This window comes from Streptomyces sp. NPDC001843, assembly GCF_042891955.1.
GTDB lineage: Bacteria > Actinomycetota > Actinomycetes > Streptomycetales > Streptomycetaceae > Streptomyces.
Map to the genome: position 1 here is coordinate 1 of NZ_JBIATQ010000024.1, position 88,762 is coordinate 88,762.

An 88,762-nucleotide genomic window follows, 5' to 3' on the forward strand; every position below is an offset into this window, starting at 1 on the left:
AGCCGGTGGCCGTTCGCCTATGCGGGGACCATCCCGATGCCGGAGCAAACCCCCGGATCAGGGCGAACCCGTACACCACTTCCCTGGACGCAACCCGATGAAGATCTTGTCGCCTCGTGTCCTGCGGGCTCTTGAACGGTTCAACGCCGCTTATCCCTGGGATCACAACGCCCACTACCATCGCTGGATCCTGCGGCAGTTGCCGAGGCGCTTCGACCGCGCCCTGGACGTCGGTTCCGGCAGCGGTGATCTTGCAAGGCTCTTGGCCGGACGAGCCGATGTTGTGCAGGCCGTCGATTCCGATCCGGTGATCACAGCCCAGGCCCAGAAGCTGACTCCTTCCGGGCTCCCCGTCACCTTCACCGTCGCGGACGCAATAGCCGAGCTTCCTGCCGGCCCTTACGACGTCATCACGTGCGTCGCCACGATCCACCACCTGCCGTTCACCCAGGCACTCACCCGCTTCCGCCGTCATCTGGCTCCGGGAGGAACCTTGGTGATCGTCGGCCTGTCTCGTGCCCAGACCCCTGTGGACCACCTGCTCGGTGCCATCGCCATTGCGGCCAACGCTGCCATGGGCTGGCTGAAGAACAAGGGGCGCCCCTCGCAGCGACCCGTCTCCATGACGGCCCCTACTCGCTCAGCGGACATGACCTTTGACGACATCGTCCGTGAAGCCAGAGACGCCCTTCCCGGTGCACGGCTGCGGCGGCGGTTGTTCTGGCGCTATACGCTTGTATGGAATCAGCCCTGAGTGGCCCGTGGCTTCCTCGACCAAGTGTCGGTACGAAAGCTCTTGCGGGTCAGACGCCGGGTCATCATGGTGATGAGTGCCCAGTTCAGGTGTGCTTCGGAGTGCTGGGGCAGGCGTTCGTAGTCGCGTGCGTTGCGGCGAGCGTTCATGCACCAGCCGATCGTGCGCTCGACTTTCCAACGGCGGGGCAGGACGACGAAGCCCTTGACCCCTTTGGGCCGGGAGACGATGCGCAGGGCGCAGTCGCCGGGCTGCGGACTCCTCAACGTCGCCGAACTCGGCGTCAACCTCGCCCCTCTGTCCGCCCACAAACTCCATGGCCCCAAGGGCATCGGCGCCCTCTACATCTGCGGCGGCACCCGCATCACCGCCCAGCAGACCGGCGGCGGACAAGAACGCGGCCTGCGGGCCGACACCCCAACGTCCCCGCCATCGTCGGTTTCGGCGCCTCCGCCCACCTCATCACCACCGACGTCGTCCCGCCCCCGACCCGCATCCGAGCCCTGCACGACCGGCTCCAGACCCACCTCCTAGCCGCGATCCCCGGCGCCACCGTCAACGGTCACCCGCACCGGCGACTGCCCGGGAACCTCAGCCTCGCCCTCCCCGACATCGAGGCCACAGACCTCCTCGACCGCATCCCACCGCTACCGGCACCCGCTGGCAACTGTCGAGCCGCACGACGCGCTGGTGGTGGGCTACGGGACGCCACCGGACAGCGCATGGGCGGGCACCCTGGACGCGCTGTGCGCGGCACTGCCGCGCGGGCGACGTCCAGGAGCCGGTACGCCTGCGCGTGGCTGATGCCGAACTCCGCGTCGCAGTATGCTTCGACGAGGTAAAGCCCATGGGGAGGAGGAGCCAACCGCCTGCCCGACGTGTCGCCTCGCAGGCCCTTGTAATGTGGTGTTGTCCAGGGCGGCTCGGCATCCATGGAGCGGATCATTACTACCGACAACGCCTCGCAATCCCAGCCCGAGACCGCGACGCGTGCTGTTGGCAAGCGCACACCGGCTCTGACCGCTCTGCTGACGGCGGCCGTTCTCACCTATGCCTTGGATCTCGGCAGCAAGCTTATGGCTGTCTCGCGGTTGGAAGGCCAGGAGCCCGTGGCCATAGCGGGCCACGTACTTACGCTGCAAGTGTTCCGTAACTCGGGTGCGGCTTTCAGCAGCGGCCAGGCCTTCACTGCTGTGTTCACGGCGATTGCGATCGCGGTTGTCGTGGCCATCACGCGTGCCGCGCGTAGGCTTCAGAGCCTTCCCTGGGCTGTCGCCCTGGGCCTGCTGCTTGGGGGCGCGCTCGGCAATCTGACTGACCGGATCTTCCGGGCGCCTGCGGTTTTTCGCGGGCACGTCGTCGACTTCATCTCCGTCGAGCACTTCGCGGTGTTCAACCTCGCCGATTCAGCCATTGTCTGCGGCGGTGCCCTGATGGTTCTCATGTCGATCCGGGGCACTTCCCTGGACGGCTCAGTCCCCCAAGATCGGCAGGGCCGGAGCATTCTCTCCCCGCGTTGAGATGCCCGGAACCGGAGACTTCGACCGCCGCGCCGCGCAGGGCTCGGTATCGCCTGCGTCTGCACGTGTCGGCGTACTCGAGAATGTGGCCCTGGCAAGATTTCCGTGAAGTAGGGGTGTGCGACCGTGCGCCGGTTACACTCCGTCACGGGTAGCGGCACTGTCAGCGAGTGTGACGACCTCGTACGGATCATGTCTCCGCACCTCGATGCGGTGCGGGTGGAACGAGTGTGGGTGGCGGGCGGCGTGGTCCGCATCGAGGCCTGCACTCGCGAGTTGACGGTGGCGTGTCCGGACTGCGGTCGCGGTTCTGCGCGGGTGCACAGTCGCTATGGCCGGACGCTGGCAGATGTTGCTGTCGGGGGGCGCCCGGTGCTGATAGGGCTGTCGGTACGGCGGTTGTTCTGCGACAGTCCGTGCTGCGGCCGGCGGACGTTCGCCGAGCAGGTCGAGGGACTGACTGCGCGCTACCAGCGCCGCAGCCCCTTGCTGCAGCACCTGGTGGAGATGGCCGGGGTGCTCCTCGCTGGCCAGGGCGGCGCCCGGCTGCTGCAGATCCTGAACGTGCCGCTGTCGCGGACCAGCGTGCTGTTCCACTTGATGCGCTTGCCACTTCCGTCACCAGCGACCCCGCGGGTGCTGGGTGTGGACGACTTCGCACTGTATGCGGACGAGTACGGAACCCTGCTGGTGGATGCCGACACCCGGCTGCCGATCGAACTGTGGGCCGGTCGCGACGCCGAGCAACTGGCCGCCTGGCTGCGGACGCACCCCGGTGTTGAGGTGGTCTGCCGGGACGGCTCACTGGTCTACCGCCAAGGCATCACCGACGGCGCCCCGGACGCAGTGCAGGTCAGCGACCGCTTTCACCTGTGGCAGGGGTTGTCGAAGCGGGCCGGTGAAATCGCCGCTGCCCACCGCGGGTGCCTATTCGCCGCAGTACCCCAGCCCGCACCGGCACCGCCACCCGCGACCCCAGTGGGACCGTCCGACCAGGCCGACACCCCAGCCCGCCGCCACGCGAAGCGGCTGTTCGAGGCGGTGCACGCGCTGACCGACACCGGTCTCTCGCTCAGCGCCACAGCCCGCGAGTTGGGCCTGAACCGGCGCACCGTGGGCAAGTACGCCCGAGCCGCCACCTGGCAGGAATGCATACGGCGCACCCCGCCCCGCCGGCCTACCAGCCTCGATCCATACCTGGACTACCTGCGGCAACGCTGGGAGGAAGGCGAGCACACCGCGACGGTGCTGCACCAGGAGATCGTCGCCAAGGGTTATCGCGGTCATTATCAGCGGGTCAAGATGGCCATAGCGCCGTTGTGCCGCGGCCTGCCGATCAACACTCCCCGCGAACGGCCGCCGTCGCCTCGCCAAGTCGCCCGGTGGATCACCACCGCGCCATCCCGCCGCAGCCTGCACGCAGCCGACGCACTCCAGAGGTTGTTCGAGCATTGCCCTGAACTTGACCACACTCACGATCTGGTGCGTCAGTTCGCCGCCATGCTCGACGCCCGCGACGCCGCCCCGCTGCCAGCCTGGCTCCAGCAACTTACAATCACTCGCCTCCCGGCCCTGGCCAGCCTGGCCAACGCCATCCGCGAGGACCAGCCCGCAGTCGTCCAGGGCATCACCACCCCATTCAACTCCGGCGTCAACGAAGGCCGCATCACCGACCTGAAACTCCAGAAGCGAATCATGGCCGGACGCGCCGGAGTCCCGCTGCTACGCCAGCGCGTCATTCTCATGGCCCTGCTCCGACGCCGCTACCCGTGACGGAGTATCACCGGCGCACGGTCGCCCACTCGCGCTTCACGGAAATCTTGGCCGGGCCACGTTCGCTTGTACGCCGACAACTGCGGCAACAGGGCCTCCTGGTACTCGGCTGGGATCGCACCCCCGAACTACCAAGAGGCCCTGCTGCCATGCGTCGGCCCTCACGCGATCACCCGATCAGGAACCCTGTTCGACCAGGCCAGCACCGTGATCGATAAGCGGATGACGTCTGAGGGAACCGCGGGGCAGACGGGGAGGGCGCATCCCGAGGCTGGGAGCGGCCCGGAGGGGAAGACGCCGCATTGACCGCCAGGGCCTCATCCGAGCCCCGACGGCGCCACAGGACAGCTACAGGCCCAGCCTGTGGCGCGCCTCCGGGCCTGTGCTGCCGCTGGCCTTCACCCGCATCAGTCACCTGACCGGTCGCGGCGCGGCGGCCGCCGCAACCGCCGGTGCGCTAGCGAGCACGACACGTAAAAGCTGGCGGCCGCGGTCACGAACTCCAGGAGTGTCGTGACCTGTGGAAGCGCCATCCAGATTGACTCTGGCCCAGCAGTGATCGTCGTGAACGACATCGCGAACTCCTTCGCTCAGGGAACCGATGCCTTTACGGTGAGTGCCGGAGCAGTCACTTTCGACTAACGTGGAAATATGGACGTTGGACACTCGACGACGTCTCTCAATCGCGCGACCGCCTCCGGGGGGAAGACGGATGCTCGACGACCTGAAGCGGCTGCACGCTCTGGTCGGGTCCCCATCGCTGGAGACCCTCGCCCGGCACGCTCGGGCCGAAGGATCAGCGACGTCGAGGTCCACTTTCGGCAACCTGCTGAACGGCAGATCCACACGCCTTGAAGCGGTGGAGGCGTTCGTCCGGGCCTGTGCCCGTCATGCCCGCACCCGCCGCCCTTCCATCACCCTCGACCCTGCGGATGTCCACCTTGACACCTGGCGCGACCGCTACGCCGACAGCCACCGCTCCGGGGGCAAACACCGTGCCTCGGCCGCACCGCGCCGGACCGGCGCACCGCACCAGCCGCAGCCGTGGCCACACCAGGTGGGAGTGCTGCCTTTGCTGGCCGACTGCCGCCAGGAGCGCCCCGCCGACCACGACCTCGACGCGTTCATGGCTACTGGCAGCGGCACCGCCGTGGTGTGGCAGGTGTTGTCGGGGATGGGTGGCGTCGGCAAGACGCAACTCGCCGCAGCCCTCGCTCACCGCACGTGGCGGGCGAGGCAAGTCGACCTGCTGATGTGGGTGACCGCTGCGTCCCGCGACGCCGTCGTCATCGCCTACGCGCAGGCCGCTGCCGACATCACTGGACTGCAGGACGACGACCCTGAGCAGGGCGCAGCGCGCTTCCTGGCCTGGCTGTCCGAACCGCATCGCCGACGGTGGCTTATCGTGCTGGACGACCTGCAGAACCCTGCGGACCTCAACGGGCTCTGGCCGCCCACTGTTCCCTCCGGCCGGGCGGTCGTCACCACCCGCCGCCGTGATGCTGCCTTGTCGAGTGGGCGGTACCTCGTGGAGGTCGGCCTATTCACGCCCGGGCAGTCAGCGGCCTACCTGAGCGCCCGGCTGAGCGGCGACGGGGATCTGCTCACCGATGGAGACCGGCTCGCCGAGGATCTCGGACACCTGCCGCTGGCATTGGCCCAGGCAGGTGCCTACATCCTCGATCGGGGCTTGTCCTGCGCCGAGTACCGGCGCCGCCTGAACGACGCCCGCAGGCGCCTGGCGGACCTCACCCCCGAGCCCGAAGCTCTGCCAGATGAGCACCGAGCAACCGTCGCGGCCACGTGGTCGCTGTCCATCGACCACGCCGACACCTTGACCCCGCGAGGGTTGGGCCGCCCCGTCCTGGAACTGGCAGCACTGCTCGACCCCAACGCGATCCCTGCGGAGCTACTTACCACGAGCGTTGTCACCGATTACCTCCGCGGCCGCCGCAATTCCCAGGAGTCCGTCGAAGCCGACGATGTGCGCGACGTCCTGCACAGCCTGCACCGTCTCAGCCTGCTCACACTCAATCCGGTCGACCCGATCATCCGGGTGCACGCCCTGATCCAGCGTGCGGTCCGTGATTCTACGCACCCGGAACACGCCAACGCGCTGGCGGAGACCGTGGCTGACGCTCTAGTGTCAATCTGGCCGGAGATCGAGTGCGACCCTTCCCGCGGGCAGGTGCTGCGGGCCAATACAGCGGCCCTGCGCGCCGCTGCAGGCTCGGCCCTGTGGAACACCAAAACAGGTGCCCACCGCGTCCTGTTCACCGCTGGCAACAGTCTGGGCGAGTCTGGGCTGGTCGCGGCGGCCGCCGCCTACTACCGCGACCTGGGCTCCACGGCAGAGCAGTTGCTCGGCGCCGAGCACCCCCACACCCTCGCCGTCCGCGCCGGCCACGCACGCTGGCGAGGCGAGGCCGGGGACGCCTCCGGCGCTTTCGCCGCCACCGAAGCCCTGCTGGCGGACCGGCTGCGAGTGCTGGGGTCCGATCACCTCGACACCCTCACCACCCGGCACAACTTGGCCTACTGGCAGGGTGAGTCCGGTGATCCCGCCGGGGCGGCGACCGCGTTCGACGCCCTGCTGTCCGACATGGTGCGGCTGCTAGGCCCCGATCACCCCGACACGCTCACCACCCGCAACGATTTGGCCTGGTGGCGGGGAAAGGCCGGTGACCCGGCTGGAGCGGCTGCGGCGCTGCGAGCGTTGCTCGGTGACCGGCAGCGGGTACTGGGGCCCGACCACCCGCACTCGATGATCACCAGGAACGACCTGGCCTGGTGGCAAGGGCTCGCCGGTGACCCTAGCGGCGCCGTCCACGCGTTCAGGACCCTCCTCCCCGACCTCGTGCGGGTGCTGGGCCCCGACCACCCACGCACCCTGACCACCCGGAACAACCTCGCCTGGTGGCAGGGCGCGGCCGGGGACCCCACCCGTGCACTAGCCGCCCTGCGGGAGGTCTACGCGGACCGCCTTCTAGTGCTCGGCCCCGACCATCCCCACACAATGATCACCCGAGGCAGCCTCGCCTACTGGAAAGCGATGGCAGGTGACCCTGACGGTGCGGTCACGGAGTTCGAGGCACTCCTGACCGACCGGCTGCGGGTGCTCGGCCCCGACCACCCGCACACCCGCGCCAACCGCCATCAGATCGCCTATTGGAGCGACTACCCGGGCGACCAGACCACAGCCGGGACCCTGCTGGCCGACATGGTGCAGGTGCTCGGCCCGGACCATCCCGACACGCTCACCGTGTGGAGCCACGACTCCACGAAGGCTTCGCGCCCTTGAGCCGGTTCTAGCAGGCGAAGTCGTCCACTCCCAAGACCCTGGGGGCGTGCAGAGGTGGCAGCGGGATCTGCTGTTCGCGTCATCCTCATGGCCCTGCTCCGACGCCGCTACCCGTGACGGAGTATCACCGGCGCACGGTCGCACACTCGCGCCTCACGGAAATCTTGCCAGGGCCGAGAATGTGCTCAGTGAAGTACGGACGAACGTGCTCAGGGAGATGACGGGCTGTTCGCTCGGCTCGAGTGGAGTCGTGGCACGATGACCTTGTGGAGAGCCCTGGTCTTTCAGCGCGTCGTCGCATGCTGATCGAGGCGGTCGTCGTGGTCGCGGCGCCTGCTTCGGATCAGGTGGCTTGGTTGGACGAATACGACGTACCGCCGGACGAGATCGCCTTGGGCTTTGATGATGCCTTCCGCCTCGCTGGGCGACTGGTCGATGAGGGCCAGCTCAGTCGTGAGGTGTTGCCCTCGCTGCAGATGATCGATGAAGTCTTCAGCGAGATGTCCCAGGTCACCGACGTGGATAGGTGGACAATGAAGGCCTTGGCCACGGACGCCGGGTGGGGACGCGCCCGGCAGCTGGCGCGAGAAGTCCTCACCGCGGAAGGCGAAGAGATGTCTCCCCTGCCAGGCATCCGCATCGTTCGATGAGTCCCCAGCCCGGCCCGCGGTCTAGGCTGCGGTCTCGCGTTCGATGGCGGCGAGCCGGTTCTTGAGTCTGTAGCTGGGGCCGTTGATGGAGACGACGTCGCAGTGGTGCAGGAGCCGGTCAAGGATGGCCGTGGCGAGGACTTCGTCACCGAACACCTGCCCCCATTCGCTGAAGGTCTTGTTCGAGGTCAGGATGATCGAGCCCTTCTCGTAGCGCTTGGAGATGACCTGGAATACCAGGTTGGCCTCAGCGCGTTCGAGGGGCTGGTAGCCGACTTCGTCGACGACGAGAACGCCGGAGCGGAGGTAGGTGCGGAGCTTGCTGTTGAGTCGGCCGGCCGCCTCGGCGACCTTGAGCTGGCGGACCATGTCGTCGAGGGTCGTGAAATAGACGGTCGGCCACTCGTTCAACAGGCCCCGGATCTGCGGCTCGAAGGCGTCCGCTACCCGTCCGCGCGGGGCCCGTTCGTACTTCGGCGGCCGGTCCGAGTTCAACGCGGCCCGCACCGTGTGCCGGGCCACCCCCAGCCGCCGTTAGATCTCCTTGATGGGCACGCCCTCTGCTCGATGCAGCCGACGTATCTCCGCCCAGTCCTCCACCTTCAGCACCCTCTTGTATGGAGCAGCCTCCGTGACACCGAGTGCGGCCACCTGCCCCGTTGCAGGTGGCCGACTCGATGGGGTGGCCACGGCTTCAGGATCGAACTGCCGCAGTCAGCTCCGGGAAGGTGACGCCGGTCAGCTCTTCGGAGGCGGTCCACAGACGGCGGGCGGTGGCCGGGTCGCTGGCCGCTGCCGAACGGCCAGCCAGGGAAGGGGCGCCGCGCATCTCGAACATGCCGTCGGGGCCGACGTAACTCGCGCCGGGAAGGTCCTGGACGGCGGCGTAGAGGGTCGGGAGTGCGCCGGCCTCGCCGTCCTGGGCGATCAGCCTGTTGACGAGACGGTAGAAGAGGGTTCGCAGGAGGCTGGCGTCGTGGCTCTGGAGGTTGGTGGCGGCCAAGCCGGGGTGCGCGGCGAGGGCGCGGACGGGCGAGCCAGCGGCGCTGAGTCGTCGCTGGAGTTCCAGGGTGAAGAGCAGGTTGGCGAGCTTGGACTGGCTGTAGGCGGTCAGCGGGTTGTACTCGCCGGTCAGGTAGAGGTTGTCGAAGTGGATGCGGGGACTGCCCGGGGCTTTGTGCGCCCCCGATGACAGGGACACCACGCGGTCGGTGATGTGCGGCAGCAGCAGGTTGGTCAGGGCGAAGTGGCCCAGGTGGTTGGTGCCGAACTGGGTCTCGAAGCCGTCCTTGGTGCGGCCCTCGGGGACGTTCATGACGCCGGCGTTGTTGATGAGCAGGTCCAGGTCACCGTGCCAGTCGGCGGCGAACTCGCGCACGGAGGCAAGGTCGGCCAGGTCGAGCCGGCGGACCTCCACGCTACCGTTCACCGTCGCGGCCGCGGCTTCACCGCGCTCGGTGTCCCGTACGGCGAGGACGACGTGGGCGCCCGCGGCGGCCAGGGCCGTGGCGGTGGCGAGTCCGAGGCCGCTATTGGCGCCGGTCACGACGGCGGTGCGGCCACTCTGGTCGGGGATGTCGGTGGTGTTCCAGGGCTGGGTGTGCGTGTTCTTTGCCATGCTCCCAATGTATGCACCGATCACAATGTAGGCAACATTAACAATGTGTGCGTCGCCTACACCCGGCTAGGCTGAGGGCATGACGAACCGCCCCTACCACCACGGAGACCTCCCCGCCGCGCTGCTCGCGCGAGCCGAGAAGACACTGCGCGAGAGGGGGGCGTCCGCGCTGTCCCTGCGCGAACTAGCCCGCGAGATCGGGGTGAGCCCCGCCGCGCCGAGTCGCCACTTCAAGTCCAAGCAGGCACTGCTGGACCCCCTGGCGCTGACCGGATTCGAGCGGCTCGCCGAGGCCATCGCAGCCTCGCAGGAAGGCGCTGGTGAGGCGTTCGCCGACCGGCTGGATGCCGCAGCCCGCGCCTATGTGGGCTTCGCCGTGGCCAACGCCGCACTGCTCGACCTGATGTTCTCGGTCAAGCACAGTCCGCAGGCGTCGGAGGCACTCGGGGCGACCGCCCCCCGGTGGTCCGATCAACTCCTGGAGCTGATCGGCGACGGGCAGCGCCGGGGCGAAGTGCGCGAGGGGCCACTCGAACGGATTGCCTTGCCGATCGTCGCGGCGCTGCACGGCTACGCCGGCCTGACGGTAAGCGGCGTGCTACCGCCGGAGGCGGCTGAGCACGGCTTGGACGACATGATCGCGGTCATCCTGCGCGGCAGCGCGCCGCAGTAGGGCCGCGCAGGATGACCAGAAGGGTCAACATTCAAGAACCTTGGGTTCTAACGCTTGTCGCAACATTCCTTGATCATTGTGGAGTGTTGATGGCGAGGCGGGGACGCAAGCGCAGGCTGGAGGTCGAGGCTGAGTACTGGCGGCTTCTGGCGGCCGGAGTGGGCAGCGTCGAGGCGTGCAGACAACTCGGTATCGGGCGTAAGACGGGCTACCGGTGGCGAGCGGAGAACGGCGGCCTGAGACCGGACTATCTCCCGGAGTCCTCCCGGTCGGGCCGGTATCTGTCGCTGTTGGAACGCCGCAGGATCGCCGCAATGCGTGAACGCGGCCTGACGATCCGAGAGATAGCCGGCCAGCTCGGACGGGCGCCATCGACGGTCAGCCGGGAGCTGCGGCGCAACAGCCGCCCGCACGACTACGGCCGATACGACGCCGACCTGGCTCACCACCGTTGCCGTGAGCGAGCCGGACGCCCCAGACGCGCCAAGCTGGCCACGGATCCTGAGCTGAAGGCTGAGGTGCAGTCCAAGCTGGACCTGGAGTGGAGCCCGGAGCAGATCGCTGCCCACCTGCGGACCCGCTGGCCCGACCGGCCGGAGCGGCACCTTTGCCACGAGACCATCTACCGAGCCCTCTACCAGGGCGCGAGAGGCGGCCTGAACAGGACTCTGACGCGGAAGCTCCGCACCGGCCGGCCGCTGAGGAAGAAGCGGCGCCGCCCCGACCAGCGCATGCCGAGATTCGTCGCGCCTGCCGTCCTCATCGACCACAGGCCACCGGTCATCGAGCTGCGCGAGCGTCTCGGCGACTGGGAAGGCGACCTCGTCGTGGGCGTCCGTAGCCAGTCCGCCGTCGCGACCCTCGTCGACCGACGCACCCGTTATCTCCGGCTGGTCCCGCTGCCCGAGGGACACTCGGCCAGCCAGCTACGCGATGCCCTGATCGCCGTTCTCGGCCAGCTGCCGGAGCACGCCCGACGGAGTCTCACCTGGGACCAGGGCTCCGAGATGGCGCGCCATTACGAACTCGCGCCCTATTTCGCCGACGGCATCTTCTTCGCACGCCCGGGCAGCCCGTGGCAGCGTGGCACGAACGAGAACACCAACGGCCTTCTCCGCCAGTACCTGCCCAAGCGCACGAACCTGTCTCTCTACACCGTGGACGATCTCCGCAGCATCGAGCACCGGCTCAACAATCGACCCCGCAAAACCTTGAGTTGGCAGACCCCTGCCCAGGCATTCGCTGCCGCTCTGGCACCATGAGCCTGCAACGTTGCGACGATCATGCGAATTCACCCCTCGCTCACTTCGAGAAGCGCAAGCTCTCTCTGGGAACCTGCGCTCGGGCCTTCGGAACAGCATGCATCCACCAGCACGCTTGCGTCCGGTGTTCGCTCCTCCGGCCCGAGCCGTCCCAGCGGGACCGCCTGATCGAGATCCGCTACAACCTGCTCCATCGGATCGCCGAAGCTCAGCGTGAAGGCTGGCTCGGAGAGGTCGAAGGCTTGGAGATCAGCCTGGCCGGCGTCGAGGAGAAGCTGACCCAGCTTGATACCGCACGCAAGCCCTCGGTGATCCACCTGGGCCTGCCCACCTTCGGCCAGGTCGCCGGACGGTCCACCTCCCTGTGATCGTCCCTCTTGGAGGCAGGGAACCCTGGCCGAGACCCGGCAAGGGTGTTCGCCCTCGTCGGGTCTCGGCGCGCCGTCACGAGTCCTGACCTCTCAGCCTACCCAGCGACAGTGCCGGAGTCCGGCGGAAGCTCGAGATCCGTCGTCTCGCGCGACACGGTCGGGATGCTGCCCGGTGCCCAGCCGAGAACTTCCTCGAAACGGCGGGCCGCGAAGGGAACGGGAGGGCGTCCGCGATCACTCTCGTGGAGCCTGATGGTCGCCTGGCTCAACTGGGTGCGACGCGCAAGCTCCCTCACGGAGATGCCCTCGGCTTCCCGCAACTCGATGAGAGCTTTCGCCAGCCGCTCGGTTTCTTCGCTCATGCCCAAAGCGTTCCGCATCACGAACACTCGGTCAGTATCCTGGCCTGATCCGCACCTAGCTTGTGCTTCCCGCCGCTCCACCAGCAGCCGAAGGCCCTATCGGTCGCAGGCTTACATGCCGCGCTCTCAGAAGCTGGCAGAAGGACTGATCTGTCGCGATCCAACTGCAATGATCCAGATCACACCGGTAGTTCAGAGAAGGCCCGGTCTGCGCGAGCTGCAACACCGACGAGGGCAAGGGCGTGACCTTCTCCGTCGGAAGGGGAGCGTCCAGCACCTGATGGAGTGCAGGGGCTGCCGGGAGGCACGCACCCTGCCGCGCCGCTTCCACCTCGACGTCGTTCTCAATCACTTCGTCAGACGGCACCACCACGACCGTCCTGACGGCCTCCGACGGTCTTGCCTCCCCACAGCCACCGCGGTGCGCGGCAACCGCCTGTACATCACCAACGCCAGCCTCAACGAACACCACGACGCCAAGCTGCAAAGCGGTGTCATCAGCCCGGGAGCGCCGAGCGGGCCGCGCGCGTGAGCCGGTCGGCACAGCACAAAAGCCCCGCCCGTAACCCCGCCAACGCACCGGCAGGAGCCACAATGACCGCATACCCCGACCAAAGCACCCGCGACGAGGTCGTCGCGGCCTTCCGCGCGCAGCTCCAAGCGATGGTCGACGGCAACACCGACGCCCTGGAGGCCCTGCTCGCCTCTGGCTACCACCTCACCCACATCACCGGGTACGAACAGCCAAAGGCCGAGTGGCTGGCACAAATGCGAGCCGGGCAGTTCGCCTACCACCGGGTCGAGGAGGTGGACATGACCGTCGAGGTCGCCGGTCGCCGACTCCATGCCTTGGCGGTCGGCAGCCGGTCAGCAGGTCGAGATGGTCTGCTTGCCGACCACCTCCGTAGGCGCATGAGTTCGGAGCGTATTTCTACTCCAGCAGCTTTTTCCTGGCAGTGTGGACGATCGCGTTATTCCCCAGGGGGAAGTTCACGTAATTCCCCAGGTCCTGGCTTGAGAGGGCTAGGTTGCGCCGGGCAGCCCCAGGGCAACCAGGAGGGCTGAGGAGAGCTCTTCCGCGAACAGGGCCGACCCGGTGAGCGTCTGCCGGATGGCTTCCTCGTCGGGTGTCAGTCCGGCAGCTGCCGACCAGGCGAGTGCGCCGGCCAGGGCAGGTTCGATGGGGAAGTGCTCCAGAGGTATCTCGTAGCTTTTCGCCATCTCGCGGTTGAGCAGGCCCTCCCAGCTGTTGCCGCCCGGCGTGAGGGCCTCGATGAAACCCACGTCGCTGTCGAGGAAGGACACCATCACGGCCGGAGCCCCCGTTCGCTGGACGAGGTTCGCCAGGCTGCGCCGTCCGGCGTCGGCGAAGTCCGTGACCTGCCAGCCCTCCGCCAACGCCTTCGTGTCGTCGATGCCCGTGAACCCGGCTGCCCGCATGAGCTGGTGCAGTTCCCCCGCGGACATAGACCGGGTCGTCAATGTTCCGCCTGAATCTCCCATGGCCCGCAAAGTAGCGGATGCCTCTGACAAGCCAACCCGTGCCGCTGAGACGTCGGCATGGGAAGCCGGAACGGCGGACTCTAGTGCGCCTTGTCGGCCGTGTTCCTGGGCCGCTTGTTCGGGCGGTAGCTGGGCCCGTTCATGATCACCTGGTGGCTGGTATTGATGAGCCGGTCCAGGAGGGACTCGGCGACGACGGGGTTGGGAAAGAGGGGATACCAGTCGCTGGGCGCCCTGTTGCTGGTGATGATCAGCGAGCGTCCCTGCCGCTCGGAGACGAGTTCGTAGAGGTCGTCGGCCTGTGCCGCGGACAGCTGTCTCATGGCGAAGTCGTCGAGGATGAGAACGTCGGCGGACGAGTTCGCGGATCCGTTTCTCCCAGGTGCGGTCCGCGTGGCCGCCGGCGAGGTCGGCGAGGATGCGGCTGGTTTTGGCGAAGCGGACGTGGGCGCCCTGGCGGACGGCGAGGTGGCCGAGGGCCTGGGCGATGTGGGTCTTGCCGACGCCGACGGGGCCGAAGAGGATGACCGACTCGCCGACACGGCGTTGAGCCTGACGTGGGTTCGCTCGCTACGGCTGGGGCTGTTCACGAGTCGGTCTGAGCTGGGTGAATCGCCAGCTCTGAAGATCACTTCCCGTTCGATTGAAGATCGTTTCTCAGTGGTGTGACACCTCCGCTCCGTATTGCGTTGGAGTTCGTGCACGTGAGCACGGCAGAGTGGCGTGGTGAGCGAACTGTGGGCACGCACCCTGACCTGGGCAGAAGTCGATCCGTTGCGACATTCGTTCGAGCTGGACGAGGATGCGGCGGAGGCATTGGCCGGTCTTGTCGCACCCTTGCTGCCCAGCCCTGAGGCCGTCGAAGAGCACCGGTGGCGCTCGCTGGACCCCGTCACCGAGTTCCTGGTGAACCGGTACGGCCGGTGGGCCTGCGGTTGGAACTGGTCGGTGGGTGAGGGCGACACCGACGGCGGGGTCGTCGACGTGTGGTGCTGCGCCCGCCACTCCGTGACGACGGCGGACACGACCGCCCCGATGGCCGTCGCGGCCCTGCTCGAGTGGCGTAATTGGATCGAGGATTTGGCGGAGCGCTTCTCCGCCTTGGCGCCGCCATCGCACTCAGCGGTGCCCCTGTCCTCTGTGGATCCCTGGCATTGGGAGCGCGCGTGCACGCGGCTGGTGACCGTGGTGGCCGACAAGACGCGGGCCGAGAGCGGCTGGTACGGGCACTGCAAGCAGGTCCTCGGATGGTTCCTCGCCTACAACGGCATCGACGAGGAAGAAGCCCGGGAGATCGTGGAAAGCGCAGTCGGCGGCCGATTCGGCAGCTGGATCGCACCGGACGTCGTAGTGGTCGACACGGTGAGTTCGCGGTTCGCCCGGACCGTGGACGGAAACCGATGACGTCCGGCCCCGGCCACCATGGGGACGCGCTCGCCGACTGGCTGCGCATTCGCACACAGATCTCTTGGCCGTGCTGGAGCGGCGCTCGCCCGGGCGTGGGGACACCGGCATACGACGGCTTCCGGGACTTCTTCACAACCACACGCGGCAGCCGCGACGCCGAAGGGACCAAGCAGATCCTGACCGCCCTCGACCTGGCCCTCGCCGACGCGGCACAGGGCAGACGGCTGAGCTTCGACCTCCTGGAGAACTGGCAACGGACAGTCCTGTACCAACCTTCCGCCCCTTTCCGCACAGAGCCGGCCTTCGCGAAGGGCGGGCGGGAACGCTACGGCCTGCCACCCAGCACTCCGGCGTTGTTCGAGAGCTGTTTGTCCGAGAGCACTCAACCGGACCTGCCCCTCCCCTCACGTGCCGCCCGGACCTACCTCGACGTCCTGTTCTTCCATCCGTTCGAAGACGGCAACGCCCGCGCGGCCATGCTGGCACTGGCCTTCGTCCTTGCCCGCGAAGGCGCCCCACTCGACCAGGTACACCCACTGCAAGTCACCCGCTGGGCCGACGACGCCGACGGCGCGGCCGATCTTGCCGTGCTGCTCGGGATCCTGGTCACCGCGGCGGAGCGCCGCCTGTCCAACGGAAGGCAGTCATGACCAAAAGAGACGTCATTCTCAACGAACTCGCCCAGGGACTGCGCTCGATGTCACAGGGCATCGAATGGTTCGACGGTCTCAGCCCGGAGGAGCAGTCCGAGACGTTGCTGTTCCTCCGCCATCACTGCGTCCAAGCTCGCGCCGCCATCGAGGATGGACCGGAGAGCATCCGCCGTGCCGGACTGCGCCTGACGCATACACCCGCGGTGCTGATCACACGCGGCCGGATCGACCAGCAGCTGGGAAAGATCGCCAGCCTTTCCCCTCTCGACGAGCGCCGCAAGGCGTTCCGGCTGCTGATCGCGGTGCTCGCGATCGCCGATGCACGGCGGCGCGAGCGTTACTGCTCCGACGGATGCGGTCACTGGTGGCACAGGCTGTGCGCCGTGAATCCCACCTGACTGATCAGAGCGGGCGGACCTCACGAGGCGATGGGGTCATTCTTCTTCTCCGGGTGTGCCGACACGCCGAAGAGCTCCATCAGCCGGACAGGGTCGGCGCTGTGGCGTGCCTCGTCGACGATTCGGTCCACGCGTAGGCGGCCCGCGGGCAGGCCGACTCGCTGGAAGAGCAACTGCACCACGCCGGCGCTGATGGGCGGGCCGGAGTCGTCGGCGGCGGTGTTGCGGGTGACGAAGAGGTGGGGTTTGGAGCTGTCGGGCCAGCGCCGGTGGCGCTGGAGTTCCCACGCTGTGGCCAGACACAAGGTGAAGGCGTCGAGGTAGATGACGTGGTCCATGCGTCCCGGCCGACGCAGGCGCAGCTGGCCCTTGCTGCGGTCGAGGTCGGTTCGCCGGAGGTGGGCGAGCTGTCCGGGGAGGAGGGCGTAGATGGCGACGAGGGCGACCATGAGGCGGTCGCGGGGGACGTCGAGGCGGTCGAGAAGGCCGGCGATGCGGTCGGAGGGCAGAGCGGTCGGCACGATTCGGCTGCTGGTTAGCGAGATACTGCGGTCCGGATCGTGCCGGTAGGCGTAGGGGTAGATCTTGTTCTTGTCGAAGGGCAGCATCGTGGTGGCCCGGTGGCCGTCTTCGACGATCACGGTGGGGACCAGGACGTCCGGCAGGCCCTTGACCCAAGCTCGGTGCTTCGCCGACACCCACTCGTCGGTCGTCGCCTTCGTGCCGTCCAGCAGCTCGGCCTGCCCGGAGACGAGATTGGCCACCGGGCCGCGCCCCGGGCACGTCGCGCACACCGTGTTCCACTCCGGGCTGCTGCTGGTACGCGGCCAGGTGGAGGCCCGAGGCCCGCGCCGCACCGTCGAGATGGCCTGGGACCTGGACGAGGTGGCCGCCACCCGCCGCGACCACGGCCCCCAGGCCGCCCTCGACCTCCTCGGCCGCACCAGCCCGGCCCGCACCCCGGCCCAGACGGCCACCCCGCAGCGCACGCTCGCCGACGGCACCGCCGGAGCCCGCCTGCACCCATACGCCGACCTGCTGCCGACCGGCACCCGCTCGGCGGACCTGCGTCGGCTCGGGCACCGGAGTCAGGGAAGCGCCGGGTGATCACCGTGGGCCGTCACATCCTCCACCTGCGCTTCGACCTCCCGGCCGAACCGGACGCCGAACTCCCCGAACGGCTGCGCCGCCTGCTCGAAGGCATCACGCCCCGCGTGCAGATGATCGAGCCGGACATGGCCGTCCTCGACCTCACCGGTGCGCTCCCGTACTGGAAACTTCTCTAGGGGTCGGAGAGTGGTGCGACGTGCTGAGGACGCGAACATGCAGCTCAACAGCTCTGCCGGAAGGTTAGTTGGCGCCACAGGTGTTGCACCATCACCTGGGTGGGTGACAGGCGGGCCCGGGTGTACGTCAGTTGCTGTCCGTGAGGATCGTGAAGACCCGGTTGAGGCCGACGAGGACTGCGCAAGCGGGTGGCGACACCGCTCACCTGCCCTGCATGTCCCGTTCAGGTTGCGTCGAGGAATGGGCTGCGTGGTGGTGGTCATGCCCGGACCGGCTTCGTGAGGCGCGGGTCGAGGCCATACTGCTCGTGGGCCCCGAGGTTCTCGCGCAGGGTGGGGCCTTCGTAATCGTCGTGGAACAGGCCGCGTTCCTGCAGGATTGGGACGACCCGGTCGACGAAGGCGTCAAAGCCGTCGTGGTAGCTGTCGACGGCGATCGAGAAGCCGTCGCAGGCCCCTGCCTCGAACCACTGCTGCATGTGGTCGGCCACGTCGGCGGCGGTGCCGGCCACGACCGGGTGGTAGTCAATGACGCCGTGGGCGAGCACGTCACGCAGCGTCCAGCCTTCCCGGGCCACTTCGAGGGCGCGGGCGGAGCGCGGGTCGTGCGGGCTGGGCATGGCGTCGGCGAGCTGGTCCGCGGTCAGCGGCTCGTCGAGCCGGGCAGGGCCGAGCGGGAGGCCGATCATGGCGCCGAGGTAGCGGACGCGTTGGTGCAGGTCGACGACCTCGTCCAGGAAGCGGCGCCGCTGAAGCGCGGCCTGGCGGGAGGGGGCGATGGTCGGCATGAAGCCGGCGAGCATCTTCACCTCGTCCGGGTCGCGTCCTGCGCGCGTGGCGGCGTCCCGCAGGGCCTGGCGCTGGGCCCGGGCGTCCTCGATGGTGTACGGGTTGGCGTAGACGCCGCTGGCGTAACGGCCCGCCAGTTCCAGGCCGTAACTGCCGCCGCCCGCCTGGAAGATGACCGGCTGGCCCTGCTCGGACGGGGGGATGGGCAGCGGGCCGCGGGAGGCGGCGTGCTTGCCCTGCAGGTTGACCGGCTGGATCTTGTCCATGTCGGCGAACCGCTTGCCGTCGACGTCGAGCAGCCAGGCGTCCTTCTCCCAGCTGCCCCACAGCCCCTGCACGATCTGGATGACCTCGTGGGCACGCTCGTACTTCTCCGCGCGCGGCGGGATCGTCGCGCCGAAGTTCGCCGCGGCGGCGGGGTCGGAGGTGGTCACCGCGTTCCAGCCGGCCCGGCCGTGGCTGATCACGTCCAGGGCCTTGAACTGGCGGGCCAGATTGTAGGGCTCGGTGAACGTGGTGGAGGCGGTGGTGACCAGGCCGATCCGCTCGGTCTCGCGCGCGAGGACGGTCAGGATCAGCAGCGGGTCGATCATGTGGTGCGGGGCATGGTGGTCGAGGTCGACGTCCAGGACCGGGGTGTCCGCGATGAACAGCAGCTGGATCTTGCCGCGCTCGGCGGCCTGCGCGTAACGCACGAACTGGTCCATGTCGGTGTAGCTGTTCAGGTTGGCACCCGGCAGCCGCCAGGCCCCGGGTGCGGCCCCGTATCCACCGCTGAACTGCATGCCCAGGATCATCTGTCGGCTTGTCATGGTTACTCCTCGGGCGAGGCGATGAGAAACGGAGAATGTCTCCGACGCGGGCGCCGGGCCCCGGCCCGGCGCCGGATGGTTCCGGCGGGCGGAGGAACTACTGCCTGCCGAGGACTCCCGGGGTGTCATGCAGGACCACGCTCCGCTGCAGCGGAACCCGCTCTGTGCGATGCGTGTTCACCGGTGCCGTCGGGTCAGCAATGCCGAAGGAGATGCCGAACAGCAGCTTGAGCTCCGCCGGGACGCTCAGGAACTCGCGGACGGTGTCGGCGTAGACGCCGAGTACGGTCTGCGGGATGCCGGCCAGCCCCCGGGCCGCCAGCGAGAGCAGGAAGTTCTGCGCGTACATGCCGATGTCGCCGGCCGTCCGTACCCCGTCGCCGAGCGCCGGCATGAACAGGAACGCGGCATGGGGAGCCCCGTAGAAATCCAGGTTCTCGCGGACCGCCGCCCTTCTGCCGTCCCGGTCCGAGCGCTCGACGCCCCGGGCCCGGTAGACACTCGCGCCCAGGGCCTGCGAGCGCTGGAGGTAGAGGCCGTCGCCGTAGCCGTCGGTGAAATCCGGGGAGGTCCGCCCGTCCTCCTCGGCCCGGAGCAGCTCTTTGGCCAGGGCGTCTCGCGCCGCGCCCGAGACGACGTGCACCGTCCACGGCTGGGTGTTGCTGTTCGAGGGGGCGGTCTGTGCGTCTTCCAGCACACCGCGGATGTCCGCAGGGGACAGGGCGGTGGGCAGGAACCGCCGGGGGGAGCGGCGGGAGCGTGCGATGTCGGTGAAGGGTGATGCGGTGCCGCGCAAGGCGGTTCCTCTCCGGGGCGCGCAGTCATCTGCCATGTTGCGCTGCGCGGAGGCCGCCGCGGCTGCGGACGCACCCTGCGGGTGCCGGCAGGCTTGCGGCTGCTCGCAGGCAGCGGCGTGCCGAAGCTGCAGTCCGCAGCGCGGGGGACTGTGCGCTCTTCGTGTTCGGTCTTCGTTCGTGGAGTGCCGGCGCTGTCCGTTGCCTGCACGAGTGCCGCGTCGGGTGCCTCAGCGGTGGGCGGCGCGGTTCATCTCGACGACGTCGTCGACGGTGGGATTGGCACCGAGGGCGGCGATGCGTTCCGGGAGGCTGTCGCGGATGGCTGCGTCCTTGGCGCGGTCGGCCGCGGCCAGGGCCGCCGGCAGCTCGTCGAGGGTCAACTCGGTGCAGTAGGCGGGGCTGTTCGGCTGCTGGCGCCAGGAGTCGGCCAGCGTACCGGCGTCGTAGGGGTCGAAGCCGGTGTCGTCCACCAGGCTCATGGCCACCTTCCGCGCCTCTTCGGAGTCACCGGCGACGGGGATGGCGAGGCGGCCGGGCGTTCCGGCCGGGACGCCCTTGGTCCGCTGGGTTTCGGCCAGCGCGGCGTTCCACGCCTTGACCACGGGGCGGCCGAGCAGCTCGGCGGTGTAGACGCTCTCGACCTGGCCGTTGTCCACCGCCTCGATCGGCTCGCTGAGCATGCCGGGGTAGTAGTTCGAGGTGTCGATGACGACCGTCTCGTCGGGCACCGACGCGAACAGGTCCGCCAGCCGGCCCGCCACCCCGAACGGGATCGACAGGACGATGACATCCCTGCCCTGGACGGCGTCGGCGAGGTCCGCCGCGCGGGCCCCGGACTCCAGTACCTCCGCCCGGACGGCTTCGGCGCCGCGGGCGTCGGCCACCTGGACGTCGTGACCGGCCGCGCTGAGCTTGGCAGCGAGGTTCCCACCGATGGCGCCGGCGCCTATGACAGTAATTTTCATGATTTGTTCCTTAGGAGGTTGTGCCGCCCCTGGGGGCAGCGCGATGTGATGGTGGGGTGGTGGTGCCGCCTGGCGTTGCGGGGCGGAGCGGGCGCCCGGCGATTTACGCCTGGGTGTCCTGCTGGCGGTAGCCGCTCGCGATGAGCGTGCGGAGCCGGTCGAGTGACTCCTCCTCGGTGCCGGTGCCCTTGATCCAGGCAACGGAACAGGCCGCGAGAAACAGGTCGTGCCCCCGCACCGACGCGCGCACGCGCCCCGCGACCTGCGCGGCTCGCACGTATTGATCGGTGGCGGAGATGAGGATGTCGCAGGGAATCGTGAGCGGGTTGTCCGGCTCCTGTGCCCGGGCCGCGGCCATGAGCGGGTCCGGCAGCCCGCTGAAGGCGCTGAAGTACTCCTCCATCGCCCGCAGCCACTGCTCCAGCGCCTCGGCGGGGTCGCCGAGTTGCTCGATGTCCGCCTGGCGGGCCACGAGTTCCTCGGAGCGGGTCTGCAGCACGGCCGCCAGCAGCGCCTCCCGGGTCGGGAAGTGCCGGTACAGGGTGGCGGGTCCGACGCCCGCCTCCTTGGCCACCGCCTCGAGGGAGGTGCCGACCCCGTGCTGCAGGAAGTGACGCTGCGCGGTCTCCAGGAGGGCCGCGCGGTTGCGCTGGACGTCCGCGCGGGGCTTGCGTCCGCGCTGTTCGCCGGCGCTCATGCGCCCTCCTGTCTGCCGTGATCCTGCGGCCGCATCAAAACGGATGCTGCCTCCGTACTCGGTCGAGAGTAAAACGGAGGCAGCGTCCGGTCAAATCCGCGGCCTGAGCGCGGAGCCCGGACAACGCCGGGGGCCGACATATTTGGCCGTAGAGCGCGGGGCGAAAGCCGTACGGGCTGCACCATTCCAGGGTGCCCTTGTCCGCCCCCCAGCCGCGCCGAGCCCGGCCCGGTCCCCGGTCCAGGACGTCAGGGGGTGAGCTGCTGGTGTCCGATGACGGAGAGCAGTTCGAGTTTGCTGTGGCTCTCCGTGCCGGGGCGGGTGGTCAGCACCACCAGGGTCTGGGCGCGGTTCTCGGTGTACAGGAGCTGGGCGTCGACGTCGATGCGGCCGAGTTCGGGATGGAGAAGGGTGTTGCAGTCGCCGTAGCGGGCGACTTCCTGAAGTTCCCACATGCGGACGAACTCGGGGCTGTGTTCCTGGAGTTCGGCGAGGATCCGGGCGGCTCGGGGGGTGTCGCTGCCGGCGGTCAGTGCGGCCCGCAGGCGTGCTGCCTGGGCGCGGCCGTGGCTTTCGTGGGTCTCCTCGGGATACACCAGTCGCTCGGCGGGGTCCATGAACCAGCGGTAGTAGCCGCTACTGGCCAGACCGGTGTGGCGGGTCTGGTCGCCGAGCAGCGCGATGGCCAAGGGGTTCATCGCAAGAGTGTCGGACAGGTCGGTCGTTACCAGGGCCGGGGAGTCGTCCAGGCGGTCCAGGACCCGCATCAGGGTCGGGCTGACATGCTCGGAGCGGTGAAAGCGGGCCGGAGCGTTGTGGCCGATGAGCGCGAAGAGATGGTCGCATTCGTCCAGCGTCAGCCGCAATGCCCGGGCGAGAGCCGCGGTGATCTGCACGGAGGGCTGCGGAGCACGCTGCTGTTCCAGCCGGGCGTAGTAGTCGGTGGACATGCCGGCGAGCTGCGCGACCTCCTCACGTCGCAGCCCCTGCGTACGCCTGCGCGGCCCCTCGACCAGCCCGACATCGCGGGGCCGCAGCGCCTCACGCCGGTGGCGCAGGAATTCCGCCAGTTCCTTCTTGTCCATGCCGTCCATCCTGGCCGTATCCCGCCTGGCTATCCAGAGACCGCCGATCCATGGCTGAGCCACTCCTCTCCCACCCGCGCGAAGCCGCTCGTACGGCCGACGCCGAGGGCGCTCGCAGCGAGACGACCCGATGATCACCTGACCTGCGTGACCCGCTGGGAAATTCACCGATGGTCGGCGGTACGCCGCAGGTCGTCGGCATGGAAGGCGGCCTGCGGCGACGGTCTCCGTCGAGGACGCCTGACGCTGGTCGGGCCCCGGGCCCCCTGCCTCGTCGCCCGGCCCGGCCGACACGACGGGGTTCGCCGTGTCAGCCGGGCGCTCGCGTGCCCCTCGGCGCTCAGGACGGATCCCGTCGCCTCCGGTGCGACGACCGGGGCGAAGCCGAAGGCGCTTCCTTACCGTTCCGCGTCTTCGGTGAGGGCCTCCCCGAGGCGGGTCCTGCTCGCGTTCGTCCATGAGGTGGCCCAACAGGACCCGTCCGCGTGCTGTTGTTCCGCGTCTGCCACAGGTCGGTCAGCTGCCGCTGATCATGGTGAGGACGTCGTTGTAGGAGCCGTTGGCCTGCGCATCGCGGAGGAACCTGGCGCGCTCGCCGGCCAGTTCCTTCGCGTCGGGCTTTTCGCGCAGCAGGTCGAGGGTCTCGGTGAGGAAGTCGTCCAGCGGCATGGATTGTTCGTTGTCCTCCTGACCCATCAGGGTCGTGCGCACAGCCGGCGGGATGACCTCGATCACCTGGACGCCGGCGTCGGCACCGGCGAGCTGGATGCGGAGACTCTCGGAGAAGGAGTGCAGCGCGGCCTTGGTCGCGCTGTAGGTCGGGGTGAACGGGAGCGGTACGAACGCCAGCGCGGAGGTGACGTTCACGACGACCGCGTTGGCCTTGCCCACCAGGAGGGGCAGGAAGGCGTATGTCATCCGGATCGTGCCGAGCAGATTGGTCGCGATCTGATCCTCGGCGGCCTGGAGTCCGGCCGGGTCGAGGACGCTCTCCAGCAGCTGAATGCCGGCGTTGTTGACGAGGACGTTCAGCCCCGGGTGGCTCGCCGCCACGGTCTCACGGGCCCGGGCGATCGAGTCGGGGTCCGCGACATCGAGGACGAGGGCGTCGATGCCGGGGTGCTCGGCCGTGATCTCGTCGAGGAGTTCCTTGCGCCGGCCGGCGACGATCACCTTGTTGCCTGCCTCGTGCAGACGCAGGGCCAGACCGAGGCCGATGCCCGAGGTTCCGCCGGTGATCAGGATCGTGTTGCCGGTCATCTTCATGGGGGTCTTGCTCCTTCGGTACGGCGGGCCGGTGAGCGCCCGCAGCCTCGACCGTAGGAGCGGCCGCGCAGCGGCGGGAGAGGACGGTTCATCCATGGATCGGCGGTCTCTGCCTCGTGAAGCGCACGCCGGCCGTCGGGCTGGGGCCTGCAGAAGCTGGACGGCGGCTACGGTCCCGGCCGAGGCGTCGTCCATGCCGTCGACTGCGAGGAGGCACCCGCCGGGGCGCCGCTGCCGACCCTGGACCAGACGCTGGACGCCGCGAAGCATCCCGGTACCCGGCTGTGCTCCCTGTTGCAGCCCATGCTCGACGTCCCGTACGAGCTGGTTGAGCACGTCTCGTGGCTCATCCACGCCCGATCGCGCGTTACTACAGCGCCTGCGCCACCGTCCGCACCCCTTACTACGGCCACCGTGAACTTCCGGAGCACTACCAGCAGTACAACCGCGACCACGCCCGTCTCCGCGCTCCAGGCGAACACGCCTTCGCCCGCCCCAAGTCCTGGCGACTCGACGGTGGCCGGCTGGGGAGGATCGTCGGTCCATGGATATGTGATCCTCTCCCGCCCTCGCCGATACACCCCCATAGTCGAGACTGCCGGGCGCGCCCGGCCCCTGCGGCGAAGGAGAGTATCGCCGAGGTCAACGGCGCCTACGACCAGGTGCTGGCCCTGCTGAGCGGCGCCAAGGCCTGATCCAGCAACGCACAAAATGGAGAGCCGAACGTGAAACCCACGAATGAAGACACCGTCGAAATCAGCAGGGTCGTGGCGCTGTGGGCGCACATCATGGACGACCACGAACTGGACCGTCTCGGCGAATGCCTCACCGAAGACGCGGTGTGGGACGGCAGCGTCTTCGGCGGTGACCCGGTCGTCGGGCTGGACGCGATCGCGGCCTTCATGAACGCCCCCGGACACGCGAAGGCCCACCACACGACGAACATCGTCGTGTCGGAAGGCCCGGGCGACGAGGTGCGGGCCCGATCCAAAGGACTGAGCCTGCTGGAGGGCGGCGATGTCGCCAGCGTCGTATACGCCGACGACCTGCGACGCACCGATGACGGCTGGCGCATTTCCCGGCGGGCCATCCATCTCACCTGGCCACGTCGCTTCTAGGGGTGCTTGCAAAAGCCGGGTGCTTGCGGGCGAGTGTCATGCAATGGGCGAGTTGCAGTAAGGCATCGTGCATGTCCTCGCGTGCTCCCACCGGATCCACAGGCGGCGAGGGCCAGGGAGCCAGGCGTTGGCGGACTCGGCGTCCCAGCGGACCTTGCCCGGACCCGAGCCGTGCGGCCGGCTCCGTCGAGCGATCTCCGGTGTGATGCCACGCTCGCGCAGTCGGCGGCGATAGAGGTCGTAGTCCTGGCCGCGGTCGGCATACAGCATCCTGGGTTTGCGCCGGGGGCGGCCCCGCTTGCCCGCACCGGCCCAAGGCTGTCGATCAGCGTCAGAAGCCCGGTGACATCGTGGCGGTGACCGCCGGTCAGAGACACCCGCAGCGGAGTGCCGCGGGCATCGGTCAGCACGTGATGCTTCGAACCCGGCCGCCCGCGGTCAACCGGGCTCGGACCGACTTTCGGGCTGCTTCGTCCCCGCTTGGCCTGCACATGAGAGGCGTCGACGGTGGCGCGGGAGAAGTCGAGACGGTCCGCCGCCCGCAACCCGTCCAGCAGCACCCGCTGGAGCTCCTCCCACACCCCTGCCTCCTGCCACTCGGCCAGCCGCCGCCAGCAGGCAGGACCCGAACCGAACCCCAACTCCTGGGGCAGGAACTCTCACTGGACACCTGTGTACAGGACGAACAACACACCCTGGAGCGTCCTGCGGTCATCGCTCCGCTTACACCCCCGGTATCGGAACCGCCGCTCATGCTTCGGCAACAGCGGCTCGATCACCACCCACAACCCGTCACTGACCTCCCACGGCTTCCGCCGCGCCATGGTCACACCCCACAGAAAACACGGGATTACGTACATCGCCGCCGTAGCACAACACGATCTTTCTGCACGGACCCCTAAAAAAGGACGTAACACCGCCATGAACGCTTTCACCACCGCCGTAGCCGTCGGGTCGGAGGAGCCGCTCAGCCCCGGCTACGACGCGGCGACCAAGGACGACGCCGAGTTCAACAAGTACTTCCGGCACGGCTTCATCACCATCGACGACGTGCAGATGCACTACGTCATCGGCGGCGACGGCCCGCAGGTCATGGTGCTGCTGCACGGCTGGCCGCAGAGCTGGTACGAGTACCGCCCGATCATGCCCTCACTGCTGCCCGGCCGCACCGTCATCGCCATCGACCTGCCGGGCATGGGCGACTCGACCGGAAACCCGCCCTCCATGACCAAGACGGTCCTGGCCACGTACGTCCACAAGCTGCTCAACCACCTGGGCCACCACGAGAACTTACAGGTCGTCGGCCACGACTTCGGCCTCAACGTCGCCTACCCACTGGCCGCCCAGCACCGCGACCAGGTGGCGGGCCTGTTCCTCATGGACGGCGGCCTCGTCGGCAAGAACCTGAGGTTCGCCACCCTCGCATCGGTATCTTGGCACTTCTCCTTCTTCTTGCAGAATCCGCTCGCCGAGGAACTGGTAACCGGCCGGGTCGAAACCTTCCTCACCCACTTCTTCCAGAGTGTGAAGACCGCCGGCGAGAACGTCTCCGACGACGAACTCGCCGAGTTCGTCCGGGTGTTCTCCCGCCCCCAGGTCCTGCACGCCGGCTTCGAGCTCTACCGGACCCTGACCCAGGACGAGGCCGACAACACCACACTCCAGGACACCCCGCTGACCATCCCGGTCCACATGATCACCCAGGCCGCCCTCGCCGACGTGTTCCTGCCGCCCATCCATGACGCCGCCCCCCACGCCACCTCCGCCGTCGTCCCCGGCGCCGGACACTTCCTCGCCCACGAAGCACCCGACCGCGTCCTGGCCGAGATCAACGCCTTCTACCCCACCTCCACCCCCTGACCAAAAAGCACCACACGACCACATGACGTCCAAACCATCCGATGCCAGAACTCGCGCGGTCCCTGAACGGCGACCTCGAGCGCCGGCACACCGAGGCCAACATAAATGGCGCCTGACGACGTCTCAGCCAGATCACACCTGCCGGCATCCGCGGACGAGTGGATCCGCACCCCGGTCGGGGAACACGTCGAGGTGCAGTCCGCGAGCGGTGGGACGGGCGTGGCGACCGCGCTCGTCGGCGGCGCACCGATCCTGCCGGTCCGACCCGGCGAGCTGTCCGGTCCGTCCCTGGGAGTCACGCTGGAGGCGTGGGGTCCGGCGGGCGGGCCGGTCCGTGGGCAGACCGCCGAGCTGGTGATCAGCCGACCGATGCCGTCCATGCCGCTGCACTTCTGGAACGACGCAGGTGGCAGCCGTCACAACGACTCCTACTTCCCCGCCTGCCCGGGACTGCGGCGGCACTACGACCGGGTCACCATGACCCAGCGCGGCACGGTGATCGTGAACAGCCGTCCGGACTCCACCCTGAACCGCCCGGGGGTTCGGATCGGATGAGGAGCGCGGGAGGGCGGCGGTGTCGCCAGCGTCGTCCACGCCGACGACCTGCGACGCACCGATGCCGGCTTCCAGTGAGGTGTCTGTTGCCTGGCGTCACCACCTGTGGCAGTTGACTGGCTTTCAGGAGAGCAGAAGGCCGGTACGCGCGGTTCGCCGACGAGCCCTCCATTCAGGAGCCGGAGGGGTTCTCCGGCTGGACGTGGTGGCCTTGGAACAGACCCGGGCCAAGCGCCGGTCTCACAACCGGCTGGGCCGCGGTGCAGTGGGGCACTGTACGGATGCCGGCACCTTCTTGTCGGCGCCGGCCGACGTGCCGCCGGGGGTGGCGGGGTTCGTCGCGGAGCAGTTGGAGACAGGGGCGAGACACGAGGGCCTCTCACGGGTCACCGCGTCGGCCCCCGTACCTCCTCACATGGAAATTGCGCGGTTCAGGCGGACAAGGTATTCCGCGTCCGGTTGCACGCCGGCCCCGAAGCGTTCCCGGATCACGGCGAGCCCGAGGTCACGCCGCTTCGGTGATCGCGCCGCGTCGGCCGTCGCCAGTGCGTCCGGCAGCTCTTGACGGGTGAGATCCGTGCAGTAGGCGGGTGTGCCGGGTTGCTGCCGCCACGATTCCGCGAGCGGCCCCGCATCAAAGGCGTCGAACCCGGTGTCCTCCACGAGTGCCATGGCCAGGTCACGCTCGCGCGGACTGTCGGCCGCGACGGGGAGCGAGATGCGGTCCGCACTTCCCACCGGCTTGTTCCTGTGCGCGAACGACTCGGCTCCGATCGAGTTCCACGCCTTGACGATGGGCCGGCCCAGCAGCTTTGCAACCCACACGCTCTCGGCCTGGCCGGCCTCGATCGCCGCGATTCCGTTGTCCCGATGCGGGAAGTAGTTCGACGTGTCGATGACCACCGTGTCAGCCGGAACCTTGGCGATCAGTGGTGCGACCTGCGAAATGCGGGCGAAGGGAATCGAGAGGACCACGGCGTCGACGTCCGCTACAGCTTCCGCCGCTGTCACCGCTCGTCCGCCCGAGGCCAGTACGTCCGCCTCGATCGTCTCCGGGCCGCGCGAATTGGCCGCCTTCACCTCGTGCCCGGCCGCGCTCAACCGCCTGGTCAACGTCTTGCCGATGTTCCCGGTGCCGAGAATGCCGATCTTCATGGTGAAACTCCTTGTCCGGAACGGAACCCCGGTTTCGGTGACCGGGGTTCCCGGGCTTGGTCCCTGCGGCGCGACCGGGGCTGCGGCCGATCGCGGACGCGGTGGTGTCAGTGGGTGATGGCGACCTTGCCGAAGTGAGCGCCGCTCTTCGTGCTCGTCGTGTGTGTTCGTGGTGTGCCGGCATTGCCGCCCTCGTGCCGTCGCGTCCGCGAGAGTCGCGTCGGGCGACTCAGCGGTGGGCGGCGCGGTTCATCTCGACGACGTCATCGACGGTGGGGTTGGCCGGGAGGGCGGCGAAGCGTTCCGGGAGGCTGTCGCGGATGGCCGCGCCCTTGCCGCGGTCGGCCGCGGGAAGCTCGTCGAGGGGCAGTTCGGTGCAGTAGGCGGGGCTGTTCGGCTGCTGGCGCCAGGAGTCGGCCAGCATACCGGCGTCGTAGCCGGTGTCGTCCACGAGCCGCATGGCCACACGCCGCGCCCCTCAAAGTCGCCGGTGACGGAGCTGGCGAGGCTGCCGGGCGTCCCGGCCGGAACGCCCCGGATGCGCTCAGGAGGGCAGCGCGGTTGCGCTGGACGACCGCGCGGGGCTTACGTCCCCGCTGTTCACCGGCGCTCATGCACCCTCCTGCCTGCCGTGATCCTGCGGCCGCATCAAAACGGATGCCGCCTCCGCCTATCTGCGAGAGTAAAACGGAGGCTGCATCCGGTCAAACCGGCGGCCCGACCACGGAGTCCGGACAGCCCAGGGGCCCACCTGTCTCGCCGCAGCGCGCAGGACAAGAGCCGTGCGGAAGTGGGTGCGCGGGGTGCCGCGCCGCCGGACCCGACGACTTCCGGCGTCCTGGACCGTGACCCGCATGCATCACCAGCGCCCCTGGCCGGATTCGGCACACAGGTCTCCAGCTTGTTCGGCCCCTCCCGCGCCGAGCCCGGCCCGGTCCCCCCAGTCCAGGACGTCAGGGGGTGAGCTGCTGGTGCCCGATGACGGAGAGCAGTTCAAGCTTGCTGTGGCTCTCCGTGCCGGGGCGAGTGGTCAACACCACCAGGGTCTGGGCGCGGTTCTCGGTGAACAGGAGCTGGGCGTCGACATCGATGCGGCCGAGTTCGGGATGGAGGAGGGTCTTGCAGTCGTCGTAGCTCTGTGCGACTTCCTGCAGTTCCCACATGCGGACGAACTCGGGGCTGTGTTCTTGGAGTTCGGCGAGGATCCGGGCGGCTCGGGGGGTGTCGCTGCCTGCTGTCAGCGCGGCCCGCAGGCGCGCCGCATGGGCGCGGCCGTGGTGTTCGTGGACCTCCTCGGGATACACCAGACGTTCGGCCGGGTCCATGAACCAGCGGTAGTAGCCGCTACTGGCCAGACCGGTGTGGCGGGTCTGGTCGCCGAGCAGCGCGATGGCCAACGGGTTCATCGCGAGGGTGTCGAGCAGGTCGGTCTGCACCAGGGCCGGGGAGTCGTCCAGGCGGTCCAGGACCCGCAGCAGGGTCGGGCTGACATGCTCGGAGCGGTGAAAGCGGGCCGGTGCGTTGTGGCCGATGAGCGCGAAGAGATGGTCGCGTTCGTCCAGGGTCAGCCGTAGTGCCCGGGCGAGAGCCGTGGTGATCTGGACGGAGGGCTGCGGGGCGCGCTGCTGTTCCAGCCGGGCGTAGTAGTCGGTGGACATGCCGACGAGCTGGGCGACCTCCTCACGTCGCAGCCCCTGCGTACGCCTGCGCGGACCCTCGACCAGCCCGACATCGCGGGGCCGCAGCGCCTCACGCCGGTGGCGCAGGAATTCCGCCAGTTCCTTCTTGTCCATGCCACCCATCCTCGCCCCATCCCGCCCGGCTATCCAGAGACCGCCGATCCATGGCTAAGCCACTCCTCTCCCAGCCGCGCGAAGCCGCTCACACGGCCGACACCGAGGGCGCTCGCAGCGAGACGACCCGATGATCACCTGCCCCTGCCTGATCCGCTGGGAGATTCACCATCCGTCGGCGGTACGCCGCAGGCCGTCGGTCTGGAAGACGGCCCGCCGCGATGGTCCCCCGTCGAGGACACCCAACGCTTTGACCGGCCCCGGGCCTCGTCGCCCGGCCCGGCCGATGGGACGAGGTTCGTCGCGTGACGGCTCTCGCGTGCTGTTGTTTCCCGTCGGAAACAACAGGTCGGTCAACTGCCGGCGATCATGGCGAGGACGTCGTCGTAGGAGCCGGTGGCCACTGCGTCGCGGATGAACCTGGCACGCTCGACGACAATCTCCTTCGCGTCGGGCTTCTCGCGCAGCAGGTCGAGGGCTTCGGTGAGGAAGTCGTCCAGCGGCATGGCGTGTTCGCTGTCCTGCTGGCCGAACAGGTTGGTTTGCACGCCCGGCGGGACCATCTCGATCACCTGGACACCGGTGTCAGCGCCGGCGAGCTGGATGCGCAGGCACTCGGAGAAGGAGTGCAGCGCGGCCTTGGTCGCACTGTAGGTCGGGGTGCTCTGATAGGGGACGAACGCCAGCGCTGAGGTGACGTTCATGACGACCGCGTCGTCCTTGCCCACCAGCAGCGGCAGGAAGGCGTACGTCATCCGGATCGTGCCGAGCAGATTGGTCGCGATGTGATCTTCGGAGACCTGGAGTCCGGCCGGGTCGAGGAGGTTCTCCCGCTGCATGATGCCGGCGTTGTTGACGAGGACGTTCAGCCCGGGGTGGCTCGCCGCCACGGTCTCACGGGCCCGGGCGATCGAGTCGGGGTCCGCGACATCGAGAACGAGGGCGTCGATGCCGGGGTGCTCGGCCGTGATCTCGTCGAGGAGTTCCTTGCGCCGGCCGGCGACGATCACCTTGTTGCCTGCCTCGTGCAGACGCAGGGCCAGACCGAGGCCGATGCCCGAGGTTCCGCCGGTGATCAGGATCGTGTTGCCGGTCATCTTCATGGGGGACTTGCTCCTTCGGTACGGCGGGCCGGTGGGCGCCCGCAGCCTCGACCGTAGGAGCGCCCGCGCAGCGGCGGGAGAGGACGGCTTATCCATGGACCGGCGCTCCCTGGCTGAGCCGCAGACGACGCTCCGGCCCGGTCAGCGCCTCCAGAGCGGGCGTAGCGAGCCACCGGTAGGAGAACCCGGGGGCCAGGATCACAACCTGTTGGAAGACGGTGAGCCAGGTGGCGTTCGCAGCGATGAACTCCCCCATCCCCGCGGTGAGATGGAGGCGCACGTTGTCCCAGACGAGCACGATGAGCCCGCCGAGCTGGATGCGGGCCCGCACGACCAGGTCGCGCAGGTCTCGCCAGCCGAAACCCTTCGGCTGGCCCAGGCGGCACCGGTACTCGCGTACCGCGTAGAACATCCGCGAGCGGCGGCCCGGCTGGTAGCAGACCATCCCTGCCATCGACACCCGGCCCGATCCTCGCCCGCGTACCCGCACCACGGCGTGCAGCCCCTGCGGCCCCAGGTCCTGGAGCGCGGCGGCGTCAGCGACTGCCCGGCCTCGTCCTGGAAGACGATCCAGGCACCGAGAGCCGCCGCGGTGCTTTTACCCGCAGCCAGACGTCCTTCTTCCACAACTCGACCGCCGCGTCGTCGCGTTCGATGGCCCGGCGGGCGGGCTGCTGCCACGATCAGCCGTGCCGTCTCAGGAGCCGCCACGTGCCTTGGAGCGTGTACGAGACGTGGAGGATAAGACCGATGAGCGTCTTCACCCGGGCCAGTGTCCACCGCTGATCTGCCCAGCCGTGTGCCAACGGCCCACGCTGCAACTCGCTTTCAAGCCGGGACAATTGAGCATTGCTGAGCTGGGGTCGTCCGGGTGATCCCACGGAGGCGGCACCGGCCGCACCGTGTTCGCGCCAGGGCCGGCGCCACCGCTCCACGGACCGCTCACTCACTCGCAGCGCGGCGGCGACCTCCCGGTTCTTCTCCCCGCGCTCGAAGCGGTCCACGGCCTGCAGTCGGACCCGCTCCCGCGCTGCCCTCCCAGCGTCGGTCAGCTCGCCGCCCTGCGCACATCTCACAAGCCCACAGCTACCTGACCATCGCAGAGGCGTCAGGAGAACGCCCCGACATCACCCGATCAAGTTCAGCAGGTTCTCTCCGGAGTCCTTGAGAGTGTGAGAGAGCGCGAACGATCAGGCTCCTGACAAGCCAAGGAGCGCGTCGGCGTTGCCATGGGCGATCCGCGCCCGATCGGCGGGAGAAACCGGCAAGTTGTTGAGGAACGCCGTGGCCTCGTCATTGGGGCTGTACGGATAATCGACCGAGAAGAGGATGCGATCCGCGCCGAAAGCGGTCAGGGCGGCGAGGAACGCGGATTGGTCGAAGAAGCCACTGGTCGTGATCCACACCTGATCCAAGATGGTCTGCGATACGTCTCGCTGCAGCCCGATTTCCTTTCCCGGTCCGAACATCGCATCGACGCGCTGAAGCATCATCGGCAGCAGCTCGCCCATGTGGCCGATGATCAGCTTCAGATCCGGATTTCGGTCGAGTGCGCCCGACACGGCCAGGCGCAGAATGTGAAGTCCTGTCTCCGCATGCCAGCCGAAACCGGCATTGGACAAGATGAACGCGGTAAAGTCCGGCAGCCCCTGGAAGTAGATGTCGCGCACCGCACGTGGCGCGGGTCCGGGATGGATATAGAGGGGGGCGCCGATGGCCTCGGCACGCGACAGGATCGGAGCGAAGCGCGGGTCGTCGAGGAACAGTCCGTCGGTGGTCCCGTTGATCGAGGCGCCGCGGAAGCCCAATCGGGTCACGCACCGTTCCAGTTCGTCCGCGGCCGCCTCGGGATCCTTCATGGGGAGGTGCGCGAACGCCGCGAACCGATCCGGTTGCCGTTCGACGGCCTGGGCCAGTCGGTCGTTATAGTCGCGCGCAAGGCTCACACCCTCCTCACCGGCCAGCATCTCGGCGCCCGGGCCCACGGCCGACAAAACCTGCATGGTGATTCCGGCTTCGTCCATCGAGGCGATGCGTTCCTGCTCTGTATCGTCCAGGGCCCGGTCGAGCGCACTCGCCGGCTCGTCTGCATCAGAGGGCGCCCATCCGGCCGGCACCCATCCGGATGCAGCAACGTCCGCGGCGGAAATCCTTTGCGCCAGATCAGTGAAAAGGACATGTTCCTCTAGAGCAACGATGCGCATGATCTTGTTCTCCGTCCAATTGGAAGGTGAGTGCGACACAAGGGGGCGGCGCTCGGCGGTCAGCGGCTCGGCTCGTAGGTGAGTTGCTTGACATGCCGCAGGGTCAGGGCGGTTTCCACGGCCTGCACTCCGTCGAGGCCGCCGATCTTCTTGCTGAGGTATGTGTAGAGCTCGCCGGTGCTCGAGGTGGCGACGGTCGCGAGGAGGTTGGCCTGGCCGGTGGTGGCGCCGGCGAAGCGGACCTCGTGGTGTTCGGCCAGTTTCCGTCCGGCGGTGTCGAGTGCGGAGGGGGCGACGGTGAGCCAGAGCATCGCGCTGATGCCGTGTCCGAGGGACTCGCGGTCATGCTGCACCTTGAAGTAGAGGATGCCCGTGGAGCGCAGACGCTCCAGGCGCCGCTTGACAGCGAACTCCGACTGGCCGGTGCTGGTCTGCAATTCACTGAAGGTCGCCCGGCCGTCGCGCCGCAGCACGGCGAGCAGCGCCTCGTCCTCTCCGTCGAGAGCGATGCGGGCGGCTACCGGCTCGCTGTACGGGAGACGCAGTGCCGCCTCCTGGTCGGGTTCGAGCGCTTGAGTCTTGTCGAGCCAGCCGAGCGGGCCGCCGTAGAAGGTGTGCAGCAGGCAGTGGGCGCTGACCGAAATGACCTGAGGCGTGCGTTGCAGGCGGTCGAAGAGCAGTTCGTCGCGGTCCTGTCGGCTGCGGGCTCCCATGGCGCACAGCACTTCGGTGCCGCCGGAGATGAGATCGACGTGTGAGGTGTCGGGACGCCGGGCCAGCGCGGTGGCGAGTTGTTCGGCCACGTCGGGAGTGCAGCGCAGCCGGACGATCCAGCTCTGGCGGCCCAACAGGCTCTCGTCGGTCATGCCGACGATCCTGAGTCCGGCGGTGGTGCGCAGTTTGCGGAAGCGGCGGGCGACGGTCTGGTCGGACACTCCGAGGATTTCGGCGATGCGGCTGAACGGCGCCCGCCCGTCCACCTGGAGCGCGTGCAGCAGCTTCAGATCGAGCGCGTCGGGTGAAGGGGACTGCATCGATGGCTCCTGCTTCGGCCGGGTGAAGTTCACGTCGTGTCGTACGACAGCGCTGTGTGGCCCGGGACGGGAAGGGTCCGATCCCGGGCCACTGAACGGCGCCGCGCCCGTCCCCACGGTCGGCGCCGGTACCGGCGCGGTGACTGTCCGCTCCTGAGCCGTGCCGGTACGTCTGGTGTCATCTCGGTGCGGGTCCGGGGCTCACGAGGGGCGGCTGCCTGCGCCAGGCACCGTCTGAGTGCCGGCGGTAGGCAGGTCGGGTGTGCGAGGCCCTTGTACGGAGGCAGCCGGGTCTGTTGCCGGTAGGACCGACTGCTGCTGTGGCCGGCGCAGCAGGAAGAAGCCCACCACGGCCGCCAGCAGGGTCAGGACGGCCGCGACGACCAGGCAGAGCTGAAGACCGTCGATGAACGCCTGCGACACGGCGCCGAGGACACGCGGGGTGTCCGCGCCCAGGCGAAGCCTGCCGACCGAACGCAGTCCGCCGGCGTCCGCTGCCTCGGTGACGCGCCGGATCGTCGCTCCGCCCAGCCCCGCGTCGGTGAGATGTCCGGGCAGAGCGTCCACAGCACGAGAGGACAGCAGCGCGCCCAGGACGGCGGGGCCCAGGGCGCCGCCGAGTTGACGGAAGGCGTTGTTGGCGGCAGCGGCCATACCGGCCTGGTGGAATGGCACCGAACTGACGGCGGTGGCGGTCATCGGGGTCAGGACGAACGACACGCCCAGGCCGAGCAGGGCCATCCGCCAGGCCAGTGAACCGAACGAGGTGTTGGCGTCGATCGTGGTCAGCGACAGCAGCGCGACCGCCACGACCAGCAGGCCGCCGGGAATCAGCACCCGCGGAGAGACCCGGTGCACCAGGCGTCCCATGGGGACACCGAGGACCAGCGGCACCATGCACACCATCAGCAGCCGCCAGGCCGATTCGAGGGTGCTGAGCTGCTGGACCATGCCGAAGTAGAGGCTGAGGGCGAAGAAGAACCCGATGAGCCCGAGGAAGCTGATCATGGCGATCAGTGAGGTGGCGGTGAAGGAGGGGCTGCGGAACAGTGTCAGGTCCAGCATCGGGCTGGAGCTGCGCCGCTCCACCCGTATGAAAGCGACCGATGCGCCAACGGCGGTGGACAGGGCAAGCATCACCTTGGTGGCGGTGAAGGAGTCGGCGCCGCCCTCGATGATCCCGTAGACCAGAGCGGTGATGGCCAGCGCGGCGGTGATCTGGCCGGGCCAGTCCAGTCGGCGCGTGCCCGGGGCACGGGAGTCGGTGAGCAGCTTCGTCGAGACGACCAGCGCGAGCAGCGAGGCGGGGACGGGCAGCAGGTAGAGCCAGCGCCACGCGAAGTGCTCGAGGATCACGCCCGCGATGACGGGGCCGAGTGCGAGGGCGGCCACCAGGGAGGTCGCCCACACGCCGATAAAGTTCCCGCGCTCTCGCGGATCGGGAACGGCGTGGCTGATCAGGGCCAGAGTCGAGGGCAGCAACGCGGCCGCGCCCAGACCGGCGAAGGCCTGTCCGGCCCAGACGACCTCGATCGACTGGGCGCACAGTGCGACCAGGGCACCCAGACCGCTGAAGGCCAGGCCCGCCTGGAAGACCTTCTTACGGCCGTGCACGTCACCGAAGACGCCCGCGGTGAGGATGAGCGCGGCCATGGGCAGTACGAACGCGACGCTCACCCAGGACAGCTGCGAGGTCGACGTGTCCAGCGCCCGCTGAATGGCGGGCAGGCTCGCCGAGACGGTGGTCACCGGCAGATAGGCGACGAACACGCCGACGCAGGCCATGACGAGTGTGGGCACCCGCCGCTCCTGCGGCGGGTTCGCCGTGGTCGTGACGTTCACGAAAGACTCTCTCCCTCAGGTGCCAGGCGCTGTGGTCGGCTGGCTTCCGCCGCAACGTTCCGGCTTGCCGGGGAGCCGAGGCCAGCCACGAGCGCCGGATCCCGGAAATCCGACATCGGGGCCTTCGGTCCGGAGGAAGTCCGACCCGGCAGAGAACAACGGCCGGCAGCTGTCGGCGCGCCCGAAGATCTGGCAGAGCCGCGGATACAGCCGTTCCGGCCGCCCAGTGATGCGGGCCCGGGGACGGCGCAGGCGCCGCCCTCGGCGAGGGCGAAGGTCGTCATGATCAGTCCTTGTGTGGGAGGGGCCGTCCCGGAGGGCGTGCCAGGTCACGGCGTCACCAGCCGGTTGAGGGCACGATGTTCGTCGACTGCCTGGGGACCCGGCCGGTGTATCGGGCCCGTGCCCAGGGTCAGGGACAGGCCCGTGCCCTGGTTGGCATGGGCGATGATCTCCGCGGTGATGGAGACCGCCGTCTCCTCAGGCGTGCGTGCACCGACGTCGAGACCGATCGGGGAACGCAGCCGAGCCAATCGGTCCTGCGCGACGCCCGCCTCGCGCAGGAGACGCAGGCGTTCGTCGTGCGTCCGGCGGGATCCCATCGCGCCCACGTAACCGACGGGCAGATTGAGTGCCAACTGCAGCAGGGGGATGTCGAACCTGGCGTCGTGGGTGAGGACGCAGACGGCGGTACGGGCGTCGACCTCGGTGCGTTCCAGATAGCGGTGCGGCCAGTCGACCACGACCTCGTCCGCGTGCGGGAAGCGGGCCGCGGTGGCGAAGACGGGGCGGGCGTCGCACACGGTGACCCGGTAGCCGAGGAAGCGGCCGGCCTGGCTGAGCGCGGTGGCGAAGTCGACCGCGCCGAAGATCAGCATGCGGGGGCGGGTCGCGGCCACATGGACGAGGACGGACAGCCGGTCGGGGCAGGTGTCCGCGTCCCCGCCGAACGAGACGGCCGCGGTGCGTCCCGCCCGCAGCTGGGCTGTGGCCCGGTCCGCCACCGCCTGGCCTGTCGGCCCTGCGGCCAGCGTCGCGTCGGCGGTCCAGCTGTCGCCGAGAACGCTCAGGGTGGCGCCGATGAGTCCGTCGGGGCCGTCGACGACCTGTGCCACGGCGGCGGGTCGGTCCCCGGCAACCTCGGCGAGGGCCGCGCCGAGATGCGGCCGGGTCGCAGGGTCGATGCGCTGGACGAGAACGTCGAGTTCGCCGCCGCAGGTCAGGCCGACGGCGAAGGCGTCGTCGTCGGAGTAGCCGAACCACGCGCGCTGTGGGGCGCCCCGGTCCTGTAGCACCTGTCGGCACAGTTCGTAGACGGCGCCTTCGACACAGCCGCCGGAGATGCTTCCGACGGCGTTGCCGTCCTCGTCCACCGCGACCGACGTACCGACGGGCAGGGGCGCGCTGCCGGTGACGTCGACGACTGTGGCCAGGGCGAAGGGGCGTGCCTCGCGGCACCAGCGGTGCAGTGTGTCCGCGATGTTCAGCATGAGTCCTTCTCCGTGGTTTGCCGTCGGGGCGTGGGGCGGGTCGCCGCCGCGCCGTCGGGGAGTGCATACGCGGCGGCGACCCTGGTGGGTCCGGCAGCCGGGCGGGAGACCGGTTACCGGACAGGCCGGTGGCATCGAAGACCGCGTTGGCGAACGGGGCCTGCGCCGTGCAGAACGACACCCGGGCAAGCCCCGGATGTGCATTTCCGGGGAGGCTGAATTTCCAGTGATCCCGTGGGTGGTGCGATGTCGGTCGCACCACCCGAGCACTCCTGCCCGGAGTGATCCTGACGGGTTGACGGCCTACATCACGTGCTCGATCCGGATGGGCAGCCGGTTCTGGCGCTGTCCGGTGGCGTGGAAGACCGCATTCGCGACAGCGGCTGCCGCGCCGATCATCGTGACCTCTCCGAGGCCCTTCACACCGACGTCGTTGAGGAGCAGATCGGGCTCGTCGATGAAGTCGAAGTCGATCTCCTGTATGTCGGCGTTGACCACGAAGGGATACTCCTCCAGCGTGGTGTTGAGGAATCCGCCGAAGCGCGGGTCGACCTCGCTCGACTCCCGGAGCGCCTGGCTGATGCCCCAGGTCACGCCCCCGCGGACCTGACTGGCCGCGGTGACCGGGCTGGCGACCCGGCCGCAGTCGACCACACAGAGCGCCCTGGGCACACTGATGCGCCGTGTCGTGGCCTCGATGCGGACCTCGACGAAGTGAGCGACCCAGCTGAAGGCCGTGAACTCCGGGAAGACCGGACCCGCGGCGGAGAACAGGCCGGCCCGCGAACGGTCCAGCATCTCGGGGGGCTGGCCCGGTCCCACGGAGGTCACCTCCACCTCCGTCGCCCCGCCTCCGGTGGCCCGGACCGCGTCTGCCACATCCACGGTCCCGGTGTCGCCCGCGCCGAGCTGCTTGCGCAGCTCGCGCAGTGCCTTGTGCACCGCGGGCAACGCCGTCGCGGTGCCCCACGCACCGGCGGTGAGATGCTGCGGCGCGATGCGCGTGTCACCCACCTGCACGACGACTTCCCGCACGGGCACACCGAGGTCTTCCGCGACCAGGAGAGCGATGGCCGAGCGGATGCCCTGCCCCATCTCGTGACCGTCGACGCCGACGGTCACCCGGCCGTCGGCCGCCGCGGACATACGGGCCACGGCCGGAGCGACCAGGACCGGGTGGGCGCCGACAGCGACGCCCAGGCCCACGAACGATCCGTCAGCGGCACGCATCGACCCCGGACGCGGATCGCGTTTGTCCCATCCGAACCGCTCCGCACCCCGTGTCAGACACCGCGCCAGGTGGCGGGAGGAGAAAGGCAGCCCGGTGACCGGGTCCGTGGCGGTGTCGTTGGCCAACCGCAGCTCGACGGGATCCCGGCCGGTGGCGTAGGCCAGTGCGTCGATGGCCGACTCGAACGCGAAGCTGGCCGGGCCCTCCATCGGAGCCCTCATGAATCCCGGCGTCTGGACATCGGTTTGGACCAGGCGCTGACGTCCCCCGAAGTTGGGTACGGCGTACAGCCTCGACGTCATCTCCGTGAACATGGCGGGATACAGGTCGTGACGGGACGTCTGGTGCTCAGCGTCGTGGAGGGCGGCCAGGAGCCGTCCCGACGGGTCGGCGCCGAGCCGGATGCGATGGCGGCTGACCGGCCGGAAGCTGCCGGCGTGGAACGTCTGCGGGCGCGGAACGACCAGCTTGACCGGACGCATCAGCCGGCGTGCGGCGAGCGCCAGTGGCCCGATGTGCGGTTGCAGTGCGTTGCGGGATCCGAAGCCGCCTCCGGTGTAGGGCGAGATCACTTCGACATCCGCCGGATCGAGGTTCAGCTGCGTGGCGACTCCGTGGCGCAGTGCGCCGGCGTTCTGGGTGCCCTCGTGCACCACGAGCCTGTCGCCCCGCCATTCCACGACCGAGCTGATCAGTTCCATCGGGACCTGGTGCTGCGCCGGGTGCAGGTAGGTCTCGTCGATCTGCACGGGGCTCGCCGCGTACGCGCCCTCGGCGTCGCCCACCTTGATGTCGGGAAACCAGGGCAGGGCTTCTTCCTGGACGACGGAGGTGGCGCCTTCGTCGTCGAGTCCGACGGCGAACCGCTCGGTCTCGTAGCGTGCCCGGACGAGTTCCGCCGCCTCGGTGGCGGCGACCAGGGTGTCGGCGACGACCAACGCGATCGGCTGTCCCCGGTAGGCGACGACATCGCTGAGCAGCGGCTGCAGGCTCTGGAAGGAGAAGCCTCCACCCATCAGGAACCCGGGACCGCGCAGTTCGTCCTCGGTGAACCGGGTCAGGACCAGACGGACTCCGGGGACCGCCTCGGCCGCGGCGGTGTCGATGGCCACGGTGCGGCCCTTGCCGATCGTGGCCACGGCGAACATGGCATACGCCAGGTCGTCCGGGACGCGGTCGGCGCCGTAGCGTGCGCTGCCGGTGACCTTTTCGTGGGCATCGACGCGGCGCAGGTCTGGGGGCTTCATCGGGCGGCTCTCTTCCCGGCGGTGAGCAGTGCGTCAGTAAGGGTGCGGATGCCCAGCTCCACGCGGAACGCGCCGGTGCGAGGAGGGCGGGCCCCGGCGAAGGCGACTTCCCCCGCGCGGCGGGCGGTTTCCCTGGTGAGTCGCTCGCCGATCAGTGAGCGTTCCGCTGTCGTCGCCCGCCAGGGGCGCGTGGCGACCCCTCCCAAACCGATCCGGCAGTCCGTGACCATTCCCTGGGCGTCCAGCGTCACGGCGGTGGCGGCCGAGGTGAGAGCGAAGGCGTAGGACTCCCGGTCACGGATCTTGTGGTAGGTGGAGCCGCGACCGGCGGGTGTCGCGGGAACGCGGATCCGCAGAATCAACTCATCGGGAGCCAGGGTGTGTTCGAGCAGGGCGTTGTTTCCCGGTTCGACGTGCAGCTCGCCGAGCGGCAGCGTCCGCTCGCCGCCTGGGCCGACCACGTCGAGTACGGCGTCGAACGCGATCAGGGCTACGGCCCAGTCGCCCGGGTAGGTGGCGATGCAGGTGTCACTGGTGCCCAGCAGCGCGTGGGTACGGTCGAGTCCCTCGAGAGCCGCACAGCCGCTGCCGGGATTCCTCTTGTTGCAGGGGAACTCCGCCCCGCCGCGGAAGTAGCCGCATCGCGTGCGTTGCAGCAGGTTCCCGCCCACCGTCGCCATGTTGCGCAGTTGCTGGGACGCCGCCCGCCACAAGGATTCCGACAGCGCCGGATAGTCACGGCGTACGACCGGATGGTCGGCGACCTCGGCCATTCTCGCTCCCGCACCGAACGACAGTTCGCCGTCACTGGTGCTGATCTCGGTCAGCTCGGCGAGACGGTGAATGTCGATGACGGCCGGCGGCGCCTCGATGCCGAGCTTCATCAGGTCGTACAGGGTCGTGCCACCGGCCAGGATCCTGGTACCCGGCTCGGCGGCGGCCAGGGCATCGACGGCCCCGGCGACGCTGTCGGGTACCACATAGGCGAAGGAGCGCACCGTCTACACCTCGCTCTGCGCGGCCTGGTCGGCCACCTGGCGGATGGCGGCGGTGATGCCGACATACGCGCCGCACCGGCACAGGTTGCCGCTCATGTACTCACGGATGGCGCCGTCGGTCTCGGCGTGGCCTTCGGCCAGGCAGGCCAGGCCGGACATCACCTGCCCAGGTGTGCAGTAGCCGCACTGCAGGGCGTCGCAGTCGACGAAAGCCTGCTGCAACGGGTGCAGCGTGCCGTCGGGAGCCGCGACCCCCTCGATGGTCGTCACGTCCTGTCCTGCGACCTGGACCGCCGGAGTCAGACAGGACACGACGCGACGGCCGTCGATGTGCACCGTGCAGGCACCGCACTGCCCCTGATCGCACCCCTTCTTGGTCCCGGTCAGCACGAGACGCTCCCGCAGCACGTCCAGCAGAGACTCACGAGGATCCAGAGCGAGGCACACCTCCTCGCCGTTGACGGTGAAGGCCGTCTCCACCAGGCCGGTCGGCGGCCTCGTGGTCGTCGATGTCTTCTCCATAGGGGGCTCGCTCCTTCGTTGCGGCGGGCGGGTGAGCGCCTGCGGCCTCGACCGTAGAAGCGCCCGCGCAGGAGCGGGAGAGGAAGGTTTATCCATGGATCGGCGGTCTCTGCCTGATGGAGAGGTCCCTGAACGGTCCAGCCACCCCAGCCCAAGCCCCTCGGACGACACGCACAGGCGCACATCCGCCAGGCCGTTTCCCGGTCGGTCGTCGGTACGTCGCGTGGTCTGATCGAGTGATCGCGGAGGGTTTCGCACCACGTCTGACCAGCGGGCGCCTACGGGGGATGTGCGGGCTCGCGACAATCGTCGAAGGCGGAAGATCCGACCGCCCCGCACTCCGGACGAAACCCCCAGAGCGGGTCTACCTGACCTGCACCTTCAGGCCACCAAAGGACGGCCGCCAACGGCCCCTCGGCGGCAGGTGCGTTCGGCGGCGGAAGGTCGGACTGAAACCAGGCGGCCCGCGGGGTGCGTGCCGAAGGAACGCCGACGCGGGGCGTCCGCGCCCGACTCGGCGGCGGTGACGTCGGCGAGCGCGACGGCGCGCTCCCCGGCCGGGTCCGGGCCGCGCGGTACGTCACGCCCTGCGCGTGGCTGTCCGTGTCACGCCTTCGGCGGCACCACCAAGGACAGTTGATACGCGTGGGAATGCCCGGCGTCCCCGCAGGCCCAGCGGTCGATGCGGCTCGTTGACGATCACATGGTCCCACCGCCCATGTACACCCTCATGTGGTGAAAGCCGGACCGTCCGACAATGACAGCGCACGTCGTCTGGATAGGGGGTGGTGCCTGCGGAGACGATCCGAGAGGTGCGCCCCTTCCCTGGGGCTTACCTGGGCGTCGACACCTGGTCCTTGGACGAGCGCGCAGTTGTGGAAAGGGGCTCGGATGCGCCCTGCCCCGAGCTGAGCCCGTCCAGCAGGAGATCGCCGAGCTCGGAGAAGGCGTCGCCGGCGGTCAGGCCGGTCCTCTCCAGGAGGACCCCCGACTGGACCGCGTCGATGGTGACCGCTACGACGTGGGCGGCGAAGTGGCCGTTGAGGGCGCGGAAGACGCCGGTCTGCACGCCCTCTTCGATCAGTTCGTGGACCCGGTGCGCCGCGGCGGCGGAGTTCTTGCGGTAGATCTGCGCCGTCGGCTCGTAGCCGACCATGTCGTCGTAGAAGGCGTGGGAGTGCCGGCGCATGGCTGTGCCGACGCCGGTGAGGTAGACGCGGATGCGCTGCCGGGGGTCGGGCTCGGCCTGGACAGCCTGTTCGATCTCGGCGGTCGCCTCCCGGAAGAAGGCGCGGGTGACCGCCAGTACCAGCTGTTCCTTCGTGGAGGCGAGGCTGTACAGCGTCGCCTTGGAGCACTCGAGCCGTTGGGCGAGCTCGTCCATGGTCACCGCGGTGAAGCCTTCGGCCAGGATGATCGCCTCGGCCTGGAGCAGCAGTTCGTCCCGCCGGCGTGTGTCGACGACGCGCCTGCGCGCTGTTCGGCGTGGGCGTCGGTCACGCGAGTCAGTTTGGGCCGTCACCGCGGCAGTCTCCCATGAGGATCTTCGCCTGAAGCGGCGAGTGGTCGTCCGGGCCGGAAGCCGACCCCTTGCAAATGGGTACCAGCGTACCTCCTAACGTACCCACGGGGAATGTTCGCGTGAGCGACTCGTCGTCAGGCACCGACTTGCAGCAGTGTGCGGCCGAGGCCCCTTCGCTGGTCCAGGTGCTTCAGCGCAGCCGCCGCCTGTTCCAGGGGAAAGACGGACGAGAGGGGCGGGTCCAGCCGACCGGACTTCAGCAAGGGCCGGAGTTCGCGCCAACAGGCACGGGCGGCCTCCGGATCCTGTCGCCAGTACTCGTCCATCCCCACTCCGAGCACAGAGGTGTTGGTCAGCAGCAGACGATTCACTTTGACCGTGGGGATGCCCCGGCCCGCGAATCCCAGGACGAGGAGGCGCCCCCCGCCGTGCCGCAGCGCGCGAAGCGAGTCCGGGAAGCGATCCCCACCGACCGGGTCGACCACGAGGTCGACGCCCTGGCCGTCGGTGAGGGCTCTGACTGCGTCGAGGAATCCGCCGACACGTATGACCTCATGTGCTCCTACGGACCTGGCCAGTTCGGCCTTCTCCTCAGTGGATACGACCGCGATGACGCGCGCGCCGTGTGCTGCGGCCAGTTGGCAGGCCGCGCTCCCCACTCCGCCCGCGGCTCCGTGGACGAGGACGACCTCGCCGGGGCGGAGAGCACCCCGGTGGACGAGCGCGAAATGCGCGGTCAGGTAGTTCAGGGGCAGGGCCGCTCCACGGCGGGTGTCGACGTTGTCCGGGAGAGGAAAGACCATCGTTGCGTCGACAGCGACGGTCTGGGCGAAGCCACCGGTGACCGGCAGGGCTGCCACGCGGTCACCGGCGCGGAATCCGGCGCCGTCCGTGCGGACCGTTCCGGACACCTCCCAGCCGAGGACGAACGGCAGTTCGGGACGTGTCTGGTACTCCCCGCGAGTCTGCAGGATGTCCGGGAAGACCACACCCGCCCATTCGACGTCGATGAGAACCTGGCCCTCTCGGGTCTCCGGCTCCGGAAGCTCTTGTACGACCAGGGCATCAGGACCCTCGAATGCGGTGACGAGTACTCCCTGCATCAGTACCTCCCGGTCCCAAGGACCGTTTCGTGACCACTGTGTGTTTGCACATCTGCGAACCGGGTCGGCTGTGTGACCGTCCTCGACGACTCCCTCTCACGGGTCACTCGTTCGCGGGGCTCGCGGTTACCGGATGGAGGATCCGATGGAGATGCCGCCGTCGACGTCGAGGACGATGCCGGTGATGTAGCCGGCGGCTTCGCTGGCGAGGAAGGCCGCGGCTTCGGCGATGTCCTCGGGCCTGCCGGTGTGGCGCATCGGGACCTTGTTGGTGAGTTTGTCGCGTGCGGGGCCGTTCATGGAGGCGAGCATCGGAGTCTCGATGAGGCCGGGGGCGATGGCGTTGGCGGTGATGCCGTGGCGGGCGCCTTCGAGTGCGAGGGTGCGGGTCATGCCGACGATGCCGGCCTTGGCGGCTACGTAGTTGGTCTGGCCGAAGTTTCCGCGCCATGACATGGACGAGAAGCTGATGATGCGTCCGTAGCCCTGGCGTTTCATGGGGCCGAACGCGGCGCGGGCGCAGTGGAAGCCGCCGGTGAGGCTGACGTCGATGACCGCGTGCCAGTCGTCGTCGGTGATGTCCTCGACGCGGTTGTCGCGGATGATGCCGGCGTTGTTGACGAGCACGTCGAGGCGGCCGAGATCGGCGGTGATGCCGGTGATCCAGGCATTGACCTGGGCCGAGTCGGTCACGTCCATCACGTCGGTGCGGAGTTTCGGGTCGTGGGTGTCGGCGATGGTCCCGGCGGCATCGGTGAGGGCTTGTTCGTTGACGTCGGCCAGCGCGACGGTGGCGCCCTCCGCTGCGAACCGGGTCGCCATGGCGAGGCCGAGACCTTGTGCGGCCCCGGTGATGGCGACGACCCGTCCGTGGTAGCGGTTCACTTGTTGTCTGCTTTCGTGGTCCGGAGAGCGAGGAAGGCGCGCAGGGCGTCGGCCACCGAGCTCGCCGTCCAGTTGTCGGCGAAGGTGGCCAGTTCCTCGCGCAGAGCCTGCTCGGGGGTGATGCCGTCGATGCGGTGCAGGAGTGTCTTGAGGCGTTGCTGGGCGGGGCTGTGGCGGTCGGCCAACTGGTGGCAGACGCGGGTGGCTGTGTCGTCGAGGTCGGCCTCGGGCACGATCGCGTGGATCCAGCCGGTGTGCGCGAACTCGGTGGCGGGCAGTAGTTCGCCGGTGAGCAGGAGCCAGCGCGACAGGCCCCGTCCGACCGCGCCGGGAAGCCGGACGCTGGACCCGCCGGCCGGTACCAACCGCCGCTGTAGGTGGCCGTCGCCGATGAGGGTGGTGTCGGCGGCGACGACGACATCGCAGGCCAGCGCGAGTTCGAGGCCCCCGGCGACGGCGTGACCGTGCAGGACGGCGACCCAGGGTTTCGGGCTGGCCGCGATGCGGCTGAAGCAGGCGGATACGTCGGCCAGGAAGCCGACCGGGTTGTCGCCGCGGTCGTGCAGCTGGAGGAACTGGTGGAAGTCCCCGCCGGCGCAGAAGCTCGGCCCGTTGCCCGCCACGGCGATCACTGCTGTGGCGGGGTCGGCCTCGGCGCTGGTGATCTCCTTGCCCAGGGCCTCGATGAGTGCGGCGTCGAGGGCGTTGCGCCGCTCGGGGCGGTTGAGCAGCAGCCATCGGACGGGACCGCGTTGTTCGACGAGGAGAGGTTCGGTGTCGGTCACTGTGGCTCTCGGCTTGAAAGTTCCGTGCGGCGACGGCTGCGCAGCAGGTAGCGCTGGGTCTTCCCGCTGGGTGTCTTGGGCAGGGCGTCGATGAAGTGGATCGTGCGCGGGTACGCGTGGGCGGCGTAGCGGGTCTTGACCAGCAGCTGGAGTTCGGTGGCCAGTTCCGGCGAGGCGACGTGGCCACCGCGGAGGACGACGTACGCCTCGATGACCTCGCCGCGAACCTCGTCGGGGGCGCCGATCACGCTGCACTCGGCCACTGCGGGGTGCTGGGCCAGGACGCTCTCGATCTCGAACGGCCCGATCCGGTAGCCCGCCATGATGATGACGTCGTCGTCGCGGGAGGAGAAGAAGAAGTCCCCGTCGTCGTCGACCCGGCCGGCGTCGCCCGTGAGGTACCACCGGCCGTCGGCGGTGAACTTGGCGCCAGCCTGACCCGGGATCTGGTAGTCACGGAAGGTCATCAGCGGGCTTTCGGTGACGTCGATCGCGACCCTGCCGAGCACGCCCGGTCCGGCAGGCTCGTCCTTCTCGTCGGCCAGGACGGTCAGGCTCCAGCCGGGCAATGGTCGGCCCATCGATCCGGCCTTGAGGGGGCGGGCGAGTGCGGGGTGGTGGTGGTTGGCCAGGGGCATGCCGACCTCGGTCTGGCCGAAGTGATCGTGCACGGCCAGGCCGAGCGCGGCGTCGGCCCACTCGTTGACCTCGGGAGTCAAGGGCTCCCCCGCGCTGGACGCCCGTTCCAGGCGCAGGCCCTGGGGCACCGGTGCCGACGAGGAGCGCAGGCCCCGGTACACGGTCGGAGCGGCGGCGAAGTCGGTGACCTGGTGGTCGAGGAGGGTGCGCCAGGTCGTCTCCGGGGAGAATCCGCCGGACAGCAGCAGGCTGGGGATGCCGGCGGCCATCGGAGCGACGATGGCCGCGTACAGGCCGTAGGCCCAGCCGGGGTCGGCGGCACACCAGTAGCTGCCCTCCTGGGTGACACCGAGGCCGTACTCCAGGTAAACCTGCCATCCGGCGATGTAGGAGACGGGATGGATGACCCCCTTGGGCTTGCCGGTGGTGCCGGAGGTGAACATGTGCACCAGCGGGCCGTCCCCACTGGTGATGACGGCGGGCACCGGCTCCGGTGACGCGGCCGCGACGAGATCGGCCAGCAAGGCGTCACCGCGGGAGGTGTCGGATCCGGTGACGACGACGCGGCGCTGGGAGTCGTCCGGCATGTCGGGGCCCGGATCGAGCTTGTGGCGTTGGTCCGGGTCGACGACTACGACGTGCGCACCGGAGCCTTCCAGGCGCAGGGCGATGGCCTGGGGTGCGAAGGCGGTGAACAGCGGGACGTAGACCGCGCCGAGCCGCCAGATCGCGAGGATGACGGTGACCAGGTCGGTGCTCTTGCCCATCAGGGTCGCCACCCGGTCGCCCGGACCGACGCCGAGCTCCTGCAGCGCCCGCGCACAGCGGTGCGAGTCCGCGGCGAGCTCGCCGAAGGTCAGGGCGGAAGCCTTCCCGGCGCTGTCGACCACGGTGAACGCCGTGCGGTCGGCGGGGTGCCGGTCGCACAGCAGTCGGGCAACATTCAGGGACGGAGCCGTGAAGGTCGCGGTCAGTTCGGAGACCCGGTCGGTGGCGCTCATGACCGGTCCTTGCGGTCGATGATCGGCAGGACCAGACGGCTGGGGTGGTTCGACCCGTGATGGATGCGGTTGACCGCGGGAATCATCTGCTCCACGCTCTCCCGGGCGATGACGCCGCCGGTGTTGGTGTTGCGGTCGTAGCGGGGGAAGTTGCTGCTGGAGACGTCCACGCGGATGCGGTGACCGGGAAGGAACACGTTCGAGGTGGCTGTCATGTCGATGGTGATCTCGTAGACCGTGCCGGGCTCCATCAGCTCTTCCGTGGCGAGGCCGCCCCGGTAGCGGGTGCGCAGGATCCCGTCGCACAGGTTGATCGCCTTGCCGTCGGGGAAGACGTCGACGAGCTTGGCGGTGAAGTCGGTGTCCACCGCCGAGGAGGAGACGAACAGTGTCAGGCTGACCGGACCGGTGACCTCGACAGGCTCTTCGAGCACGGGGGTGGCGAAACACAGCACGTCGTCGCGGCCGGTGACGGTCCGCTGGTCGACCGGGCCGCAGAATCCAGGTGTCACCGGCATGGACGCCCCGCCGACCGAGGGAACCGGACGGCGCGGGTCGTAGAGGTAGGTGTCGTGCTCGACGCCGGCCGGTGGCTCGGTGGTCAACGCGCCGTCACCGTCAGCAGTGTTGGCACGACCGCCGCTGGTGAGGTGGTAGTCGGTCCACAGCGTGTCGGGCAACGGCCACTCCTGCTCGTCGCGCCACTGGTCAATACCCATCACGAAGATCTTCACCGGTGCCACGTCGCCCAGAGCGGTGGTGTCGCCGCGCAGCCAGCGGTCGAAGAACTTCACATGCAGGCCGGTCAAACCCAGCATCTGGGCACTGGCCAGCGGGCCGAACGAGCGGTCGGGATAGACGCCGGTCGTGGCCATGTGATCCCACGGACCGATGATCAGCCGTTGCCCCTCGCGCGCCTGCGCAGTGCCCGTCTGTCGGCGGGCGGTGGTGTAGGTGCGGATGGTCTGCCCGATGTAGAGGTCGTACCAGCCGCCGATGTTGAGCGCCGGAACGGTGACGTTCTTGAGCTCGGGCGTCAGCTCCATGGCGTCCCAGTACGCGTCGTGGGAGGGGTGGGCCATCCAGTCGTCCCACCACTTCCCGTACGCCGCCAGGACCGGAACCTCCGCCGTCGGCAGCACCTCGTTGAGGGACTCGGCGGACAGCAGCGCCTGGCCGAGCTGCTGCACCTGGTCCACGGAGCCCTCACCGGCCGCCAAAGACCGCTGCGCATCGGCCGCGTACATCATGGCGTTCCACAGCGTGACCAGACTCAGTGAGAGCGCACCGCCCGCGCCATACCAGGGCGACTCGTAGTTGTCGATCGAGGTGAAGGCCGGTGCGATCGCCTTGAGCGCAGGAGCGCCGGTCACGGCGGTCTCCCACTGCACCATCCCGAGGTAGGACGGCCCGTACATGCCCACCGTGCCGTCCGACCATGGCTGTTCCGCGATCCAGGCGACGGTGTCCTCGCCGTCGGCCCGATCGGCCATATGCGGAACGAACTCGCCTTCCGAGCGGTGGGTGCCCCGGCAGTCCTGCACCACCACCGCGTAACCGGCCTCCACCAGAGTCAGGAGGTCGGGGATGGCTGACTGGCCGAAGCCCATCACGTCCTTGCCGTACGGCAGGCGCACGAGCAGCGTCGGGGCCGCCCCTTCGGCCGGATGCCACACGTTGGCGGCGAGGGCTACGCCATCACGCATCGGGACCTGGACGTCTATGTCGTATATGTGCTGCATCGGTGCTCCTCATTGAGCTGACGGCGTCGCCCCCGGATGCGGGTACGTTAAGAGGTACGTTCGTACCCTGTCAATTACCGGATGGAAGGTAGACCGCACGTGATTCACTCGCGCGGAACCCGGTGAGGACCCCAAGGTCCGCGAGGGTGTATCGATGCGTGGCGCCTTGCGCGAGTTCCTCGACGCCGCCGCGGTCGAGGGGCGGCTTCCGAACGGGTACAGGCGAGGTGGCAGACGGCAGAAGCCGGGGCCCGGAGACGACGTCCCAGGTGGCCGTCCGGACGATGAGTACCGGGCCCGGGCATGTCGTCGAGAATCTCAGGGAAGGACCGTTCGGAAGGTCGGTCGGCTGACGACGGCGAGGGCGGTGACTGAACCGCCCAGGGGCTCCAGAGTGGCTGTCAGCTGAAGGACCGCATTTCCTGCCGCGGGGCTTCGAGGCGGATGGTCATCGAGTGGGCGACGCCGGGCGTGCTCACTGGAAGGGTCCTCATCCGTCCTGGTGTGCGGCGGCCTGGAGGGTGCCGCCGGTGGGTGACGTGTACGGGGTCGAGGGATGACCGCACTCGACGGGCACGGCTACTTGCCCGCGCTGACCTTGGCGGTGTCCAACTCGTCCTGCGGCGGCGTGGTGGTGCGGGCGTGCAGGACCCTGCGGGCCTGTTCGGTGTCGAAGTCGTTCTCCCACTTGCCGATCACGATGGCGGCGACGGCGTTGCCGAGAACATTGATGAACACGCGGCCCTCGTTGAGGATGCGGTCGATGCCCACGATCAGGGAGAGGGCGGCGAGCGGGATGTGGCCGACCGCGGTGACGGTGCTCGCGAGAACGATGAACGCGCCGCCCGCGATCCCGGCGGTGCCCTTGCTGGTGAGCATCATGACGCCGACCATGATCAGCTGCTGCTGCCAGGACAGGTCGATGCCCATGGCCTGGGCCAGGAAGAGGGAGGCCATCGTGAGGTAGACCGCGGAGCCGTCCAGGTTGAAGGAGAACCCGGAGGGGATGACGATGCCGACCACGGGCCGGCCGATGCCGAGGATCTCCAGTTTGCGTACCAGCTGGGGCAGGACGGCCTCGCTGGAGCAGGTGCTGAGGGCGACAAGCAGTTCGGCCTTGAGGAAGCGGATGAGGCCGAACAGGCTCAGGCGGCAGGCCCGCATGATGGCGCCGAGGACGACCAGGACGTAGACGATGCAGGTCGCGGTGAACAGGATGATGAGGTAGCCGAGCTGTTTGAGGCTCTCGGCGCCGTAGGTGGCGACCACGGTGGCCAGGGCGCCGAAGGTGCCCAGGGGCGCGAGCCGCGCTCAGATACCTGCGCATGCTTGCGGACACCCCGGCGCTGCACGCCCGGCACGTCGAGAAGCAGCTCGCGTGGCGGGACCTGCTCGGCCAGGAGATCGCGCGGCGCATGGGAACCGACCCCGACTGGCCCAGTGACCCCCGCCCGCCCGCGCTGGCCGCAGCCGCCCTCGCTTGCCTCGACGCGGCCTCCAGCGCCTGGGTCGCCGGCGACGGTGCCGTTCCGTTGTCCGCGATGCTCGACCGCGCGATGGATACGACGCGCAGCGAGGCGCATGAGATCAGAGATCATCTCGGCTGATGGACGGATTCGTCTGCGCGGCAGGGTCCCTCGCCGTATCGGCGCGTTTGGACATGAGCTGGCCACGGACGCCCCTGTAGCAGGCCATCGCACCGGGAACATCTGCAGCGATGTGGCTTCACCGGTCGGCTTCATCGGTGTCTTCGACGACGAAACCATGAACCCGATCGGCCTCGGTGCCTTCATAAGCGCCGCGCCCCCCAATGTGCCGACGGTCAGCCGTAGTGGAGTACGAGTTACTCGGATGGCGAGCCAACGACTTACGCCTTCTCGACGGCCGTGAGTGCCGCCAGCACTTCCTGCGGCGGCGAGGGTGCCGGCTCCATGCCTGTCACCCCCTGCTGTGTCACCTGCTGCTGCAGAGGAACGTCCGCCAGTGCGGTCTGCAGAGTCTCTGGGCTCCAGCGCTGCTTGGCGTTGTTGAAGTGACGGCCGACAGTCCAGCCGTCGTAGATCGTCAGGTCGTCCCCGATGATGCCGAAGACCCGGCCGGTGAAGCGGCACAGCGGCGAGGCGAGATAGGCGACGATGGCCGCCACGTTTTCCGGGGCCATGCGGTCAAAGCCGTCTTCGACGGATTTCATGAGTTCGGGGGCCACGGTCTCGCTGATGCGGGAGCGGGCGGCGGGGGCCACGGCGTTGACGCGGACGCCGAGTTCGGCGAGTTCCATCGCGCAGCTGATGGTCAGAGCGGCAACGCCTGCCTTGGCGGCGGCATACATGGGGTTGCCGGGCCATGGAACGAGCCCGACGCCGGACGACGTGTTGACGATGCTGCGTCCCGGCTGCGGCCCCTCCTTGCGCCAGTGGGCGGCTGCCCAATGGCAGAGGGCAGCGGTGCCGGTGAGGTTGACCGCGACGGTTCGCTCCCAGTCGCGGCGGGAGATCGTGTCGATGGTTCCGAAACGCGATATGCCGGCGTTGTTGACGATGATGTCGACTCGCCCGAACGCCTCCAACGCCGTGTGCACCAGGGTGCCGGCGTCGTCCCAGTCGGAGATGTCGGTGGTGTCAGCCACAGCGTGGCCACCAGCGGCGACAATCTCGTTCACGACGTCCTGGGCCGGTCCGCTGTCCGAGTCGCCGTCGCCGCTGAACTGCGCACCGAGATCGTTGACGACCACGGCCGCGCCTTCGTCGGCCAGTGCCAGAGCGTGTGCTCTGCCTATGCCTCGACCGCCGCCCGTGACGATCGCGACTTTGTCCTTCAGGATTGCCATGTTCCTCTTCCTTTTCGTCATCGCCCGTCAGGGGCGTCGCTTGGCTTGCGCGACCACGCTCAGCAGTCCGCCCGCCAGGGCGAGGTTCTTGAGGAAGTCGCCTTGCTGGTGGGTGCGTTGGGGGCCTTCGGGCTGCGTCCAGAAGGGGAAGGCGGCGAGTGTCGTGGGCACCAGTGAGCCGGCGAGTGCTGCCGCGCTTGCCGCGGGAGCGAGGCCGGTGCCGAGTCCGATTCCCGCCGTCACGTGGACTGCCGCGTTGATGCGGACCAGTTGCTCGTCGGAGAAGTGGTCCAGAACGGGCACGGCACGGCGGCACCGTTTCAGGAACGTCTGCGCGCCCTGGGCCGGACCTTCCGGGTGCTGCCACACGTGGCGTCCGCCTGAGACGAAGACCGCGGCGAGGGCGATGCGGGATACGACGCGGCCGATGTCGTGTGAGCGGTGGACGAGGTCAGGCATTCCAGGGATCCGATCGAAGGTGACGGTCAAAGAAGCGCTCGACGAGCGCGGGAGTCAGGACCGCGGTGCGTTCCACACCCGGTGCGCGCGAGGTGAGGAGGGTGGCCGCTTTGGGGCCGAGTTCCCAGTCGCCGAAGTTGAAGAAGCCGTGGTTCTCGCCGTGCACGAGCAGCAGGTGCGCCTCGGTACCCGCGGCCAGCAGGGCGTCGTAGAGACGTCGGCTCTGCCCCGGACCGATGAGCACGTCCGCGTCTCCGTGCAGCAGGAGTACGGGCGGGACTGCGGCGTGGACCTGTTGCGTCGGGCTGGCGTGGGCGGCGGCCTCGGTGCGCTCGGCGGGCGGGCCGCCCAGGAGGCCCCAGCTCGGGTCGGTGGCGTCCACTGCCAGGACCCCGCCGGGAAGGGCGTCGTCGTTGAGGCAGGGGAGGTCTGTGGGCGGGTAGCCGGCCACCACGGCCCGTATGCCGGGCAGTTGGTGGGTACCCTCGGCACTGGCGGCGAAGGCTGTCGAGAGCGCCAGGTGTGCGCCGGCGGAGCTTCCCCACAGTCCGATCGCCCCGGCGTCCAGACGGTACTCGTCCGCCAGTGAGCGCACCCTTCGCAGCGCGGCGAGGACGTCGTGCAGTTGGGCGGGCCAGGGTGAGAGCTCGGAGGAGCGGTACTCGATGTCCGCCATGGCGTATCCGCGTTCGGCGAACAGCCGGGTCAGCCGGGGGCCCATTCCTCGTCGTTGGTTCCGCCAGCCGCCTCCGGGCAGCCAGACGACGACCGGCGCGGGTGCGGCTGCCGGTTCCGGTAGATACAGGTCCAGGTGCAGCACGGCGCTTGGCCCCGCCGAGTCGTACGCGATGTCCCGCACCACGCGGACCGCAGGAGGATCAATCCGCTCGGCGGGTGGCGGCGTGCTGCTCAGCCCCTCCATGTAGCGGTGCATGACGGACCTGTTGTTCGCGACCACCTTCGCGAGCTCGTCCGGGTCCATCGCCTCCGGCGCGGTGGGCCCAGTCACTGCTCACCACGTCCTTGGCGCACGGCGACGAGGGCGAGGCGACGGCGGTTGTGGCTGCGTTGCTCCTCGAGCCGTCGGCGGTAGTCCGGGGAGAGCCGCTCGGGTGTCCAGTCGGCGCTCTCGTCGAGGGACACGTCGACCGCCGACACGCCGGGCAGGGCGCCGAGCCGGATGCGGACCTCCTGGGCGAAGGAGCCGATCAGCACGCAGGTCGGCTCGGTCACGCCGACCGTGGCCGCCACCCGCACCCCGCCGGCTCCGTCGTCGTCCACCTGGATGCCGCTGATGAGGCCCATGTCGACCAGTCCGGCCGGTGCGCCCGCGTTGGCACTGCACGGGTCGATGATCTCGTTGAGGACAGATCGGACCTCGTTCTCGGTGATGCTCATCAGTGGCCTGCCACTGCGTGCTCGGCGGGTGGGGCGATCCGGCCGCCCCAGGGCGTGGCGAGCTTGTCGGTGTCGAACTCGTCGCCGGCGATGCGGTCGCGCAGTTCCTTCTCGTCGATGCCGTGGAGGCGCAGGAAGTTCTTCCCGAGGATCTTGGCCTTGATCTCCTTGGTCAGTTCCGGAACGTCGCGTTCCTCGACGAGGTCGCGGGGCATCTCCATGTCCCAGAACGTCTCGATCAAGGGGCGGGGGTGGGCGGCGTCGCAGCCGGTCGCCCAGATGATGCGGTCTGCGGCGCCGACTTCGAGGAAGGCTCCGATGGCTTCGAGGAAACGACGTCGCGCGACCGGCGCGAGATGCGTGGTGCCCTCCAGGTTGACGACGATGTTGGGGATCGCCCACAGCTGCATGGCGGTCTCCTCCACGAAGGCGTAGCCGCCGTGGACGATCTCGAAGGTGAGATCGGGGAAGGCGAGAGCCGCTCCTTCGACGTCGGCCACGCCGAGTGCGGAGGCGGGCCCGGGGCCCACGGGCAGGGCCTTGTGGATCGCGACGACGGAGATTCCCAGCTGGCGGGCGCGCTCGAACACCGGGAAGGAGACCTCGGGGTCGCGCATGTCCAGGCCCAGTGTCCGGCCCTCGACGACGTCGTACGGATACAGCTTCAGGGCATCGACCTTGTGGACCTCGACGAGTTCGTCCACGCGGTCCACGGCGCCGGGACGCAGGGGTGACACGGCCCCGTAGAGGTACACCCGGTTGGGCCACATCTCGCGCATCTCCAGTCCGACCGCGAGGTCCGAACCGCCGTCGTGGAACTGGCCGTAGATCGGCGTCTCGTGGTAGACGATGATGTCCGACTGGCTCTCGGCCAGGATGGACCGGCCGATGACCTCGGCGCCCGCGCCGTTCATGTAGATGTCACGGTCGAGGCTGTAGGCGGGGCCGCCCACGCGTTTGTGGGTGGCGTACAGGTGCTCGCCGATAAGCGGGCCGACGACGGGGTCCACGAAGTTGTCGGGCCGGAAGTTGTACTGGTGGGCCACGCCCTCGACGACGAGGTAGTCCTCGATCACTCTGCTCTCCTTCGAGTTTCGTGCGGGCTGCTCAGGCGAGCAGGTCCTTGATGCTGGCCAGTGCCGCGGCGGCGATCCTCTCGTCGGTCTCGCCGTCGGCTCCGCCGACGGCCACCCCGCCGATGACCTCGCCGTCGTCGACGGTGATCGGCAGGCCGCCGGGGGCCGGCAGGAGGAGAGGGTCGACCTGCTGGGGACTGGCGGCGGCCATCGCCGGGCTCGCGGCGAACTGGGCGAACCGGGAGGTCGGCATGCCGGTCACGGCGGCGGTGTAGGCCTTGCGTCGTGCGGTCTCGATGCCCATGGGGCCGACACCGTCGTCGCTGAGCAGCACCTTGACGATGCCGCCGCGGCTGGCCACAGCCACGCTGATGCGCACGCCCTCCGCCCGGGCCGCCTCCAACGCGGCCTGCGCCGCACCGTGCGCGATGGCGTAGGTCAGGGGTTCCCTCATGCTGGTGCCTCCTTGCAGGCGGGAAAGTTCGGTGGGCGGCCTCGGTGGGCGCGCGTGGCGTCGGGACGTGACGGAGGGAGTGTGGAGCGCCCTCGTCCGCGCAGGCGCGCTCGAGGGCGCTCGCGGAACGGAGACGGCTCGGAAGGCCGCTCGGGCCTCGGGCAGAAACACAACGTAACAAGGGGTGGGACTGATGAACAGATCTCGGATAGTTTTTCATCCAACCTGTTCACGAGCATTGACAACTTTTCATCCAGGGTCGTACAACGGCAAAAGGCCCCACCACGGAGGCCGCCATTCCGTGGCTCCCGCTGACCTCATCGGTCGGCTTCCGGACAGTGCCCGGGCCCCGGTCCCGGCAGACATCGAGACGCCGCTTTCCCCCCACCGGACGAACACCGCCGAGCCCGCACCCAGAGCCGGTTTCGGAGCTTCCCCGCTGCCCGCACCTTCGAGGAGATGGTCGACGATGACCGACACCGCCACCGACACGGGAACCGGCTACGGGCGCCCGCGCCCCACCCATGACGCACGTCTCACCGAGGTCGGCCCCGGCACGCCGATGGGCGAAGCGCTGCGCCGCTACTGGCACCCCATCGCCGGCTCGGCCGCCCTGACCAGTGACGTCCCGCACCGCACCCGGATCCTGGGCGAGGACCTGATCGTCTTCCGCGACGGCCAGGGCCGCCCCGGCGTCGTCTTCGAACGCTGCGCGCACCGCGGCAGCAGCCTGTTCTACGGGCGGATCGAGCAGGACGGCATCCGCTGCTGCTACCACGGCTGGAAGTTCGACGTGCAGGGCCACTGCCTGGAACAGGCCTGCGAGGCCGGCGGCGGACGGCGCCGCGACGTCGCGCGCCAGCCGTGGTACCCCGTCGAGGAACGGTACGGCCTGGTCTTCGTCTACATGGGCCCGCCCGAGCGCAAGCCCGAACTCCCCCGCTACGACTGCCTGGAAGACCTCGGGGAGGGGGAGAGCTATCTCGCCACCCTGCCGGTCCCGGGCGCCGAAGTCACCGGCGGGCAGCAGGACTTCAACTGGCTTCAAGCCTACGAGAACGCCGTCGACCCGGTGCACGCCGCCTGGCTGCACTCCGCGCACAGCGGCTTCCAGTTCGAGGGAGTGGGGACCACCGGCTTTCCCGAGAACTACTTCGACCACCGGACGATCGCGGACCGCGTCACCTATCACCGCACCGACTACGGAGTGAAGTACATCCAGACCTACCAAGACTCCACGGACGGCGGGGAGCCGGCTCAGCTGGACTGGGCGGTCGAGGTCCAGCTGCCCAACATCATCGCCCTGCCGGACTTCGTCAACACCGTTGCCGATACCCGGCACGACATGCTGATCTGGGTCGTCCCGGTCGACGACACCCACTACCGGTCGTTCCTCTCCGCCCGCACCGCCGACCCCGGCCGCATCATGCGCGTCGTCCAGGGCATCAAGCAGAACGGCAAGTTCCTGTGGGAGCTCAGCCCCGAGGAGAGCCAGCGTTTCCCCGGTGACTTCGAGGCCCAGCGGTCGCAGGGAGACATCACCCAGCACTCGGAGGAGACCCTGGCCCCCTCCGACCGCGGTGTGGTGATGCTCCGCCGGATGCTGCGCACCATGATCGACGACGTGGAAGCCGGCCGGGACCCCCTGGGCGTGCACACGGCCGACGGACAGATACGGCGCGTGGAGTCGGGCATTTCCACCCGTGTGGACGCCGAGGCCGCCCCGGCGGGAGCGTGACAGCACTGTGAGCCCCACCTGGACCGAGGCGGTCGTCGTCGCCCGGCACGACCCCACCCCGAGAATCGCCGTCTTCGAACTGGCCCGCACCGACGGGGCCGAGCTCTGGGACTACGAACCCGGCGCCCACATCGACGTACAGGCCGGTGGGACGGGTCTGATCCGTCAGTACTCGCTGTGCGGCCCACCCGGCACGCGCAAGCAGTACCGCCTGGCCGTGCTCAACGAGCGGGCCTCGCGCGGCGGTTCACGGGCGATGCACGCCCTCGCCGAGGGCGACACGGTGCTCATCTCCGCGCCGCGCAACCGCTTCTCCCTGACCCCGGCCCGCCGGCACGTCCTGCTGGCCGGGGGCATCGGCATCACCCCGCTGCTGGCGATGGCCCTGGCCCTGGACGCCGACGGCGGCGACTACCACCTGCACTACTGTGCGCGCAGCCGCACCGAAGCCGCCTTCGTCACCGAACTGGAGAACAATCCCCGGGTCAGCTTCCACTTCGACGACGGGCCAGCCGACCAGCACCTGGACCTGGCGCGCGACGCGGGTCCACCCGATCCCGACACCGCGCTCTACGCGTGCGGGCCGGCTGGGTTCATGGACCACGTGCTCGGCCGGGCGGCGCACCTGGGATGGCCGCCGTCCGCCCTGCACATGGAACGCTTCGCGGCAGCGGCAGCGGTCGCCGGCCCGGACACCGGCACACCGGGCTCCGGGGCCTTCACCGTGCGCCTGGCCTCGACAGGAGCCGAGTACACGATCGCCGGGGAAGAGACCATCCTCGACGTGCTGCTGGCGAACGGCGTCGACGCCCCCTACTCCTGCCGGCAGGGCATCTGCGGGGAGTGCGTGGTGCGCGTGCTCGCCGGTGAGCCCGACCACCAGGACGACGTCCTGACCGAAGCCGAGCGCGCCGACGGCATGTTCACCCTGTGCTCCTCACGCTCGCACTCACCGATTCTGGAGGTGGACCTATGACCGTCACTTCGTCACCGCAGGCCAACACGTCCGACGTGGCACCGTCCTCCGTCGAGGCGGCGGAGGAAGCCTGGCTCGCCGCGCTGACAGCGCCGGACGCCGAAGAGCGATTCCGATCGCTGATGTTGCCCGAGTGCCTGGTGGTGCACGGCCCCGTCGGCCACCTGGACGACCTGGAAGCGTTTCTCCGCAACGCCTCGGGTATGTCGCGCGCCCAACGCATCGACGTCCACGACGTCATCACCAGGCAGTTCGACGACACGGCGATCGTGTCCTGTCTCCAGGAGATGCGCGTCGCCTACCTGCCCGACCGGACTCCCTTCGTCATCCAGGCCGCCGTGACCCGGGTCTGGCTGCGGAGGGGAGAGGGCTGGCGGCTCGCCCACATGCAGATGGCCCGCCGCTTCCCGCCCAGCTGAGCCCTCAGTCCCCGGGATCCGTCGTCGCCGGCGGCTCGGCCAGCGCCGCGAAGATCCGCGCGATTTGGTCGGCGTAGTCATCGGCGAACTCCCGTGACGCGGGGTCCCGCTGAGTCATTTCCCGGGCGATCCAGAACAGCGACCGCGGAGCGATCGTCGCGGCGAAGAACGCCAGGGCCACCATGCCCGCGTCGAGATCACCCCGGATCTCCCCGCGTGCCTGGCGGCGCCGCAACTCCTCGACACTCTTGAGCAGTTCGGCAGCCCGCTCGTCCTCTCCGGGCGGGCTGCTGCCGGGTCTCTCCCGGACCAGCATCTGCGACCAGGAAGGGTCTTCCCACGCCTGGCGGACGTACCGCCGCATGCGCTCGGCCACGGGAACGTCCTCGTCCAGGTCCGGCAGAGACGTGTCCATCCACTGCTCGGTGATGGCCTCGTACAGGCCCTGTTTGCCACCGAAGTAGTAGGTGATCAGATGGTGGCTCACACCGGCCGCAGCAGCGATGCGCCGCACCCGCGCGTCCTCGAAGCCGTGCGCGCCGAACTCCTCGGCCGCCGCCTCCAGAATGGCCCGTCGCGTGCCCACCGGGTCACGTCGGCGACCGGGCTCACTCGGATGCCGACGTCGCTGTGTGCGACCGCGCCGCTGCGCCGGCCCGCCGGCGGGCTTCTCCTCGTCTGCCACAGAGCCGACCCTAACCCACCGTGTTGATCACTGGTGAAACTTCCTCTCGGCCGGGCCGGAGGCCCCTGCCTCGGCCCATCGGCCTGTCCGTGGTGGCGACCCGCAGGGCAGGCCACCGGTGCGCCGACGGCGCGGGAGCGGCAACGGCCCAGACGTGGCGATGCCGTCACAGCCCGTGGCCGTCAGCGGAGATGCAGCGCAGTGGATGCGCGGCAGAGGCGAGCCCACTGCGCGCCCTCTCCGACCGGCCGGGCCAGCGCCCGCTCGTTGACAGGCGGGCTCCGGTGGGTGCCTCAGGACCGCCGGAAGCCTCTACCAGTATCAATGTCAGTGGTGGCAGGCAGGATGACGGGCATGACCACACCAGTTGCGCAGATCGCGGATGCCGCTGCCTACGCGCAGGCGGTCGAGACCGTGGTGAAGGCCGCGGCCGCCTACTACGCGGACGGCACGTCCCCGCTGGACGATGACAGCTACGACCGGCTGGTGCGGGGCATCGCCGCGTGGGAGGCCGATCATCGTGATCAGGTGCGGCCCGACTCGCCGACCGGGAAGGTCGCCGGCGGTGCCGTGGAAGGCGACGTGCCGCACACCGTGCCCATGCTGAGCCTGGACAACGTGTTCTCGCCCGAGCAGTTCACGGCCTGGACCACCTCGCTGGCGCGCCGGATCGGACACGAGGCGGAACGCTTCTGCGTCGAGCCGAAACTCGACGGACTCGCCATCGCCGCCCGCTACACCCGCGGGCGGCTGACCCGGCTGATCACGCGCGGCGACGGGACGGCCGGGGAGGACGTCTCGCACACGATGGGAACCGTCGAAGGACTGCCCGAAACGCTGTCCCAGCCGGTCAGCGTGGAGGTGCGCGGCGAAGTCCTCATGACGAACGCGCAGTTCGAGCACGCCAACGAGGTACGCACCGCGCACGGCGGGCAGCCTTTCGCCAACCCCCGGGGCGCGGCCGCCGGCACCCTGCGGGCCAAGGAACGCGCCTACACGGTCCCGATGACGTTCTTCGGCTATGGCCTGCTGCCGCTGCCCGACACCGACGACGCCCTGGCCGACCGGCTGGGCAGACTCGCCCACAGTGAGCTGATGACGCTGGCCGGCCAGCTGGGCGTGAACACCACCGCCACGACAGCGGTGCCGGGCATCACCGCAGCCACCACCGGCGAGGTCCTGGCCCGGGTGCAGGAGATCGCCGCGCTGCGCGCCGGGCTGCCGTTCGGGATCGACGGCATCGTCGTCAAGGCCGACCTGGCCGCCGATCAGCGGACGGCCGGGTCCGGTTCTCGGGCGCCGCGATGGGCGATCGCCTACAAGCTGCCCGCCGTCGAGAAGATCACCCGGCTGCTGGCAGTGGAGTGGAACGTGGGCCGCACCGGCATCATCGCCCCGCGTGCCGTACTGGACCCGGTCGAGATCGACGGCTCCACGATCACGTACGCCACGCTGCACAACCCGGCCGACATCACCCGCCGCGACCTGCGTCTGGGCGACCACGTGATGGTCCACCGCGCCGGCGATGTCATCCCGCGCATCGAGGCCCCCGTCGCCCACCTGCGCACCGGCGACGAGCAACCGATCGCCTTCCCCGAGGTGTGCCCGCGGTGCTGCTCCGGTATCGACACCGTCCAGGAACGCTGGCGGTGCGAGCAGGGCCGCAACTGCCACCTGGTCGCCTCGCTCTCCTACGCGGCGGGCCGTGACCAATTGGACATCGAGGGCCTGGGCGTCACCCGCGTCGTGCAGCTGGTCGAGGCGGGCTTGGTCGCGGATCTCGCCGACCTGTTCACCTTGTCCCGCGACCAGCTTCTCGGGCTGGAGCGGATGGGTGAAACCAGCACGGACAATCTGCTGGCCGCGCTCGCCACGGCCAGGACACGGCCGCTGTCGCGGGTGCTCTGTGCGCTCGGCGTCCGTGGCACGGGCCGCTCGATGTCCCGCCGTATCGCCCGGCACTTCGCCACCATGGACAACATCCGTGCCGCCGACGCCGAGGCCCTGCAGCAGGTCGAGGGCATCGGCGCCGAGAAGGCACCCGCGATCGTCGCCGAACTCGCAGAACTCGCCGGGCTGATCGACAAACTCACAGCGGCCGGGGTGAACATGACCGAACCCGGCGCCACTCCCCCACCGGCAGCCAGCGAGGACACGTCCGGGGCCGCCGCGGGCTCGGGTGGCGTCCCGGCCAGCGGTCCGCTCGCCGGGATGACGGTGGTGGTCACCGGCACGATGACCGGACCGCTGGAGCAGCTCAGCCGCAACCAGATGAACGAACTCATCGAGCGGGCCGGGGGACGCTCCTCCTCCAGCGTGTCGAAGAAGACCGCCCTCGTAGTCGCCGGGGAAGGCGCCGGATCCAAGCGGACCAAGGCCGAAGGGCTCGGCATCCGACTGGCCACACCCGACGAGTTCGCCCTGCTCGTGGCCGACTACTTGGACTGATCCAGGCCAGCGGACAACCGCACGCTGCATCGACCGCCTGCTCTAACGCGCGGGCTGTTGGGCCCCCCGGCCGAACAGCCGGGGGCCCATGCGCGTGGCTGCCAGGCAGCGGTTTTCGGTTGTGCCTGTCAGTGGGTCTTCTCCGGTGGCAGGCCAGGTCGAGGTACGCGGTGAGGCTGGCGCTGTCGAGCGTGCCGTCCATCGACAGGGAACGCAGCAGGGTGTCGGCCACGGCATCGCGGGGGGTGCCGAGACGGCTCTCGGCCTACCAGCACGGTGCCGAACTTCGCGGCCAGCTTCTCGAAGACGGCCCGCAGCTTCGGCTCGCTGTTGGGCAGCTGCTTGTCGAATACCTTCTTCCCGGCCGGGGCGAGGCCGTGCCCGTGATGGGCGCTCTTGCCGACGTCCAGGCCGAAGAAGACGCCCCCTTCGTCGATGTCGTCCACCCCATCCTCCCGAACGGGGCTCATGCGGTGCTGGCCAGGGCGTTGGCGTCGTATGCGCGCATCCACGTTATGCAGACCTGCCGCCCGCGAGCGGCCGGGCATTGCGCCAGGCCAGGCGGTAGTCGGACCTCTCATCAGCGCCTCCAACGGCGCCTCCCAGGCCCGGTGACACCACCCCCAGGTCATTCGTTCGACAGGGGGGAACAGTCATGCCGAGCCCGGAGGCGAGAGGTCCCCTTGCAGGACCGCGGAAAACATAACGGGGGACCATCCCCGCGAGCGCGGGGAGCAGGTCGGTACGGACCGGTTGGGCATGACTCCCCCGGGACCATCCCCGTGGGGGCAGGGAGCAGGAAGCCGGGCTTGGCCTGCTGGACGCCGGAGCCGGGACCATCCCCGCGGGCGCGGGGAGCAGGACCACCCCGAGCCCTACAAGCCCGAGTTCGAGGGACCATCCCCGCGGACGCGGGGCGCAGGGTGCCGGCGGAGGCGAATACGCCTCCCGCTGGGGACCATCCCCGCGTGCGCGGGGAGCAGTAGGCCGACGACGCCTTCGGAACGCCAGACATGGGGCGTCGACGGCGGCTCCGCGGATCTGGTGAAAGGGGGTGCCGATCATGCCGCGGCTGTTAGCCGTGGCCGTCCGGGCGGTCGGCGGCGTCGAACATGTAACAGTTGTGCTGGACCAGGGGCATGTACTGCTCAGCCCACGCTCGCAGACTCCGCAGCGGCGCGACGAGCGTCGTGCCCAGTCCGGTCAGACGGTAGTACACCCGTGGAGGCTTGCTCGCCTCGACACGACGATCGACAAGTCCGTCTCTTTCCAGTGCCCTGAGGGTCTGCGCCAGCATCTTCTGCGACACACCGGTCATCTCGCGCTTCAACTCGGTGAACCGCAGCTCGCCCTCGGCGGCGGCCAGCGACAGCACCGCCATGGTCGTCCATCGCGACCCCACCCGGTCGAGCAGAAGCCTTGTCGGGCACAGAGGATCGAACAGGTTCCCCTGCCGCGAGGCAGTTACCACGAGGTCACCTGGTGTCGGAAAAGTGCCTTCTTCCCCGCTCATCGGGGGTCTCCTACGGTTACCACGTTCCCAAGCGTAACCAGGAGGGCACCTGTGCGCCAGATGACGCTTTCTCCTCACCTTCCCGGCGCGACCGTGCACCGGATACCGATCGACGGGGTCGAACTCGCCGTGGAGACTCTCGGGCAGGGGCCAGCCGTGCTGCTGCTGCACGGCTTCCCACACACCCGCGCTATCTGGCGCGATGTCGCACCCCGGCTGGCCGCGACGGGTTTCCGGGCCATCGCGCCGGACCTGCACGGGCTGGGCGACAGCACACCCGCCGTCCGCGGCTACCAGGCATCCGCGATCGCCACGGACCTGCTCCGGGTGTTGGACGTCCTCGGTGACCGCGAGGCACACATCGTCGGCACCGATCTAGGTGTCACTCCGGCATTCGCCCTGGCAGCATCGTCGCCCGAGCGTGTAACCAGCCTGACCCTGTCCGAAGGGTTGATCGGACTTCTGCCCGGCGCCGAGGCCTTCCTACGGCAGGGGCCGCCGTGGTGGTTCGGCTTCCACCAGGCGCCCGGTGGTCTGGCCGAGGACGTCCTGGAGAACTCGGCGGAGCGCTACGTCCGCTTCTTCCTCTCCGCCGGCAGTCGCCGAGGTCTGCCAGCAGACCTCACACGGGTGATCGTCGAGGCCTATCGGGGCAAAACAAGTCTCGGCAATGCCTTCGACCACTACCGCGCGGTGCCGGCCACCGCGGAATGGATCAGGAACTGGGCGCAGGACCAGCGACTGACGACGCCGACCCTCGCCATCGGCGGTGGCGCGATCGGCGCGGCCACCGCCCGCCAGCTCGAGCCGATCACCGGCTGCCTCGCCCAGCACCTGCTTGAGGACTGCGGTCACATCACCCCGATCGACCAGCCAGACGCCTTCGCCGACCTTCTCATCGAGCACGCCCGGGCCGTCTGAGCTCACACCTTCAAGACCCGTCCGGAACAAAGCCGACCGAACCCACAGCAAGGAGCAGATATGAGCCGCGAGCAGCGAGAGGCCATCCGGCAGCTTCGCGCGTCGTCCCCCCTCGACCTCGGCGGCGCGGTCCACGAACAGCGCGCCCTGTTCGAGCAGCTGTTGTCCCACCATCCTGTCCCTGAGGACGTCATCGTCACCGAAGCCCACTACGACACGATCCCTGGCCTCTTGGTCGAACGCGCGGAAGAGCCCTGCGTCGGCACGGTCCTGTACTTCCACGGCGGGGCGTATGTCCTCGGGTCGGCGCGCAGCTCGCTGGGGATCGTCGCAGACCTCGCCCGCAGGTCACAGACGCGGGTGATCACCATCGACTACCGGTTGGCACCCGAGCATCCCGCCCCTGCCGCTACCGACGACGCCGTACGCGCTTATCGCGCCCTGATCTCCTCCGGTGCCGATCCGCAACGGGTGGTGGTCGCCGGCGAGTCGGCCGGCGGCGGGGTAGCGCTCGGCCTGCTGGCGGCTCTTTCCTGCGCCGACGAGCCGATGCCCGCCGCGGCGTTGCTGTTCTCGCCCTGGGTTGACCTCACGCTCAGCGGCGATTCGATGACGGTCAGGGCCGAGGAGGACTTCATCCTGAACCGCACCGCCCTCGAACGCCGCGTGCGTGACTACCTCGGCGACGCGTCCGCGGCAGAACAGCACAGCCCGCTGTTCGCGGACCTGCACGGTCTGCCGACCACGTTGATCCAGGTCGGCTCTGACGAGGTGCTACTGGACGACTCCACCCGGCTTGCGGCAAGGCTCGTGGCGGCCGACGTGTCGGTGACGCTAGATGTCACCGCGCAGGCGACGCACGTCTTCCAGTCATTCGCCGCCTCGTGGGACGAGGCCGACGCGGCGATGACCCGCGCGGCCACATTCGTCCGCACGACGCTGAAGCCGTGAGCAGCAAGCCACCCGCCCGGCGATGACGGAAGCGGCAGGCAGCATGTCGTCGCCGGCGACATGCTGCCTGCCGCGGTAGGCCGGGACAGACGGCGACCCGTAGCGCACCCTGGCTTTCGTCTCGGCGGGATGCCTGCTGAGGACTTCGTCGCGGAATCTGTGATCAGCCAGGGCCACCGTGTGGCGCGAACGCAACCTGGCAGCCCCTCAGCGCTGACCGCTCGGGGACACCGTTCACGCCGTGCTTCCCCTCCTGGACGTCCGGGCACGTCGGCCTCGCGGCTTCCTGGGCGGGGGCCATGAGGCACTTCTTCGGCCGTGACAGGGTCTCGTTCACCGCGCACACCGAGGATCCGCACGCGCTCATGGCGAACCGGTCGTTCACCAGCTTCAGCCAGGCCGCCCGCGAGGATGCGCTGAGCCGGCTCTGGCTGGGCGTGCACTACCGCTGGGACCTCAGCGACGGGCTGGCAGTCGGCAGCGACGTCGCCGACTACCTGGTCGCCCACACTATGCTGCCGACGAGTCACGGCCGTCCGCCGCGTCGGTGAACGGCACGTACCTCGCCACGTGAGAGCCTCACGAGACCACAGCGCGGTACCGGCCGACCGGCACGGGACGGCACCCGGTCCCTGCGCCCTCCGCCGCCCAGCGAAACCGGCGGAGGGCGCAGGCCCGGATATCCGTTCGTGCGCCGTACGGTCGCTTCTACGGATGGCGACCAGGAGTGACGCCGGGTCAGGTGTGGGAGGGGATCCGAGGATGGTCAACGCGCGTACGTACCAGCTGTGGCGGGACTGGTCCACGTCGAGGACATCGCCGACGGCACCCTGCACGCCCTGGCCTGCCCGGCCGCCGACGGGGAGACGATCAACATCGGCACCGGACGCCCGACCAGCATCCGCCGCGTCGCCGACCTCATCGCCGCCCACTACCCCGGCACCCGGCTCCGGCAGACGCCGATGCCGCCCGGCGACCCGCTGGGCGGTTGCGCCGGCACCACGCACATGGAACGCGTCCTGAGCTGGCGGCCGCAGGTCCCGCTGGAGGCTGGCATCGCCCGTTACGTGCGCTGGCTGCACGCCACCCCGACCGCCCTGCCCACCTGGCTACGCGAGGAAGCCTCGGCGAAACCGGGCTAGATCACCGGGGGGCGCCCGAGCCGGGTCATCCGGACCACGGTCTGCCACCGCATCGGCGCCCGCCGCCCGCCGGGGGAGCGCAGGCCCTCACAAGCCGCCGGCCCAGGCCCGCAAGCCTCCGAGGGACCGGGTCCGGGCCAGCGTCAGCGCCGTCCACACGCCCAGGTAGGCGGGGACCAGCGGGGCGGGCAGGTGCCGCTTGGCCAGCCACACCCGGTTACGAGCCGTCATCCGGCACATGCGGTCGGGTCCGGGGTGCTACGGCTGGAGGACCGTGGCTCCGCTTCGGCGGACGCGGGTGGTGGTGCGCTTGTAGAGGCGGGTGCCGAGCGTGTGCCACAGGAGGCGGGCGGGGGCGGGCATGTGCCAGAGGAACAATTGCCGTTCCTGTGTCAGCGCGGGTGTTGCAGCCGTCACGGTCGGCGTCGATCCAGTGCTTGAACTTGCTGCGGTCGTACCCGGTGCGGTCCTCATCCCGCACGGGAAGGGCGGCAAGTGCGTCACGGACGGGTAGAGTCACCGTCGTGCCGGGAACCGCACGCGAGGACGGCGCAGCCCCGCGGCGGCAGTGTGAGTGGTGGCAGGAACGAGCAGGGCGGCGAAGGCGGCGGCCGTGGCGACGGTGCGGGCGAGGCCCATCAGCAGGTCCCTTCGAAGATCTCGAATGATGCGTGGTCTTCGTAGCGGACCGTTCAATAGACGCGCCCGGCATGCGCTGTTCCCTCACCCGTGCAGTGGATTAAGTCAGATCAGCCACCGTGACCGAGCAGCTGCTGGACGCCCTGTCGGACGTGGAGGACACCGCGCGACGGGAAGTCGCCGTGGAGGCGTTCGGCCAGGCCGTCAACGCAGCGACGTGCCGCGGCTGTCCAGCGACGCGGTGGCTTCCCGTCACGAGGACGGCGCGGCCGAGGATGCCATCGAGGCGGTAGCGGCCGAGTACGCCCGCCGTCTGGAGCGGCGTACCGGGATGCTCGTGCAGTCGGTGCCGGTGTCGCACTCGCCGCGCAAGCGGGCCGTGTACCGGCTGGTGTTCGCCACCCGTAGTCCGTATGGGCTGTGGGTGTTCGGCGACAATGTTGCCCGGGCCCGGGCAACGTGGTGGGAGACGCTGGAGGAGCGTGAAGAGGACGACGGGCTGTTCTCCGTGGCCTCGGTGACGCGTCCGGATCCGAAGGAGGTCGAGGCCAAGGCAGTGCCGGAGATCGCTGAGAACCTGGCGAAGCTGCTGGCGCGGACCCGGCGTCCGGTCAAGCTCGTCGACCACACGCTGGAGGTCTTCGGGGCCCTCTACGGGCAGATCACCGAGCCGGTGGTGCGCAAAGCGGTACAACTCCTACACCAGCAGGGCGGCACGCCCAGCAACGGCGTGGGCGTGAAGAAGACCCGGGAGATCACCCTGTACCCCGGCAACCTCGCGGCCTGATGTGTGGCCGGGCCTGACCATGCCCGGCCACAACGAGCAGCTCGGTCAGGCCGCGACCGGCAGCGGCATCTGGTCCCAGGTCCGGCCCTCCAGGAGCCGGCCGCCGGCCTTGGGGGTGCGCCCGCCCCACTGCTTGAAGAAGAAGGCGACACCGGCGTCCTGGCAGGTGTCGCGGATCTGGGTGACCCAGGCTTCGTCCAGAGCCCGATGCCCGGGGCCGGACTCGCCGCCAGCAATCACCCAGTAGGGAACGTTCAGAGCATCCGGGTGCAGCGTGACATCGAACCCTGGGCCGGACGTACGGGGATCACCGTCGTTCTGGTATTTCTCCGCCCCCATCGCCTTCAGCCGCTTTGCCAAAGTCAGGGCATAGCAGTTGTCGCAGCCAGGAGAGACACGGTCGCAGCCCGTCGTCGGATTCCAGGTCGCCTCGGTCCACTCGATCACACTGCGGTCGCTCACCGGTCTCCTCCTGCCCTCGCATGCGTGGCCGTGCCTCCCGGGGCGGCCACGGCGTGCTGCCTAACGATGCCCCTTGGACCGGGACACCCGGGCACGTACGCCGGTATCCGCACAGCCTCGGTCGTTTCTCGTAACCTCACGTCTCGAACCTCCTTTCAGGAACCTAATGCTTGTGATCGAGCACGGTCGATACGGCCACTGCCGCTCTTCTCGATGTCCGCTGACTGCCGAGATTCATCCTGGGCTGCGGCCCCGGTTGAAAGCCGGTCCGCCTCCTCCTTGAGGGCCACGATCTGGCTGCGGGCGTTGGGCCGGACATGCGAGGGCCCGGCCTGTGCCGCATAGGCCAGGCCCTCGCATGTCTGTCAGGACAACATCCCCCGCCTGCCCCCGCCAACGGGGGCGCGTCTGGCGGCCAGCACTCGGTTGGCCTTTCGGCGGCCGAGGCGGTCCGACAGCCTCCCGCCGGTGACGCTGGTGAGGATCGTGGTGATCGACAGCACCAGACTCGCGACGAAGATCTGCCGCGGCACCTCGTTCTGGCTGGATCCAAGGTGGTTGAGCAGAAAGAACGTCTGGTAGGTCGTGAGGAAGCCGTACCCGATCACGAAGAGGAGACGGCCGAGCCAGACCCATGCGAAGTCCGGGTGCCGGACCGGGTTGACCCAGAAGGTCCCCGCGATCTCGCGCACCGACAGTTTCGGCTTGGGAGCGTCCTTGGCGAGTCGGCGGACCTTGACCAGGACGATGAAGACCAGGACGCTCACGGCCGCGATGAGCGGCGGCAGCAGGAACATCAACAGCGTGTCGGTGGCGACGGCCTGGACGATGAACGTACCGCCGATCACCGCCAGCGGGAGAGTGAGACCGACGAGACCCGACACGAGGCCACGCTGACGCACCGGCACCCGGTCGGCGATGACCGCGAGCAGCGGGGTGCCGATCAGGTTCGCCGCGACGCTGTACAGCGCGAACGCGGTGAGCAGCACGGGCACGTTCGGGGCGAGCCCCTTCACCGCTCCGAGCGCGACGACGCCGGCCGCGCCGGCGAGAAGGTAGGGACGGCGCATGCCCATGCGTGCCGTCGTCCGGTCGCTCAACCGCCCCACGACCGGCATCAGCAGCAGGGGCAGGAGGACGCCCACACCGACGAGGGCACTCAGAGTGCTCGCGGCGTCCTTGGAGCCGACCATGTTCTGGACCTTGAGTGCGAGGGAGACCGTGCCGGGTGTCAGGCAGGCGATCCAGAATCCCGCGTAGGCGAACGCGAACGCGAAAATGAACGACTTCCCCACCGGGGGGTGCTCATGGTCGGAGGGCGTGATGAGGGACTCGGCCAGCGGCTCGGGCGTGATGGGGGGCGCAGTCATGTCGTGCCAATCTTCGGAAGGGAGGTCCCTTGCCCTGCAGCTGTCGGTCGGTGGTGGGGGCGTTGCGGAGACTGTAGGCTCGCCGCAGATTTCTGAGCCAACGATTGGTTGTGATGGCGCCCATCGCTGTCAGAGAACCTTCGAGGCTCGTCCTGCCCTGGCGGCCCACAGCCTCAGCACGCACGCGACGCGGACCTGCGGCTTTCGGTCAGCGCCAGTAGTCGTTCGCTGCCGCGATCGTCGCGAACTCAACCGCGACCACGTGGGCGATGGAGATCAGCGAGTCCGCGTCCTGCGCGTACTCGGGGCGCAACTGCTCGCGCACCGCGCCGTCGGGCTGGGTGGCCTTGATGACCAGCCGGGCCAACTTGAGGGCAAGCTCGCGGCCCTCCTGAGGAGAAGCGGTGATCAGGGTGTTGCCGGGGACCAGTTCATTGGCCATGTCATACCTCCGTGACGGTGACGGTTTTCTGGATCATCCTGCTGCGAGGCACACAGGGCACGATGTGCCCGTCCTGGGACTCACAGCTGGTCAGCGAGGAGCGCGAAGGTGTCGGCGGCGGATTCGGCCTTCGCCTGCCGGTGCCCGGTTCCTGCCCACAGGTGGATCAGCCGTGTGTCGGCGGCCGCGGTGGCCGCCTTGCGCAGTGGGCCTGTGAGGTGGTGGAAGGCGGGGTAACCGGCCGGGGCGATCGGGTCGTATCGGTCGGTGAAGTGGTTGCGCAGGGCCCGCGCGGGTCGCCCGGTGAAGGCGCGGGTGACGACGGTGGTGTCGAAGGCCGGGTCGACCAGGGCCGCCTTGTGGGGTGTGGACGCACCGCTCTCGTGCGTGCGCAGCAGGAGGGTGCCCACCATGGCGGCTTGCGCGCCCGCGCCCAGCGCGCCTGCCACGTCGGTGGCGGTGGTGATTCCGCCCGTGGCGATGAGGGGCAGGGCGACGGCGCGGCGCACTCCGGCGGTCAGATCGGGCAACGAGACCTGTGCGGGGCGCCGTTCGGGCGTGAGCGTGGCCGAGTGCCCACCGGCGGCCGGTGCCTGCACGATGAGAGCGTCGACACCGGCGTCAGCGGCTCGGCATGCCTCGTCGGACGAGGTGACGCACTGCAGAACGGTGCTCCCGGCCCTGCGCAGGGCACGGACGACCGCACGGTCCGGGATGCCGAAGGTGAAGGACACCCAGGGGACGGGAGAGGAGGTGAGCAGGTCGATCATGTCCGTCCAGTGGTCGTCGTCCTCGACAGGCTCCTCGGGCAGCGTGAGGCCGTACCGATCGGCCTCCGCCTGCACCGCCCGCGCGTAGCGCCGGTACTCCTCCCGGGAGGCAGGCAACGGGTTGGGCGCGAAGAGGTTGACGCCGAACGCGACGCCTTCCTCGCGGGTGGTGTGGATCTGCCCGGCGAGTGCCTGTGCCGTCTTGTACCCACCGGCCAGGAAGCCCAGGCCGCCGGCCCGGGCGGCGGCGGTGACCAGTGCGGGCGTGCTCGGTCCTCCGGCCATCGGCGCCGCGATGAGGGGAAGGTCCACTCCGAGGTCGGAGAGCAGTGTACTCATGGCAACTCCTCCTGAAAGCTACGGCCGTCAGGCCGTCACGCCGCCGGGGTCACGGGGCCGAGGTGGTGCGGGAAGCGGACGCAGACGGCGGCGGCCGCGACCGCGGAGACGAGGACCAGCGCGCTGCCCAGCAGGAGCGCCTGGTGGTAGCCGTGGCTGAGCAGCGGGGCGGCGAGCAGCGGACCGAGGATCTGGCCGACGCTGTATCCGGCGGTCAACAGGGCCACGGCCCGAGGGACTTGGAGGTACGCGCCGATGGACAGGGCGATTGTGCTGACGCCCATGAAGGTGGCGCCGAACAGCAGGGCGGACACCAGTGCGGGCGTGGCACCGCCCAGCAGCGCCGGCAGGGCGATGCCGGCGGCCTGGATGGTCAGCGAGGTGAGCAGCAGGGCCGGCCGGGACCAGCGTCCGGCCAGCCGGGTCCACAGCGCGCACGAGGGCAGTGCGGCGAGGCCGACCACGATCCAGGCCCCAGAGCCGAGACGGCCCGGGACGCCCTGCTGGATCGCGGCGACCATGAAGGTGCCGGCGATGATGTAACCGATGCCCTCGAAGGTGTAACTGGCGAGCAGGGCGAGGAACCAGCGGTGGATACGGGGCCGCTCGGTCTGTCCGGCCGCCTTGGCACCCGGGTGCTCCTGCTCCGGGGCGAGGGGCCAGGCCATCGCGGTGAGCAGGGCGGCAAGTGCGGCGCAAGTCCACCAAGCGGCCTGCCAGGTCGACGCGGTCTGCACGGCGACGACCAGCAAACCGGACAGGGCGATTCCGGCACCGACTCCGCCGAAGGCCCAGCCGACCAGGTGGTGGGCGTGCTCGCGCAGGCCGGAGAGCATCGCACTGACGGCGATCACGAAGATCAACGCGCTGGCCGCGCCGGCCGCGAGACGCAGCAGGAACCAGAGGCTGCCGTCGAGGGTGACCGGCATGAGCGCCAGCGTCGCAACGAGCACGATGAAGCACCCGCGCAGCACCGCGGCCGACCGTACGACAGCGGGTACGGCGATACCGGCCAGGGCACCTGCGAGGTAGCCGACGAAGTTCGCGGTCGCCAGGTTGGCTCCGAGGGCCTTGGAGAGTCCGGCCTGGGCGTGCATGAGGGGCAGGATCGGCGTGTAGACGAACCGGCCGATCCCCTGTCCCGCGGCGAGCGCGGCCGCCGCCTGGGCCACGATCGTCCAGGGAGACCGTGTTCGCGGACGGGTCGGGGCTGATGACTGCACGATCCTGGGCACCTTCCTGGTGGCGTTCTCTGGCCGCCTTTGACGCTAGGCACCACGTGTCGCGCTGTGAAATGCCGGTTAGGGTGCCTCCATGCGTGGCAGGCATGGATGCCGGGAAGGGGCGCGCGGAGCATGGACGTCGAACTGCGTCACTTGCGGGCCTTCGCGTCCGTGGCCCGCCATCGCTCGTTCTCCCGTGCGGCCGAGGAACTGCTGATCACACAGCCGGCGCTGAGCCGAACGATCGCGCAACTGGAGGGCAATCTGAGCGTCCGCCTGCTCGACAGGTCCTCCCGGCACGTCGAACTGACCGAGACCGGGGCGGAGTTCCTCCTGCACGTCGAGCGGGTGCTCGCGACCCTCGATCAAGCTCTCGCCGTCGTCAGCCACCGCATCACCCTGCGGCTCGGCTTCAGCTGGCTGCTGCCCGATCCCTGGACGCAGCAGACCGTCAGCCCCTTCGAAGAGGCCACGGGAGCGACGGTCGCCCTGACCCGGACCGACGATCCCCTCCAGGCGCTGCGTCAGCGCACGCTCGACATCGCGGTGATACGGGGCGAGTTCGACGCGCCACGAGGGGCGCGCACTGTGCACCTGTTCGACGAGCCGCGCATCGCCGTATGCTCCGAGCACTCCGACCTGACCCGTTTCGACCGTCTGGACTGGACGGATGTCCAGCACTGGACCCTGGTCGTCAACACCGTCAGCGGCACGACCGGCCCCTGGTCATGGCCGACGGACCAGCGCCCCGACCGGATCATCGAAACGACCAACTACGACGAATGGCTGGAGACGGTGGCCGCCAACCGCGGGATCGGCATCGTCCCTGAAGTCGCCCGACGCCGATCCCCGCACCCCGCCGTCCGCTTCGTCCCCCTCACCAACGCACCACCGAGCCCGGTCAGCCTCGTCCACTTCCCCGACGCCCAGCGAACGCTGATCCGCCGGTTCCTGGAGGCCGCGGCACCGGTCACCACCCGGCAATGATCACGCCACGAGCCGAGCTATGCCTGACACGCATAGATGGGCCGCGACAAGCATTTCTGCCGGACGTGGAAAGCCCCTAGCGTCGAGGGCATGAGCGAAACCCGCATCGCAGCTCTGCCCCGACAAGAATCCGCGATCACCGTCGTGGGCGGCCCCACGGCCGTGATCGACCTGGGCGGACTGCGCATCGTCAGCGATCCGACCTTCGACGACGCGGGCCCGCACGGGTACCTCACCAAGACGGCCGACCCCGCCGTCGACGAAGACGGCGTGGGGCCGGTCGACCTCGTTCTGGTCAGCCACGACACGCACCCGGACAACCTCGACGAGCGCGGCCGCACGTTCGCGAAGGCCGCCCCGCTGGTACTCACCGGCCCCCTGTCAGCCGGACGCCTGGGCTCGCCGGCCGTCGGCCTCGCACCGTGGACCAGCCACGCCGTAGCCCGCGCGGACGGCGGCGGCGACCTGACCGTCCTGGCGGTCCCTGCGGTCCATGGCCCCGAGGACGGCGAGCGCGACGCCGACGGGAACGTCAACTGCGAGGTCACCGGGTTCGTGCTGTCCGGACAGGGACTTCCCACCGTGTACGTGAGTGGCGACAACGCCTCGATCCGCACCGTCGCGGAGATCTCCCGCCGGGTGCCCGACATCGACGCGGCCGTCCTGCACATGGGAGCGGCACGCGTCCCGGCGAAGTTCGACGGCCGTCCACTGTCCCTGGACAGCCTGGCCTCCGCTGCCGCGGCGGCCGTCCTCGGCGCCGACACCGTCATCCCGGCCCACTACGACGCCTGGGCCCACTTCACCGAGGGGCTGCCGGAGATCGAACTGGCCTTCCACGAGGCCGGCCTGTCCCCCGTGCTGCGGGCCGCACCCCATGGAACGTGGGTGCGGCTGAGCCGCTGACTGCCGTCACCACCACACACTGGCAACAGACGAGCAAGGAACGACGCATGCCATTCGTACGAATCGATGTCATCCGTGGACGCCGTCCCGAAGAGCTGAGGGCAATCGCCGACGCGACGCACCGGGCACTCGTGGACGTGCTGGACATCCCCGAGCGGGACAGGTTCCAGGTGATCACCGAGCACGACGCGGATCACGTCATCGCCCTCGACGCCGGCCTCGGCTTCGAGCGAAGCGACCGGCTGGTGATGATCCAGATCTTCACCCAGTCGGGACGCACCACCGAGGTCAAGCAACGCGTCTTCCAGGCCATCGCCGAACGGCTTGAACCCCTCGGCATCAGCGGTGAGGACGTCTTCATCGGCATCGTCGAGAACGGTCCTCAGGACTGGTCGTTCGGCTTCGGACGCGCCCAGTACACCGAGGGCGACCTGGCCGTGCCCGGCCGCTGACACCATTCGCCTTGTGACCGGCCGCAGGGTGCTCCTGCACACGGGCCCATGTGGAGGTCGACGTGGAACTCTCCGACCTGCGGATATTCCTGGCCGTCGCGCGCACGCACGGCATCACCAAGGCCGCTCAGGAACTGCACACCGTGCACCAGCGCGCGCATCCACGCGCTGGAGAAGCAGCTGGGCGCCCCGCTGTTCCGCCGGCACGCGCGAGGCGTGGCGCTGACGAACGCGGGCGAACAGCTGCTGCCGTACGCCGAGCGCATCAGCAGGCTCGTCGACGAGGCTCAGCAGGTCATCGGTGACGAGACCGATCCCTGCGGTCCGCTACGCATCGGGTCCATGGAGACCACGGCGGGTCTGCGACTTCCCACCGTGCTGGCGGCCTTCGCCGAGGACTGTCCCCGCGTCGACTTCTCGCTGATCACCGGGCCGACCGAGCAACTGGTCCGGGACGTCCTGGCCTATCGCCTGGACGGCGCGCTGGTCAACGGCCCGGTCCGGCAGCCCGACCTGGCGGAGACCCCGGTGTTCGAGGAACGCCTCGTCCTCGTCACAGCGCGCCGCGTCGCTGGCCTGGACACCGTCATACGCGACCCGAAGACCCTCGTCTTCCGTACCGGCTGCTCCTACCGCAGGCGCTTGGAGAGCATCCTGCAGGCGCGGGGCGCCATCGGCGTTAGCTGCATGGGATTCGGAACGCTGGACGGCATTCTCGGCTGCGTCGGGGCCGGCATGGGCCTCACCCTGCTGCCCGCCGCTGTTGTCGAGCGGCACGCCTCCCGCGAACAGGTGCGGGTGCACGACCTGCCGGAGGAGGAGGCACACGCTCAGACCGTCTTCGTCCAGCGCGTCGACACACCGCCGTCGCCCGCCCTGACGCGGTTCCTCACCCATCCGCGAGCCATGCAACAGACACCGCCCGTCCTGCGGATGGTCGGGCGTTCCTCCGCGGCCACGGGCTAGGTGATGGGGGTCAGCAGGTTGTTGAGCGGCCGAGAGATCAAGGTGTCCCGAGCAACGTCGCGGCGGCTGCGCGAGCATGACGGGCTGGAGCCGAGGCGCCACTGATACCGGCCGTCACGATGGCTCCTTCGGCGAGAAGGAAGACCGGTTCGACCACCGGCACCCCGGTGGCGTGGACCCACATCGCGATCTGGTCGTGGAATGCCTGCTTGTGTGACCGGACTTCGGCCACCACCGCTTCGGACGACCAGCCGAGTTCACCGTGGGCGTTGACCCAGGCGCATCCGCGGAAACCGGGCTGTGCGAACCACTCGGCAAGCCAGTCGAATATCGCGAGTACGCGCTCGCGGGCATCCCGTACCTGTTCCACGTGGGCGGCCAGGTCTTCTCTCCACCGTTGGTCGCGACGCTTGAGCATCGCCACGACGAGATCCTCCTTCGACGCGAAGAACCGGTAGATCCGCTTCAGCGGCAGACCGGATGCTGCGCGCACCTCATCCATTCCGACCGCTTGGATGCCTCGCTCGTAGAAGAGCTTCTCCGCTGCGTCGAGCAGTGCTTCACGGTCCAGGCGGTTCTGTTCCTCGGCGATCGGGGCCGGCATCGGGGCTCCTTGACGTTGAGAACGATCGTTCCCTACCTTAGTTCCCACCGATGGAGAACGTACGTTCTCAGCGTGAGGAGACCGCAGTGCCGGAAGATCGCCCGCCCTATCCCCCGTTCACCCAGGAGACCGCCCTGCAGAAGGTCCAGGCCGCCGAGGATGCATGGAACACCCGCGATCCCCAGCGGGTGGCACTGGCCTACACGGCGGACTCGACATGGCGGAACCGGGACACGTTCGTCAGCGGCCGCGAGGAGATCGTCGCCTTCCTGACACAGAAGTGGGAGCTGGAGCTGGGCTACGCGTTGCGCAAGAGCCTCTGGGCCTTCCACGAGAACCGGATCGCCGTCCGCTTCCAGTACGAGTGGCATGACGCGGAAGGCCAGTGGTGGCGCAGCTACGGCAATGAACTGTGGGAGTTCGACGAGCGCGGCCTCATGCGGCGCCGCGAGGCGAGCATCAACGACGTCGCTGTCGCCGAAGCCGACAGACGCATTCACGGTCCTCGGCCCGTGGACGAATACGGGATCGACTTCCCGCTCCAGTAGCGCCCGCCTCCCCCTCGCCCCAAGCCCGCGGGCTCAGGCAACATCGTCGCGTCGCCTGAGCCCACCGCGCTCATATACAGATGACGAGAAGCGCTGTGCGATCGTGTCCCGCGTCGCGCACGAAGCGGGACACGACCCGCTGAAGTGGTCAACCGCTACCGCTGACATGGGGAAACCGGTCCCCTCGACCAATCCTCGACCCCGCACAACCAGCCGAACGCCCACCCCGGACGCCTGTCCGGTTCCGCCGCTGAATTGCGGAGGAAGGCTCCGACCGGATCTTGGTCGGAGCCTTCATCGTGTCGTGACTGCAGTTTCGGTTGCAGTGGCGTGGTCCGGACGACCGCGCAACGCTTCAGTTCGGCAGGTCCGCGGCTCTGACCACGGTCGTGGGCAGGCGTCGTGAGCTCGACGCAGTCCGCCGCCGTCTGGGGACGACGGGGCTACTGACGCTCACCGGTGTGGGCGGGGTGGGCAAGACGGGGCCGGGTGGATGTGGCCGCCGCGTCGGCGGCGGACTTCGCGGACGGGGTGTGGCTGGTGGCTCCGGCGGTCGTGCGGGACCCGTCGTTGGCGGTGAACGTCCAACGGGGAGACCCCGGTGACTCCGTGGCCAGTCCGCTTTTCCGTGACCCTGTGTCCGACAGGGTCGATCCTGTCTGGAACCGCCAGAGCGCGCGCCTCGATGATCCGGCTCAGAGATCTCCTGTAAGCAGCCGATTGATCACGACATCACACAGCCCCTGGTTCACCGTCCTGTCGCTCGTTGGCCACCGTAAAGTTCTCTGCTGGTGATGGCTGCCATCATTAGCAATCGTTGGATATGAAATCTCGGCGAACTTACTGTCCCCTTTAACGCCGCACCGCCCATGCACCAACGGGCGGATGCCTGGACGAAGAGGACTTCGCCTTGCTGACAACGCGTTTTACCCACGCCTTCGGAATCGAGCACCCCGTCGTGCTCGCCCCCATGGACCTCGTCTCCGGAGCCCGGCTCGCCACCGCGGTGACCGCCGCGGGCGGACTGGGCCTGATCGGCGGCGGCTACGGCGACGGAGAGTGGCTGAAGCGGGAGTTCGCCGCGGCGGCCGGCACCCGGGTGGGATGCGGCTTCATCACCTGGAGCCTGGCCCGCCACCCCGAACTGCTCGACGTGGCCCTGGAGCATCAGCCCGCCGCGGTCATGCTTTCCTTCGGCGACCCGACCCCGTTCGCCGACCGGATCCGCGCCGCCGGCGTACCGCTGCTCTGTCAGGTCCACACACTCAACCAGGCCCGTCAGGCCCTCGGCGCCGGAGCGGACGTCATCGTCGCGCAGGGCGGGGAGGCCGGCGGGCACGGCGTCGGAACGCGGTCGACGTTCACTCTCGTCCCCGATGTCTCGGACCTGATCGTCGACCACGCCCCGGACACGCTCCTGCTGGGGGCGGGAGGAGTGGCTGACGGCCGCGGGCTCGCCGGCGCGCTCGCGCTCGGCGCGGACGGGGTCCTCGTCGGCACCCGCTTCTGGGCGACGGAGGAAGCCGTGGTACCGGCTCTCGCCCACGCCCGGGCAGTGGCCGCCGACGGTGACGAGACCGTCCGCACCAGCGTCTACGACATCGTGCGCCGGTACGACTGGCCCGCCGAGTACAACGGTCGCGTGCTGCGCAACCGGTTCATCGACCGGTGGCACGGGCGGGAGGCGGAACTCGCCGCACAACTGGCCGAGGCCGCAACGGAGTTCAAGGACGCCGTCGCCCAGCAGGACTTCGACATCGCGAACGTGATCGTCGGCGAGGGCGTGGGCCTGGTCCAGGAGATCCTGCCCGCCGGGGAAGTGGTGCGCAGGATGGCGCAGGACGCCGCCGCCCGCCTCGGCCGATGGGCACCGCAGACCGCCGCGGTCGCCGGCTGAGCCGAGCCCTTGGCGCTGCGTGCCACGCGATCGGGGTCAACGTCCCCCTGGTCGCCCTGAGTTCTTCCGCTCGTGCGGACCGAGTGGAACCAGCTCGGTACGCCCGATCGGGCGGATGCGCCCGAATCAGTCCCACCGGGTGATTCAGACCAGCGCTCGCCTCCCTGACACCGCGGGCGCTGCCACGCACCCGGGCGTGGCGGAACCCCGCCCCCCACCTCACCAGAACCTCCATCACCGAATGCCCCTCACCGCAACCACTGATCACTTATCCCGCTCAAGGAGCCCTCCATGCCCCGTCTCCGCAGATCCCGCGTCGCCCTGATCGCGACCCTCGTCGCCACCACCACTGTCACCGCCGCGTGTTCCAAGCGCACCGACTCCACCGGTTCGCACGGCTCCGGCGGATCCTCCGGCCGCAAGCTGCACGTGATCGTCGTGTCCGGCCCGCTGAGCGATCCGTTCTTCGGCGCGATGAAGACCGGCTCCGACAACGCCGGCAAGGAGCTGAACGTCTCCACCGAGTACCTCAGCCCGACCTCGACCGACGCCTCCGGCCCGACACTCGCCCGGCTCATGCAGGCGGCCATCGCGAAGAAGCCGGACGCCATCGTCGTGGGCAACTTCTTCCCCGCGGCCCAGGACCCCGAGATCAAGGCTGCGGTCAAGGCCGGCATACCGGTGGTCGTCGTCAACTCCGGACAGACGGACTGGAAGCAGCTCGGAGCCCTCGCCTTCGTCGGCATCGAGCCGGTGGTCGCCGGCACCAGGTCGGGCGAGAAGTCAGCCAAGCTCGGAGTGAAAAAGGGTCTGTGCGTCAACACGGTCCCGGGCAACCCCGCCCTGGAGCAGCTGTGCCAGGGCTACACCGACACGCTGAAGAAGAGCGGTGGCACGGGGAGTGAACTGCGTATCCCGTACTCGGACGCGACCAACCCGACCAAGGTCACCCAGGCCATCGAGGGCGCACTCAAGGCGGACAAGAGCATCGACGGCGTGATGGCCACGGGCTCCATCGTCGCCGAGTCCGCGCTGACGGCGGCGAACGACGTCGGACGCAAGCTGACCATCGGCACATCGACCAAGCGGCTCAGGCACCCGCCGGGCCCGACGAGCAGAGCGAACCCCTCGGTCGTTCACTGATCGCCCGCACGGCACGGCGCCCGGAGTTCGGCGCGCTGATCGGCGCGGTCGTCGTGTACGTCTTCTTCCTCGTGACCGCGTCCGGCTCGGGCTTCACCAGCGTGGACGGCACCGCCAGCTGGCTGGACACGGCAGCCGAACTGGGCGTGGTCGCCACGCCGGTCGCGCTGCTCCTCATCGCCGGCGAGTTCGACCTGTCGATCGGCTCGGTCGTCGGCGCGACGTCGGCGATCGTGGCCATCGCCAGCGGCACCTACACCATGCCCCAATGGGCGTCGATCCCTCTCGCGATCGGCTTCGGCCTGCTGGTGGGGCTGGTCAACGGCCTCGTCGCCACCCGCACCAAGCTCCCGTCCTTCATCGTCACCCTGGGAAGCTCGCTGGTCGTGGGCGGCTGCGCCCTGGGCCTCAGCCGCGCCCTGTCCGGGAGTACGGCCGTGACGCTGACACCGGATCCGAGCGTGCAGGCCGTGTTCGGCTCCAAGGCCGGGCAGTTCCAGGTCTCCATCGCCTGGTGGCTCGCGATCGCCGTCGTCGCCTGGTGGGTGCTCACCCGCACCCGCACCGGCGGCTGGATCTACGCCACCGGCGGTGCACCCGACGTGGCCCGGGACGCCGGCGTGCCGACCGCCCGGGTCAAGGTCGGACTCTTCATGGCCACCTCCGCCGGTGCCGCCCTCGTCGGCGTCCTGCAGACGATCGCCTACAGCGGAGGCGACGTCACCCGCGGCTCCAGCTTCATCTTCGACGGCGTCATCGCCGCCGTGATCGGCGGAGTGCTCCTCCAGGGCGGCTACGGCTCCACCCTCGGCGTCCTGCTGGGCACGGCGACCTACGGCATCGTCAGCCTCGGCATCTTCTACACCGGCTGGAACACCGACTACGCCCAGCTCTTCCTCGGCGCCCTGCTGCTGGTCTCGGTGATGGCGAACAACTACTTCCGCAAGCTCGCACTGAGCGGCAGGTGACCCTCATGACGACCACCACGACCGACCATCCACTGATCGAACTCCAGGGCGTCACCCAGCGGTTCACCGGCGTGACCGCCGTCGCCGACGTCTCGCTCACCGTCCGCCCCGGCCAGGCGCTCTGCCTCCTCGGCCACAACGGCGCCGGCAAGTCGACCCTCATCAAGATCCTCTCCGGTGTCTACATGCCCACCGAGGGCACCCTCTCCATCGACGGCGAACCCGTGACGCTCGGCGGCCCGCGCGACGCCCTGGACCGCGGCATCGCCACCGTCCACCAGGGCGCGGGCACCGTCCCCCTGATGAGCGTGGCCCGCAACTTCTTCCTCGGAGCCGAACCCACCAAGGGCCGCGGGCTCTTCCGCCGCTTCGACGCCGCGACGGCGGGCCGCATCGCCCTGCAAGAGATCCAGCAACTGGGCATCCGCCGCATCCGCGACGCCGACCAACTGGTGGGCACCATGTCCGGCGGTGAGCGCCAGGCCCTCGTCATCGCCCGCGCCCTGCACTTCGGCGCCCGCGTGCTGATCCTGGACGAACCGACCTCGGCGCTCGGCGTCCGTGAGGCCGAGATCGTCCTGCAGGCCGTTGAATCGGCTCGGGACCGCGGCGTCGGCGTCGTCCTGATCACCCACCAGGCCCACCACGCCCTGCGGGTCGGCGACCACTTCGCCGTCCTCGCACACGGCCGGCTCGTCGCCTCGTTCGCACGGGGCGAGATGCAGGCGGCCGAGGTCATCGACCTGATGGCGGGCGGCACGGTGATGGAGCAACTGGAGCGCAAGCAGGCATGAGCACCACGCACGACGCGCCTGCGGCGAAGGCATCCGGTACACCGCGCCCTGGTTCGCGGGTGTCCGGGAGGCTTTCGAGAGCAACCTGCGCAACGGCGACGACTTCGGCGCCTCGGTCGCCGTCTACCACCACGGCCGGCTGGTCGTGGACCTGTGGGGCGGCGCCCGGGACGTCAGCGGGGTGCCGTACCCGGAGGACGCCCTGCACGTCGGATACTCCACGACCAAGGGCGCGATGGGCCTTGTGCTCGCGAGTCTGGTGGACACGGGGGAGGTGGATCTCGACGCCCCGGTGACGGAGGACGGCGTCCTGGTCCGTGAACTCGCGTCACACCAAGCCGGACTGCCGGCCTTCGACGAGCCGGTGACCAAGGCCGACCTCGCCGACTGGGACGGCTGCGTGCGGCGGCTGGCCCACCAGGCGCCGACATGGCGGCCTGGCACTCGGCACGGCTACCACGCCCTGACCCTCGGCTACCTGGTCGGCGAGGTCGTACGCCGCGCCGGCGGCAAGACCGTGGGCACCCTGCTCCGTGAGCGGTTCGCCCAGAACGGAGACCTCCAGGCATGGATAGGTCTGCCCACCGAGTACAACCACCACGTCATCCCGTACCAGGACGCCTTTCCCACGCCGGGAGTCGGCGCCGTCGTGGCCACGGCCGCCGAAACCCCGGACACGCTGACCCACGCCACCTTCAACAACCCCGTCATCACGGCCGATCTCTTCAACGACCCCGTGCTGTGGCGGCCGGAGATCCCCGCCGCCAACGGCGTCTTCGACGCCAGATCACTGGCCCGGCTCTACTACACCGTGGTCGACGGTCCGCTGCGCGTCGTCTCCCCCATCTCCGTCGACCGGGTCCGCCGTCAACAGGTCCACGGGCCCGACGAGGTCCTGGTGGACCAACCGACCCGCTTCGGGACCGTCTTCGGCCTGTCCTGCCCCCGCCAGCCCATGCTCGGTTCCGGCTCGTTCGGCCACGACGGCCTTGGCGGGCATCTGGCCTTCGCCCACCCGGAATCGGGTGTCGCGTTCGCCTTCCTCACCAACCGGCCATCCCCGACCCCACACCCCACACCCGGCTGTGGCGCCTGCTGTCGGCGGTGGCCGCGGCACTGTGACGAGTGTGCTGTGCCGCGGGTCAGATCGTCGCTGCCGGACCGGGCGGAAGGTGCACTGTCATGACCAGGTGGCAGGTCCCGGTGCCCGCGCCGCGGTAGGTGTGCGGGGTGTCACCGTCGAACGTGGCGGTCTGGCCCGCTTCGACGGTGTGCTCGATGCCGTCGACGACCAGGATCATCCGGCCGGAGACGACACTCACGGTCTCCACGACCCCGGCCTGGTGGGGGTGGCTGGGGTAGTCCTCGCCCGGTTCCAGCCGCCAGCGCCAGACCTCGACCGGGGCCGGCCCCGAGGTCGTCAGCATGAGCCGGGCCTCGCCACCCCGCTCGCCCGTCCACAGGGGCGCCACGGCATCGGCCGCCACAACCCGGACACGACCTTCGGGCGAGCCCTGCATCAGGGCGGACACCGAGATGCCCAGGGTGTCGGCCAGCCGGACCAGGGTGGCCAGGTTGGGGTTGCCCTGGGCTTTCTCCAGTCCCACGAGGGCGCCCTTGCTGACCTGGGCACGGCGGCTGAGCTCGTCCAGGGACAGGCCCGCGCGCATACGTGCCGCCCGGACGTTGTGCGCGACCGTTCGCAGCGCCGCGGCCGTCTCCGCCACCTGGTCACCTTCCCTTCCCCTACGACTGGACATTCCAATGCACCGTACGGTCGATCGGTTGTGACCTTCGGTCGATTCGCTGTACGGTGTGGTCGTTCCACTAAATGGTAAGGGATTGTGCTGTGATCGCTCTGCTGCTGGCCCTGGGCAGCTCACTCGCGTACGGATGCGCCGACCTTCTCGGCGGCCTCGGCGCCCGGAAAGCCCATGTGCTGCGGACCGTGATGGTCGCCGCCCCGGCCAGCCTCGCGGTCGAGCTGCTGCTGTGGCCGCTGCTCGGCGCATCCTTCAGCTCCGGAGCGCTGGGCTGGGGGGCCGCCTCGGGCGTCGCCTCGGCCGCCGCGTTCGCCCTGCTCTACCGCACCCTGGCGATCGGCCCGATGAACGTGCTCTCCCCCGTAACGGCGCTGGTCTCCGCCGCACTGCCCGTCGGCGTCGGCCTGCTGCAGGGCGAGCACCTGGCAGCCACCGGGCTGGTGGGTTTGCCGCTCGCACTGGTTGCGGTGGTGCTGGTCAGCGCAGGACACGGCGCGGGCTCGACGCGCCCCTCCCGTACGGCCCTGCTGCTGGCCTTCGGCGCGGGCGCCGCCATCGCCCTGCAACTGGTCTTCCTGCACCAGGCGCCGTCCGACAGCGGGGTGGCCCCGCTGATCGTGGGCCGAGCCGTCTCCTCCGCCGTAACCCTGGCCGCCGCCGGACTGATGCACCGCAGGCTGGGTCCCGAACGCCCCGCGTACGCGCTGTCGGCGGCCGCGGGTGTACTGGACTCCGTCGCGAACCTGCTGTTCCTGCTCGCCGCCCGCAGCGGAGACCTCACGGTCGTCGCCGTCATCACCGCCTTCTATCCGGCCGGCACCGTCCTGTTGGCCCGCGGGGTACTCGCCGAACGCATCCACCGCGCCCAGCTCGCCGGCCTGGGCGCCGCCGCCGTCGCCGTCAGTCTCCTCGCCCTGACCTGAGCAGACCCGCACAACCAAGGAGAAGAGCATGCTGGTCCACCCCTGGGACGCGGGCCTCGACGAGGCCGAGTGGCAGACCTGGATCACCGACGGCCACGACTTCGGGCAGCTCAGCGTCAACGGCCTGCCAGGCCACCCGCCCATGGTCGTCCCCACCCACTTCACCTGCGACGGAACCCACCTCCTGGTCCACCTCGCCAAGCCCAACCCGGTCTGGAAGGCCATCGAGCACGACCCGAACGTCGTCTTCACCGTCATCGGCGACTACGCGTTCATCCCTGGCCCCTGGCGCGCCAGGCCTGGCATTCCCCCCACCGACGGAGTCCCCACCAGCTACTACGCGGCCGTCCAGTTCACCTGCCGCGCCGAGATCGTCGACGATCCCGAGGCCAAGGCCGAGCTGCTGCGCCGCCAGCTCGCGCACTTCCAGCCCGACGGCGACCACGCGCCGGTGGCGGTCGACGAACCGCCGTACGGCCGGATGCTCTCGGGCATCCGCGGGCTGCGCCTCGAAGTCACCGACGTACGGGCCAAGTTCAAGTACGACGACCACAAGCCCGTCGAACATCGCAGCGCTGTCGCCGAGCACCTCACCGAGCGCGGCCAGGGCCTGGACGTGCCCACCGCAGGCCAGCAGCTGCGCCGCCTGGACCGCATCGGTCCCTGGAAGTCCTGACCGCCAACTCCCCACAGGAAACGGAAACGCAGTCCATGCCCGCCTTCCGCATCTCCCCCGCCGTCGCCGAAGCCTTCCCCGACACCCTGATCGCCCTGGTCATCGCCACCGGCCTGCGCGGCCGAGAGTCCTGGCCGCACACCGCCGTGGCCGTGGAGGACCTGGAGCAACAGCTCGCCGACGGCACCTGGCACCCCGCCGACGAGACCGACCCCCGCATCGAGGCCTGGCACACCGCCTACCGCTCCTTCGGCACCAACCCCCGCCGGATCCGCCCCAGCGTCGACGCGCTCGGCCGCCGCCTCGCGAAGACGGGGAGCCTGCCGCGCATCAACCCGGCCGTCGACTCCTACAACGCCGTCTCCGTCCGGCACGGCCTGCCCGCCGGCGCCTTCGACCTCGACCATGTCACCGGCGACATCGACATCCGCTACGCGGACGGCACCGAGTCCTTCACCCCGCTCGGCGAACCCGACACGATCGAGCACCCCAAGCCCGGCGAGATCATCTACGCGGACCTCACCGGCGTCCTGACCCGCCATTGGAACCACCGCGACGCCCACCGCACCCGCGTCACCGAGGACTCCACACACGTCGCCTTCGTCCTCGAGACCCTCCACGCCGACCGCGACGGCGATCTCCTCAAGGTTGCGTCGGACGAACTTCAGGGCCTCCTCGCCCCGCATGCCGATCAGACCGCTGTGTCCTACCTCGGCCCGGCACAACCCCAGGCCACCGACTGAGACCTCAGGGCTCTCGAACTTGGTACAGGGCCCTCCCCCGGCGACAGCCGGAATGCTCAGTTCAACCGTCGGGGAACAAATCGACCACCGCGAGCCACGGGAGTCCCATGCCGAAACCGAGCACTCGGCCCTCCAGGGCAGCACCATCCGGCCACGCTCGCGTTCCAGACCCAGGCGGTGCACGGCGGGAACCAGGCTGACGCGAGCACGGGCGCGATCCGTACACCGATCATCATGGCGAACTCCTACACCCTGCCTGCGGCCCCGTTCACACTCGACCCGAACATCCCTGAAGCGCTCCGGGTCTGATGGAGGCTCGATTCCCTGAGAGGATCGAGTCATGGCCCGTCCGTCCCCTTACCCTGCCGAGCTGCGTGAGCGTGCGGTGCGCATGGTCGCGGAGGTCCGCCCCAGCCTTCCCACTCCGAGACTGGTAGCTCGGCTGTGATCCCGAACCTGCTGTCGTACTCATTGAGGCGGCCTGCTTCGTGGGCCTGCTGCCATTCGTCGAGGGAGGCGGCTGCAATCGGTGTCAGCTCAGGCCCTTGGAGTTCGACCTGCCGGGTCACCCACCCATCGGCGTCGACCTCGAAGTGGAACCAGACGTCTTCCTCGTCCCAGTAGCAGCGCATCCATGTGGTCACTGGCCCATGACGAGGGCTTCGGTTTTAGAAGGTCACCCCTGAAGGTGTCATGTCCTCCGCGAGGGTTTCCCGGGTTCATGAGCGGGTTCATCTCGCCCGCGGCGTCCTCTTCGTCCACGTACCCGACCAGCGCCTTCTACTGGTCATCCCAGCCGCCATGCTGGCCGATCCGGACGATGTCCGTTCCCGCTCGCCGGGCCGACTTCACGAAGCCGCGCCTGGTGGAGTGGAAGCGCCACCGCCCAGGCAGGCCTGTGCGTTCCATGGAGCGATGCACGATGACTCGAACGGCTGCGGCTGCCACGGCCCAGGCAGGTCCAGCCCGGCCCAGGCGGCCGCCACCCGCTCCGCATCCGAGGTCGCCCGTCCCAGCCGTGTCGGGGTGCGAAGAGGCTGGTGAGTGGGACGGATATCGTCCTGGCATGACACAAGGGTTCGATCTTGCCGCGTCGCTCGCCAGAGGCGTCGAAGACCGCAGTGGTGCATGGATCTTCATCCAGGGCTTCGCCGCCCACTGGGCCGGCGCCACCCTGGGGCAGGATGGCGGATGGGCGGAAGCCGATCTCGACGCTGCCGAGGAGAGGCTGGGTCTCCGATTGCCGACGGCGTTGCGCGAGGCGTATGTGATGTTCGGACGTCGGCGGGATCTCACCAGCAACCACGATGTGCTGCTCGGCCCTGCGGAGCTGTATGTCGATGACGCCAAGGAAGCTCTGGTCTTCCGTCACGAGAACCAGGGAGCCGCCTCGTGGGGCGTCCTTCTCAACAGTCTTCAGGATGACGATCCTGCAGTGCTCATCCGGCTTGATCTTGCCGACAAAAGCGCCGAGCGGTGGGAGGACTGGTTGGAGCGTCTGTCTCTTTGTTTCGTGGAGATCGTCTTGTCCGAGTCCCTGCAGGCCGATGAAGAGCTCTGCGACTTCCTCGACCCGGATGACGACAGCCTTGAACTGCTGGAAGCGAACGCCGTCCGACTGCCGTTCCCGGCATACCCCGTCGGCGAGGAAACACGGTGGTTCCTGGGCCAGGATGTCCTTCTGCGCGATGACGACGGCGCGGCCATCCTGGCTCGCGGCCGGACGGCAGAAGACCTCGACCGCGTTCGTGACCTGATCCCGGGTGACTGGCTCAACGACTATCGCTGACTACTTCCCAGATTCCTGATCAGGGCCCTCGGGGCGATCTCGTAGCCGACGCCGTACTTCCGCATGAGCGCGCGCGTCGCCATGCCCGTCCTGGCGTCACGGCGGATCGCCGCGTACAGGTCGATCTTGGAATTCGGCAGCACCAGGCCCCTCGCCGTGAGGGCAGAACCATGGTCCCGAAGCAAGCACCGAGGCGTTCTCGAAACTTCACTCTCCCGTGGAACCGGGCGTTCCCACCGCTGAGTGACAGACATTCTTGAAATTCACCTACAAAGCCAGCCGGGCCATCAACGCGGCCACCGCGCCACGGGTGTCCTGGTGGGCCCTTCGGCGGGCCGTTGGGGTGGCTGAACCGGCCCGGCGAGGCCGGACACCTGAGAGGTCGTTTTCCGACATCAGAGGAAGCTCAGGCTGCCGCTCGGCATACGTTTGTCAGTTGTGGAAGGTCACTCGGCTTGATCATGGGCTGATCTGCTGGTGGAACTGGCCGGGGGCCATGTGCCGACTGGTCGGCGTGCCGGGCGAGTACTGCTGTAATGCGTTCGCTGCTCTTCGGGATGGCCGGTGTGGCGGGGGGGGTGAGGACCAGACGGTCAGTAGGTAGCGCTCGAGGGGGTCGGACGCCGCTACCCATGACGGACGTCACCGGCGCACGGCGGCACGCCCCAGCTTCACGGGAATTCTTGCCGGGGCCAGCTTAGTACTGCAGCCGCAGTTACGGGGGTCGGTGGCCGCGGCGGCGGTAATGGCTGATCCGGGCTCGGTGTTGGTGGCGTCGCCGCCAGTGTGACCA

The 88,762-nt window shown here is 69.2% G+C and carries 90 protein-coding genes and 11 pseudogenes; 45 read left to right on the forward strand and 56 right to left on the reverse strand.

Annotated elements, in window-relative coordinates:
- Positions 1-97: 97 nt before the first annotated feature.
- A complete protein-coding gene (locus ACFYZQ_RS37450) occupies positions 98-754 on the forward strand; it encodes a class I SAM-dependent methyltransferase (protein ID WP_389158091.1) in 657 nt (218 codons plus the stop codon).
- Here ACFYZQ_RS37450 and ACFYZQ_RS37455 read toward each other — a convergent pair.
- Positions 745-990: pseudogene (locus ACFYZQ_RS37455) on the reverse strand (transposase); the annotation flags it as partial. The gene ACFYZQ_RS37450 and the pseudogene ACFYZQ_RS37455 overlap by 10 nt on opposite strands.
- On the opposite strand from ACFYZQ_RS37455, the gene ACFYZQ_RS37460 reads away from it, so the two are divergent.
- From ACFYZQ_RS37460 to ACFYZQ_RS37480, 5 genes are all read left to right on the forward strand, one after another.
- Positions 983-1,288 carry an aminotransferase class V-fold PLP-dependent enzyme gene (locus ACFYZQ_RS37460; protein WP_389158094.1) on the forward strand — a complete coding sequence of 102 codons (306 nt, stop codon included), beginning with the start codon at positions 983-985 and terminating at the stop codon, positions 1,286-1,288. The pseudogene ACFYZQ_RS37455 and the gene ACFYZQ_RS37460 overlap by 8 nt on opposite strands.
- Before the next feature lie 398 nt (positions 1,289-1,686).
- On the forward strand, positions 1,687-2,274 hold the full coding sequence (gene lspA, locus ACFYZQ_RS37465; RefSeq protein ID WP_389158097.1) for a signal peptidase II: 588 nt from the start codon (positions 1,687-1,689) through the stop codon (positions 2,272-2,274).
- A 192-nt stretch (positions 2,275-2,466) separates the two neighbouring features.
- Entirely contained in the window at positions 2,467-4,047 is a 1,581-nt protein-coding gene (locus tag ACFYZQ_RS37470) for an ISL3 family transposase (protein WP_389158100.1), read from the forward strand.
- A gap of 712 nt (positions 4,048-4,759) precedes the next feature.
- A complete protein-coding gene (locus ACFYZQ_RS37475; protein WP_389158103.1) occupies positions 4,760-7,348 on the forward strand; it encodes a tetratricopeptide repeat protein in 2,589 nt (862 codons plus the stop codon).
- Positions 7,349-7,647: 299 nt separating this feature from the next.
- The gene (locus tag ACFYZQ_RS37480; protein ID WP_389158106.1) at positions 7,648-7,998 is read left to right on the forward strand and encodes a hypothetical protein; all 351 of its coding nucleotides are present in this window, start codon (positions 7,648-7,650) and stop codon (positions 7,996-7,998) included.
- 21 nt (positions 7,999-8,019) lie between these two features.
- Here the strand turns inward: ACFYZQ_RS37480 and ACFYZQ_RS37485 are convergent.
- The 3 genes and pseudogenes from ACFYZQ_RS37485 to ACFYZQ_RS37495 all read right to left on the reverse strand — a co-directional run.
- Positions 8,020-8,394: pseudogene (locus tag ACFYZQ_RS37485) on the reverse strand (ATP-binding protein); the annotation flags it as partial.
- A pseudogene (locus ACFYZQ_RS37490) lies at positions 8,391-8,607 on the reverse strand (helix-turn-helix domain-containing protein); the annotation flags it as partial. The pseudogenes ACFYZQ_RS37485 and ACFYZQ_RS37490, both read right to left, overlap by 4 nt.
- 85 nt (positions 8,608-8,692) lie before the next feature.
- Entirely contained in the window at positions 8,693-9,616 is a 924-nt protein-coding gene (locus tag ACFYZQ_RS37495; RefSeq protein ID WP_389158109.1) for an oxidoreductase, read from the reverse strand.
- Positions 9,617-9,695: 79 nt separating this feature from the next.
- On the opposite strand from ACFYZQ_RS37495, the gene ACFYZQ_RS37500 reads away from it, so the two are divergent.
- The 3 genes from ACFYZQ_RS37500 (at position 9,696) to ACFYZQ_RS37510 (ending at position 11,919) form a co-directional block, all read left to right on the forward strand.
- Complete coding sequence (locus tag ACFYZQ_RS37500) at positions 9,696-10,289, forward strand: TetR/AcrR family transcriptional regulator (protein ID WP_389158112.1); 594 nt, start codon at positions 9,696-9,698, stop codon at positions 10,287-10,289.
- An 89-nt stretch (positions 10,290-10,378) separates the two neighbouring features.
- Positions 10,379-11,551 (forward strand): IS30 family transposase, encoded by a 1,173-nt coding sequence (locus ACFYZQ_RS37505; RefSeq protein ID WP_389158115.1) that lies wholly within the window; start codon positions 10,379-10,381, stop codon positions 11,549-11,551.
- Positions 11,548-11,919, forward strand: coding sequence for a hypothetical protein (locus tag ACFYZQ_RS37510; protein ID WP_389158118.1), 372 nt, complete (start codon positions 11,548-11,550; stop codon positions 11,917-11,919). Before ACFYZQ_RS37505 ends, ACFYZQ_RS37510 begins: the two co-directional genes overlap by 4 nt.
- Positions 11,920-12,017: 98 nt before the next feature.
- Here ACFYZQ_RS37510 and ACFYZQ_RS37515 read toward each other — a convergent pair whose 3' ends face one another.
- A complete protein-coding gene (locus ACFYZQ_RS37515) occupies positions 12,018-12,284 on the reverse strand; it encodes a multiprotein-bridging factor 1 family protein (protein WP_389158121.1) in 267 nt (88 codons plus the stop codon).
- A gap of 594 nt (positions 12,285-12,878) precedes the next feature.
- On the opposite strand from ACFYZQ_RS37515, the gene ACFYZQ_RS37520 reads away from it, so the two are divergent.
- Positions 12,879-13,349, forward strand: a complete 471-nt coding sequence (locus tag ACFYZQ_RS37520; protein ID WP_389158124.1) for a nuclear transport factor 2 family protein — start codon at positions 12,879-12,881, stop codon at positions 13,347-13,349.
- Here ACFYZQ_RS37520 and ACFYZQ_RS37525 read toward each other — a convergent pair.
- Positions 13,308-13,751: a hypothetical protein gene (locus tag ACFYZQ_RS37525; protein ID WP_389158127.1), complete on the reverse strand. Its 444-nt coding sequence runs from the start codon at positions 13,749-13,751 to the stop codon at positions 13,308-13,310. The two genes, ACFYZQ_RS37520 and ACFYZQ_RS37525, sit on opposite strands and share 42 nt — an antisense overlap.
- 116 nt (positions 13,752-13,867) lie before the next feature.
- A pseudogene (locus ACFYZQ_RS37530) lies at positions 13,868-14,276 on the reverse strand (ATP-binding protein).
- On the opposite strand from ACFYZQ_RS37530, the gene ACFYZQ_RS37535 reads away from it, so the two are divergent.
- The 4 genes from ACFYZQ_RS37535 to ACFYZQ_RS37550 are packed head-to-tail and all read left to right on the forward strand — an operon-like array spanning position 14,181 to position 16,245.
- On the forward strand, positions 14,181-14,456 hold the full coding sequence (locus ACFYZQ_RS37535) for a hypothetical protein (RefSeq protein ID WP_389158130.1): 276 nt from the start codon (positions 14,181-14,183) through the stop codon (positions 14,454-14,456). The pseudogene ACFYZQ_RS37530 and the gene ACFYZQ_RS37535 overlap by 96 nt on opposite strands.
- 54 nt (positions 14,457-14,510) lie before the next feature.
- On the forward strand, positions 14,511-15,191 hold the full coding sequence (locus tag ACFYZQ_RS37540; protein WP_389158132.1) for a hypothetical protein: 681 nt from the start codon (positions 14,511-14,513) through the stop codon (positions 15,189-15,191).
- Positions 15,188-15,844, forward strand: a complete 657-nt coding sequence (locus ACFYZQ_RS37545) for a Fic family protein (protein ID WP_389158135.1) — start codon at positions 15,188-15,190, stop codon at positions 15,842-15,844. The genes ACFYZQ_RS37540 and ACFYZQ_RS37545 overlap by 4 nt, the downstream gene beginning before the upstream one ends.
- Positions 15,841-16,245, forward strand: a complete 405-nt coding sequence (locus ACFYZQ_RS37550; RefSeq protein WP_389158138.1) for a DUF5958 family protein — start codon at positions 15,841-15,843, stop codon at positions 16,243-16,245. The genes ACFYZQ_RS37545 and ACFYZQ_RS37550 overlap by 4 nt, the downstream gene beginning before the upstream one ends.
- A gap of 20 nt (positions 16,246-16,265) precedes the next feature.
- On the opposite strand, the gene ACFYZQ_RS37555 is transcribed toward ACFYZQ_RS37550, so the two are convergent.
- Positions 16,266-17,009 (reverse strand): site-specific integrase, encoded by a 744-nt coding sequence (locus ACFYZQ_RS37555; RefSeq protein ID WP_389158141.1) that lies wholly within the window; start codon positions 17,007-17,009, stop codon positions 16,266-16,268.
- A gap of 22 nt (positions 17,010-17,031) precedes the next feature.
- Between ACFYZQ_RS37555 and ACFYZQ_RS37560 the strand changes: the two are divergent.
- A pseudogene (locus tag ACFYZQ_RS37560) lies at positions 17,032-17,352 on the forward strand (DNA polymerase III subunit alpha); the annotation flags it as partial.
- Positions 17,349-17,531 (forward strand): hypothetical protein, encoded by a 183-nt coding sequence (locus ACFYZQ_RS37565; RefSeq protein ID WP_389158144.1) that lies wholly within the window; start codon positions 17,349-17,351, stop codon positions 17,529-17,531. The pseudogene ACFYZQ_RS37560 and the gene ACFYZQ_RS37565, both read left to right, overlap by 4 nt.
- Positions 17,532-17,791: 260 nt before the next feature.
- Here the strand turns inward: ACFYZQ_RS37565 and ACFYZQ_RS37570 are convergent, their stop codons facing one another.
- From ACFYZQ_RS37570 to ACFYZQ_RS37595, 6 genes are all read right to left on the reverse strand, one after another.
- The gene (locus tag ACFYZQ_RS37570) at positions 17,792-19,132 is read right to left on the reverse strand and encodes an NtaA/DmoA family FMN-dependent monooxygenase (RefSeq protein WP_389158147.1); all 1,341 of its coding nucleotides are present in this window, start codon (positions 19,130-19,132) and stop codon (positions 17,792-17,794) included.
- A gap of 97 nt (positions 19,133-19,229) precedes the next feature.
- The gene (locus ACFYZQ_RS37575) at positions 19,230-19,928 is read right to left on the reverse strand and encodes a nitroreductase (protein WP_389158150.1); all 699 of its coding nucleotides are present in this window, start codon (positions 19,926-19,928) and stop codon (positions 19,230-19,232) included.
- A 228-nt stretch (positions 19,929-20,156) separates the two neighbouring features.
- Positions 20,157-20,894: an NADPH-dependent F420 reductase gene (locus tag ACFYZQ_RS37580; RefSeq protein WP_389158153.1), complete on the reverse strand. Its 738-nt coding sequence runs from the start codon at positions 20,892-20,894 to the stop codon at positions 20,157-20,159.
- Between the two features lie 103 nt (positions 20,895-20,997).
- Positions 20,998-21,591 carry a TetR/AcrR family transcriptional regulator gene (locus ACFYZQ_RS37585; RefSeq protein WP_389158156.1) on the reverse strand — a complete coding sequence of 198 codons (594 nt, stop codon included), beginning with the start codon at positions 21,589-21,591 and terminating at the stop codon, positions 20,998-21,000.
- A 248-nt stretch (positions 21,592-21,839) separates the two neighbouring features.
- Positions 21,840-22,676: a helix-turn-helix transcriptional regulator gene (locus ACFYZQ_RS37590; RefSeq protein WP_389158158.1), complete on the reverse strand. Its 837-nt coding sequence runs from the start codon at positions 22,674-22,676 to the stop codon at positions 21,840-21,842.
- A gap of 516 nt (positions 22,677-23,192) precedes the next feature.
- Positions 23,193-23,942, reverse strand: a complete 750-nt coding sequence (locus tag ACFYZQ_RS37595) for an SDR family oxidoreductase (protein ID WP_389158161.1) — start codon at positions 23,940-23,942, stop codon at positions 23,193-23,195.
- A gap of 147 nt (positions 23,943-24,089) precedes the next feature.
- Between ACFYZQ_RS37595 and ACFYZQ_RS37600 the strand changes: the two genes are divergently transcribed.
- Both ACFYZQ_RS37600 and ACFYZQ_RS37605 read left to right on the forward strand, forming a co-directional pair.
- Positions 24,090-24,620 carry a DUF6233 domain-containing protein gene (locus ACFYZQ_RS37600; RefSeq protein WP_389158304.1) on the forward strand — a complete coding sequence of 177 codons (531 nt, stop codon included), beginning with the start codon at positions 24,090-24,092 and terminating at the stop codon, positions 24,618-24,620.
- A 47-nt stretch (positions 24,621-24,667) separates the two neighbouring features.
- Entirely contained in the window at positions 24,668-25,060 is a 393-nt protein-coding gene (locus tag ACFYZQ_RS37605) for a nuclear transport factor 2 family protein (RefSeq protein ID WP_185007536.1), read from the forward strand.
- Here ACFYZQ_RS37605 and ACFYZQ_RS37610 read toward each other — a convergent pair.
- Positions 25,038-25,884: pseudogene (locus ACFYZQ_RS37610) on the reverse strand (IS5 family transposase). The gene ACFYZQ_RS37605 and the pseudogene ACFYZQ_RS37610 overlap by 23 nt on opposite strands.
- Positions 25,885-25,981: 97 nt before the next feature.
- On the opposite strand from ACFYZQ_RS37610, the gene ACFYZQ_RS37615 reads away from it, so the two are divergent.
- Positions 25,982-26,920, forward strand: coding sequence for an alpha/beta fold hydrolase (locus ACFYZQ_RS37615; RefSeq protein ID WP_389158165.1), 939 nt, complete (start codon positions 25,982-25,984; stop codon positions 26,918-26,920).
- A gap of 105 nt (positions 26,921-27,025) precedes the next feature.
- Positions 27,026-27,475, forward strand: a complete 450-nt coding sequence (locus ACFYZQ_RS37620; RefSeq protein WP_389158168.1) for a hypothetical protein — start codon at positions 27,026-27,028, stop codon at positions 27,473-27,475.
- Positions 27,476-27,886: 411 nt separating this feature from the next.
- Here ACFYZQ_RS37620 and ACFYZQ_RS37625 read toward each other — a convergent pair whose 3' ends face one another.
- The 20 genes and pseudogenes from ACFYZQ_RS37625 to ACFYZQ_RS37720 all read right to left on the reverse strand — a co-directional run bounded on the left by ACFYZQ_RS37625 (position 27,887) and on the right by ACFYZQ_RS37720 (position 51,067).
- Positions 27,887-28,630, reverse strand: a complete 744-nt coding sequence (locus tag ACFYZQ_RS37625) for an NADPH-dependent F420 reductase (RefSeq protein WP_185007532.1) — start codon at positions 28,628-28,630, stop codon at positions 27,887-27,889.
- 229 nt (positions 28,631-28,859) lie between these two features.
- Positions 28,860-29,096, reverse strand: coding sequence for a hypothetical protein (locus ACFYZQ_RS37630; protein WP_286253768.1), 237 nt, complete (start codon positions 29,094-29,096; stop codon positions 28,860-28,862).
- A 487-nt stretch (positions 29,097-29,583) separates the two neighbouring features.
- The gene (locus ACFYZQ_RS37635) at positions 29,584-30,423 is read right to left on the reverse strand and encodes a helix-turn-helix transcriptional regulator (protein ID WP_385993993.1); all 840 of its coding nucleotides are present in this window, start codon (positions 30,421-30,423) and stop codon (positions 29,584-29,586) included.
- A 353-nt stretch (positions 30,424-30,776) separates the two neighbouring features.
- Positions 30,777-31,526: an SDR family oxidoreductase gene (locus ACFYZQ_RS37640; protein ID WP_389158172.1), complete on the reverse strand. Its 750-nt coding sequence runs from the start codon at positions 31,524-31,526 to the stop codon at positions 30,777-30,779.
- A gap of 88 nt (positions 31,527-31,614) precedes the next feature.
- Complete coding sequence (locus tag ACFYZQ_RS37645) at positions 31,615-31,980, reverse strand: hypothetical protein (protein ID WP_389158175.1); 366 nt, start codon at positions 31,978-31,980, stop codon at positions 31,615-31,617.
- A gap of 82 nt (positions 31,981-32,062) precedes the next feature.
- A pseudogene (locus ACFYZQ_RS37650) lies at positions 32,063-32,602 on the reverse strand (winged helix-turn-helix domain-containing protein).
- Positions 32,603-32,716: 114 nt separating this feature from the next.
- Positions 32,717-33,730, reverse strand: coding sequence for an amidohydrolase family protein (locus tag ACFYZQ_RS37655; protein WP_286253773.1), 1,014 nt, complete (start codon positions 33,728-33,730; stop codon positions 32,717-32,719).
- Between the two features lie 59 nt (positions 33,731-33,789).
- The gene (locus tag ACFYZQ_RS37660) at positions 33,790-34,764 is read right to left on the reverse strand and encodes an Lrp/AsnC family transcriptional regulator (protein ID WP_351417185.1); all 975 of its coding nucleotides are present in this window, start codon (positions 34,762-34,764) and stop codon (positions 33,790-33,792) included.
- Between the two features lie 201 nt (positions 34,765-34,965).
- Positions 34,966-36,606, reverse strand: coding sequence for an MFS transporter (locus ACFYZQ_RS37665; protein ID WP_389158178.1), 1,641 nt, complete (start codon positions 36,604-36,606; stop codon positions 34,966-34,968).
- Between the two features lie 329 nt (positions 36,607-36,935).
- Complete coding sequence (locus ACFYZQ_RS37670) at positions 36,936-38,096, reverse strand: XdhC family protein (RefSeq protein WP_389158181.1); 1,161 nt, start codon at positions 38,094-38,096, stop codon at positions 36,936-36,938.
- Between the two features lie 303 nt (positions 38,097-38,399).
- Positions 38,400-40,574: a xanthine dehydrogenase family protein molybdopterin-binding subunit gene (locus ACFYZQ_RS37675; protein WP_389158184.1), complete on the reverse strand. Its 2,175-nt coding sequence runs from the start codon at positions 40,572-40,574 to the stop codon at positions 38,400-38,402.
- Positions 40,571-41,572, reverse strand: coding sequence for an FAD binding domain-containing protein (locus ACFYZQ_RS37680; protein WP_389158187.1), 1,002 nt, complete (start codon positions 41,570-41,572; stop codon positions 40,571-40,573). Before ACFYZQ_RS37680 ends, ACFYZQ_RS37675 begins: the two co-directional genes overlap by 4 nt.
- A gap of 3 nt (positions 41,573-41,575) precedes the next feature.
- A complete protein-coding gene (locus ACFYZQ_RS37685) occupies positions 41,576-42,094 on the reverse strand; it encodes a (2Fe-2S)-binding protein (RefSeq protein ID WP_286253785.1) in 519 nt (172 codons plus the stop codon).
- Between the two features lie 832 nt (positions 42,095-42,926).
- A complete protein-coding gene (locus ACFYZQ_RS37690) occupies positions 42,927-43,616 on the reverse strand; it encodes a TetR/AcrR family transcriptional regulator (RefSeq protein WP_286253787.1) in 690 nt (229 codons plus the stop codon).
- 134 nt (positions 43,617-43,750) lie between these two features.
- Positions 43,751-44,719: an NADPH:quinone oxidoreductase family protein gene (locus tag ACFYZQ_RS37695; protein ID WP_286253789.1), complete on the reverse strand. Its 969-nt coding sequence runs from the start codon at positions 44,717-44,719 to the stop codon at positions 43,751-43,753.
- A 126-nt stretch (positions 44,720-44,845) separates the two neighbouring features.
- Positions 44,846-45,604, reverse strand: a complete 759-nt coding sequence (locus tag ACFYZQ_RS37700) for an SDR family NAD(P)-dependent oxidoreductase (RefSeq protein ID WP_286253790.1) — start codon at positions 45,602-45,604, stop codon at positions 44,846-44,848.
- Positions 45,601-46,389: an enoyl-CoA hydratase/isomerase family protein gene (locus ACFYZQ_RS37705; RefSeq protein WP_389158192.1), complete on the reverse strand. Its 789-nt coding sequence runs from the start codon at positions 46,387-46,389 to the stop codon at positions 45,601-45,603. Before ACFYZQ_RS37705 ends, ACFYZQ_RS37700 begins: the two co-directional genes overlap by 4 nt.
- Complete coding sequence (locus tag ACFYZQ_RS37710; RefSeq protein ID WP_389158195.1) at positions 46,386-48,029, reverse strand: AMP-binding protein; 1,644 nt, start codon at positions 48,027-48,029, stop codon at positions 46,386-46,388. The genes ACFYZQ_RS37705 and ACFYZQ_RS37710 overlap by 4 nt, the downstream gene beginning before the upstream one ends.
- Positions 48,026-49,771: a CocE/NonD family hydrolase gene (locus tag ACFYZQ_RS37715; RefSeq protein WP_389158198.1), complete on the reverse strand. Its 1,746-nt coding sequence runs from the start codon at positions 49,769-49,771 to the stop codon at positions 48,026-48,028. Before ACFYZQ_RS37715 ends, ACFYZQ_RS37710 begins: the two co-directional genes overlap by 4 nt.
- Before the next feature lie 579 nt (positions 49,772-50,350).
- Entirely contained in the window at positions 50,351-51,067 is a 717-nt protein-coding gene (locus tag ACFYZQ_RS37720) for a cation:dicarboxylate symporter family transporter (protein WP_389158307.1), read from the reverse strand.
- Positions 51,068-51,096: 29 nt separating this feature from the next.
- Here ACFYZQ_RS37720 and ACFYZQ_RS37725 point away from each other — a divergent pair, with 29 nt between their 5' ends.
- A complete protein-coding gene (locus tag ACFYZQ_RS37725) occupies positions 51,097-51,378 on the forward strand; it encodes a hypothetical protein (RefSeq protein ID WP_389158201.1) in 282 nt (93 codons plus the stop codon).
- Positions 51,379-51,638: 260 nt separating this feature from the next.
- Here the strand turns inward: ACFYZQ_RS37725 and ACFYZQ_RS37730 are convergent, their stop codons facing one another.
- The 6 genes from ACFYZQ_RS37730 to ACFYZQ_RS37755 are packed head-to-tail and all read right to left on the reverse strand — an operon-like array spanning position 51,639 to position 55,985.
- Complete coding sequence (locus tag ACFYZQ_RS37730) at positions 51,639-52,598, reverse strand: SDR family NAD(P)-dependent oxidoreductase (protein WP_389158204.1); 960 nt, start codon at positions 52,596-52,598, stop codon at positions 51,639-51,641.
- A 27-nt stretch (positions 52,599-52,625) separates the two neighbouring features.
- On the reverse strand, positions 52,626-53,057 hold the full coding sequence (locus ACFYZQ_RS37735; RefSeq protein WP_389158207.1) for a DoxX family membrane protein: 432 nt from the start codon (positions 53,055-53,057) through the stop codon (positions 52,626-52,628).
- On the reverse strand, positions 53,050-54,066 hold the full coding sequence (locus ACFYZQ_RS37740; RefSeq protein WP_389158210.1) for an alpha/beta hydrolase fold domain-containing protein: 1,017 nt from the start codon (positions 54,064-54,066) through the stop codon (positions 53,050-53,052). The genes ACFYZQ_RS37735 and ACFYZQ_RS37740 overlap by 8 nt, the downstream gene beginning before the upstream one ends.
- Entirely contained in the window at positions 54,063-54,455 is a 393-nt protein-coding gene (locus tag ACFYZQ_RS37745) for a metal-sulfur cluster assembly factor (protein WP_389158213.1), read from the reverse strand. Before ACFYZQ_RS37745 ends, ACFYZQ_RS37740 begins: the two co-directional genes overlap by 4 nt.
- Complete coding sequence (locus tag ACFYZQ_RS37750; RefSeq protein ID WP_389158216.1) at positions 54,455-55,531, reverse strand: amidohydrolase family protein; 1,077 nt, start codon at positions 55,529-55,531, stop codon at positions 54,455-54,457. The genes ACFYZQ_RS37745 and ACFYZQ_RS37750 overlap by 1 nt, the downstream gene beginning before the upstream one ends.
- Positions 55,532-55,562: 31 nt before the next feature.
- Positions 55,563-55,985, reverse strand: a complete 423-nt coding sequence (locus ACFYZQ_RS37755; RefSeq protein ID WP_389158219.1) for a heme-binding protein — start codon at positions 55,983-55,985, stop codon at positions 55,563-55,565.
- 469 nt (positions 55,986-56,454) lie between these two features.
- On the opposite strand from ACFYZQ_RS37755, the gene ACFYZQ_RS37760 reads away from it, so the two are divergent.
- Genes ACFYZQ_RS37760 through ACFYZQ_RS37770 form a run of 3 tightly spaced genes read left to right on the forward strand, consistent with a single transcriptional unit; the run spans position 56,455 to position 59,118 of the window.
- The gene (locus tag ACFYZQ_RS37760; RefSeq protein ID WP_389158222.1) at positions 56,455-57,723 is read left to right on the forward strand and encodes a Rieske 2Fe-2S domain-containing protein; all 1,269 of its coding nucleotides are present in this window, start codon (positions 56,455-56,457) and stop codon (positions 57,721-57,723) included.
- Positions 57,724-57,730: 7 nt separating this feature from the next.
- The gene (locus ACFYZQ_RS37765; protein WP_389158225.1) at positions 57,731-58,699 is read left to right on the forward strand and encodes a PDR/VanB family oxidoreductase; all 969 of its coding nucleotides are present in this window, start codon (positions 57,731-57,733) and stop codon (positions 58,697-58,699) included.
- A complete protein-coding gene (locus tag ACFYZQ_RS37770) occupies positions 58,696-59,118 on the forward strand; it encodes a nuclear transport factor 2 family protein (protein ID WP_389158228.1) in 423 nt (140 codons plus the stop codon). The genes ACFYZQ_RS37765 and ACFYZQ_RS37770 overlap by 4 nt, the downstream gene beginning before the upstream one ends.
- 4 nt (positions 59,119-59,122) lie before the next feature.
- Here the strand turns inward: ACFYZQ_RS37770 and ACFYZQ_RS37775 are convergent, their stop codons facing one another.
- Positions 59,123-59,704, reverse strand: coding sequence for a TetR/AcrR family transcriptional regulator (locus ACFYZQ_RS37775; RefSeq protein ID WP_389158231.1), 582 nt, complete (start codon positions 59,702-59,704; stop codon positions 59,123-59,125).
- Positions 59,705-60,157: 453 nt separating this feature from the next.
- Here ACFYZQ_RS37775 and ligA point away from each other — a divergent pair, with 453 nt between their 5' ends.
- A complete protein-coding gene (gene ligA, locus ACFYZQ_RS37780; protein ID WP_389158234.1) occupies positions 60,158-62,251 on the forward strand; it encodes an NAD-dependent DNA ligase LigA in 2,094 nt (697 codons plus the stop codon).
- A 128-nt stretch (positions 62,252-62,379) separates the two neighbouring features.
- Here the strand turns inward: ligA and ACFYZQ_RS37785 are convergent, their stop codons facing one another.
- Positions 62,380-62,721 carry a transposase gene (locus tag ACFYZQ_RS37785; RefSeq protein WP_389158310.1) on the reverse strand — a complete coding sequence of 114 codons (342 nt, stop codon included), beginning with the start codon at positions 62,719-62,721 and terminating at the stop codon, positions 62,380-62,382.
- Positions 62,722-63,326: 605 nt separating this feature from the next.
- Entirely contained in the window at positions 63,327-63,764 is a 438-nt protein-coding gene (locus ACFYZQ_RS37790) for a winged helix-turn-helix transcriptional regulator (RefSeq protein WP_389158236.1), read from the reverse strand.
- Between the two features lie 156 nt (positions 63,765-63,920).
- Between ACFYZQ_RS37790 and ACFYZQ_RS37795 the strand changes: the two genes are divergently transcribed.
- The 4 genes from ACFYZQ_RS37795 (at position 63,921) to ACFYZQ_RS37810 (ending at position 66,778) form a co-directional block, all read left to right on the forward strand.
- Positions 63,921-64,685, forward strand: coding sequence for an alpha/beta fold hydrolase (locus tag ACFYZQ_RS37795; RefSeq protein WP_389158238.1), 765 nt, complete (start codon positions 63,921-63,923; stop codon positions 64,683-64,685).
- A gap of 60 nt (positions 64,686-64,745) precedes the next feature.
- Positions 64,746-65,636 (forward strand): alpha/beta hydrolase, encoded by an 891-nt coding sequence (locus ACFYZQ_RS37800; protein WP_389158241.1) that lies wholly within the window; start codon positions 64,746-64,748, stop codon positions 65,634-65,636.
- Positions 65,637-65,791: 155 nt separating this feature from the next.
- Positions 65,792-66,187, forward strand: coding sequence for a phosphatase PAP2 family protein (locus ACFYZQ_RS37805; protein ID WP_389158313.1), 396 nt, complete (start codon positions 65,792-65,794; stop codon positions 66,185-66,187).
- Positions 66,188-66,424: 237 nt separating this feature from the next.
- Positions 66,425-66,778, forward strand: a complete 354-nt coding sequence (locus ACFYZQ_RS37810; protein ID WP_389158244.1) for an NAD-dependent epimerase/dehydratase family protein — start codon at positions 66,425-66,427, stop codon at positions 66,776-66,778.
- On the opposite strand, the pseudogene ACFYZQ_RS37815 reads toward ACFYZQ_RS37810, so the two are convergent.
- The 3 genes and pseudogenes from ACFYZQ_RS37815 to ACFYZQ_RS37825 all read right to left on the reverse strand — a co-directional run.
- Positions 66,775-67,012: pseudogene (locus tag ACFYZQ_RS37815) on the reverse strand (glycosyltransferase family 2 protein); the annotation flags it as partial. The gene ACFYZQ_RS37810 and the pseudogene ACFYZQ_RS37815 overlap by 4 nt on opposite strands.
- A 24-nt stretch (positions 67,013-67,036) precedes the next feature.
- The gene (locus ACFYZQ_RS37820) at positions 67,037-67,195 is read right to left on the reverse strand and encodes a hypothetical protein (protein WP_389158321.1); all 159 of its coding nucleotides are present in this window, start codon (positions 67,193-67,195) and stop codon (positions 67,037-67,039) included.
- Positions 67,170-67,417 (reverse strand): annotated as a pseudogene (locus ACFYZQ_RS37825) (HNH endonuclease); the annotation flags it as partial. The pseudogene ACFYZQ_RS37825 and the gene ACFYZQ_RS37820, both read right to left, overlap by 26 nt.
- Positions 67,418-67,658: 241 nt before the next feature.
- Between ACFYZQ_RS37825 and ACFYZQ_RS37830 the strand changes: the two are divergent.
- The gene (locus ACFYZQ_RS37830; protein ID WP_389158247.1) at positions 67,659-68,204 is read left to right on the forward strand and encodes a hypothetical protein; all 546 of its coding nucleotides are present in this window, start codon (positions 67,659-67,661) and stop codon (positions 68,202-68,204) included.
- Between the two features lie 45 nt (positions 68,205-68,249).
- On the opposite strand, the gene ACFYZQ_RS37835 is transcribed toward ACFYZQ_RS37830, so the two are convergent.
- The 5 genes from ACFYZQ_RS37835 to ACFYZQ_RS37855 form a co-directional block, all read right to left on the reverse strand.
- Positions 68,250-68,666, reverse strand: a complete 417-nt coding sequence (locus ACFYZQ_RS37835) for a DUF5131 family protein (RefSeq protein WP_389158250.1) — start codon at positions 68,664-68,666, stop codon at positions 68,250-68,252.
- A 365-nt stretch (positions 68,667-69,031) separates the two neighbouring features.
- Positions 69,032-70,036: an MFS transporter gene (locus tag ACFYZQ_RS37840; RefSeq protein WP_389158253.1), complete on the reverse strand. Its 1,005-nt coding sequence runs from the start codon at positions 70,034-70,036 to the stop codon at positions 69,032-69,034.
- A gap of 208 nt (positions 70,037-70,244) precedes the next feature.
- Complete coding sequence (locus ACFYZQ_RS37845; protein ID WP_389158256.1) at positions 70,245-70,478, reverse strand: hexameric tyrosine-coordinated heme protein; 234 nt, start codon at positions 70,476-70,478, stop codon at positions 70,245-70,247.
- A gap of 80 nt (positions 70,479-70,558) precedes the next feature.
- Positions 70,559-71,587: a nitronate monooxygenase gene (locus tag ACFYZQ_RS37850; protein ID WP_389158258.1), complete on the reverse strand. Its 1,029-nt coding sequence runs from the start codon at positions 71,585-71,587 to the stop codon at positions 70,559-70,561.
- Positions 71,588-71,622: 35 nt separating this feature from the next.
- Positions 71,623-72,810 carry a YbfB/YjiJ family MFS transporter gene (locus ACFYZQ_RS37855; RefSeq protein ID WP_389158261.1) on the reverse strand — a complete coding sequence of 396 codons (1,188 nt, stop codon included), beginning with the start codon at positions 72,808-72,810 and terminating at the stop codon, positions 71,623-71,625.
- Between the two features lie 132 nt (positions 72,811-72,942).
- On the opposite strand from ACFYZQ_RS37855, the gene ACFYZQ_RS37860 reads away from it, so the two are divergent.
- The 5 genes and pseudogenes from ACFYZQ_RS37860 to ACFYZQ_RS37880 all read left to right on the forward strand — a co-directional run bounded on the left by ACFYZQ_RS37860 (position 72,943) and on the right by ACFYZQ_RS37880 (position 76,121).
- Positions 72,943-73,797 carry a LysR family transcriptional regulator gene (locus ACFYZQ_RS37860; protein ID WP_389158264.1) on the forward strand — a complete coding sequence of 285 codons (855 nt, stop codon included), beginning with the start codon at positions 72,943-72,945 and terminating at the stop codon, positions 73,795-73,797.
- Between the two features lie 90 nt (positions 73,798-73,887).
- Positions 73,888-74,703 carry an MBL fold metallo-hydrolase gene (locus ACFYZQ_RS37865; protein ID WP_389158267.1) on the forward strand — a complete coding sequence of 272 codons (816 nt, stop codon included), beginning with the start codon at positions 73,888-73,890 and terminating at the stop codon, positions 74,701-74,703.
- A 47-nt stretch (positions 74,704-74,750) separates the two neighbouring features.
- Positions 74,751-75,155 carry a tautomerase family protein gene (locus ACFYZQ_RS37870; RefSeq protein ID WP_389158269.1) on the forward strand — a complete coding sequence of 135 codons (405 nt, stop codon included), beginning with the start codon at positions 74,751-74,753 and terminating at the stop codon, positions 75,153-75,155.
- A gap of 48 nt (positions 75,156-75,203) precedes the next feature.
- Positions 75,204-75,353 (forward strand): annotated as a pseudogene (locus ACFYZQ_RS37875) (LysR family transcriptional regulator); the annotation flags it as partial.
- A gap of 18 nt (positions 75,354-75,371) precedes the next feature.
- Positions 75,372-76,121, forward strand: coding sequence for a LysR substrate-binding domain-containing protein (locus ACFYZQ_RS37880; protein WP_389158316.1), 750 nt, complete (start codon positions 75,372-75,374; stop codon positions 76,119-76,121).
- 37 nt (positions 76,122-76,158) lie between these two features.
- On the opposite strand, the gene ACFYZQ_RS37885 is transcribed toward ACFYZQ_RS37880, so the two are convergent.
- Positions 76,159-76,725, reverse strand: a complete 567-nt coding sequence (locus tag ACFYZQ_RS37885; RefSeq protein WP_389158272.1) for a TetR/AcrR family transcriptional regulator — start codon at positions 76,723-76,725, stop codon at positions 76,159-76,161.
- A 50-nt stretch (positions 76,726-76,775) separates the two neighbouring features.
- Here ACFYZQ_RS37885 and ACFYZQ_RS37890 point away from each other — a divergent pair, with 50 nt between their 5' ends.
- The 6 genes from ACFYZQ_RS37890 to ACFYZQ_RS37915 all read left to right on the forward strand — a co-directional run bounded on the left by ACFYZQ_RS37890 (position 76,776) and on the right by ACFYZQ_RS37915 (position 83,261).
- Positions 76,776-77,273, forward strand: a complete 498-nt coding sequence (locus ACFYZQ_RS37890; RefSeq protein WP_389158275.1) for a nuclear transport factor 2 family protein — start codon at positions 76,776-76,778, stop codon at positions 77,271-77,273.
- Positions 77,274-78,183: 910 nt separating this feature from the next.
- Complete coding sequence (locus ACFYZQ_RS37895; RefSeq protein ID WP_389158278.1) at positions 78,184-79,170, forward strand: NAD(P)H-dependent flavin oxidoreductase; 987 nt, start codon at positions 78,184-78,186, stop codon at positions 79,168-79,170.
- 291 nt (positions 79,171-79,461) lie between these two features.
- Positions 79,462-80,313, forward strand: coding sequence for a substrate-binding domain-containing protein (locus tag ACFYZQ_RS37900; RefSeq protein ID WP_389158280.1), 852 nt, complete (start codon positions 79,462-79,464; stop codon positions 80,311-80,313).
- A 53-nt stretch (positions 80,314-80,366) separates the two neighbouring features.
- A complete protein-coding gene (locus tag ACFYZQ_RS37905) occupies positions 80,367-81,281 on the forward strand; it encodes an ABC transporter permease (RefSeq protein ID WP_389158283.1) in 915 nt (304 codons plus the stop codon).
- Between the two features lie 5 nt (positions 81,282-81,286).
- Complete coding sequence (locus ACFYZQ_RS37910) at positions 81,287-82,075, forward strand: ATP-binding cassette domain-containing protein (protein WP_389158286.1); 789 nt, start codon at positions 81,287-81,289, stop codon at positions 82,073-82,075.
- Positions 82,076-82,160: 85 nt separating this feature from the next.
- Positions 82,161-83,261 carry a serine hydrolase domain-containing protein gene (locus tag ACFYZQ_RS37915; protein ID WP_389158318.1) on the forward strand — a complete coding sequence of 367 codons (1,101 nt, stop codon included), beginning with the start codon at positions 82,161-82,163 and terminating at the stop codon, positions 83,259-83,261.
- On the opposite strand, the gene ACFYZQ_RS37920 is transcribed toward ACFYZQ_RS37915, so the two are convergent.
- A complete protein-coding gene (locus tag ACFYZQ_RS37920; RefSeq protein WP_389158289.1) occupies positions 83,218-83,802 on the reverse strand; it encodes a helix-turn-helix domain-containing protein in 585 nt (194 codons plus the stop codon). The genes ACFYZQ_RS37915 and ACFYZQ_RS37920 overlap by 44 nt on opposite strands.
- A 122-nt stretch (positions 83,803-83,924) precedes the next feature.
- Here ACFYZQ_RS37920 and ACFYZQ_RS37925 point away from each other — a divergent pair, with 122 nt between their 5' ends.
- Genes ACFYZQ_RS37925 through ACFYZQ_RS37935 form a run of 3 tightly spaced genes read left to right on the forward strand, consistent with a single transcriptional unit; the run spans position 83,925 to position 86,180 of the window.
- Positions 83,925-84,761 carry an EamA family transporter gene (locus ACFYZQ_RS37925; protein ID WP_389158292.1) on the forward strand — a complete coding sequence of 279 codons (837 nt, stop codon included), beginning with the start codon at positions 83,925-83,927 and terminating at the stop codon, positions 84,759-84,761.
- Between the two features lie 28 nt (positions 84,762-84,789).
- Positions 84,790-85,437: an FMN-binding negative transcriptional regulator gene (locus ACFYZQ_RS37930; RefSeq protein ID WP_389158294.1), complete on the forward strand. Its 648-nt coding sequence runs from the start codon at positions 84,790-84,792 to the stop codon at positions 85,435-85,437.
- 35 nt (positions 85,438-85,472) lie between these two features.
- Positions 85,473-86,180: a B3/4 domain-containing protein gene (locus tag ACFYZQ_RS37935; protein ID WP_389158297.1), complete on the forward strand. Its 708-nt coding sequence runs from the start codon at positions 85,473-85,475 to the stop codon at positions 86,178-86,180.
- Between the two features lie 413 nt (positions 86,181-86,593).
- Here the strand turns inward: ACFYZQ_RS37935 and ACFYZQ_RS37940 are convergent.
- Positions 86,594-86,812: pseudogene (locus ACFYZQ_RS37940) on the reverse strand (hypothetical protein); the annotation flags it as partial.
- Between the two features lie 434 nt (positions 86,813-87,246).
- Between ACFYZQ_RS37940 and ACFYZQ_RS37945 the strand changes: the two are divergent.
- Complete coding sequence (locus tag ACFYZQ_RS37945) at positions 87,247-87,969, forward strand: SMI1/KNR4 family protein (RefSeq protein WP_389158299.1); 723 nt, start codon at positions 87,247-87,249, stop codon at positions 87,967-87,969.
- On the opposite strand, the gene ACFYZQ_RS37950 is transcribed toward ACFYZQ_RS37945, so the two are convergent.
- Positions 87,960-88,112, reverse strand: coding sequence for a hypothetical protein (locus ACFYZQ_RS37950; protein ID WP_389158302.1), 153 nt, complete (start codon positions 88,110-88,112; stop codon positions 87,960-87,962). The genes ACFYZQ_RS37945 and ACFYZQ_RS37950 overlap by 10 nt on opposite strands.
- Positions 88,113-88,762 lie beyond the last annotated feature (650 nt).

Coding starts and splice junctions, on each gene's coding strand:
- ACFYZQ_RS37585 (WP_389158156.1), bottom strand. CDS start 21,591: ATGAGCGCCGGCGAACAGCGCGGACGCAAGCCCCGCGCGGACGTCCAG.
- ACFYZQ_RS37505 (WP_389158115.1), top strand. CDS start 10,379: ATGGCGAGGCGGGGACGCAAGCGCAGGCTGGAGGTCGAGGCTGAGTAC.
- ACFYZQ_RS37725 (WP_389158201.1), top strand. CDS start 51,097: ATGCTTGCGGACACCCCGGCGCTGCACGCCCGGCACGTCGAGAAGCAG.
- ACFYZQ_RS37930 (WP_389158294.1), top strand. CDS start 84,790: ATGCTGGTCCACCCCTGGGACGCGGGCCTCGACGAGGCCGAGTGGCAG.
- ACFYZQ_RS37475 (WP_389158103.1), top strand. CDS start 4,760: ATGCTCGACGACCTGAAGCGGCTGCACGCTCTGGTCGGGTCCCCATCG.
- ACFYZQ_RS37900 (WP_389158280.1), top strand. CDS start 79,462: ATGCCCCGTCTCCGCAGATCCCGCGTCGCCCTGATCGCGACCCTCGTC.
- ACFYZQ_RS37715 (WP_389158198.1), bottom strand. CDS start 49,771: ATGCAGCACATATACGACATAGACGTCCAGGTCCCGATGCGTGATGGC.
- ACFYZQ_RS37480 (WP_389158106.1), top strand. CDS start 7,648: ATGCTGATCGAGGCGGTCGTCGTGGTCGCGGCGCCTGCTTCGGATCAG.
- ACFYZQ_RS37800 (WP_389158241.1), top strand. CDS start 64,746: ATGAGCCGCGAGCAGCGAGAGGCCATCCGGCAGCTTCGCGCGTCGTCC.
- ACFYZQ_RS37615 (WP_389158165.1), top strand. CDS start 25,982: ATGAACGCTTTCACCACCGCCGTAGCCGTCGGGTCGGAGGAGCCGCTC.
- ACFYZQ_RS37670 (WP_389158181.1), bottom strand. CDS start 38,096: ATGCTGAACATCGCGGACACACTGCACCGCTGGTGCCGCGAGGCACGC.
- ACFYZQ_RS37755 (WP_389158219.1), bottom strand. CDS start 55,985: ATGAGGGAACCCCTGACCTACGCCATCGCGCACGGTGCGGCGCAGGCC.
- ACFYZQ_RS37860 (WP_389158264.1), top strand. CDS start 72,943: ATGGACGTCGAACTGCGTCACTTGCGGGCCTTCGCGTCCGTGGCCCGC.
- ACFYZQ_RS37695 (WP_286253789.1), bottom strand. CDS start 44,719: ATGCAGGGAGTACTCGTCACCGCATTCGAGGGTCCTGATGCCCTGGTC.
- ACFYZQ_RS37495 (WP_389158109.1), bottom strand. CDS start 9,616: ATGGCAAAGAACACGCACACCCAGCCCTGGAACACCACCGACATCCCC.
- ACFYZQ_RS37595 (WP_389158161.1), bottom strand. CDS start 23,942: ATGAAGATGACCGGCAACACGATCCTGATCACCGGCGGAACCTCGGGC.
- ACFYZQ_RS37580 (WP_389158153.1), bottom strand. CDS start 20,894: ATGAAAATTACTGTCATAGGCGCCGGCGCCATCGGTGGGAACCTCGCT.
- ACFYZQ_RS37545 (WP_389158135.1), top strand. CDS start 15,188: ATGACGTCCGGCCCCGGCCACCATGGGGACGCGCTCGCCGACTGGCTG.
- ACFYZQ_RS37865 (WP_389158267.1), top strand. CDS start 73,888: ATGAGCGAAACCCGCATCGCAGCTCTGCCCCGACAAGAATCCGCGATC.
- ACFYZQ_RS37655 (WP_286253773.1), bottom strand. CDS start 33,730: ATGCGCATCGTTGCTCTAGAGGAACATGTCCTTTTCACTGATCTGGCG.
- ACFYZQ_RS37840 (WP_389158253.1), bottom strand. CDS start 70,036: ATGACTGCGCCCCCCATCACGCCCGAGCCGCTGGCCGAGTCCCTCATC.
- ACFYZQ_RS37640 (WP_389158172.1), bottom strand. CDS start 31,526: ATGAAGATGACCGGCAACACGATCCTGATCACCGGCGGAACCTCGGGC.
- ACFYZQ_RS37620 (WP_389158168.1), top strand. CDS start 27,026: ATGGCGCCTGACGACGTCTCAGCCAGATCACACCTGCCGGCATCCGCG.
- ACFYZQ_RS37660 (WP_351417185.1), bottom strand. CDS start 34,764: ATGCAGTCCCCTTCACCCGACGCGCTCGATCTGAAGCTGCTGCACGCG.
- ACFYZQ_RS37910 (WP_389158286.1), top strand. CDS start 81,287: ATGACGACCACCACGACCGACCATCCACTGATCGAACTCCAGGGCGTC.
- ACFYZQ_RS37510 (WP_389158118.1), top strand. CDS start 11,548: ATGAGCCTGCAACGTTGCGACGATCATGCGAATTCACCCCTCGCTCAC.
- ACFYZQ_RS37525 (WP_389158127.1), bottom strand. CDS start 13,751: ATGTCCGCGGGGGAACTGCACCAGCTCATGCGGGCAGCCGGGTTCACG.
- ACFYZQ_RS37450 (WP_389158091.1), top strand. CDS start 98: ATGAAGATCTTGTCGCCTCGTGTCCTGCGGGCTCTTGAACGGTTCAAC.
- ACFYZQ_RS37760 (WP_389158222.1), top strand. CDS start 56,455: ATGACCGACACCGCCACCGACACGGGAACCGGCTACGGGCGCCCGCGC.
- ACFYZQ_RS37685 (WP_286253785.1), bottom strand. CDS start 42,094: ATGGAGAAGACATCGACGACCACGAGGCCGCCGACCGGCCTGGTGGAG.
- ACFYZQ_RS37850 (WP_389158258.1), bottom strand. CDS start 71,587: ATGAGTACACTGCTCTCCGACCTCGGAGTGGACCTTCCCCTCATCGCG.
- ACFYZQ_RS37515 (WP_389158121.1), bottom strand. CDS start 12,284: ATGAGCGAAGAAACCGAGCGGCTGGCGAAAGCTCTCATCGAGTTGCGG.
- ACFYZQ_RS37890 (WP_389158275.1), top strand. CDS start 76,776: ATGGAGAACGTACGTTCTCAGCGTGAGGAGACCGCAGTGCCGGAAGAT.
- ACFYZQ_RS37520 (WP_389158124.1), top strand. CDS start 12,879: ATGACCGCATACCCCGACCAAAGCACCCGCGACGAGGTCGTCGCGGCC.
- ACFYZQ_RS37645 (WP_389158175.1), bottom strand. CDS start 31,980: ATGGCAGGGATGGTCTGCTACCAGCCGGGCCGCCGCTCGCGGATGTTC.
- ACFYZQ_RS37845 (WP_389158256.1), bottom strand. CDS start 70,478: ATGGCCAATGAACTGGTCCCCGGCAACACCCTGATCACCGCTTCTCCT.
- ACFYZQ_RS37570 (WP_389158147.1), bottom strand. CDS start 19,132: ATGACAAGCCGACAGATGATCCTGGGCATGCAGTTCAGCGGTGGATAC.
- ACFYZQ_RS37945 (WP_389158299.1), top strand. CDS start 87,247: ATGACACAAGGGTTCGATCTTGCCGCGTCGCTCGCCAGAGGCGTCGAA.
- ACFYZQ_RS37500 (WP_389158112.1), top strand. CDS start 9,696: ATGACGAACCGCCCCTACCACCACGGAGACCTCCCCGCCGCGCTGCTC.
- ACFYZQ_RS37460 (WP_389158094.1), top strand. CDS start 983: ATGCGCAGGGCGCAGTCGCCGGGCTGCGGACTCCTCAACGTCGCCGAA.
- ACFYZQ_RS37730 (WP_389158204.1), bottom strand. CDS start 52,598: ATGGCAATCCTGAAGGACAAAGTCGCGATCGTCACGGGCGGCGGTCGA.
- ACFYZQ_RS37735 (WP_389158207.1), bottom strand. CDS start 53,057: ATGCCTGACCTCGTCCACCGCTCACACGACATCGGCCGCGTCGTATCC.
- ACFYZQ_RS37470 (WP_389158100.1), top strand. CDS start 2,467: ATGTCTCCGCACCTCGATGCGGTGCGGGTGGAACGAGTGTGGGTGGCG.
- ACFYZQ_RS37885 (WP_389158272.1), bottom strand. CDS start 76,725: ATGCCGGCCCCGATCGCCGAGGAACAGAACCGCCTGGACCGTGAAGCA.
- ACFYZQ_RS37770 (WP_389158228.1), top strand. CDS start 58,696: ATGACCGTCACTTCGTCACCGCAGGCCAACACGTCCGACGTGGCACCG.
- ligA (WP_389158234.1), top strand. CDS start 60,158: ATGACCACACCAGTTGCGCAGATCGCGGATGCCGCTGCCTACGCGCAG.
- ACFYZQ_RS37785 (WP_389158310.1), bottom strand. CDS start 62,721: ATGAGCCCCGTTCGGGAGGATGGGGTGGACGACATCGACGAAGGGGGC.
- ACFYZQ_RS37745 (WP_389158213.1), bottom strand. CDS start 54,455: ATGAGCATCACCGAGAACGAGGTCCGATCTGTCCTCAACGAGATCATC.
- ACFYZQ_RS37675 (WP_389158184.1), bottom strand. CDS start 40,574: ATGAAGCCCCCAGACCTGCGCCGCGTCGATGCCCACGAAAAGGTCACC.
- ACFYZQ_RS37710 (WP_389158195.1), bottom strand. CDS start 48,029: ATGAGCGCCACCGACCGGGTCTCCGAACTGACCGCGACCTTCACGGCT.
- ACFYZQ_RS37635 (WP_385993993.1), bottom strand. CDS start 30,423: ATGGACAAGAAGGAACTGGCGGAATTCCTGCGCCACCGGCGTGAGGCG.
- ACFYZQ_RS37550 (WP_389158138.1), top strand. CDS start 15,841: ATGACCAAAAGAGACGTCATTCTCAACGAACTCGCCCAGGGACTGCGC.
- ACFYZQ_RS37590 (WP_389158158.1), bottom strand. CDS start 22,676: ATGGACAAGAAGGAACTGGCGGAATTCCTGCGCCACCGGCGTGAGGCG.
- ACFYZQ_RS37625 (WP_185007532.1), bottom strand. CDS start 28,630: ATGAAGATCGGCATTCTCGGCACCGGGAACATCGGCAAGACGTTGACC.
- ACFYZQ_RS37870 (WP_389158269.1), top strand. CDS start 74,751: ATGCCATTCGTACGAATCGATGTCATCCGTGGACGCCGTCCCGAAGAG.
- ACFYZQ_RS37790 (WP_389158236.1), bottom strand. CDS start 63,764: ATGAGCGGGGAAGAAGGCACTTTTCCGACACCAGGTGACCTCGTGGTA.
- ACFYZQ_RS37935 (WP_389158297.1), top strand. CDS start 85,473: ATGCCCGCCTTCCGCATCTCCCCCGCCGTCGCCGAAGCCTTCCCCGAC.
- lspA (WP_389158097.1), top strand. CDS start 1,687: ATGGAGCGGATCATTACTACCGACAACGCCTCGCAATCCCAGCCCGAG.